The sequence below is a fragment of the Pseudomonas sp. EA_35y_Pfl2_R111 genome (genome assembly GCF_963970955.1).
Taxonomy (GTDB): Bacteria; Pseudomonadota; Gammaproteobacteria; order Pseudomonadales; family Pseudomonadaceae; genus Aquipseudomonas.
On sequence record NZ_CAXAOM010000002.1, the window covers coordinates 626,739 to 739,910 of the forward strand.

The 113,172-nt window shown below is 60.4% G+C and carries 106 protein-coding genes and 2 pseudogenes (2 of these 108 running past the window's edge); 56 read left to right on the forward strand and 52 right to left on the reverse strand.

What is annotated here, in order from left to right; all coding sequences use genetic code 11:
* From AACY25_RS11520 to msrB, 3 genes are all read right to left on the reverse strand, one after another.
* Positions 1–401, reverse strand: the 5' portion of a protein-coding gene (locus AACY25_RS11520) for a MarR family winged helix-turn-helix transcriptional regulator (protein ID WP_339524635.1). The gene continues 73 nt to the left of window position 1, outside the view; 401 of the gene's 474 nt are visible here — the first part of the coding sequence; the start codon lies at positions 399–401; its stop codon lies off the left edge, out of view.
* The gene (locus AACY25_RS11525; RefSeq protein WP_339524637.1) at positions 398–883 is read right to left on the reverse strand and encodes a glutathione peroxidase; all 486 of its coding nucleotides are present in this window, start codon (positions 881–883) and stop codon (positions 398–400) included. Before AACY25_RS11525 ends, AACY25_RS11520 begins: the two co-directional genes overlap by 4 nt.
* A 110-nt stretch (positions 884–993) precedes the next feature.
* Positions 994–1,389: a peptide-methionine (R)-S-oxide reductase MsrB gene (gene msrB, locus AACY25_RS11530; RefSeq protein ID WP_339524639.1), complete on the reverse strand. Its 396-nt coding sequence runs from the start codon at positions 1,387–1,389 to the stop codon at positions 994–996.
* A gap of 246 nt (positions 1,390–1,635) precedes the next feature.
* On the opposite strand from msrB, the gene AACY25_RS11535 reads away from it, so the two are divergent.
* The 4 genes from AACY25_RS11535 to htpX all read left to right on the forward strand — a co-directional run bounded on the left by AACY25_RS11535 (position 1,636) and on the right by htpX (position 5,072).
* Positions 1,636–2,847 (forward strand): pyridoxal phosphate-dependent aminotransferase, encoded by a 1,212-nt coding sequence (locus AACY25_RS11535; RefSeq protein ID WP_339524640.1) that lies wholly within the window; start codon positions 1,636–1,638, stop codon positions 2,845–2,847.
* A gap of 12 nt (positions 2,848–2,859) precedes the next feature.
* Positions 2,860–3,603, forward strand: coding sequence for an SDR family NAD(P)-dependent oxidoreductase (locus AACY25_RS11540; RefSeq protein ID WP_339524642.1), 744 nt, complete (start codon positions 2,860–2,862; stop codon positions 3,601–3,603).
* Positions 3,603–4,055: a hypothetical protein gene (locus AACY25_RS11545; protein ID WP_339524644.1), complete on the forward strand. Its 453-nt coding sequence runs from the start codon at positions 3,603–3,605 to the stop codon at positions 4,053–4,055. Before AACY25_RS11540 ends, AACY25_RS11545 begins: the two co-directional genes overlap by 1 nt.
* A gap of 144 nt (positions 4,056–4,199) precedes the next feature.
* Positions 4,200–5,072: a protease HtpX gene (gene htpX, locus AACY25_RS11550; RefSeq protein WP_339524646.1), complete on the forward strand. Its 873-nt coding sequence runs from the start codon at positions 4,200–4,202 to the stop codon at positions 5,070–5,072.
* 54 nt (positions 5,073–5,126) lie between these two features.
* Here htpX and AACY25_RS11555 read toward each other — a convergent pair whose 3' ends face one another.
* Positions 5,127–5,783 (reverse strand): thiopurine S-methyltransferase, encoded by a 657-nt coding sequence (locus AACY25_RS11555; RefSeq protein ID WP_339524647.1) that lies wholly within the window; start codon positions 5,781–5,783, stop codon positions 5,127–5,129.
* Positions 5,784–6,097: 314 nt separating this feature from the next.
* Here AACY25_RS11555 and AACY25_RS11560 point away from each other — a divergent pair, with 314 nt between their 5' ends.
* Positions 6,098–6,868 carry a DODA-type extradiol aromatic ring-opening family dioxygenase gene (locus AACY25_RS11560; protein ID WP_339524648.1) on the forward strand — a complete coding sequence of 257 codons (771 nt, stop codon included), beginning with the start codon at positions 6,098–6,100 and terminating at the stop codon, positions 6,866–6,868.
* 71 nt (positions 6,869–6,939) lie between these two features.
* Here AACY25_RS11560 and AACY25_RS11565 read toward each other — a convergent pair whose 3' ends face one another.
* Entirely contained in the window at positions 6,940–8,655 is a 1,716-nt protein-coding gene (locus tag AACY25_RS11565) for a DEAD/DEAH box helicase (RefSeq protein ID WP_339524649.1), read from the reverse strand.
* A 332-nt stretch (positions 8,656–8,987) separates the two neighbouring features.
* On the opposite strand from AACY25_RS11565, the gene AACY25_RS11570 reads away from it, so the two are divergent.
* Positions 8,988–9,779, forward strand: a complete 792-nt coding sequence (locus tag AACY25_RS11570; RefSeq protein ID WP_339524650.1) for a crotonase/enoyl-CoA hydratase family protein — start codon at positions 8,988–8,990, stop codon at positions 9,777–9,779.
* A 221-nt stretch (positions 9,780–10,000) separates the two neighbouring features.
* On the opposite strand, the gene AACY25_RS11575 is transcribed toward AACY25_RS11570, so the two are convergent.
* Positions 10,001–10,774, reverse strand: coding sequence for a spermidine synthase (locus AACY25_RS11575; RefSeq protein WP_339524652.1), 774 nt, complete (start codon positions 10,772–10,774; stop codon positions 10,001–10,003).
* 163 nt (positions 10,775–10,937) lie between these two features.
* Here AACY25_RS11575 and AACY25_RS11580 point away from each other — a divergent pair, with 163 nt between their 5' ends.
* The 8 genes from AACY25_RS11580 to AACY25_RS11615 all read left to right on the forward strand — a co-directional run bounded on the left by AACY25_RS11580 (position 10,938) and on the right by AACY25_RS11615 (position 18,994).
* Positions 10,938–12,278, forward strand: a complete 1,341-nt coding sequence (locus AACY25_RS11580) for a flavin-containing monooxygenase (RefSeq protein ID WP_339524654.1) — start codon at positions 10,938–10,940, stop codon at positions 12,276–12,278.
* Positions 12,278–13,213: a bile acid:sodium symporter family protein gene (locus tag AACY25_RS11585; protein WP_339524655.1), complete on the forward strand. Its 936-nt coding sequence runs from the start codon at positions 12,278–12,280 to the stop codon at positions 13,211–13,213. Before AACY25_RS11580 ends, AACY25_RS11585 begins: the two co-directional genes overlap by 1 nt.
* A complete protein-coding gene (locus AACY25_RS11590; protein ID WP_339524657.1) occupies positions 13,213–13,995 on the forward strand; it encodes an SDR family oxidoreductase in 783 nt (260 codons plus the stop codon). Before AACY25_RS11585 ends, AACY25_RS11590 begins: the two co-directional genes overlap by 1 nt.
* Positions 13,995–14,735: a sulfite exporter TauE/SafE family protein gene (locus tag AACY25_RS11595; protein WP_339524658.1), complete on the forward strand. Its 741-nt coding sequence runs from the start codon at positions 13,995–13,997 to the stop codon at positions 14,733–14,735. Before AACY25_RS11590 ends, AACY25_RS11595 begins: the two co-directional genes overlap by 1 nt.
* Positions 14,732–16,522: an N-acyl-D-amino-acid deacylase family protein gene (locus tag AACY25_RS11600; protein WP_339524660.1), complete on the forward strand. Its 1,791-nt coding sequence runs from the start codon at positions 14,732–14,734 to the stop codon at positions 16,520–16,522. Before AACY25_RS11595 ends, AACY25_RS11600 begins: the two co-directional genes overlap by 4 nt.
* A 106-nt stretch (positions 16,523–16,628) precedes the next feature.
* On the forward strand, positions 16,629–17,975 hold the full coding sequence (locus AACY25_RS11605) for a class II 3-deoxy-7-phosphoheptulonate synthase (RefSeq protein WP_339524661.1): 1,347 nt from the start codon (positions 16,629–16,631) through the stop codon (positions 17,973–17,975).
* Between the two features lie 70 nt (positions 17,976–18,045).
* A complete protein-coding gene (locus AACY25_RS11610) occupies positions 18,046–18,213 on the forward strand; it encodes a DUF2897 family protein (RefSeq protein ID WP_339524663.1) in 168 nt (55 codons plus the stop codon).
* 22 nt (positions 18,214–18,235) lie between these two features.
* Positions 18,236–18,994, forward strand: coding sequence for a CPBP family intramembrane glutamic endopeptidase (locus AACY25_RS11615; RefSeq protein WP_339524664.1), 759 nt, complete (start codon positions 18,236–18,238; stop codon positions 18,992–18,994).
* On the opposite strand, the gene AACY25_RS11620 is transcribed toward AACY25_RS11615, so the two are convergent.
* The 3 genes from AACY25_RS11620 to AACY25_RS11630 all read right to left on the reverse strand — a co-directional run bounded on the left by AACY25_RS11620 (position 18,945) and on the right by AACY25_RS11630 (position 21,358).
* Positions 18,945–19,727: a transporter substrate-binding domain-containing protein gene (locus AACY25_RS11620; protein WP_339524666.1), complete on the reverse strand. Its 783-nt coding sequence runs from the start codon at positions 19,725–19,727 to the stop codon at positions 18,945–18,947. The genes AACY25_RS11615 and AACY25_RS11620 overlap by 50 nt on opposite strands.
* Positions 19,728–19,838: 111 nt before the next feature.
* On the reverse strand, positions 19,839–20,618 hold the full coding sequence (locus AACY25_RS11625) for a substrate-binding periplasmic protein (protein WP_339524668.1): 780 nt from the start codon (positions 20,616–20,618) through the stop codon (positions 19,839–19,841).
* Between the two features lie 116 nt (positions 20,619–20,734).
* On the reverse strand, positions 20,735–21,358 hold the full coding sequence (locus AACY25_RS11630) for a TetR/AcrR family transcriptional regulator (protein WP_339524670.1): 624 nt from the start codon (positions 21,356–21,358) through the stop codon (positions 20,735–20,737).
* Positions 21,359–21,601: 243 nt separating this feature from the next.
* On the opposite strand from AACY25_RS11630, the gene AACY25_RS11635 reads away from it, so the two are divergent.
* The 7 genes from AACY25_RS11635 (at position 21,602) to AACY25_RS11665 (ending at position 30,994) form a co-directional block, all read left to right on the forward strand.
* Entirely contained in the window at positions 21,602–23,401 is a 1,800-nt protein-coding gene (locus AACY25_RS11635) for an acyclic terpene utilization AtuA family protein (RefSeq protein WP_339524672.1), read from the forward strand.
* A gap of 2 nt (positions 23,402–23,403) precedes the next feature.
* A complete protein-coding gene (locus AACY25_RS11640; protein WP_339524674.1) occupies positions 23,404–24,282 on the forward strand; it encodes an SDR family oxidoreductase in 879 nt (292 codons plus the stop codon).
* Positions 24,283–24,286: 4 nt separating this feature from the next.
* Positions 24,287–25,903 (forward strand): geranyl-CoA carboxylase subunit beta, encoded by a 1,617-nt coding sequence (atuC, locus tag AACY25_RS11645; RefSeq protein ID WP_339524676.1) that lies wholly within the window; start codon positions 24,287–24,289, stop codon positions 25,901–25,903.
* A gap of 17 nt (positions 25,904–25,920) precedes the next feature.
* Entirely contained in the window at positions 25,921–27,081 is a 1,161-nt protein-coding gene (atuD, locus tag AACY25_RS11650; RefSeq protein ID WP_339524677.1) for a citronellyl-CoA dehydrogenase, read from the forward strand.
* A gap of 121 nt (positions 27,082–27,202) precedes the next feature.
* The gene (locus AACY25_RS11655) at positions 27,203–28,003 is read left to right on the forward strand and encodes an enoyl-CoA hydratase/isomerase family protein (protein ID WP_339524678.1); all 801 of its coding nucleotides are present in this window, start codon (positions 27,203–27,205) and stop codon (positions 28,001–28,003) included.
* A 55-nt stretch (positions 28,004–28,058) separates the two neighbouring features.
* The gene (locus AACY25_RS11660) at positions 28,059–30,047 is read left to right on the forward strand and encodes an acetyl/propionyl/methylcrotonyl-CoA carboxylase subunit alpha (RefSeq protein ID WP_339524680.1); all 1,989 of its coding nucleotides are present in this window, start codon (positions 28,059–28,061) and stop codon (positions 30,045–30,047) included.
* Positions 30,048–30,175: 128 nt separating this feature from the next.
* Positions 30,176–30,994, forward strand: a complete 819-nt coding sequence (locus AACY25_RS11665; protein WP_339524682.1) for an SDR family oxidoreductase — start codon at positions 30,176–30,178, stop codon at positions 30,992–30,994.
* 27 nt (positions 30,995–31,021) lie between these two features.
* Here AACY25_RS11665 and AACY25_RS11670 read toward each other — a convergent pair whose 3' ends face one another.
* Entirely contained in the window at positions 31,022–31,405 is a 384-nt protein-coding gene (locus AACY25_RS11670) for a VOC family protein (protein ID WP_339524684.1), read from the reverse strand.
* A 193-nt stretch (positions 31,406–31,598) separates the two neighbouring features.
* Between AACY25_RS11670 and AACY25_RS11675 the strand changes: the two genes are divergently transcribed.
* Positions 31,599–33,425: a long-chain-acyl-CoA synthetase gene (locus AACY25_RS11675; protein ID WP_339524686.1), complete on the forward strand. Its 1,827-nt coding sequence runs from the start codon at positions 31,599–31,601 to the stop codon at positions 33,423–33,425.
* Between the two features lie 7 nt (positions 33,426–33,432).
* Here the strand turns inward: AACY25_RS11675 and AACY25_RS11680 are convergent, their stop codons facing one another.
* The 9 genes from AACY25_RS11680 to AACY25_RS11720 all read right to left on the reverse strand — a co-directional run bounded on the left by AACY25_RS11680 (position 33,433) and on the right by AACY25_RS11720 (position 41,805).
* Positions 33,433–33,930, reverse strand: a complete 498-nt coding sequence (locus AACY25_RS11680; protein WP_339524687.1) for a hypothetical protein — start codon at positions 33,928–33,930, stop codon at positions 33,433–33,435.
* 151 nt (positions 33,931–34,081) lie between these two features.
* Positions 34,082–34,840, reverse strand: a complete 759-nt coding sequence (locus AACY25_RS11685; protein ID WP_339524688.1) for a hypothetical protein — start codon at positions 34,838–34,840, stop codon at positions 34,082–34,084.
* Positions 34,837–35,418, reverse strand: a complete 582-nt coding sequence (locus AACY25_RS11690; protein WP_339524689.1) for an RNA polymerase sigma factor — start codon at positions 35,416–35,418, stop codon at positions 34,837–34,839. Before AACY25_RS11690 ends, AACY25_RS11685 begins: the two co-directional genes overlap by 4 nt.
* A complete protein-coding gene (locus tag AACY25_RS11695) occupies positions 35,415–37,163 on the reverse strand; it encodes a vWA domain-containing protein (RefSeq protein WP_339524690.1) in 1,749 nt (582 codons plus the stop codon). The genes AACY25_RS11690 and AACY25_RS11695 overlap by 4 nt, the downstream gene beginning before the upstream one ends.
* Before the next feature lie 141 nt (positions 37,164–37,304).
* Positions 37,305–38,054 (reverse strand): hypothetical protein, encoded by a 750-nt coding sequence (locus tag AACY25_RS11700; protein ID WP_339524692.1) that lies wholly within the window; start codon positions 38,052–38,054, stop codon positions 37,305–37,307.
* A gap of 75 nt (positions 38,055–38,129) precedes the next feature.
* A complete protein-coding gene (locus tag AACY25_RS11705; protein WP_339524694.1) occupies positions 38,130–39,569 on the reverse strand; it encodes an aminotransferase-like domain-containing protein in 1,440 nt (479 codons plus the stop codon).
* Between the two features lie 233 nt (positions 39,570–39,802).
* A complete protein-coding gene (locus AACY25_RS11710; protein WP_339411876.1) occupies positions 39,803–40,615 on the reverse strand; it encodes an OmpA family protein in 813 nt (270 codons plus the stop codon).
* Positions 40,612–40,968: a DUF4398 domain-containing protein gene (locus AACY25_RS11715; protein ID WP_339411878.1), complete on the reverse strand. Its 357-nt coding sequence runs from the start codon at positions 40,966–40,968 to the stop codon at positions 40,612–40,614. Before AACY25_RS11715 ends, AACY25_RS11710 begins: the two co-directional genes overlap by 4 nt.
* 9 nt (positions 40,969–40,977) lie before the next feature.
* Complete coding sequence (locus tag AACY25_RS11720; RefSeq protein WP_339411880.1) at positions 40,978–41,805, reverse strand: substrate-binding periplasmic protein; 828 nt, start codon at positions 41,803–41,805, stop codon at positions 40,978–40,980.
* A gap of 111 nt (positions 41,806–41,916) precedes the next feature.
* On the opposite strand from AACY25_RS11720, the gene AACY25_RS11725 reads away from it, so the two are divergent.
* Entirely contained in the window at positions 41,917–42,846 is a 930-nt protein-coding gene (locus AACY25_RS11725; protein ID WP_339411882.1) for an alpha/beta fold hydrolase, read from the forward strand.
* A gap of 66 nt (positions 42,847–42,912) precedes the next feature.
* Here the strand turns inward: AACY25_RS11725 and AACY25_RS11730 are convergent, their stop codons facing one another.
* Complete coding sequence (locus AACY25_RS11730; protein WP_339411883.1) at positions 42,913–43,842, reverse strand: electron transfer flavoprotein subunit alpha/FixB family protein; 930 nt, start codon at positions 43,840–43,842, stop codon at positions 42,913–42,915.
* Positions 43,843–44,592 (reverse strand): electron transfer flavoprotein subunit beta/FixA family protein, encoded by a 750-nt coding sequence (locus tag AACY25_RS11735; protein ID WP_339411884.1) that lies wholly within the window; start codon positions 44,590–44,592, stop codon positions 43,843–43,845. It abuts the gene before it with no gap.
* Positions 44,593–44,912: 320 nt separating this feature from the next.
* Here AACY25_RS11735 and AACY25_RS11740 point away from each other — a divergent pair, with 320 nt between their 5' ends.
* On the forward strand, positions 44,913–46,577 hold the full coding sequence (locus tag AACY25_RS11740; protein WP_339524696.1) for an electron transfer flavoprotein-ubiquinone oxidoreductase: 1,665 nt from the start codon (positions 44,913–44,915) through the stop codon (positions 46,575–46,577).
* A gap of 151 nt (positions 46,578–46,728) precedes the next feature.
* On the opposite strand, the gene AACY25_RS11745 is transcribed toward AACY25_RS11740, so the two are convergent.
* Together AACY25_RS11745 and AACY25_RS11750 are read right to left on the reverse strand one after the other, a co-directional pair.
* Positions 46,729–47,298 (reverse strand): DUF1285 domain-containing protein, encoded by a 570-nt coding sequence (locus tag AACY25_RS11745; protein ID WP_339524698.1) that lies wholly within the window; start codon positions 47,296–47,298, stop codon positions 46,729–46,731.
* A gap of 2 nt (positions 47,299–47,300) precedes the next feature.
* Positions 47,301–47,903 carry a DUF4823 domain-containing protein gene (locus tag AACY25_RS11750; protein ID WP_339524699.1) on the reverse strand — a complete coding sequence of 201 codons (603 nt, stop codon included), beginning with the start codon at positions 47,901–47,903 and terminating at the stop codon, positions 47,301–47,303.
* 147 nt (positions 47,904–48,050) lie between these two features.
* Here AACY25_RS11750 and AACY25_RS11755 point away from each other — a divergent pair, with 147 nt between their 5' ends.
* The 3 genes from AACY25_RS11755 to AACY25_RS11765 all read left to right on the forward strand — a co-directional run bounded on the left by AACY25_RS11755 (position 48,051) and on the right by AACY25_RS11765 (position 51,565).
* Positions 48,051–48,722, forward strand: coding sequence for a COG3650 family protein (locus AACY25_RS11755; RefSeq protein ID WP_339524701.1), 672 nt, complete (start codon positions 48,051–48,053; stop codon positions 48,720–48,722).
* An 82-nt stretch (positions 48,723–48,804) separates the two neighbouring features.
* A complete protein-coding gene (gap, locus tag AACY25_RS11760) occupies positions 48,805–49,812 on the forward strand; it encodes a type I glyceraldehyde-3-phosphate dehydrogenase (RefSeq protein ID WP_339524702.1) in 1,008 nt (335 codons plus the stop codon).
* Between the two features lie 136 nt (positions 49,813–49,948).
* Positions 49,949–51,565, forward strand: a complete 1,617-nt coding sequence (locus tag AACY25_RS11765; protein WP_339524703.1) for an NAD(P)/FAD-dependent oxidoreductase — start codon at positions 49,949–49,951, stop codon at positions 51,563–51,565.
* Positions 51,566–51,595: 30 nt separating this feature from the next.
* On the opposite strand, the gene AACY25_RS11770 is transcribed toward AACY25_RS11765, so the two are convergent.
* Positions 51,596–52,519 carry a LysR family transcriptional regulator gene (locus tag AACY25_RS11770; RefSeq protein ID WP_339524704.1) on the reverse strand — a complete coding sequence of 308 codons (924 nt, stop codon included), beginning with the start codon at positions 52,517–52,519 and terminating at the stop codon, positions 51,596–51,598.
* 143 nt (positions 52,520–52,662) lie between these two features.
* Here AACY25_RS11770 and AACY25_RS11775 point away from each other — a divergent pair, with 143 nt between their 5' ends.
* Positions 52,663–53,415, forward strand: coding sequence for a 3-oxoacyl-ACP reductase family protein (locus AACY25_RS11775; protein WP_339524705.1), 753 nt, complete (start codon positions 52,663–52,665; stop codon positions 53,413–53,415).
* A 50-nt stretch (positions 53,416–53,465) separates the two neighbouring features.
* Positions 53,466–53,714 (forward strand): annotated as a pseudogene (locus AACY25_RS11780) (FAD-dependent protein); the annotation flags it as partial.
* 28 nt (positions 53,715–53,742) lie between these two features.
* On the opposite strand, the gene AACY25_RS11785 reads toward AACY25_RS11780, so the two are convergent.
* The 11 genes from AACY25_RS11785 to AACY25_RS11835 form a co-directional block, all read right to left on the reverse strand.
* Entirely contained in the window at positions 53,743–54,603 is an 861-nt protein-coding gene (locus AACY25_RS11785) for an OmpA family protein (protein WP_339524706.1), read from the reverse strand.
* 96 nt (positions 54,604–54,699) lie between these two features.
* On the reverse strand, positions 54,700–55,212 hold the full coding sequence (locus tag AACY25_RS11790; RefSeq protein ID WP_339524707.1) for a GNAT family N-acetyltransferase: 513 nt from the start codon (positions 55,210–55,212) through the stop codon (positions 54,700–54,702).
* Positions 55,213–56,307 carry a PLP-dependent cysteine synthase family protein gene (locus AACY25_RS11795; protein ID WP_339524708.1) on the reverse strand — a complete coding sequence of 365 codons (1,095 nt, stop codon included), beginning with the start codon at positions 56,305–56,307 and terminating at the stop codon, positions 55,213–55,215.
* A gap of 150 nt (positions 56,308–56,457) precedes the next feature.
* The gene (locus AACY25_RS11800) at positions 56,458–57,363 is read right to left on the reverse strand and encodes a DMT family transporter (RefSeq protein ID WP_339524709.1); all 906 of its coding nucleotides are present in this window, start codon (positions 57,361–57,363) and stop codon (positions 56,458–56,460) included.
* A gap of 179 nt (positions 57,364–57,542) precedes the next feature.
* Entirely contained in the window at positions 57,543–57,875 is a 333-nt protein-coding gene (locus tag AACY25_RS11805; RefSeq protein WP_339524710.1) for a Na+/H+ antiporter subunit G, read from the reverse strand.
* 10 nt (positions 57,876–57,885) lie between these two features.
* Positions 57,886–58,155 (reverse strand): K+/H+ antiporter subunit F, encoded by a 270-nt coding sequence (locus AACY25_RS11810; RefSeq protein ID WP_339524711.1) that lies wholly within the window; start codon positions 58,153–58,155, stop codon positions 57,886–57,888.
* A complete protein-coding gene (locus tag AACY25_RS11815) occupies positions 58,140–58,643 on the reverse strand; it encodes a Na+/H+ antiporter subunit E (protein WP_339524713.1) in 504 nt (167 codons plus the stop codon). The genes AACY25_RS11810 and AACY25_RS11815 overlap by 16 nt, the downstream gene beginning before the upstream one ends.
* Positions 58,640–60,145, reverse strand: a complete 1,506-nt coding sequence (locus AACY25_RS11820) for a monovalent cation/H+ antiporter subunit D (RefSeq protein ID WP_339524715.1) — start codon at positions 60,143–60,145, stop codon at positions 58,640–58,642. Before AACY25_RS11820 ends, AACY25_RS11815 begins: the two co-directional genes overlap by 4 nt.
* The gene (locus AACY25_RS11825) at positions 60,142–60,471 is read right to left on the reverse strand and encodes a Na+/H+ antiporter subunit C (protein WP_339524717.1); all 330 of its coding nucleotides are present in this window, start codon (positions 60,469–60,471) and stop codon (positions 60,142–60,144) included. Before AACY25_RS11825 ends, AACY25_RS11820 begins: the two co-directional genes overlap by 4 nt.
* Before the next feature lies 1 nt (position 60,472).
* Entirely contained in the window at positions 60,473–63,265 is a 2,793-nt protein-coding gene (locus tag AACY25_RS11830) for a monovalent cation/H+ antiporter subunit A (RefSeq protein ID WP_339524718.1), read from the reverse strand.
* Positions 63,266–63,590: 325 nt separating this feature from the next.
* Positions 63,591–64,052 (reverse strand): outer membrane lipoprotein, encoded by a 462-nt coding sequence (locus AACY25_RS11835; protein ID WP_339524719.1) that lies wholly within the window; start codon positions 64,050–64,052, stop codon positions 63,591–63,593.
* Positions 64,053–64,227: 175 nt separating this feature from the next.
* Here AACY25_RS11835 and AACY25_RS11840 point away from each other — a divergent pair, with 175 nt between their 5' ends.
* Positions 64,228–64,464 (forward strand): hypothetical protein, encoded by a 237-nt coding sequence (locus AACY25_RS11840; RefSeq protein WP_339524721.1) that lies wholly within the window; start codon positions 64,228–64,230, stop codon positions 64,462–64,464.
* Positions 64,465–64,471: 7 nt separating this feature from the next.
* Here the strand turns inward: AACY25_RS11840 and pdxH are convergent, their stop codons facing one another.
* The 5 genes from pdxH to dinG all read right to left on the reverse strand — a co-directional run bounded on the left by pdxH (position 64,472) and on the right by dinG (position 71,745).
* Complete coding sequence (gene pdxH, locus AACY25_RS11845) at positions 64,472–65,119, reverse strand: pyridoxamine 5'-phosphate oxidase (protein WP_339524723.1); 648 nt, start codon at positions 65,117–65,119, stop codon at positions 64,472–64,474.
* Positions 65,120–65,223: 104 nt separating this feature from the next.
* Positions 65,224–65,904, reverse strand: coding sequence for an OmpA family protein (locus AACY25_RS11850; RefSeq protein ID WP_339524725.1), 681 nt, complete (start codon positions 65,902–65,904; stop codon positions 65,224–65,226).
* Positions 65,905–65,997: 93 nt separating this feature from the next.
* A complete protein-coding gene (locus AACY25_RS11855; RefSeq protein ID WP_339524727.1) occupies positions 65,998–67,143 on the reverse strand; it encodes a serine hydrolase domain-containing protein in 1,146 nt (381 codons plus the stop codon).
* Between the two features lie 117 nt (positions 67,144–67,260).
* The gene (locus AACY25_RS11860) at positions 67,261–69,393 is read right to left on the reverse strand and encodes a beta-agarase (RefSeq protein ID WP_339524729.1); all 2,133 of its coding nucleotides are present in this window, start codon (positions 69,391–69,393) and stop codon (positions 67,261–67,263) included.
* Between the two features lie 207 nt (positions 69,394–69,600).
* Positions 69,601–71,745 carry an ATP-dependent DNA helicase DinG gene (gene dinG / locus AACY25_RS11865; protein ID WP_339524731.1) on the reverse strand — a complete coding sequence of 715 codons (2,145 nt, stop codon included), beginning with the start codon at positions 71,743–71,745 and terminating at the stop codon, positions 69,601–69,603.
* Positions 71,746–71,937: 192 nt separating this feature from the next.
* Between dinG and AACY25_RS11870 the strand changes: the two genes are divergently transcribed.
* Positions 71,938–72,402: a CopD family protein gene (locus AACY25_RS11870; RefSeq protein WP_339524733.1), complete on the forward strand. Its 465-nt coding sequence runs from the start codon at positions 71,938–71,940 to the stop codon at positions 72,400–72,402.
* Positions 72,403–72,453: 51 nt separating this feature from the next.
* Here AACY25_RS11870 and AACY25_RS11875 read toward each other — a convergent pair whose 3' ends face one another.
* The 4 genes and pseudogenes from AACY25_RS11875 to AACY25_RS11890 all read right to left on the reverse strand — a co-directional run.
* A complete protein-coding gene (locus AACY25_RS11875; protein WP_339524735.1) occupies positions 72,454–73,215 on the reverse strand; it encodes a collagen-like protein in 762 nt (253 codons plus the stop codon).
* The gene (locus tag AACY25_RS11880; protein ID WP_445262139.1) at positions 73,208–73,642 is read right to left on the reverse strand and encodes a DUF1145 domain-containing protein; all 435 of its coding nucleotides are present in this window, start codon (positions 73,640–73,642) and stop codon (positions 73,208–73,210) included. Before AACY25_RS11880 ends, AACY25_RS11875 begins: the two co-directional genes overlap by 8 nt.
* A gap of 64 nt (positions 73,643–73,706) precedes the next feature.
* A complete protein-coding gene (locus AACY25_RS11885) occupies positions 73,707–74,429 on the reverse strand; it encodes an OmpA family protein (RefSeq protein ID WP_339524737.1) in 723 nt (240 codons plus the stop codon).
* Positions 74,430–74,570: 141 nt separating this feature from the next.
* Positions 74,571–74,924: pseudogene (locus AACY25_RS11890) on the reverse strand (OmpA family protein); the annotation flags it as partial.
* Between the two features lie 440 nt (positions 74,925–75,364).
* On the opposite strand from AACY25_RS11890, the gene AACY25_RS11895 reads away from it, so the two are divergent.
* On the forward strand, positions 75,365–75,862 hold the full coding sequence (locus AACY25_RS11895; protein ID WP_339524739.1) for a DUF6231 family protein: 498 nt from the start codon (positions 75,365–75,367) through the stop codon (positions 75,860–75,862).
* 4 nt (positions 75,863–75,866) lie between these two features.
* Positions 75,867–76,337, forward strand: a complete 471-nt coding sequence (locus AACY25_RS11900; protein WP_339524741.1) for a YchJ family protein — start codon at positions 75,867–75,869, stop codon at positions 76,335–76,337.
* Between the two features lie 59 nt (positions 76,338–76,396).
* On the opposite strand, the gene AACY25_RS11905 is transcribed toward AACY25_RS11900, so the two are convergent.
* Positions 76,397–76,969 (reverse strand): hypothetical protein, encoded by a 573-nt coding sequence (locus AACY25_RS11905; protein WP_339524743.1) that lies wholly within the window; start codon positions 76,967–76,969, stop codon positions 76,397–76,399.
* Between the two features lie 112 nt (positions 76,970–77,081).
* Between AACY25_RS11905 and AACY25_RS11910 the strand changes: the two genes are divergently transcribed.
* From AACY25_RS11910 to nadE, 5 genes are all read left to right on the forward strand, one after another.
* Positions 77,082–77,573: an LEA type 2 family protein gene (locus tag AACY25_RS11910; protein ID WP_339525006.1), complete on the forward strand. Its 492-nt coding sequence runs from the start codon at positions 77,082–77,084 to the stop codon at positions 77,571–77,573.
* A gap of 5 nt (positions 77,574–77,578) precedes the next feature.
* A complete protein-coding gene (locus tag AACY25_RS11915) occupies positions 77,579–77,782 on the forward strand; it encodes an SEC-C metal-binding domain-containing protein (protein WP_339524745.1) in 204 nt (67 codons plus the stop codon).
* Between the two features lie 7 nt (positions 77,783–77,789).
* Complete coding sequence (locus tag AACY25_RS11920; RefSeq protein ID WP_339524747.1) at positions 77,790–78,254, forward strand: DUF2489 domain-containing protein; 465 nt, start codon at positions 77,790–77,792, stop codon at positions 78,252–78,254.
* A gap of 152 nt (positions 78,255–78,406) precedes the next feature.
* Positions 78,407–80,920 (forward strand): penicillin acylase family protein, encoded by a 2,514-nt coding sequence (locus AACY25_RS11925; protein ID WP_445262152.1) that lies wholly within the window; start codon positions 78,407–78,409, stop codon positions 80,918–80,920.
* A 350-nt stretch (positions 80,921–81,270) separates the two neighbouring features.
* Positions 81,271–82,098 carry an ammonia-dependent NAD(+) synthetase gene (nadE, locus tag AACY25_RS11930; RefSeq protein ID WP_339524749.1) on the forward strand — a complete coding sequence of 276 codons (828 nt, stop codon included), beginning with the start codon at positions 81,271–81,273 and terminating at the stop codon, positions 82,096–82,098.
* A gap of 330 nt (positions 82,099–82,428) precedes the next feature.
* On the opposite strand, the gene dcd is transcribed toward nadE, so the two are convergent.
* Positions 82,429–82,995, reverse strand: coding sequence for a dCTP deaminase (gene dcd, locus AACY25_RS11935; RefSeq protein ID WP_090384763.1), 567 nt, complete (start codon positions 82,993–82,995; stop codon positions 82,429–82,431).
* Between the two features lie 323 nt (positions 82,996–83,318).
* On the opposite strand from dcd, the gene AACY25_RS11940 reads away from it, so the two are divergent.
* A complete protein-coding gene (locus tag AACY25_RS11940; protein ID WP_090242762.1) occupies positions 83,319–83,528 on the forward strand; it encodes a cold-shock protein in 210 nt (69 codons plus the stop codon).
* 110 nt (positions 83,529–83,638) lie between these two features.
* Here the strand turns inward: AACY25_RS11940 and apbC are convergent, their stop codons facing one another.
* Complete coding sequence (gene apbC / locus AACY25_RS11945; protein ID WP_339524750.1) at positions 83,639–84,730, reverse strand: iron-sulfur cluster carrier protein ApbC; 1,092 nt, start codon at positions 84,728–84,730, stop codon at positions 83,639–83,641.
* 155 nt (positions 84,731–84,885) lie between these two features.
* Here apbC and metG point away from each other — a divergent pair, with 155 nt between their 5' ends.
* The 9 genes from metG (at position 84,886) to AACY25_RS11990 (ending at position 94,234) form a co-directional block, all read left to right on the forward strand.
* A complete protein-coding gene (gene metG, locus AACY25_RS11950; protein ID WP_339524751.1) occupies positions 84,886–86,928 on the forward strand; it encodes a methionine--tRNA ligase in 2,043 nt (680 codons plus the stop codon).
* Between the two features lie 155 nt (positions 86,929–87,083).
* Positions 87,084–87,668: an electron transport complex subunit RsxA gene (rsxA, locus tag AACY25_RS11955; protein ID WP_090252381.1), complete on the forward strand. Its 585-nt coding sequence runs from the start codon at positions 87,084–87,086 to the stop codon at positions 87,666–87,668.
* On the forward strand, positions 87,665–88,240 hold the full coding sequence (gene rsxB / locus AACY25_RS11960) for an electron transport complex subunit RsxB (protein WP_339524753.1): 576 nt from the start codon (positions 87,665–87,667) through the stop codon (positions 88,238–88,240). The genes rsxA and rsxB overlap by 4 nt, the downstream gene beginning before the upstream one ends.
* On the forward strand, positions 88,237–90,744 hold the full coding sequence (rsxC, locus tag AACY25_RS11965) for an electron transport complex subunit RsxC (RefSeq protein ID WP_339524754.1): 2,508 nt from the start codon (positions 88,237–88,239) through the stop codon (positions 90,742–90,744). The genes rsxB and rsxC overlap by 4 nt, the downstream gene beginning before the upstream one ends.
* Positions 90,745–90,787: 43 nt before the next feature.
* On the forward strand, positions 90,788–91,819 hold the full coding sequence (locus AACY25_RS11970; RefSeq protein ID WP_339524755.1) for an RnfABCDGE type electron transport complex subunit D: 1,032 nt from the start codon (positions 90,788–90,790) through the stop codon (positions 91,817–91,819).
* A 29-nt stretch (positions 91,820–91,848) separates the two neighbouring features.
* Positions 91,849–92,463, forward strand: coding sequence for an electron transport complex subunit RsxG (gene rsxG, locus AACY25_RS11975; RefSeq protein WP_339525008.1), 615 nt, complete (start codon positions 91,849–91,851; stop codon positions 92,461–92,463).
* Positions 92,456–93,169, forward strand: coding sequence for an electron transport complex subunit E (locus AACY25_RS11980; protein WP_339524757.1), 714 nt, complete (start codon positions 92,456–92,458; stop codon positions 93,167–93,169). Before rsxG ends, AACY25_RS11980 begins: the two co-directional genes overlap by 8 nt.
* A complete protein-coding gene (gene nth / locus AACY25_RS11985; RefSeq protein ID WP_339524758.1) occupies positions 93,166–93,804 on the forward strand; it encodes an endonuclease III in 639 nt (212 codons plus the stop codon). The genes AACY25_RS11980 and nth overlap by 4 nt, the downstream gene beginning before the upstream one ends.
* A gap of 250 nt (positions 93,805–94,054) precedes the next feature.
* Positions 94,055–94,234, forward strand: coding sequence for a PA3496 family putative envelope integrity protein (locus AACY25_RS11990; protein ID WP_275963158.1), 180 nt, complete (start codon positions 94,055–94,057; stop codon positions 94,232–94,234).
* A 69-nt stretch (positions 94,235–94,303) separates the two neighbouring features.
* Here the strand turns inward: AACY25_RS11990 and gloA are convergent, their stop codons facing one another.
* From gloA to AACY25_RS12005, 3 genes are all read right to left on the reverse strand, one after another.
* Positions 94,304–94,696 carry a lactoylglutathione lyase gene (gene gloA, locus AACY25_RS11995; RefSeq protein WP_339524760.1) on the reverse strand — a complete coding sequence of 131 codons (393 nt, stop codon included), beginning with the start codon at positions 94,694–94,696 and terminating at the stop codon, positions 94,304–94,306.
* A 94-nt stretch (positions 94,697–94,790) separates the two neighbouring features.
* The gene (locus tag AACY25_RS12000) at positions 94,791–96,008 is read right to left on the reverse strand and encodes an argininosuccinate synthase (RefSeq protein WP_339524761.1); all 1,218 of its coding nucleotides are present in this window, start codon (positions 96,006–96,008) and stop codon (positions 94,791–94,793) included.
* Between the two features lie 131 nt (positions 96,009–96,139).
* Positions 96,140–97,057 (reverse strand): flagellar protein MotY, encoded by a 918-nt coding sequence (locus AACY25_RS12005; RefSeq protein WP_339524762.1) that lies wholly within the window; start codon positions 97,055–97,057, stop codon positions 96,140–96,142.
* Between the two features lie 206 nt (positions 97,058–97,263).
* On the opposite strand from AACY25_RS12005, the gene pyrC reads away from it, so the two are divergent.
* Both pyrC and rnt read left to right on the forward strand, forming a co-directional pair.
* Positions 97,264–98,310: a dihydroorotase gene (pyrC, locus tag AACY25_RS12010; RefSeq protein WP_339411961.1), complete on the forward strand. Its 1,047-nt coding sequence runs from the start codon at positions 97,264–97,266 to the stop codon at positions 98,308–98,310.
* Positions 98,307–98,978: a ribonuclease T gene (gene rnt / locus AACY25_RS12015; protein ID WP_339411962.1), complete on the forward strand. Its 672-nt coding sequence runs from the start codon at positions 98,307–98,309 to the stop codon at positions 98,976–98,978. Before pyrC ends, rnt begins: the two co-directional genes overlap by 4 nt.
* Positions 98,979–99,074: 96 nt before the next feature.
* Here the strand turns inward: rnt and AACY25_RS12020 are convergent, their stop codons facing one another.
* Positions 99,075–103,916 (reverse strand): NAD-glutamate dehydrogenase, encoded by a 4,842-nt coding sequence (locus tag AACY25_RS12020; protein WP_339524763.1) that lies wholly within the window; start codon positions 103,914–103,916, stop codon positions 99,075–99,077.
* A gap of 185 nt (positions 103,917–104,101) precedes the next feature.
* Between AACY25_RS12020 and AACY25_RS12025 the strand changes: the two genes are divergently transcribed.
* Genes AACY25_RS12025 through AACY25_RS12050 form a run of 6 tightly spaced genes read left to right on the forward strand, consistent with a single transcriptional unit; the run spans position 104,102 to position 110,920 of the window.
* Positions 104,102–105,061, forward strand: coding sequence for an AAA family ATPase (locus AACY25_RS12025; protein WP_090252347.1), 960 nt, complete (start codon positions 104,102–104,104; stop codon positions 105,059–105,061).
* 5 nt (positions 105,062–105,066) lie between these two features.
* Entirely contained in the window at positions 105,067–106,008 is a 942-nt protein-coding gene (locus tag AACY25_RS12030; RefSeq protein ID WP_339411968.1) for a DUF58 domain-containing protein, read from the forward strand.
* Positions 106,005–106,499, forward strand: a complete 495-nt coding sequence (locus AACY25_RS12035; protein WP_339524764.1) for a DUF4381 domain-containing protein — start codon at positions 106,005–106,007, stop codon at positions 106,497–106,499. The genes AACY25_RS12030 and AACY25_RS12035 overlap by 4 nt, the downstream gene beginning before the upstream one ends.
* On the forward strand, positions 106,492–107,523 hold the full coding sequence (locus AACY25_RS12040; protein WP_339524766.1) for a vWA domain-containing protein: 1,032 nt from the start codon (positions 106,492–106,494) through the stop codon (positions 107,521–107,523). The genes AACY25_RS12035 and AACY25_RS12040 overlap by 8 nt, the downstream gene beginning before the upstream one ends.
* Positions 107,520–109,283, forward strand: coding sequence for a VWA domain-containing protein (locus tag AACY25_RS12045; RefSeq protein WP_339524767.1), 1,764 nt, complete (start codon positions 107,520–107,522; stop codon positions 109,281–109,283). The genes AACY25_RS12040 and AACY25_RS12045 overlap by 4 nt, the downstream gene beginning before the upstream one ends.
* Entirely contained in the window at positions 109,280–110,920 is a 1,641-nt protein-coding gene (locus tag AACY25_RS12050) for a BatD family protein (protein ID WP_339524769.1), read from the forward strand. Before AACY25_RS12045 ends, AACY25_RS12050 begins: the two co-directional genes overlap by 4 nt.
* 499 nt (positions 110,921–111,419) lie before the next feature.
* Here AACY25_RS12050 and AACY25_RS12055 read toward each other — a convergent pair whose 3' ends face one another.
* Positions 111,420–113,172: the 3' portion of an efflux RND transporter permease subunit gene (locus tag AACY25_RS12055; protein WP_339524771.1), read on the reverse strand. 602 nt of this gene lie beyond the right edge of the window; the window shows 1,753 of its 2,355 coding nt (coding positions 603–2,355); its start codon lies beyond the right edge, outside the window — the gene reads right to left on this strand; the stop codon is at positions 111,420–111,422.

Here is a 113,172-nt window from a genome sequence, read left to right on the forward strand (position 1 = left end):
TCAATCCCGCGCTCACACAGCAGTTGGCTTTTCAGCGGCAATACCTGCTCACGCAAAACGCAACCGACAGGGGTCAACGCCAGGTGCACCTCACGCTCATCACTGGCCGAACGTTTGCGCTGCAGCAAACCTTGCAGCTCCAAACGTTTGAGCAGCGGTGTCAGCGTTCCGGAGTCGAGCAACAGGCGTTCGCCCAGCGCCTTGACCGTCGGCAGCGCCGGCGGTTGCTGCTGCCACTCCCACAGCACCAGCATGGCCAGGTACTGCGGGTAAGTCAGACCGAGCTGATCGAGCATAGGCTTGTAGGCGCGGATCACCGCCCGTGAGGCGGCGTAGAGTTTGAAACACAGCTGGTTGTCCAGCTGCAGCCCGTCATCCGCGCGCAAACTGGCCTGGGTCATTTCAGCAGTGCTTCAATCTCGGCAGTCAGGTCTTCAGGCTTGGTGGTCGGGGCGAAACGCTTGATCACCGCGCCATCGGCACTCAGCAAAAACTTGGTGAAATTCCACTTGATACCCTGGCTACCGAGCAGGCCCGGCGCGCTCTTCTTCAGGTTGACGAACAGCGGGTGGGCATCGCTGCCATTGACATCGACCTTCTTGAACAGCGGGAAGCTCACACCGAAGTTCAGCTCGCAGAACTCGCTGATCGCGCCCTCATCACCTGGCTCCTGCTTGCCGAACTGGTTGCAGGGGAAGCCCAGCACCACCAGACCCTGGTCCTTGTACTGCTGCCAAACGTTCTCCAGGCCCTTGTACTGCGGGGTAAAGCCGCATTTGCTGGCGGTGTTGACCACCAGCACGGCCTTGCCACCGAAATCGGCCAGGGTCTTCTGCTCGCCCTTTATGGTGGTAACCGGAATATCGAAGAGTGCGCTGCTCATGCTGGTCATCCTGAGGAGTTGGAATGGGCGCAAGATAGCGAGCAATTAAATTGCATGCAATTTAATTAGAGCAAAATAAGGCCCGCTGATAGCGGGCCTGTGCAATGGCATTAAGCCTTCGGCTCCAGCTTGAGCGATGCCGAGTTGATGCAATAACGCAGCCCCGTTGGCGCCGGCCCATCAGGGAACACATGTCCCAGGTGAGCATCGCACTTGGCACACTTGACTTCGATACGGTGCATACCGTGATTGAAGTCATCCCGGCTGGTGATGGCTTCGCCGCTGACCGGCTGGAAGTAACTCGGCCAACCGCTGCCGGAGTCGTACTTGGCATCCGAGTCGAACAGCTCGGCCTGGCAGCATGCGCAGTGGTAAATACCCGGCACCTTACTGTCGTGATACTGGCCGGTAAAGGCGCGCTCGGTACCGCCTAGACGACATACATGAAACTGTTCCTCAGAAAGCTCTTCGCGCCAGGCTTCCAAGGGTTTTTCCAGCTTATCCACAGGCAATACTCCTCTGCATGAAAAAATCGCCGGGAGCGATTTTTTGACGTCGCACAACGACGGCCCAACCGGTGGCGGCCATGGATGGCACACCATAAAAAAGCCCGACCAGTACCTTTGCCAAGGTCGGGCTGCCACGTATCATTCGACGCCAGTCTGTCACCGGCGTTACAACCTGCCAAGACTCGCAAGATCAGCTCTTTTGCAGGGTAATTCAGCGGCGCTCCACCATTTGGGATCACTTACATGCAGTTCAGCAAATCGAACAAGCTTGCCAACGTCTGCTACGACATCCGCGGGCCGGTGCTCAAGCACGCCAAGCGCCTGGAAGAGGAAGGCCACCGCATCCTCAAGCTGAATATCGGCAACCCGGCGCCGTTCGGTTTCGAAGCACCTGAAGAGATTCTTCAAGATGTGATCCGCAACTTGCCCACCGCCCAGGGCTACAGCGACTCCAAAGGCCTGTTCAGCGCGCGCAAGGCGGTGATGCAGTACTACCAGCAGAAGCAGGTGGAAGGCGTTGGCATCGAGGACATCTACCTCGGCAATGGCGTGTCCGAGCTGATCGTGATGGCCATGCAAGCGCTGCTTAATAACGGCGATGAAGTGCTGATTCCAGCGCCGGATTACCCGCTGTGGACGGCCTCTGTAGCACTGGCCGGCGGCAAGCCAGTGCATTACCTGTGCGATGAGCAGGCCGGCTGGCTCCCCGATATTGCCGACATGAAGGCCAAGATCACGCCGAACACCAAGGCACTGGTGCTGATCAACCCGAACAACCCCACCGGCGCGGTGTATTCCAAAGAAGTGCTGCTGGATATCGTCGAACTGGCGCGCCAGCACAATCTGGTGCTGTTCTCCGACGAGATTTACGACAAGATCCTCTACGACGATGCCGTGCATATCTGCACCGCCTCGCTGGCGCCGGACGTGCTCTGCCTGACCTTCAACGGCCTGTCGAAGTCCTACCGCGTGGCCGGTTTCCGCTCCGGCTGGGTGGCGATTTCCGGGCCCAAGCACCGTGCGCAGAGCTATATCGAAGGCATCGACATCCTCGCCAATATGCGCCTGTGCGCCAACGTGCCAAGCCAGCATGCGATACAGACCGCGCTGGGCGGCTACCAGAGCATCAATGACCTGGTATTGCCGCAAGGCCGCCTGCTGGAGCAGCGCAACCGTACCTGGGAGCTGCTCAACGACATTCCTGGGGTCAGCTGCGTCAAACCAATGGGCGCACTGTATGCCTTCCCGAAGATCGACCCGAAGGTCTGCCCGATCCATAACGATGAGAAATTCGTCCTCGATCTGCTGCTCTCGGAAAAACTGCTGATCGTTCAGGGCACCGCCTTCAACTGGCCGTGGCCGGATCACTTCCGCGTGGTCACCTTGCCGCGGGTGGATGAGCTGGAAATGGCCATCGGCCGCATCGGCAGCTTCCTCAAGACTTACCACCAGTAATCGGAGCAACCCATGAGCCAGGGCAAACGCTATCTGCTGACCGGTGCCAGTTCTGGCATCGGTGCCGCCCTGGCTCGCGAGTTGGCGGCCAAGGGTTATGACCTGGCGCTGGCCGCGCGCCGTGAGGACAGCCTGCACCGGCTGGCTGCCGAGCTGCAGGCGCGCTTTCAGCGCAAGGTAGTGGTGCTGCCGCTGGATGTGACCGACTACGACGCGTGCCAGGACGCCGTGGGCCTGGCTGCCAATGCTCTGGGCGGGCTGGACGGGATTATCGCCAACGCAGGTATCGCCTTGACCGGCAAAGCCGGCGGTGGCCACTTCAAGCGCGCTCGACTGACTGTGGAAACCAATCTGATCGGCGCGATTGCCTGCCTGGATGCCGCCTGTGCGCTGTTTCGCCAGCAAGGTCACGGCCATCTGGTCGCAGTGGCTTCAGTCGCTGGCAAACGCGGCCTGCCCCACACCGCCGCGTACTCGGCAAGCAAGGCTGGCTTGATCAGCTACATGGAAGCCACCCGCGCTGAACTGCTAGGCAAGAACATCGATACCACCTTGCTGCTGCCGGGCTTTATCGATACACCCCTGAACAGCAGCATGGCCAGCCGACCATTCCTGATTGACGTGGAACGCGGCGCAGCACTGATCGCCAAACACATCGACAAACGCGCCGTCAGTGCCTATGTGCCTGGCTGGCCCTGGGCGCTGCTGGGCCGCGTGCTGCCTTATCTTCCAACTTCAATGATTGGCAAATTCTGATGGACTTGCAGATTGACGACTTCTACAAGGATGCCGCCGCCGGCATGCTGACCCTGTACCAGGCGTTCCCGAGCAAATCAGCGCTGTATGTCGAGGACCTGATCGGCCGCGAAGAACCGGACGAGTTCGGCCTGCCCACTCCGCGCCATCAAAGCTGCCTGGGCGCCCTGCTGTGGTTGGCCGAGGAAGGCTATATCCGCTTCGACTCGACCATCGGTTACGACGCCCTGGATCAAGCTGTACTCAGCGAAAAAGGCTTTCTGCGCCTGACTCGCGGCGTCCCCCACGCCCTGCGCGAAGGCGACGCGCTGCCGCCCAGCGTGCGCCGCGTACATGCCACCCTCGCCTTTCAGTTGCGTGAGGCACTCGGCCAACGGCACGGCGAACGCGTAGCGCGCCTCACCCGCCTGCTGTTCGAATCCAACCTGAACAGCGCAAACGACATAGTTTGAAATAGTCGCCAGGTTGAAGTGCTTAGGGGCGCGCCCTTATATAGCCGTCATAACCAATAGTGGCCGTTGAAAACCGGGCGAAGCAGCCAAAACGGGATTTTCAGCGGCCTGATAGATGTTTCCCGTGAGGAGTCTCAATACACCATGATGCGCATTATGCTGTTCCTGGCCACCAACATTGCGGTGTTGATCATCGCCAGCATCACCCTGAAGTTGCTCGGGGTCGACCGCTTTACCGGCCAGAACTATGGCAGCCTGTTAGTTTTCTGCGCTGTGTTCGGTTTCGCCGGCTCGCTGATCTCGCTGTTCCTGTCCAAGTGGATGGCGAAGATGAGCACCAAGACCGAGATCATCACCCAGCCACGCACTCGCCACGAACAGTGGCTGCTGCAGACCGTGGAAGAACTGTCCCGCGAAGCCGGTATCAAGATGCCGGAAGTTGGCATCTTCCCGGCTTACGAGTCCAATGCCTTCGCCACCGGCTGGAACAAGAACGATGCATTGGTTGCGGTCAGCCAGGGCCTGCTGGAGCGCTTCTCGCCCGATGAAGTACGTGCCGTGCTGGCCCACGAAATCGGCCACGTGGCCAACGGCGATATGGTCACCCTGGCGCTGATCCAGGGCGTAGTGAATACCTTCGTGATGTTCTTCGCACGCATCTTCGGCAATTTCGTTGACAAGGCCATCCTGAAAAACGAAGGCGGCCCAGGGATCGGCTACTTCGTCGCAACCATCTTCGCCGAACTTGTTCTAGGGATACTGGCCAGCATCATCGTTATGTGGTTCTCGCGTAAGCGTGAATTCAGGGCCGACGAAGCCGGCGCACGCCTGGCCGGCACTGGCGCGATGATCGCCGCCCTGCAGCGCCTGCGCGCCGAACAGGAAGTGCCAGTGACCATGCCCAACAGCCTGACCGCCTTCGGCATCAACGGCGGCCTGAAGGGCGGTCTGGCTGGACTGCTAATGACCCACCCGCCACTGGAAGTGCGTATCGAAGCCCTGCGTCAGCGCGGCTAACTAGTGAAAAATAAAAAGGGCGACTCTTGAGTCGCCCCTTTTTGTGGCTGTGACTCAGTCCTTACGCAGCTGATACACCCGCTCATCCAGGCGCTCCAGGCCGCGCTTGAGAAACTTCCAGTTGTCGCCCAAGACATCGCCGCATGCCAGTTCCTCTAACTGCCAAGCAGGCGTAAACAGCTGCTGCACCTCTTCGTCTGCGACGGCGAAGGGTGGGCCATCCATTTGCGCCTGGTCATAGTCCAGGCTCACCAGTAACCCCTGGCTGCCGCTGGGTAAAACCTGCGTCAGATGCGCCACATAACGCACGCGCATCTCTGGCGGCAAAGCAATAAGCGCGGCGCGGTCATACAGTGCGCTGCAGCCGGCAAGCTGCTGCGCCGTCAGGGCAAAGACATCACCACAGTAGATCTCCACAGCGCCAGCCCGATAAAGCCTGAAAGCCCCCACTTCACTGACCACCGGCTGCAGCTTATGCTCGGCGAAGAAGTCCTCCACCGCACGCTGCGCCAGCTCGACACCCACCACCTGATAGCCTTGCCCCGCCAACCAGGCCAGGTCCAGGCTCTTGCCACACAGTGGCACCAGCACCCGCGCACCTTCCGATAAACCTAGCGCCGGCCAGTACTGCTGCAGATAGGGATTGACGTCAGGCAGATGAAAGCCAATTTCACTGCGCGCCCAACGCGCCTGCCAGAATTCTGCGTGCATACCGCCTCCTGCAAATAATCAACTGAGGATCGTGCCGCAACGCGGCCAATAAGGCCAAGGGATTCCGCCAGCACCAATTCATCTATTAAAACGATAAAAACACCTTAGCTTTTGCGCTTTTATGCACAGATTGGCTGATAGAAGATGGAGGAAATCGATTAAGAGTCTGTTTACGATCTTGCGAGCTAGAGTCATGCAAGGCAAAAACAGGCGAGGAAGCGGAGTGTACTTTTGTACATGAGCATTCCGAGCCTGTTTTTAACGCAGCAGGACCGACGCGCAGCAGATCGAAAGCAGGCTCTCAGGAGTTAGTTATGCCACTGCCCAGCCTTTTTATCTCCCACGGCTCACCCATGTTGGCCCTGCAACCCGGTGCCAGCGGCCCTGCCCTCGCCCGCCTGGCCAGCCAACTACCCAGGCCACGGGCGATTGTGGTGGTTTCAGCGCACTGGGAAAGCCGCGAATTGCGGGTCGGCAGCGCGGAGCAACTGCGAACCTGGCATGACTTTGGCGGTTTTCCTGCCGAGCTCTATCAAGTGCAATACCCGGCGCCCGGCAACCCAACGCTGGCGGCGGAAATAATCCAACTGCTGGCTGCCGCCAACCTGCCGGCACAACTCGATACCGAGCGTCCACTGGATCATGGCGCCTGGGTGCCCCTGAGACTGATGTATCCGCAGGCCGATATCCCCGTGGTGCAGGTCTCGCTGCCTAGCCAGCAAGGCCCCGCGTTACAACGCCAGGTCGGCCAAGCTCTGTCCAGCCTGCGCACCCAAGGCGTGCTGCTGATCGGTTCAGGCAGCATCACCCATAACCTCGATGAGCTGGACTGGCATGCCGGCCCTGAGGTTATCGAGCCTTGGGCTCAGGCATTTCGCGACTGGATCGTCGACATACTGGCTGAGCAGGATCAGGCGTCCCTGCTGGACTACCGCAGGCAAGCCCCCTTTGCGGTACGCAACCACCCCAGCGACGAGCACCTACTGCCGCTGTTCTTCGCCGAAGGCGCAGGTGGACAGTTCAAGGTCGAGCACAGCGGCTTTACCCTGGGCGCGCTGGGGATGGATATCTACAGCTTCACCTGAACCATGCAGCCGACAAACGACTGGAATAAAAAAGCCCCGCACTAGGCGGGGCTTTTTTATTCAGCGAAGAATCAATCTTCGCGATAACGACGCAGCTTCAGTGGCTTGCCACCGACGCGGGTGTCTTTCAGCTTGGTCAGCAGACGCTCAAGGCCTTCTTCTGGCAGCTCAACCAGGCTGAAGCTCTCGCGCACCTGGATGCGGCCGATGGCTTCGCGGACCAGGCCGCCTTCGTTGAGGATGGCGCCGAGCAGGTTCTTCGCGGCGATACCATCGCGAGCACCCAGAGCGGTACGGCAACGGGCACGGCCTTCGGCCAATGGCACAGGAGCACGACGCTCACGGCTGCCATCGCGATCAGGACGCTCTGGACGATCACTGCGCTCGCTACGCTCACGTGGGCCACTGCTATTTGGCACCAGCGGCTGGTCACGCTGAACTTCAGCCAGAGTCAGCGCCTGGCCGTTGGTGGCCTTGCGCAGCAGGGCTGCGGCCAGGGCACGCGGGCTGCAACCGATGTCGGCAGTCAGGCGATCCAGGAGCTCACCGTGGCTGGCTTCAGCATCAGCCACCAAAGGTGCGAGGCTGTTAGTCAGCTTCTTAATGCGGGCGTCCAGCACTTGCTGGGCGTCCGGCAACTTAACCTCACCGACCTTCTGGCCTGTTACACGCTCAATCACCTGCAGCATGCGGCGCTCACGTGGAGTCACCAGCAGCAGGGCGCGACCGGTACGACCGGCACGGCCAGTACGGCCGATACGGTGGACGTAGGATTCCGGGTCATACGGCATATCCACGTTCATCACGTGGGTGATGCGCGGTACGTCGAGGCCGCGAGCGGCAACGTCGGTGGCGATGACGATGTCCAGACGGCCATCTTTCAGCGAGTCGATCACGCGTTCACGCTGATTCTGCGCGATGTCGCCGTTCAGTGCGGCAGCCTTGTAGCCCTTGGCTTCCAGCGCAGCGGCCAGGTCCAGGGTGGCTTGTTTGGTGCGTACGAAACCGATCAGTGCGTCGAACTCTTCGACTTCCAGCAGACGCAAGACAGCGGCGTGCTTCTGGTCTGCATGAACCATCAGATGCACCTGCTCGATGGCAGTTACGGTCTGGGTTTTGGTTTCGATTTTGACGTGCTTAGGATCACGCAGGTGTTTTTCAGCGATTGCGCGAATCGAGTGCGGCAGAGTGGCAGAGAACAACACGCTCTGACGGCTTTCCGGCATGGCTTTGAAGATGACTTCGAGGTCATCCATAAAGCCCAGCTTGAGCATTTCGTCGGCTTCGTCGAGGACCAGGTGCTGAATGGTCGACAGGACTTTCTCGTCGCGACGCAGGTGGTCAACCAGACGACCCGGGGTGGCCACAACAATCTGTGCGCCATTGCGGATGGCCTTGAGCTGCGGGCCCATCGGCGCGCCGCCGTAAACTGCGATAACACTGACGCCCGGCATTTGCTTGGCGTAGGTTTCAAAAGCGGTGGCAACCTGCAGCGCCAGCTCACGAGTCGGCGCCAGGATCAGCGCTTGTGGCTGACGCTTGGCCGGGTCGATGCGGCTGAGGATTGGCAGGGCGAAGGCAGCGGTTTTACCGGTACCGGTCTGCGCCTGGCCGATCATGTCGTGGCCGGCGAGGATTACTGGAATCGCTTGAATCTGGATAGCCGAAGGCTCTTCATAGCCAGTGGCAATTACAGCAGCGAGAACATTGGGATGTAGATCGAGAGCGGCGAAGCCGCCGATTTCCTGGGTCATGGGTCTGCCTCTAGTGCATCCGCAAAGACCCATGTTCCAAAGCTGCGCATGCCGTGTAAGACCCGAGAGTCACCCTGGCAGCCATGTCGGCGGGGATTTGCGAAAACGTGTGATAAATGAATCGTCAAGGATAGTCCGCAAAACGGACTAACTGCCAAAGTAAACCTTCGGGCGAGTTGTACTACCTGAACGTGGCCAAGAATTGACCGGCGCGCACTATACCGGAAAACCTGGCCAAATGTACTGGTTTTTCCTGAAATCGAGCATATAGCACGCCGGATGGTCATCCTCTGATAGCCTGCAACTGCCATGCTGTAACGACTTCACGCCCCAGTTTACTAACCTGCGTATAAGGACTCCCCGCCATGACCCAAAGCACCAGCGGCCGCGTCAGCCGTGAAAAACGCGGCCAGATCATGTTGATCGGCCTGGACCGAGCGAGCAAACGCAACGCCTTCGATATGCCCATGCTCGACGACATGTGCCTGGCCTACGGTGAGTTCGAGCGCGACAGCGAGGCGCGGGTGGCGCTGGTATTTGCCCATGGCGAGCATTTCACCGCCGGATTGGACCTGGCCAATGTGGCGGCGCAGTTTGCCGCTGGCTGGAAGATTCCTGAAGGCGGCTGCGACCCCTGGGGCGTATTCGGCGGGCCACGAGTGAGCAAACCGGTGATCGTCGCCGCACAAGGCTACTGCTACACCATCGGTATCGAGCTGATGCTCGCTTCGGATATCAACCTGTGCGCCAGCAATACCCGCTTCGCCCAGATGGAAGTGCAACGTGGGATCTTCCCCTTCGGCGGCGCCACCCTGCGCATGCATCAAACGGCCGGCTGGGGCAACGCCATGCGCTGGCTGCTCACCGGCGATGAGTTCGATGCTCACGAAGCCTATCGCTTGGGCTTTATCCAGGAGGTAGTGGCCAGCGAAGAGTTGCTACCCAAGGCACTGTGGCTCGCCGAACGCATTGCCGCCCAAGCGCCACTGGGCGTGCAGGCCACCCTCGCCTCGGCACGCCAAGCCGTTATCGAAGGCCCAGCTGCCGCAGCCGCCAGTTTGCACCCGACCGTGACAAGGCTGATGGCTAGCGAGGATGCTCAGGAAGGCGTCAAAGCCATGCTGGAGCGCCGCCCGGGCGACTTTAAAGGACGTTGAGGTTCATTATCCGGCGAGCTGTTCAGAACCTGATTTACGGTATCGCGAGCTAGGATCATGCAAGGCAAAAACAGGCGAGGAAGCGGAGTTTACTGGTGTAAATGAGCACTACTCGTTTCACTCACCCTTCGGGCCGCGCTAAAGCGCGTTAGCCGCAAGCGACTTGCCGAGCCTGCTTTTAACGCAGCAGGGCCGACGCGCAGCAGACCGTTAACAGATTCTCAGGTCGCCGGACGTACCGCCTTGATCAAAGACTCCAGCGAATAACCGAACTGCGGCGCCAGCAGCTCATTACGGCGGCGCAGTTCGGCAAAGTCGATTTCCTGCTCCAGATCCGCTGGCACCAGCAGTACCACGTTGCCCTCCTTCACCGGGCACTCCCAGTAATGCCGATGGTAGAGCCCGCGCAGCAGCGGTGCGCCGAGGGGTTTGCCGTCGTTACCAGCCCATTGGTTGATGATCAGCCAACCGCCCGGATTAAGCTGCTTCTGGCAGTTTTCCAGAAAGCGCCAGGCCAGGTGCCCGGTCGCGGGGCCATGGTCGGTGTACAGGTCGACAAACAGCAGGTCGGTCTTTTCCGCGCTCTCCAGCAGCTCCAGGGCATCGCCGATGCGAATGGTCAGGCGGGGGTCATCGACCAGGCCCATATGTTCCATGGCCAAGCGCGACACATCGGCGCGCAGCTCGATCACCTCGACATCTTCCAACGGCAGAAAGCGCAGGCAGGCCTGGGTTAGGTTGCCGGCGCCGAGGCCGAGAAACAGCGCACTTTCCGGGTGTTCATGACACAGGGCGCCGAGCAGCATGGCGCGGGTGTAGTCGTACTCCAACCAGCTGGGGTCCGGCATATAGACGCAGCTCTGCTCGATCGCTTCGCCGAACTCGAGAAAGCGGTAAGCACCCATTTCGACTACTTGGATCACCCCGAAGGCATCGTGCACTTCGGCGATCAACAGCGGGTCCGGCATCTGACCGACCGGGGGTAAACCTGGCATCCACCACTCTCCACCGTGACATCCCCGACCATTTCGGCCAGAGGAAAGGCGCTAATTGTCATTGAGGCACCCTCCCCTGGTCACGCGATAATTTGCCGCAGTCGGGAGCGCCGAGTTAGTCGGTATACGGCTACAACAATAAAAACAAATATCGAGGTTTGCCATGTACGCCATTATCGGTGCCGGCCCCATGGGGCTGTGTACAGCACGTCAACTGCACAAGCACGGCATCGACTTTGTCGGTTTCGACCTGCACGCGGATGTCGGCGGCCTGTGGGACATCGATAACCCGCACAGCACCATGTACGACTCGGCGCACCTGATATCGTCCAAGGGCACCACCCAGTTCAGCGAATTCCCGATGCGCGACGAAGTGGCTCCCTACCCGCATCACAGTGAAATGCGCCGCTATTTTCGCGACTACGCCGAGCACTTCGGCCTGTATGCGCATTACCAGTTCAATACCCGTGTGGTGACAATCCAGCGCCTGGACAAAGGCTGGAAGCTGATCAGCGAGCAGGACGGCGTACAGCGTGAATGGCTGGTCGACGGCGTGCTGATGGCCAATGGCACCCTGCACACGCCCAACAAGCCGGCACTGCCCGGCGCGTTTACGGGCGAACTGATGCACTCCAGCGGCTACCGCTCGGCGGCAGTGTTCGACGGCAAGCGCGTGCTGGTAATCGGCTGCGGCAACTCCGCCTGCGATATCGCCGTGGACGCCGTGCACCGCGCAGCCTCGGTGGATCTGTCGGTACGCCGCGGCTATTACTTCCTGCCCAAATTCACCCTGGGCCGCCCCACCGACACCCTCGGCGGCGCCATCAAGCTGCCACGCCCGCTCAAGCAGTTGCTCGATGGCCTGCTGGTGCGCGCACTGGTCGGCAAGCCATCGCAATACGGCCTGCCTGACCCGGACTACAAGCTCTATGAGTCGCACCCGGTGATGAACTCCCTGGTGCTGCATTATCTCGGCCATGGCGACATCAAGCCGCGCCGCGACATCGCCAAGGTCGACGGCCTGCAAGTGACTTTCAGCGATGGCGAACAGGCCGAGTACGACCTGATTCTGCAAGGCACCGGCTACAAGCTCGACTACCCCTTTATCGACCGCGCGCACCTCAACTGGCCGAGTAGCGCCGGCGCGCCGCAGCTGTACCTCAACGTGTTCCACCCCGAGTACGACGATCTGTTTATGCTGGGTATGGTCGAAGCCTCGGGTCTCGGCTGGCAGGGCCGCGACGAGCAGGCTGAGCTGGTAGCGCTGTATATCAAGGGCCTACAAGCTGGCAGCCAGGCGGCCAGGGACTTTCAGGCACTCAAACGCGAACGGGCGAGCATGCGCCTGGATGGCGGCTATCAATACCTGCAACTGGAGCGCATGGCCTACTACGTGCACAAGGACAGCTATCGTCAGAGCATCGCGCAGCACAGCAACAGCCTGCGCGCCGGCCTGGCTGCGCTGCCCGCTACCGCCAGCCGCACTGTTGAAGGAAGCCTGTGATGGAGCCGGTGAATATCCAGTTCGACCCCAGCAGCCTGGTGCTGATCAATATCATCGTCGCGGTGATGATGTTCGGGGTTTCCCTGGACCTGCGCGGGGAAGACTTCAAACGCATCCTCCGTGCCCCCAAAGCCCCGGTCATCGGCATGCTCGCCCAGTTTCTGTTACTGCCAGCGTTGACCTGCCTAGCCTGCTGGGCTTTACGCGTAGACCCGCAACTGGCCCTCGGCATGACCCTGATCGCGGCCTGCCCCGGCGGCAGCTTCTCCAACATCATGACCTGGATGGCCCGCGGCAGTGTGGCCGTGTCGGTGAGCATGACCGCCGTCTCCAGCGTCGCGGCCAGCGTGCTGACCCCGCTCAACTTTGCCCTGTACGCCTGGCTCAACCCCTACACGCGGCCACTGCTGACCGAAATCGCCATGGACCCATTGAGCCTGCTGCTCATGGTGATTCTGGTGCTAGGCGTGCCGCTGGCCCTGGGCATGTTTATCGGTCGGCGCTTTCCTGGGCTGTCACGCAAAGTGGAGAAGCCTCTGCGCGTGTTTGCCCTGGCGGTCATGCTGGGCTTCGTTGCGCTCGCCTTTGGCAAGAACTTCGACCAGTTCCTCAGTCACTTCCATCTGTTCTTCTGGTTGGTGGTCGCCCACAACGCCCTGGCGCTGAGCATCGGTTACTTCAGCGCGCGGTTGAGCGGCCTGCCGGACGCCGAGCGGCGCGCAATTACCCTGGAGGTAGGCATCCAGAACTCGGCCCTGGGCCTGGTGATCATCTTCACCTTCTTCCCGCAGGTGACCGGCATGCTGCTGATCGCCGCTTTCTGGGGCTGCTGGCACCTGGTCTCGGGCATGGCCCTGGCTTACTTCTGGTCACGTCGCCCGCCCACTGAAGATGTGCAGCCCACCCCGGCGCTAGCAACACTCGGAGAAAAATAATGCACATCGTATTGATCACCGGGGCCGCCAGCGGCCTCGGCTGGGAGCTTGCGCGCGCCTATCACGGCCAAGGCTGCAATCTGCTGCTTACCGATATCAACGCCAGCGGCCTGACCGCACGGGTGAATGAGCTGGGCGCTGAGCGGGTACTCGGACTTGCCGGCGATATCACCGACCCGCAACTGCACCAGCAGCTGTTGCAGGCTTGCACTGAGCGCTTCGGCGGCCTCGACGTACTGATCAACAACGCTGGCATCACCCATCGCTCGCCCACCACACAAACCGATCACACGGTGTTTCGCAAAGTCATGGCGGTGGATTACCAGGCCCCCGTCGAGCTGACCCTCAGCGCCCTACCGCTGCTGCGTCAGAGCCGTGGGCAGATCATCGCCATCGGCTCCATGGCCGGCTGGATGCCGGTACTCGGCCGCGCCGGCTACTGTGCGGCAAAGAGCGCGCTGGGCCAGTTCTTCGAAGTGCTGCGCGCCGAAGTGGCCCGCGATGGCATTCGCACCTTGCTGGTCTACCCAAGCTTTCTCGACACCCCGATCGACCAGAATGCCCTGGGCGCCGATGGCCAGCGCGCCATCCACGGGCGCTCCACCATCGGCAATATTCGCGGTGCCGACTGGATGGCCGGGCAAATCATCCAGGCGCAGCAACGAGGTCGTCAGCGACTCTTCCCGGATCGCGGCAGCTGGCTGGCCAGCCTGCTCTGGCGCATCGCCCCCGGTCTCTACTATCGCAAGATGAGCGCACGTTTCGCCGCGGAGATGGACTGATGGAGGTTATCTGGCTGGCCCTGGCGGGCTTTATCCTGCTGGCGTACACCCTGGAGGCAATCACCGGTTTCGGCAGCATCGTGATCGCCCTGTCACTGGGCGCCCTGCTGCTGCCCATTGATCAACTGCTGCCGGTGCTGGTGCCGCTGAATATCTGCATGACTGGCTACCTGGTCTGGAAGCATCAGCAGATGATCGACCGCCGCCTGCTGCTGGGCATGATTTTGCCTGGCATGGTCATCGGCACCCTGCTCGGCTACGCCCTGCTGCCGTACCTTGACGCCGCCCTGGCCAAGCGCCTGTTTGGCGCGTTAGTGCTGTGGTTTGCCGCCCGCGAGCTGTGGCGCTTGCGCCACGCGGCCGTGCAACCCGTGCGGCCCATGTGGCTAAGCCGCCTGCTCAGCCTGTGTGCGGGCATCAGTCACGGCCTGTTCGCCTCCGGCGGACCGCTGCTGGTATTCGCCCTGGCCGGCACCCAGCTGGACAAGGCGCGCCTGCGCGCCACTCTGGTCACGGTGTGGTTCACCCTCAACAGCTTGCTGACGCTGGCCTTCCTGCTCGACGGCCGCCTGCTGCCCGCCCTGCCGCAAGTCGCCAGCTACGCGCCGTTGTTGCTGATCGGCGTGTGGCTGGGCGAGCGCCTGCACCAGCGCTTTAACGAACAGCATTTTCGCATTGCCATCTACCTGTTGCTGCTGGTCACCGGCGGCATGCTGCTAGCGCCCTGGAGTCTGCTATGAGCCACGACATCATTATCAAGAACGGCCTGTACTTCGACGGCAGTAACCAGCCAGGGCAGCTGCGGCATATCGGCATCAAGGACGGACGCATTGATGTGCTGAGCCTCAGCCCACTGGATGAAAGCGGCTGCCCCGAGGTGCTGGATGCCGCAGGCAAGTGGGTCACGCCGGGCTTTCTGGAAATCCACTCGCATTACGATGCCGAAGTCATCGCCGCACCCGCATTGAAGGAATCGGTACGCCACGGCGTCACCAGCGTAACCATCGGCTCCTGCTCAATCAGCATGGTGCTGGCCGATGCCGAGGACTGCTCGGACCTGTTTACCCGCGTCGAGGCGGTGCCGCGCGAGTACGTGCTGCCGATTCTTAAAGAGAAGAAGACCTGGCGCGACGCCGCCGGCTACCGCGCTTTCTATGATCAGCAACCACTGGGGCCGAATGTCAGCTCCTTCCTTGGCCATTCCGAGCTGCGCGTGGCAGTGCTCGGCCTGGAACGGGCCACCCGCCCGATCAAGCCGACCGAAGCCGAGCTGCAACGCATGGAACAGCTGCTGGAAGAAGCGCTGGACGCCGGCTGCATCGGCCTATCAGTGATGACCACCAAGCTCGACAAGATGGACGGCGACCGCGCCTGGTCCAGCCCGCTGCCCTCGACCTTCGCCAGCTGGACCGAGTTCTCCCGCCTGTTCGCCGTGCTACGCCGGCGTGGTGCGGTGCTCCAGGGCGCGCCGGATGCGGTGACCAAGGTCAACGTGTTCGCCTTCCTCTACCAGGCCCATGGCTGGTTTAGAAAACCGCTGAAGTGCTCGATGCTTACCGCGCTGGATCTGAAATCCCAGCCGCTGCTGCACCGTTTTACCCGCCTCTCCGGCTGGCTGGCCAACCGCGTGCTGCGCGGTCACTTTCGCTGGCAGACCCTGCCGGCGCCGTTCACCCTGCGCCTGGAAGGGCTCAACGTAAACGCCTTCGAAGAGTTCGGTGCTGGCGAGATTCTGCGCAATATCAAAGACCCAGACGAGCTGTACGCCAAGGTGCTGGAGCCGGAGTTCCGTGCGCTGTTCAAAAAGCAGGTCAAGGCCGTGCTAACCAAGGGCCTATGGCACCGCGACTTCTCCGACTGCTGGGTAACCGAATGCCCGGACGCCAGCCTGGTCGGCAAGAACTTCAAGCAGCTCGGCGCCGCCCGTGGCCTGGACCCGGTGGATGCCTACTTCGAGCTGGCCTGCCAGTACCGCGAAGCGCTGAAGTGGACCACCTGCTATGGCAACCAGCGCCTGCCGGTGATGCACAAACTGCTGGCCAGCCCCTGGACCCAGCCGGGCTTTGCCGACTCCGGCGCACACCTGCGCTCCATCGCCCAATACAACTTCCCACTGCGCTTCCTTAAATACGTGCGTGACGCGGAACTGGCCGGCACGCCGTTTATGGACACCGGGCACGCCATCCATCGCCTTAGCGGTGAGCTGGCGGACTTTATCGGCGTGGATGCCGGTTATATCCGCGTCGGAGACCGTGCTGACATAGCCATCATCAACCCAGCCGGGCTGACCGATACGCTGGATGAAATCCATGAAGCGCCAATGGAAGTGCTCGGTCTGGAACGGGTCGTCAAACGCAATGACGACGCTGTGGATGCGACGCTGATTAACGGCCGTATCGCCTACCGCCGTGGTAGCGAATTCCCTGAGGCGCTGGGCAAGCAGCAAGGCTTCGGCACCTTTCTGCCGGGGCGTGACGTATTGCCACGTACGGTAACCGCCAGTGGCTTCAGACCTGTCACAGCCTGAGTAGCACGTCACCATGCAGCGGCTCTATCGCGCCTATCGGCTTGCCGGCGGTGGCTTATCGGTTACCATGCCCGTCCGCCTAAATTGACTTAAGCCGAGAGCCGCAATGTCGCAACCCTGGAGCCCTGAAAGCTGGAGAGCCAAGCCGATCCAGCAACAACCGCAGTACCCGAACGCCGCGCAACTGGCCCAGGTCGAGCAGACCCTGGCCGGTTATCCGCCGCTGGTGTTTGCCGGTGAAGCCCGTGAACTGCGCCGCCAGTTTGCTGAGGTCACCCAGGGTCGCGCGTTTCTCCTGCAGGGTGGCGATTGCGCCGAGAGCTTTGCCGAGTTCAGCGCGGCGAAAATCCGCGACACCTTCAAGGTGCTGCTGCAAATGGCCATTGTCATGACCTTCGCCGCCGGTTGCCCGGTGGTCAAAGTCGGGCGCATGGCCGGCCAGTTCGCCAAGCCGCGCTCGGCCAACGATGAAACCATCGACGGGGTGACCCTGCCCGCCTACCGCGGCGATATCGTCAACGGCATCGGCTTCGACTCTGCCAGCCGCGTGCCGGACCCAGAGCGCCTGCTGCAGGCCTACCACCAGTCCACCGCCTCGCTGAACCTGCTGCGCGCCTTTGCCCAGGGCGGTTTTGCCGACCTGCATCAGGTGCACCAGTGGAACCTCGATTTTATCGCCAACTCCGATCTCGGCGAGAAGTACAGTGCGCTGGCCGACCGCATCGACGAAACCCTGGCCTTTATGCGCGCTTGTGGCATGGACGGCGCGGCGCAAGTGCGTGAAACCAGCTTCTTCACCGCCCATGAGGCACTGCTGCTGAATTACGAGCAAGCCTTTGTGCGCAAGGACAGCCTCACCGGCGGCAACTACGCCTGCTCGGCGCATATGCTGTGGATCGGCGACCGCACCCGCCAGTTGGACGGCGCGCATGTCGAGTTCCTGCGCGGCGTCGGTAACCCGATCGGGGTGAAAGTCGGCCCGAGCATGGACAGCGAAGAGCTGATCCGTCTGATCGACATCCTTAACCCGGATAACGACCCCGGCCGCCTCAACCTGATCGTGCGCATGGGCGCGGACAAGGTCGAAGCCGGCCTGCCACGCCTGATCCAAACCGTGCAGCGTGAAGGTCGCCAGGTGCTGTGGAGCAGTGACCCAATGCATGGCAACACCATCAAGGCCTCGAGCGGTTACAAGACCCGGGATTTCGCACAAATCCTCGCGGAAGTGAAACAGTTCTTTGCCGTGCACCAGGCAGAGGGCAGCTACGCCGGCGGTATCCATATCGAGATGACCGGGCAGAACGTCACCGAGTGCATCGGCGGCTCACGGCCGATCACCGAAGATGGCCTGTCGGACCGATACCACACCCACTGCGACCCACGGATGAATGCCGATCAGTCGCTAGAGCTGGCCTTCCTGATCGCCGAAACGCTCAAGCAGGTACGCCGCTAGGCTCTGGGCCGACCTGACAGACCAGCCACCGACAGGTTATGGTGACCACTTCCCACATGGAGGAACCATCATGACCTGGTATATCTGGCTGCTGATGCTTCTGGTGCTGGGCTCCATCATTGGCGGCCTGATGGTACTGCTGCGCACCGCGAAACCTCTGCCACTGAGCGAAGAGCAATTGGCAAATATCCGCCAACGTGAGCTGGAACAGAAAGCCAAGGACGCCAGCGAGCCTTAACCGCGAACGACAAGGATGTGCCATGCCGTTGCATCTACGCCTGCTGCTGCCCGCCCTGTGCTTGGCCGGCGGTTTTGCCCTGGGTTATATCCAGCTTCCAGGGCTGGCAGCCGGGGTCATGCTATGCGCATTGCTACTTTATGCCGACAAGCACGTGCCCAATGCGCTATGGACGTTACTACGCCTGCTGGCCTGTATTGCCTTCGCCGCCCATCTGGTTCCAGGCTTTAGCGCCACCCCCTTATGGCCACCGCGCCAACTCAGTATCGATGCCCCACCTTATGCCCTGCGTCTGTCCTGGGACAAATTGCTGGTCGGCATTACGTTGCTGGCCTGGTGGCTGGGGCAAAAACAAGCAAGCAAACCGCTGTCGGCGAACACCTGGCTAACGGCGGCAGCAACCCTGTTGGGCGTGCCACTACTGGCATTGGCGCTGGGCCTGGTTGGCTGGCAACCAAAATGGCCAGCCGAGCTATGGCTGTGGCTAGCGGTCAATCTGGGGGTGGCCGTACTGGCCGAAGAGTTACTGTTTCGCGGCTTACTGCAAAACAGTCTGGTCAACTGGCTCGGCGCCTGGATGGGGATTGGTCTGACGGCGCTGCTGTTCGCCGCCGTGCATCTGCCGTTCAGTCCACTGTTTGCAGTGGTTGCCGGCATCGCGGGCCTGGGTTACGGACTGATTTATCACTTCAGCGGGCGGATCAGCCTGGCCATTGCCCTGCACGGTGCGGTCAATCTGTTGCACCTGCTGCTACTGAGCTATCCGTTACGCGCGGGATAACCGCGACCTGATAGCGACTGAAAATCCTCTCTAACTGGCCGCTATCACGCAGCGCGTCATACAACACCGTAAACTGCTCTGGGGTGATGGGCGCCTGCGGACGCAACAGCACATGGTGGCGATAACGCTGGTCGACGCGTTCGGATATCAGCAGTTGCCCAGCGTATTGCCGATTGCGTTCGAGGAAGACACCAATATAGGAGCGCGTCACCAAGGCAATTTCAGCCCGCTGATGCAGCACCATCAGCAGATTGCTGTCATGGGAATGGGTCAGGGTGGCGTTGAAGGTCGTGCTCAGGTATTCCGGGGAGGAGTTGAAATTAGCAAAAGCGTAGTGATAACCATGGTAGAGCGCTAAGCGCTTACCCTCGAACGAATCAAAATAGCGCTGACTACGCCCAGGCTCAGCGCGAGCAACAAAAACTTCCGAATCTTCCAGGTGCATGTCCAACGCTACGTGCTGAATATTCCGCCAACCCCAATCCGGGTTTTCGAAGACAGCCAAATCAATGCGCTGGTATTCAAAGTCACGGAAGCGTCGCTTAACCGCGGTTGGCACCAAAACAAAGCGATAGTCCGTTTGGAGCTGATTCAGCGCTGCAACCAACTCGTCAAGTAAACCAGTGGTATGAGATTTCTCGGCTTTGAACACATAGGGTGGGAAATCTACAGCGGCCACGCGCACTTCCTGCGCCGCCATAAGCGGCATGGCCAGTAGCAACACCAGACTCATGCCAAAAAGCCTGCTTACCCCATGCCTGAAGAGCCCCATTCGACGCCAGCTTCCCTGTTTTTTGAATAGTCGCAGCCTACATCAGGCAAATCTGACCGAACAGTGCATTTTTCAGTCATTTATCAGCACGGATGCGTCATGCAAGTGGTAACGCCCCAATAGTTTATCCAGCTGCTTGTCACGATTGAGCTGCTTGAGCAACTCGGCAAAGGCTTGCGGCTGCATTACAGACTCAGGACGAAATAACGCCTGGTGCTGGTAGACCTGATCAACCCGCTGGGACACCAGCAAGGCACTGCTCTGCTCCGGGTGACGCTGTTGATAGGCACGGAGATAAGAACGCGTCACTACCGCCACATCCGCCCGGTCGCGCAGCAACATAACCAGGTTGCTGTCGTGCGAATAGGTCAACACCGCATCGAATTCATCGGCGAGAAACTGCTTATCCGAACTGAACCCGGCAAAACCATAGTGATAACCGCTGTAAAGGGCCATGCGCTTGCCCTTGAGGTCATTGAAATAGCGTTCATCACGCCCTGGCTGCAGACGGGCGACATAGACTTCAGCATCTTCGATATGCAGATCCAGGGCGGTATGCTTAGTGTCCTGCCATCCCCAGGCCGGCGACTCAAACAGGATCAAATCGAAACGACCATTCTGCAGGTCACGATAACGGCGCATCGTCGAGGTCGCGACCAGGGTAAAACGGTAGTCACTTTGTAATTGATTGAGCGCCTGCAATAACTCCGGCAGCAGGCCTGTTGGGCGCTCACTTTCCGGTTTGATCACATAAGGCGGGAAATGATAGGCCCCCACTCGCACGTCTTCTGCAGATTGCGCCACGCAGACTGCAGAAAGCATCAACACGAGCAGCAGACCTCGTAACAGCATGGTCAATCGGTGAACCTCACAACAAAACGCAGGGACTTCTTCCGTGACCGGAACCGCTAACAATCCATTGACGCCAAAATACTATCAATGTGCCACCCTAGCGTAGCTGAATTCTCTCAAGTGTCTTTGATGACCAGCGACAATGCTTCTTCGGCCAGCTGATCGAGAGTCATCGGTCCTTCAGGGCGGAACCAAGTAGTAGTCCAGCTTAGCGCGCCGGTCAGTAGGCGGCGCAAGATAAACGGGTCAGCCTTGAAATAACCGGCCGCCTTGGCCTCGTCCAGCACCTGCAGCCAGAGTTGTTCGTAGTTGTCGCGCAACTCGAGGATAAACGCCTGTCCCGGCTCCGACAGCGAACGCCATTCGTACACCAGCACTGCCATGGCCTCACCAGTGCCGCCCATGATCGACTGCAGCTCGCAGCGAATCAGCGCCAGCACCCGGCCGCGCAGATCATCCGACTCGGCCAACGAGGCCTGCATCAGCGCGGTGTTGTAGCGAATGGTTTCCTCCATCACCGAACGCAGAATCTCGTCCTTGCTCTTGAAGTGATGAAAGATGCTACCGGACTGAATGCCTACCGCACTGGCCAGGTCGCGCACCGTGGTGCGCTCGTAGCCCTTGCTGCGAAACAGGTGTGCTGCAGTTTGCAGCAGCTTGCCGCGTGCGCTGTCCGGATCGGTGATCTGCCCGCTGGCCACCAGTTGCTGCATCACCGCCTGCGCTTGTTGATCATCCACGCTAAGTACTCTCCAACTCTCTTTTGTGCCTCGGGCCAAGCGGCCCAGCCTGCAATTGCACGCTGGTTCTCAGCTGGTTTACCCAAGTGCTTGTCGTTATTAGTGAAATTTATGCTGCGCCAGCCACCCAAGCAAGCGCTTGGCCGCACTTTCGGTTAGAAATATTCGCCTTGGGGCTTTCAAACCAAGCGCTTGCTTGGTAGCCTTCAGGCCACCTTATTCATGTGTTGCGGACCTAATCCAATGACTAAAACCGTACGCATCGGCTGCGCTTCCGCCTTCTGGGGTGACACCAGCACCGCCGCTGCCCAGCTGGTGAAAGGCAGCGAACTGGACTACCTGGTATTCGACTACCTGGCCGAAGTGACCATGTCGATCATGGCGGGCGCACGGATGAAGAAACCTGACGCCGGCTACGCCACCGATTTTGTGGAAACCCTTGCGCCACTGCTGGCCGATATCGCCGCCAAGAACATCCGCGTGATCAGCAACGCCGGCGGGGTCAACCCCAGCGCCTGCGCCGCCGCTCTGGCAGCCGCTTGCGAGCAGGCCGGGGTCAACTTGAAGATTGCTGTGCTGCATGGCGACAACCTGCAACCCAAGCTCGGCGAGCTGGCCAAGGCCGGCACCGTGGAAATGTTCAGCGGCGCACCGTTGCCGCCCTTCTGCGTCTCGGTCAACGCCTACCTCGGTGCACCGGGCATCGTCGAAGCCTTGAAGCTCGGCGCGGATATCGTCATCACCGGTCGCGTAGTCGACAGCGCCGTGGTCAGCGCCGCCCTGGTGCATGAATTCGGTTGGAGCTGGAGCGACTACGACCAGCTTGCTCAGGCCGCGCTGGCCGGGCATATCATCGAGTGCGGCGCGCAGTGTACCGGCGGCAATTTCACCGATTGGGAAAGCGTGCCGGACTACGAACACATTGGGTTCCCAGTGGTGGAAGTGGCAGCCGATGGCAGCTTTATCGTGACCAAGCCGGAAGGTTCCGGCGGCTTGGTCACGCCTTTTACTGTGGGCGAGCAGATGCTTTATGAAATCGGCGATCCGCGCGCTTACCTGCTGCCGGACGTGATCTGCGATTTCACCCAGGTCGAGCTCAGCCAGGTCGGCGAAAATCGCGTGCTCCTCAAAGGCGCCCGCGGCCTGCCGCCGACAGATCAATACAAGGTCAGCGCCACCTACCCGGACGGTTTCCGCTGCACGGCGAGCTGCCTGATGGCGGGCGTCGATGCGGTGAAAAAAGCCCGGCGGGTCAGCCAGGCGATCATCAACAAGACCGAGGAAATGTTCGCCGAACGGGGCTGGGCCGCTTATCAGGAGGTCAGTATCGAACTGCTCGGCAGCGAAGCCACTTACGGCATGCATGGCCAGCGCACCGACACCCGCGAGATCGTGATCAAAATCGCCGTGCGCCATGCGAAGAAGGAAGCCTTGATCCTGTTCTCCCGTGAAATCGCCCAGGCGGCCACCGGCATGGCACCGGGGCTGACCGGCATCGTCGGTGGTCGCCCTACGGTGTACCCGGTGATCCGCCTGTTCTCCTTCCTCGCCGACAAAGGTAATTGCGCGCTGGAAGTGGAGTTGCAGGGACAACGGCACGCCGTTGTGCTACCGCAGCCTCAGGCATTAAAGCTGGCGGATCTGGCCGTCGACGCCGAACCGCCGGTCGCGCAAGGCGATGCCGACGCCAGCGTGCCATTGATCAAATTGGCGGTGGCGCGCTCCGGCGATAAGGGCAACCACAGCAATATCGGTGTTATGGCGAGAAAGCCCGAATATCTGGCGTGGATCGCGGCTGCGCTGACCCGCGAAGCAGTGGTCGACTGGATGGGCCACGTGCTCGACCCACAGATCGGCCGCGTTGACCGCTGGTATCTACCAGGCAGTTATAGCCTTAATTTTCTGCTGGAGAACGCCCTAGGCGGTGGCGGCGTAGCTAGCCTGCGCATCGACCCGCAAGGCAAGGCCTTCGCCCAACAGTTGCTGGAATTCCCGATACCGGTGCCCAAGGCGCTGGCCGCTAGCCTCGAACAAGGACAATAACAATGAGCTACGACTCGGTTTTTAAACCCGGCCTATTTAGCGGCCAAACCATTCTGGTCACCGGTGGCGGCAGCGGCATCGGGCGTTGCACCGCCCACGAACTGGCGGCCCTCGGCGCTCATGTGGTGCTGGTCGGACGCAAGGCCGACAAGCTGGAAAAGACCGCCGGCGAAATCCGTGAGGATGGCGGCAGCGTCAGCTTCCAAGTCTGCGATATCCGCGATGAGGAATCGGTCAAGGCCATGGTCGCAGCAGTGGTCAGCGAGCGCGGGGCGATCCACCACCTGGTCAACAACGCCGGCGGTCAGTACCCCTCGCCGCTTGCTTCGATCAACCAGAAAGGCTTCGAGACCGTGGTACGCACCAATCTGGTCGGAGGCTTTCTTGTGGCCCGCGAGGTGTTCAACCAGAGCATGAGCAAGACCGGCGGCAGCATCGTCAATATGCTCGCCGACATGTGGGGCGGCATGCCCGGCATGGGTCACTCCGGGGCGGCGCGCGCCGGGATGGAGAACTTCACCAAGACCGCCGCCGTCGAGTGGGGCCACGCCGGGGTGCGAGTGAATGCCGTAGCACCAGGCTGGGTCGCCTCCAGCGGCATGGACACCTACGAGGGCGCGTTCAAGGCGGTGATCCCGACCCTGCGCGAGCACGTGCCGCTCAAGCGCATCGGCACAGAATCGGAAGTCTCAGCGGCCATCGTCTTTCTGCTATCTCCAGGTGCCGCCTTTATCAGCGGCAACACGGTGCGCATCGACGGCGCCGCCAGCCAGGGTAGCCGCGCCTTCCCGCTGTTCAAGGCCAAGGCCGGGCAAAGCCAGTCTTACAACGGCTTCCACCGGGCCTACCTGCCCGATGTGCTGAAAGACCAGGGAGAGTGATGCGATGCCGGTAATCCACTCCGAGATCGACATGCATGGCGAGGACTTCGCCAAGAACCGCGAAGCCATGCTCGCCGCCGTGGCCAGCTTTCGCCAGATCGAACAGAACTGCCTGAACAAGGCGGCTGAAGCCAAAGCCAAGTTCGAAAAGCGCGGCCAGCTGCTGCCGCGTGAGCGCCTGAACCTGCTGCTCGACCCCGGCGCGCCGTTTCTCGAACTCTCATCGCTGGCCGGCTACAAACTGCACGATGACAAGGATGGCACCCAGGCCGGTGGCGGGATTATTTCCGGTATCGGCTATATCGCCGGGGTGCGCTGCCTGGTCAGCGCCAGCAACAGTGCGATCAAAGGCGGCACCATCTCCCCGACGGGGCTGAAGAAAACCCTGCGCCTGCAGCAGATCGCCTTCGAGAACAAACTGCCGGTGGTGGCGCTGACCGAAAGCGGCGGTGCCAATCTTAACTACGCCGCCGATATCTTTGTCGAAGGCGCTCGCGGCTTTGCCAACCAGGCGCGCATGTCGGCCATGGGCCTGCCGCAGATCACCGTGGTGCACGGCTCCAGCACCGCTGGCGGCGCTTACCAGCCGGGGCTGTCCGATTATGTGGTGGTGGTGCGCGGCAAGGCCAAGATGTTTCTCGCCGGCCCCCCCTTGCTGAAAGCTGCCACCGGCGAGATCGCTACCGATGAGCAGCTGGGCGGCGCCGAAATGCATGCCCAAGTCGCCGGCACCGCCGAATACCTGGCCGAGAACGACGCCGATGGCGTGCGCATCGCCCGTGAAATCCTTGCCATGCTGCCGTGGAATACCCAACTGCCGGCGCGGCCCACCAAGGTCTACAACGAGCCGTTGTATCCAGCCGAAGACCTGCTCGGCCTGGTGCCGGCGGACGCCAAAAAGCCCTACGACGTGCGCGAAATCATCGCTCGTATCGCCGACGGCTCGGCCTTTCTCGACTTCAAGAACGAGTTCGACAACCAGACCGTCTGCGGCCACTTGCAGATCGAAGGCCAGCCCTGCGGTTTTATCGGCAACAACGGCCCCATCACCCCGCAAGGTGCGGCCAAGGCGGCGCAATTTATCCAGCTGTGCGAGCAGAGCAACACGCCAATCCTGTTCTTCCACAACACCACCGGCTTTATGGTCGGCACCGAGTCGGAACAGCTCGGGGTGATCAAACACGGCTCGAAGATGATCCAGGCGGTGGCCAACGCCACGGTGCCGAAACTCACCATCGTCGTTGGCGGCTCGTATGGCGCCGGCAACTACGCCATGTGCGGTCGCGGCCTCGACCCGCGCTTTATCTTCGCCTGGCCCAACAGCAAAACCGCCGTGATGGGCGGTGCCCAGGCCGGCAAGGTGCTGCGCATCGTCACCGAGGACAAACACCTGAAGGAAGGCAAAGAAGCCGACCCGAAAATGCTCGACATGCTGGAAACCGTCACCGCGCAGAAACTCGACAGCCAATCCACCGCGCTCTACGGCACCGCCAGCCTGTGGGACGACGGCCTGATCGATCCGCGCGATACGCGCAAGCTGCTCGGATATCTGCTGGATATCTGTGCCGAAGCGGCTGTTCGCCCGCTTAAAACCACCACTTTCGGCGTAGCCCGCCTGTAACCCTTCGGAGAATAAAAATGATCTTTACCCAAGAACACGAAGAGCTGCGCCGCACGGTCCGTAACTTTGTCGACAAGGAAATCAACCCGCACGTCGAGCAATGGGAAAAGGACGGCCGCTTCCCGATCCACGATATTTTCAAGAAAGCCGGTGACCTCGGCCTGCTGGGCATCTCCAAGCCCGAGAAGTTCGGCGGCATGGGCCTGGACTACAGCTACTCAATCGTCGCCGCCGAAGAGTTCGGCACCATCATCTGCGGCGGCATTCCGATGTCCATCGGCGTGCAGACCGATATGTGCACCCCGGCCCTGGCGCGCTTCGGCTCCGATGAGCTGCGCGAAGAGTTCCTCAAGCCGGCGATTGCTGGCGAGATGGTTGGCTGCATCGGCGTTTCCGAAGTAGGTGCTGGCTCGGATGTGGCCGGGCTGAAAACCACCGCCAAGAAAGACGGTGACGACTATGTGATCAACGGCAGCAAGATGTGGATCACAAACTCGCCAAGCGCCGACTTTATCTGCCTGCTGGCCAACACCAGCGATGACAAGCCACACGTCAACAAGTCGCTGATCATGGTGCCGATGAACACCCCAGGCATTTCGGTCAGCCCGCATCTGGACAAACTCGGCATGCGCAGCTCGGAAACCGCCCAGGTGTTCTTTGACAACGTGCGCGTACCGCAGCGCTACCGCATCGGCCACGAAGGTGCCGGCTTTATGATGCAGATGCTGCAGTTCCAGGAAGAGCGCCTGTTCGGCGCAGCCAACATGATCAAGGGCCTGGAGCACTGCATCAACGCCACCATCGACTACTGCAAAGAGCGCAAGACCTTCGGCAATGCGCTGATCGACAACCAGGTCATCCACTTCCGCATGGCCGAACTGCAGACCGAAGTCGAGTGCCTGCGCGCCCTGGTTTACCAGGCCACCGAGCAGTACGTGCGTGGCCGCGACGTCACCAACCTGGCCTCGATGGCCAAGCTCAAGGCCGGCCGCCTTGGCCGTGAAGTCACCGACAGCTGCCTGCAGTACTGGGGCGGCATGGGCTACATGTGGGAAAACCCGGTGGCCCGCGCCTACCGCGACGTGCGCCTGGTAAGCATCGGCGGCGGTGCCGACGAAATCATGCTCGGCATTATCTGCAAGCTGATGGGCATTCTGCCGGGTAAGAAGAAAGACTAAGAGCGGAAAACCGTAGGGTGGACATCGCTGTTTATGTCCACCGTGACACCGCCCGGTGGGTCGGTAAAGCGTGACCCACCCTACGGCCTGCGTCTTCAGCGCCACGTAAGAGGATTACCTGATGCCAGCTCTACCCGATTGCCAAACCCTGCTGCTAAGCCTCGACGCCGGGGTGCTGCATATCACCCTCAATCGCCCAGACAGCCGCAACGCCATGAGCCTGGCCATGGTCACGGAACTGCGCGCAGTACTGGAAAGCCTGCGTAATGATCTCAGCGTGCGTGCCATTGTGCTGCGCGGCGCCGGTGGGCATTTCTGCGCGGGTGGCGATATCAAGGATATGGCCGGTGCCCGAGCGGCCGGTGGCGACCCCTACCGCAGCCTTAACCGCGCCTTCGGCAGCTTGCTGGAAGAAGCGCAGAACACGCCACAGGTGCTGATCGCCGTGCTCGAAGGCGCGGTGCTGGGCGGCGGTTTCGGCCTGGCCTGCGTGTCGGATATCGCCATCTGCCAGCAGGACGCCAAGTTCGGTTTACCGGAAACCACTCTCGGGATTCTGCCGGCGCAGATCGCGCCCTTTGTGGTCAAGCGCATCGGCCTGACCCAGACCCGTCGCCTGGCCCTGACCGCCGCCCGTTTCAATGGCAGCGAGGCCGAACGCCTGGGTCTGGTGCATTTCAGCGAAGCCGATAGCGAAGCCGTTGACGCCCGTTTGCACCAGGTACTTAGCCAGGTACGCCAATGTGCGCCCCAGGCCAATGCGCAGACCAAAGCCCTGCTGCTGGCCGCCGAAAGCGAAGCACTCGGGCCATTGCTGGACCGCGCCGCCGAGCAGTTTGCCGCGGCGGTAACCGGCGGCGAAGGCATCGAGGGCACCATGGCCTTTATGCAGAAACGTGCGCCGAAGTGGGCTGCTGAATAAGCCCCCTACAACATGACCTGATCGCCAGGTTTACGATCCCAGCAGGAGCACACAGATGCCCGCCTTTAACAAAATTCTGATCGCCAACCGCGGGGAAATCGCCTGCCGGGTGATGCGCACCGCTCAGGACCTCGGCTACCGCACCGTGGCCGTCTACTCGGAAGCCGACGCCGGCGCACGCCATGTGCAGCAAGCCGATGAGGCTGTGTGTATTGGCCCAGCGCAGGTCAATCAGTCCTATCTCGTCATCGACAACATTATCAAGGCAGCGCAGAAAACCGGGGCTGATGCGATCCACCCCGGCTACGGTTTTCTCTCGGAAAACGCCGACTTCGCCCGCTCCTGTGAGGCTGCCGGCATCGTGTTTATCGGCCCGACGGTGGAAGCCATCCACCTGATGGGCAGCAAGCGCCTGTCGAAGATCGCCATGCTCGAAGCCGGCGTGCCGTGTATTCCCGGCTATGAAGGAGCGGCCCAGGATGAGGAAACCCTGATCCGCGAAGCCGGCCGTATTGGCTACCCGCTGATGATCAAGGCCAGCGCCGGTGGTGGTGGCCGTGGCATGCGCCTGGTGCACCAAGCCAGTGAACTGGCCGAGCAAATCCGTACCGCCCGCTCCGAAGCACAGAACGCTTTCGGCTCTGGCGAGCTAATTCTCGAACGCGCGGTGATTCAGCCACGCCATGTGGAGATCCAGGTATTCGGCGATAGCCAAGGCAACATCGTTTACCTCGGCGAGCGCGACTGCTCGGTACAGCGCCGCCATCAAAAAGTGGTCGAAGAAGCGCCCTGCCCAGTGATGACACCTGAGCGGCGCCAAGCCATGGGCGAAGCGGCGGTCAAAGCTGCTGCCTCGGTCAACTACGTCGGCGCCGGCACGGTGGAATTCTTGCTGGATCAGAGCGGCGAATTCTTCTTCCTGGAAATGAACACCCGCCTGCAGGTCGAGCACCCAGTCACCGAATTGATCACTGGGCAAGACTTGGTCGCCTGGCAGATTCGTGTTGCCGAAGGTCAGCCGCTACCGCTCAGGCAAGACGAAATCCGCCTAACTGGCCACGCCATGGAAGTGCGTTTGTACGCCGAAGACGCCACGCAGAACTTCCTGCCACAGACCGGCACCGCGCTGCGCTGGGAACCGGCGCTGCGTGACGGCATTCGCATCGACCACGGCCTAGTTGAAGGCCAGGTCATCAGCCCGTTCTACGACCCGATGCTGGCCAAAGTCATTGCCTACGGTGCCACCCGCGAAGAGGCGCGGCGCAAGCTGGTACGCGCAGTAGAGGATTGCGTGCTGCTCGGCGTCAACGGCAACCAGCGTTTCCTCGCCAACCTGCTAAGCCACCCGGAGTTCGCTGCCGGCAACGCCACCACCGCGTTTATTGCCGAACATTTCGCCAGCGACCCGAGCCTCAGCCCGCAACCGCCGCAAGTCGCTGAACTGGCTGCCGCTGCCGTCTTGCTGTTTCAGCAATCGGCCAATACTCGTGCGCATCAAGGCGGCCTGGCCGGTTGGCGCAACGCCGGCAGTGCGCCATGGCGCTTTGTGCTTAAACACGGTGAGCAGAACTGCAACGTGGCGCTGGAGGTACTGGCCGACGGTGCGCAGCCCAAGCTGTTGGCCACGCTCGGCGAACAGCAGGTCAGCCTCACCCTGTTGGCCAGCGATGGTCGTTGGGCCACGCTGGAAGTGGACGGTATTCGTCAGCGCTTGGCCTACCACCTAGAGGGCGACAACCTCTGGCTGTATGGCCATAACGGCAACCTGCAACTGACCGACATTACCCACCTGCCGGTCAGCAGCGCTGCCGGTGCTGGATCGGGCAGCGTCAAAGCACCGATGGACGGCGCGATCGTCGAGGTGCTGGTCGAGGAAGGCGCCAGCGTCAGCAAAGGCCAACTGCTGGTGGTGCTGGAAGCGATGAAGATGGAACACCCGCTCAAGGCCAGCATCGACGGTGTGGTACGCCGCATTGGCGTCAGCCGTGGCGATCAGGTGAAGAACCGCCAGCTGCTGGTGGAAATCGAAGCCACAGACGCGTAGGGACAGAAACGTAGGATGGGTTGAGCAGAGCGATGCCCATCGGCACACAAAATTGTTGGGTATCGCCGCGCTCAACCCAACCTACAAAAGCGGCTCAGACGAATAACAAAAAAACACGGAGAACGTCCATGTCACTGCAAGGCAAAACCCTGTTTATCACCGGTGCCAGCCGTGGCATCGGCCGTGAAATCGCTCTGCACGCCGCGCTTGAGGGGGCCAATATCGTGATTGCGGCGAAAAGCGCCGAGCCTCACGCCAAGCTGCCCGGCACCATCCACTCGGTGGCCGCCGAGGTCGAGGAAGTCGGCGGAAAGGCCCTGGCCCTGCAAGTCGATGTGCGTGACGAGAACGCGGTAAAAGCGGCCATGACCCAGGCGGCCGAACACTTTGGCGGCATCGACGCGCTGATCAATAACGCCGGCGCGATCAAGCTGGTCGGTGTGGAGAAACTCGAACCCAAGCGCTTCGACCTGATGTTCCAGATCAACACCCGCGCAGTGATGGTCTGCAGCCAGGCGGCCCTGCCCTACCTCAAACAGAGCAAGGGCCATATTCTTAGCCTGTCGCCGCCGCTTAACCTCGACCCCAAGTGGTTCGCCAACTACGGCCCCTACACCACCACCAAGTACGGGATGAGCATGCTGACCTTAGGCATGCATGAGGAATTCAAGAAGTACGGCATCAGCGTCAATTCGCTGTGGCCAAAAACCGTAATCGCCACCGCGGCCATCGAGTTCGAAGCCGGCGGCCCGGCTGTAATGAAAGCCGCGCGGGTACCCGCAATCATGGCCGACGCGGCTTATGCCATCCTTTCGAGCAGTGAGCGCAGCATCAGCGGCCGCCTGCTGATCGACGAAGAAATCCTCCGCGAACAGGGTCAGAACAATTTCGAGCAGTACCGCTTTGACCCGACCGGCAAGCTGATGACTGACCTGTTTGTCGATTGAGTACGTTGCACTTCGCCTGACCAGGCATTAGGTGTCTGGCTTAAGCCGCCAGGGCGGGTTCAAGCGATTTTCGCCGGCGTGATACAGGCACAGCGGATTGCCGTCCGGGTCCTGCAGATAGGCCTCGCGCCACAGCCAAGACTGATCGGTCGGCAGCATGCTGAACTCAAAACCCTGGGCCTGCAGGCGGGCGACGGTCTGATCCAGCTCCGCACATTCAAAGTAGATCAGCGTCTGGCTGGCAGGCACCTGCGCAACTTTGCTCAGGGAAAAACTCGCCTGACCATCTGGGCAGCAAAACCTTGCATAGTCCGGCAGGCTCTCGACAATCAGCTGCAGGCCCAGGCCCTGGTAGAAGCGAATAGAACGCGGCACATCGGTGACCGCCACGGTGACTTGGTTCAGGTTCATCGTCTCTCCTGGTTCAACACGCAATCGCGCGAGCGTGTCGAACTAATGCCATAGCTCCAGGCCAGCTGACAATACGCAAGCGCGCTATTTGCCGATCTGCCCTGCCCGGCTTGCGCCAGAGCCATGGTAGGGCTGCATGCGGGCAACTAGAGTTGGGCTTCGCCGCCCTATAACAACCCTAAGCGCGAGAACCATGAGCCAGACCGACCTGATTTCCCCACTGCGTTTCCTTGCCTGCCTACCCCAGCACCTGCCACGCGTACCCCGCATGCTGCGCGGCCTGTATTACGCTGGCATTCGCAATCGCGAGAAAAACCTGTCGCTGGCCTGGGCACTGGAGCGCACGGCGCAGCAGCATCCCGAACGCCCGGCGCTGCTGGATGAGTCGCGTAGTCTCAGCTATGCCCAGTTCAACGCCTGGGCCAACCGCCTGGCCTGGGCCTTCAAGGCTGAAGGCGTGCGCCATGGCAGTGTGGTGGCGGTGATGCTGGAGAATCGCCTAGAGCTGCTGGCAACCCTCGCCGCCCTAAGCAAGCTCGGCGCGGTCGGTGCGCTGGTCAACACCACCCAGCGCGGCAAGGTGCTGGCGCATAGCCTGAATCTGGTCAAACCGGGCTTTATGCTAATCGGCGCGGAATTAGTGGACGTCTTCACTGAGGTCGCCGAGCTGCTGGAAAACCCGCAAACACCGCGTTACTGGATCGCCGATCAGGACTGCCAGCAGGACGCAGGCCAGGCACCGGACGGCTGGACCAACCTGATGCAATTGGCGCGCAGCCAGGCCAGCGATAACCCGCCGGATAGCGCCAAGGTGCAGATGAAAGACCCCTGCTTCCTGATCTACACCTCCGGCACCACCGGCCTGCCCAAGGCCTCAATCATGAGCCACGGCAAGTGGATCAAGGCCTACGGCGGCTTCGGCCACTCCGGGCTAACCCTGAGCAATCAAGATGTGCTCTACCTGACCCTGCCCTGTTATCACAACAATGCCGTGACCGTGTGCTGGAGCGCCGCCATCGCCGGTGGCGCGGCCATCGCCCTGCGCCGCAAGTTCTCCGCCAGCGCCTTCTGGCCGGATGTGCAGCGTTATCAGGCTACCTGCTTCGGCTATATAGGCGAGCTGTGCCGCTACCTGCTTAACCAGCCCGAGTGCGCGGCAGAGCAGAACAACAGCCTGCGCTGCATGATAGGCAACGGTCTGCGGCCCTCGATCTGGGCCGAATTCAAGGCACGCTTCGGCGTTGAGCAGATCACCGAGTTCTATGCATCAAGCGAAGGCAATATCGGTTTTACCAACGTGTTCAACTTCGACAACACCGTAGGTTTTTCCCCCGCCACCTACGCCATCGTGCGTTACGACCTAGAGAGCGACTGCGCCATCCGCACCGCCAAAGGCTTTCTGCAGAAGGCAGACAAAGGCGAGTCGGGCTTGCTGATCAGTGAAATCAGCGCCAAGTGGCCGTTCGACGGCTACACCGACCCGGCCAAGAGCGAGGCGGCGATTCTGCGCAACGTATTCAAGAAGGGCGATGCCTGGTTCAACACCGGCGACCTGATGCGCGACATCGGCTGCAAGCACGCGCAGTTTGTCGATCGTCTGGGCGATACCTTCCGCTGGAAAGGCGAAAACGTATCGACCACTGAGGTGGAAAACGTCCTGGGCGCGTTTCCAGGGGTGGAAGATGCGGTGGTGTACGGCGTGGAAATACCCGGCACCAATGGCCGCTGCGGTATGGCCGCGCTGCGCTTGAGTGAGGGCCAGCACCTGAATAGCACCGCCCTTGCCGCGCACCTGGATGCTGAATTACCGGTGTACGCCGCGCCGCTGTTTATCCGCCTGTTGGGCGAGGTGGAAACCACCGGCACCTTCAAATACAAGAAGACTGACCTCAAGCAGGCCGCCTACAACCCCGCTACGGTGCAGGAACCACTGTGGGTGCGCCTGCCGGGCCAGGCGCGCTTTACCCCGCTGGATCACAGCCTATTTACCGCCATAGGCGAGCAGGCCTACCGCTTCTGATTACCGGCTACCGCTTGAACTCAAATTCCAGCTGCGCACCCTCGACCGATTGCCAGTAGTCATCATCACGCTCGTTGGTGATCAGCTTGCCATTGAGTTGAAAAGGCTCCTCAGTCTTGTCCTTGTCACCAAACATCGGCGGCAATAAGGGGATCGACAAGTCGCTGAGTGGCGCCACCGGCGGCAGGGGCTCGAAGACATTGGTATGCAGGCTCAGATCCAACGGCACTTTTGGCTTTTCACGTTCGGGCTTGGGAGCAACCACAGCTGGTTTCGACTTGGCTTGAACCACCGCCGCGGGTTTTGGCTCAGGGGGGCGGGGCTGCGCTGGCTGGTTTACCGCAGGTGCGGGCTCGGTCTTGGCTGGTTTGCTGGTAACCGTGGCTGGCGCCGGTTGAGTCTTGACGGTTTCAACCTTGGGCTTTGCAGGCGGGTTGGTGCTTTGCTCACAGGCAGCCACTGACAACAGAGTCAGCAGCAGGGCGAGGCTTCGAATAGGCAACATAAGCAGGTACAAAGGCAGTAACACAAGCCACTATGCTGGCCCCTACCCCGCACTCTGGCAAGCCCGTAGTCGGTACAGCAGGTAACAACGCACTGAGCCTCAGCCAACGGCACATCGGTATCGATGACCGCCAGCGACGTGCCTACACCGCTTATTCAGGCGCCTGCAGTTGCTGCAACTGCGCGTCGATATCCAGCTCGGGATGCTCGCGCATCAGTTGCAATAGCAAGGCATCAGCCTCATCCGTCCAGCCGTCACGGCGCAGCTTGAGCAAGCGCTGCAACTCACTGCGCAGTTGCACCTCAGTCTGCCTGCCTAGCGCTTCTGGCATTTTTTCTGGGGCAGAAACCGCTGGCGTAACATCATGCAACGTATCGGCCGCCGACTCTTCACTCAGCAGCTGACTGGACGCACCGGCCGACAGCTTTTTTTCGGCCTTGGCGGCATCTGCGCTGTAGCCCTGAACTATCGGAGCAGACTGCGCCGCACGTGAACGTTCCGGCTCATCAGCCACCGCAGCGGACTCCGCCAGTGGTGCGGGCATCGGCGCAGATTGCGGTGCCATCCTCGCCGCAGCCGGTGCCATCGGCGCGCCGCTGGGCACGGCATCGAAGGCATCCGGTGCCTGCTCAAAGGTGCGCCAGGTCAGGCTTACACCAATCCCCAGGCAGGCGACTCCGGCCAAGGCCGCGGACCAGCGCTGCCGGCCACCCGCGCCAAACAGCCAACTGTACAGGCGCGCGCCCAAACCGGGTTTGGCCTCATCTGTGGCCGCGTTGCGCACGGCGGCGTTGGCGGCTGCGAGAATCTGCGCATCCAGCTGTGCGCTGGGCTCACCGCCGTTGTGCTGGCGAAAATGCGCAAGCATCTGCCGCTCGTGCTCATCGGATATATGTTGATCGTGGTTCATACGGGCAACTCCTCGGCGGCCGGGTCAGCCAGCAGCCGACGTAACTTCTGCAAGGCATAGCGCAAACGGCTTTTCACCGTTTCTGTGGGTATCTGGGTCAGCTCGGCGATCTCAGCCAGCTCCAAGTCACCATGGGCGCGCAGCAGAAACACTTCGCGCTGCTCTGCCGGCAAATCCGCCAGGGCCGCCTGCAGACGCTGCTGATCGCGACTCAGGCTGAGCTGCTGCTCGGGGCCCGGCTGCGGGTCGTGCGGGGCATGCTGCTGTTCCTCGTACTCAGCATGCCCCGCCTGGTGCCGACCATGCTTGCGCCAGGCGTCGATCAACCGGTTACGGCCGATCTGGTACAACCAGGTTTTGAACAGCACCGCATCGCGCTGTTCACTCTGGCTGCGGATCAGACTCATCCAGGTGTCCTGAAACACCTCCTCGGCCAGGGCATGGTCGCCACACAGGCCAAGCAGAAAGCGGAACAAGCCGAGCCGGTGGCGCTGATACAACTCGGCGAAAGCCGCCGCATCACCGCGGCGGTAACGCCGCAACAAGGCGGCGTCGTCATCCGTGAGGGGTCGATTCACTGCTGTACTCGTGCGCTAGTTGAACGGGTCGACGCAGTTTGCAGACTCTGCGCCAGTTCCACCAGCTGCACGAACTCGGCACGCAGGCCAAAACGGTCGGCACCTTTTGCGTTGCGCGCCAGTTCGGCGCTGTCGGCCAGGCTAAAACGACCGGTGTAGGTATCGCCTTTAAGCTGTTGGGCGAAGGCGGCCACCGCTGCGGCAAAGCGTAGGTCTTCGCTGGCCTCGCTGACGGCACGTGTATCGTTGTCCTGAATTGGCTGCTCAAGCAGTTTGCTGACGTCCTGCCCTGGCGCCTTGTAACGAATGCGCAGCCAGGCCAGTTCGCCCGCTTTGCCGTCGTTTTTTGCAGCGGCCTGATAGCGCAGCGGCTCCAACCAGCCCTTGCGGCCCACCGGCACTACTTCATAGAGCGCGGTTACCGTGTGGCCTGCGCCAATTTCGCCGGCATCGACCTTGTCGTTGCTGAAGTCTTCACGCTTTAGCGCGCGGTTCTCGTAACCCAGCAGGCGATACTCGCTGACCTCAGCCGGGTTGAACTCGACCTGAATCTTCACATCGCTAGCCACGGTCGCAAGGGTCGAACTGAGCTGATCAACCAGCACCTTGCGCGCCTCGCGCAGGTTGTCGATATAGGCGTAGTTACCATCACCAGCGTCGGCCAGCTGCTCCATCAACTGCTCGTTGTAGTTATCGGTGCCAAAGCCCAGGGTAGTCAAAGAGACGCCGGTTTTGCGCTTGTCGGCGGCCAGTTGCTTGAGGGTTTCAAAATCGCTGATGCCAACGTTGAAGTCGCCATCGGTGGCCAACAGGATGCGGTTGATGCCGTCGTTGATAAAGCCCTGCTGCGCCTGCTGATAGGCCAGTTGAATGCCTGACTCACCGGCAGTGGAGCCGCCCGCCGTCAGTTGATCGATGGCTGCGCGGATCTTGGCTTTCTCGCTGCCGGATGTTGGCTCCAGCACCACGCTGGATGAGCCCGCATAGACCACCAGCGACACCTTGTCCTGGGCGCGCAGCTGCTCGCCCAGCAGCTTCAGGGTGCTTTGCACCATGGGCAGGCCATCGCGGCGATCCATCGAGCCGGAGACATCCACCAGAAACACCAGATTGGCCGGCGGCAGCTCGTCTACCCGCAGATCCGAGGCCTTGATGGCGATACGCAGCAGGCGGCTCTCGGAGTTCCACGGCGTAGCCGCCAGCTCAGTGTGTACGCCAAATGGCACATCACTTGTGGGCAGCGGGTAGGCGTAGGGGAAGTAATTGACCAGCTCCTCCAGGCGCACGGCATCCTGCGGCGGCAATTGCCCGCCATTGAGGAAACGCCGCACATTGGCGTAGCTGCCAGTATCCACATCGATGCTAAAAGTCGAAACCGGCGACTCAGCCACAGCATGCACCGGGTTGTCGGCCAGTTTCTGATACTGCTCGCGGTTCTCGTCACGATAGCCCGGCGGCAAGGCATCGACCTGCACAGACATCGGCATCGGCGCATAGGCCACGCTGGGCATCACCGCCCTGCCCGCCACCTGGCTTTTGCGTTGCAATTCAGCGGGGGCAGCGGCCAGCTGTTCATGCAGCTCGGCACGCTCACGCTTATGGGCTTGGTCGCTGAGCTGCGGGCTGCCAGCCTCGGTGGCCGGTGCGTCGGGGCTGGCGGCGCTGCAAGCGCCGAGGCTGATCAGTACGCCGGCGGCAAAACCGGCAAGCAGCGGACGGGTAAGCAATACGGGGTAAGCAGACATGGGGGGCATCTCCTGGGCGATCAAACAGACCATTCGCTCAGGTAGACGCAGAGGTGTCGGCAGACGGGTTAACCGTTCGTAAAAATGTTCCCATCAGCCGTAAAGGCCAGCTGGAGAATACTGGGAAGGTCGCCCCCGGTTTTAGGGTGCTTGGATATCCGACAGCCCATATTTGCTCTTTAAGCGTTGCAGCAAGTGGGATTCGTCCTGCAAAAACTGGTTGAACTGAGCAATGATCTGCGGCTGCGTGCGCGTGGACAGAAAAAACTGCGGTCGATAGTGCGGCAAGCGTTCGTTTAACACGAGCCTGTCACCAGCCGGGATATCGTTCGTGTACTGATACCAGTTGAGCGCACTTGCTTCGTAGAAGATACCACCCACCCGGCCTTGCCGAGCAAGCGCCACTAGGCTGTCCTGAGTGTTAGCGAATTGCAGCTCGATAACGCCATTGGCGATGTCGACTTTGTAAGGCCAGGCATCGAACCCTCTCACGGTGGCAATCGCCGCAAGTTCTGCGAGCGATTTGTCGCGGTTCGCCGGCAACACGAAGAGCCCCTCGATGGCCTGGTAGACGGTATTGCTGTAGGTGACGGCCTTGTCCTTGCGCATGTCGCGCTGCCAAAGCGGATTATCGGGAAATTTGAAATCCAGTTCGTCAGTGCTGAGGAAGTTGCGGTAAAGGCGCTTCACCGGCAAATGAACATAGTGGAAGTTATAGCCGTATTTGCTGGCGAAATGATCCAGCACATCCCGGCCATAGCCGCGGTAGTGAACCGCAGTTCCGTCGTAGATCGGGTAGAAGTTGATCGCTTCTACCCCAACGGTGAAGTCGGCTCCACGAGCGCCCTGTACGCCCAGTAACAGGCAGAGTAACGCAACAATCGTCCGCACCGGTTTCCCTGCCTTATGTGTCCTACTGGCGATGGTAGAGTACTGCGGCGCAGGCTGATAGGACCAGACGTAGCCTCAGGAAACCGCCACACCCTCCTGACACAACTGCCCGGCCAGCATGCCCAACGTCATCAAGGCGCGCTCAGCTTCGCGGTTCCACGGAATGCCACAGTTCAGCCGGATGCAGTGGTTGAACTGCTCGGTATTACTGAAGATCAGGCCTGGCGCGATGCTGATGCCCTGCTGCAGCGCACGTACGTGTAGGTCCTTGGTATTAACCCGCGCCGGCAGGCTGACCCAGAGAATAAAGCCGCCCTTGGGCCGACTCATCTGCGTGCCTTCGGGGAAGTACTGCTGCACCGCCAGCTGGAAGGCGCTGAGATTTTTGCGGTACTCCTGACGGATAAAGCGCAGGTGGCGGTCGTAACCGCCGTTCTCCAGATACGCCGCTACCGCCATCTGCGTCACGCTGCATGCCGAGTGGGTGCTAAAGGTCTGCAGGCGCTGAATTTCATCCTGATACTTGCCGGCAACAATCCAGCCGATACGTACACCGGGGGAGAGAGTTTTGGAGAAGCTCGAGCAATACACCACCCGCCCTTCACGATCATGGGATTTGAGCGCCTTGGTCGGACCCTGCTCGAACATCAGCTCGCCGTAGATATCGTCTTCGATGATCTGGATATCGTAATCACCAGCCAAGCGCAGCAACTGGCGCTGACGCTCCTCGGGAATGGTGCCGCCCAGCGGGTTGCTCAGCCGCGCAGTCAATACCAACGCCTTGATCGGCCATTGGTTGGCCGCCAGTTGTAGGGCTTCCAGGCTGATACCGGTGGTTGGGTCGCTGGGAATCTCGATGACTTTCAGGCCCAGCAGGTCAGCCAGTTGCAGCAGGCCGTAATAGGTCGGCGACTCTGCGGCAATCAAATCACCCGGTTTGGTCAGCACGCGCAGGCTCATCTGCAGGGCATCCACACAGCCGTGAGTGATCACCACTTCAGTCGGGTCAACCACCACACCGGCATCGCGCATGCGAATCGCCACTTGGCGCCGCAGCGGCTCAAAACCCGGGCTGAACATATAGCTAAAGGCCCGGGCACTGTGAAAACGGGTGACCTTGGCCAGTTGCTGGTGCAACGCGCGCACCGGCAGGTAATCCACATGCGGCACCGCTGCGCCGAGGGGAAACACGCCCTCGCGACGTGACTCGGTGAGCACCTGATTGATAATGCTGCTGCGCGTCACCAAGCCAGGGCGCTCTACGCGGGCGATATCGGGAGTTGGCGCAGTCAGGGCAGGGGTCTGGTGCACGTAGAAGCCAGACTGCGGGCGGGCGCGAATCAGACCCTGATCTTCCAAGTTGGCGTAGGCCTGCAGCACAGTCGCGTGGCTGACGCTGAGCTGCGCACTCATCTTGCGCACCGAAGGTACACGCTCACCGGGCTGGTAAACGCCGCGGCGGATGTCTTCCGCCAGTTGCTGGGCAATACGCTGATAAAGCAACAGATTGGTCATGACCGCGTTCCTGCTTGACTGAACCGTAACAGTAAACCGGGCTTTTACGATTGCACCGGTACAGCTCACTGAATTGTGGGCGATACAGTGCGAACCCGCCAGGACTGTAGCGGTTCAATTAACAGGTGTATGGACTGTGCGGCGATGCCTAGCGACTGCCCGCAGGCTGCGCCGATCTGAATGACAGGCAATAAAAAGCCCCGGCCAACCGGGGCTTTTAAACGACGCAAAACTTAGCGCGACGAGCCCAGGTTGCCTTGCTCATCGGAGAACACGATCTCTACCCGGCGATTTTGCGCCCGGCCTTTCGCTGAGGCATTTTCGGTTACCGGGAAGCTCTCGCCATGGCTCTGCACTTCGATGCGTTTACCATCGATGCCCAGATCGACCAGTACATCGGCCACTGCCTGGGCACGAGCGCGGGATAGCTCAAGGTTTTCCTGGGCATCGCCACGGCTGTCGGTATAGCCCTCGATGCGCACGATGCGCCGGGGATTGAGCTGAAGGAACTGCACCAACTTCAATACTGTGCGATTGGCCGAGGCCTTGAGGTCGCTGTGGCCGGCATCGAACAGCACATCGCCCAGGGTCATCACCAGGCCGCGCTCGCTCTGGCTGGTGGCCAGGCTGACCATCTGCTCTTCAAGCCAATTGCTTTGATCCTGCACGCTGAGCAGCTTGGCCTCACGCAAGGCTAACTGCAGGCGCTGACGCTCCAGCTCCAGCTTGACCGCACGCTCTTGGTTCAGATTGAGCGCGCTCTTCTGCCCAGCAATCGCACTGTATTGCTGGCTGAGATAGGCATAGTGACTGACATCAGCGCCGCTGCCCCAATAGCTCGACAGCCGATCAGCCTTGGCCAGCGACTCACCAGCGCGAATCAGGTCCTTGGGCGCACTGCGCAGCACATCGGCATCTTCCTTGACCTGCTGAAAGGCGGCGTTCGCCTCCTGTAGTGCTTGGTCGCTTGAGCTGTGCGATGAGGCGCAGCCGGTCAACAGCAGCGCCACGAAAAGCGCCGACAGACTTAGCTGAGCATGCTTCATTGCAAGCCTCCCAGCTGTTTGCGCAAGCGGTTGATGGCGTTACTCAGTTCGGCCAGTTGCTGCTGGCTTTTCTCGGTCAGGTGCTCGGCTTCAGCCAGTCGCGCATCCAGCTCGGCCTGCTCGGCATACACCCGCGCCTGTTTGTAATCCTCATCCTGCATAGCCGCTTGGGCCAATGCGAGCTTTTCCTCGGCCAGGCGCAGCGAAGCCGATTGCTCAGCAGAAATACCCAGCGCCTTGGCCTGACTAAGCGCTTGTTCGGTCAAGCTCAGCTGCTCATTAGGCGCAGGGTCGGATGCACAGGCACTGAGCATGAGCGGCAGCAAGGCCGCACAAATACGTCGATAAATCACAGATTTTCCCTACTGTTCAGCTTCACCGGTGGGGGCGAGCTGTTGATCTTTCCAGCGCTGCAGATTGCGTTGCAGCAAGTCGTCCGGCAAACCGCTGGCGATCGCCTCGTTCATTTTCTTCGCCAACATGCCGCGCAGCCACGCATCGTTGCAGGCCGAGTTATGCGACAACGTCAGGTATAAACCTTCGCTGGAGATCGGTGGATCGAGCACCAGCAGATCGTCCTGCATGCCCAAGCTATCGGCCAGAGCCTGCCCCGGATAACGCTCGTAAAGCACATAGTCGGTACGCCCAAGCAAGAGCTTCTGGAACGCCTGGGTCAGGCTGGCAACGCCTTCCAGAGTCAGATTACTCTTGGCGTAGGCATCAAATGTCTGGCCAAAACTGTTGTTAACCAAGGTATCGCCGGTGCGATTGCGCAAGTCATCCCAGCCGGCGTAGGGGAACTCGGCACCGCGATGTACCCAGACCACACTTGGGGTATAGAAAAACGCCGGATGCACGTAATCCATGACTTCCAGGCGCGGCAGAGTCAGAAACGCCCCGGCAATCAGGTCGACACGACCGGTGCGCACTTCATCCTGTGCCCGTGACCAGGGCCCGGTATAGATGATATCCACCACCACACCCAGCTCCTTGGCCAGGTGCTGCAGCAGGTCGGCATTGGCGCCGATCAGTTGTTGAGGATTCTGCGGGTCACGCCAGAGGTATGGCGGATACTCCGGATTACCAGTCGCCACCAGGCGTTCGCACTTGCCTGCTGCAACGGCTAAAGCCGGCATCAGCAGCGCTGCAAACAACAGGAGAAACGACCTATAAAAACCACGCTCAAGCATTGGCGACTTCTCGACTTAACCTTGGATGGGCGTCTGCGGCCACACATCGGGAGACTTCTGGATCATGCTAGCTTAATACGCATCCATACGAATTCGCGATAAAGACTAATCATGAAAAAACTGATCGCAGCCTTAATGCTACTGCTAACCGGCACTGCAGCCCTGCTCTACCTGTCACCCGCCGCTTTGTTGACGAGCGTACAGCTGGTGGAGCGACAACGCGCCGGGCTAAGTCTCAAGCAGATCAGCGTGGGCGATCTTAGCATTCATTACTACGAGGGCGGCCCAAGCAGCGCACAAACCATCCTGATGGTGCACGGCTTTGCGGCCAACAAGGATAACTGGCTGCGTTTCGCTCGGCACCTCAGCCAGGATTACCGGATTATAGCCCTCGACCTGCCAGGCTTCGGTGCCAGCGACAAACCAGCCGGGAGCTACGATGTTGGCACCCAGACCGAACGCCTGGCCAGCGTGATTGATGCGCTGAAAATAGAACAGCTGCACCTGATCGGCAACTCCATGGGCGGGCATATCAGCGCGCTATATGCCGCACGCTATCCACACAAGACTTTATCTCTGGCACTACTCGACAACGCCGGTATCACCTCGCCGCAGCCTAGCGAACTGATGCAACGGCTGCAGCGCGGCGAGCCCAATCCGCTGGTGGTAAAAAGCCCCGAGGATTTTCAGCGCCTGCTCGATTTTATCTTCGTGCAGCCGCCCTATCTGCCGGAATCGCTCAAGGTCTATTTCGCCGAGCAGGCCATCGCCAATAGCGCGCACTACGACCAGGTATTCGCCCACCTGATCGAACGCTATATCCCGTTGGAACCGGAGCTGCCGAAGATCCAGGCACCGACGCTGATCATCTGGGGCGCAGAAGATCGTGCACTAAACGTATCCAGTGTCGAGGTCATGCAGCCCCTGCTGCGCAAACCCAGCGTGGTTATCCTGGCGGATACCGGCCATGCGCCGATGATTGAACGGGCGGAACTGACCGCACAGCACTACCGGACCTTTCTCCAAGCATTGCCGGATTAGCGCCAAAATATAGGCAATAAAAAACCCGCTCAGTGAGCGGGTTTTTTCTGCACTAGGGAAACCGGCTTAGACCAGTTTTTCCAGTTCAGGTACTGCTTCGAACAGGTCAGCAACCAGGCCGTAATCGGCAACCTGAAAGATCGGCGCTTCTTCGTCCTTGTTGATCGCAACGATCACCTTGGAGTCTTTCATACCAGCCAGGTGCTGGATCGCGCCGGAGATACCGACGGCGATGTACAGCTGTGGCGCAACGATTTTGCCGGTCTGACCGACCTGCATGTCGTTCGGTACGAAACCTGCGTCAACTGCGGCGCGCGAGGCACCTACAGCAGCGCCCAGTTTGTCGGCCAGAGCGTACAGGTGTTTGAAGTTGTCACCGTTCTGCATGCCACGGCCGCCGGAAACGACGATCTTGGCAGCGGTCAGTTCAGGACGATCGGACTTGGCCAGTTCTTCACCAACGAAAGCCGATTTGCCAGCGTCAGCTGCGCCGCCAACTGCTTCAACAGCAGCAGAGCCACCTTCAGCAGCAACCGGATCAAAACCCGTGCTACGCACGGTGATGACTTTAACGGCAGCGGAAGATTGCACGGTGGCGATAGCGTTACCGGCATAGATCGGACGCTTGAAAGTGTCAGCGCTTTCAACAGCGATGATTTCCGAGATCTGATCAACGTCCAGCGCAGCGGCAACGCGCGGCAGAATGTTCTTACCGTTGCTGGTAGCAGCAGCCAGAATGTGGCTGTAGCCCTTGCCCAGCTCAGCTACCAGCGGCGCGACGTTTTCCGGCAGCTGGTGAGTGAAAGCGGCGTTGTCAGCAACCAGCACCTTGGCCACGCCAGCAATTTTGCCAGCAGCTTCGGCAGCAGCGCCGCAAGCGGAGCCTGCAACCAGAACGTGGATGTCACCACCGATCTTCGCAGCAGCTGCAACAGTGTTCAGCGTGGCTGGAGCCAGGGCGGCATTGGTGTGTTCAGCGATAACCAGGATAGTCATTTAGATTACCTTCGCCTCGTTCTTCAATTTCTCGACCAGTTCAGCCACGGACTTGACCTTGATGCCGGCACTGCGGGTAGCAGGCGCTTCGACTTTCAGAGTTTTGACGGTGGATGCGGTAGAAACGCCCAGATCGGCCGGAGTAACAGTTTCCAGCGGCTTTTTCTTGGCTTTCATGATGTTCGGCAGCGACGCATAACGCGGCTCATTGAGGCGCAGGTCGGTGGTCACGATAGCTGGCAGGCTCAGAGCAACGGTCTGTAGACCGCCGTCGATCTCGCGGGTTACGTTGACCTTGTCGCCAGCTACTTCAACCTTGGAGGCGAAGGTGCCCTGACCGAAACCAGTCAGTGCGCCGAGCATCTGGCCGGTCTGGTTGTTGTCGCTGTCGATGGCCTGTTTGCCCATGATCACCAACTGCGGCTGCTCTTTGTCGACCACTGCCTTAAGCAGTTTGGCCACAGCCAGGGAGTTCAGTTCGTCACCGGACTCAACCAGGATGGCACGGTCAGCACCCAGCGCCAGCGCGGTACGCAGCTGCTCTTGAGCAGTGGCCGGGCCGATGGTTACGACAACGATCTCGCTCGCCACGCCTTTCTCTTTCAGGCGTACAGCTTCTTCCACGGCGATTTCGCAGAAAGGGTTCATCGACATCTTGACGTTGGCAAGATCAACGCCGCTGTTGTCCGCTTTGACGCGAACTTTGACGTTGTAGTCGACCACTCGTTTGACAGCTACAAGAACCTTCATGGATTCCTCGTTACTCTCCGGTGAATAAGAATGTCGCCAGAAGCGAACATGGCGGGAACTACAGACCGGCCGGAACCGGGAGTCGACCAATAACGGCAGACACAAAACCGCCCGTATCTTGACCGCACGACCTAGACTGGTCAATACAACGAACCGGCCAATCGTCAGCGATGTAGTAAGATTCTAACAGCCCTACAGAAAATTCAAACAAACGTTTGTATTGGCCCATCCGAAGGGTCTGGATATAATGCGCCAGCATCGCTCATGGAACGAGCTCGATCGCCAAATAAAATTAGAGAGCCCTGAGTAGGAGATTGCCTGTGGAACGCGAATTTATGGAATTCGACGTCGTCGTCGTCGGCGCCGGCCCTGCTGGTTTGTCCGCCGCCTGCCGACTGAAGCAGAAAGCCGCCGAAGCCGGCAAAGAAATCAGCGTCTGCGTGGTCGAAAAAGGCTCCGAAGTCGGCGCACACATTCTTTCCGGTGCGGTGTTCGAGCCGCGTGCATTGAATGAGCTGTTCCCAGACTGGAAAGAGCTCGGCGCCCCGCTGAACACTCCGGTCAAGCGCGATGACATCTACGTGCTCAGCAATGCCGAGAAGGCCACCAAGGTTCCGGACTTCTTTGTGCCCAAGACCATGCACAACCATGGCAACTACATCATTTCCCTGGGCAACCTGTGCCGCTGGCTGGCGCAGCAGGCGGAAAACCTCGGCGTAGAAATCTACCCAGGCTTCGCCGCTCAGGAAGCGCTGATCAACGCAGAAGGCGCGGTCTACGGCATTCTTACTGGCGACCTGGGTGTTGACCGTGAAGGTCACCCGAAAGAGGGTTACTACACCCCAGGCATGGAACTGCGTGCCAAGTACACCCTGTTCGCCGAAGGCTGCCGCGGCCATATCGGCAAGCAGCTGATCAAGAAATTCGACCTCGACTCCGAAGCCGACGCCCAGCATTACGGCATCGGCATCAAGGAAATCTGGGACATCGACCCGGCCAAGCACGAACAAGGCCTGGTGGTGCACACCGCTGGCTGGCCGCTGGATATCGTTGCCAGCGAAAACACTGGCGGCTCTTTCCTCTATCACCTGGAAAACAACCAAGTAGTAGTTGGCCTGATCGTCGACCTGTCGTACAGCAACCCGCACCTGTCGCCATTCGATGAGTTCCAGCGCTACAAGCACCATCCGGTAGTCGCCCAGTACCTGGAAGGCGGTAAACGCGTTTCTTACGGCGCACGTGCCATCTGCAAAGGTGGCCTCAACTCGCTGCCGAAGATGGTTTTCAACGGTGGCGCCCTGATCGGCTGCGACCTCGGCACCCTGAACTTCGCCAAGATCAAGGGCAGCCACACCGCCATGAAGTCCGGCATGCTCGCTGCGGACGCCGTGGCTGACGCGCTGTTTGCAGGCAAGGAAGGCGGCGACCAGCTGACCGGTTATGTCGACGCATTCAAGGCCAGCTGGCTGTACGACGAGCTGTTCCGCAGCCGTAACTTCGGCCCAGCGCTGCACAAGTTCGGCCCACTGGTTGGCGGCGGCTTCAACTGGCTCGACCAGAACATCTTCGGCGGCAAGATCCCCTTCACCCTGCATGATACCAAGCCGGATTACGCCTGCCTGAAGCTGGCTGCAGATGCGCCGAAGATCAGCTACCCGAAACCCGACGGCAAACTTAGCTTCGACAAGCTCAGCTCGGTATTCCTCTCCAACACCAACCATGAAGAGGAACAACCCTGCCACCTGAAGCTCGCCGACCCGAGCATTCCGCTGGGCAAGAACCTGCCGCTGTACGACGAACCGGCGCAGCGCTACTGCCCGGCGGGCGTGTACGAGATCGTGACCCTGGAGGACGGCGAGAAGAAGTTCCAGATCAACGCGCAGAACTGCGTGCACTGCAAAACCTGTGACATCAAGGACCCAGCCCAGAACATCAACTGGGTGGCACCTGAAGGTACGGGCGGGCCTAACTACCCCAATATGTAAGGCACAAAAAAGGCTCCCTCGGGAGCCTTTTTCTTTGGCTGACGATCAGGCAAAGAACACTTGCCCTTCATACAGCTCACACTTGCTGCAATCCGGGATCAATCTTGAAACCGACCAGCGAGTCCATGGATTTCATCCAGGCGACGTGCAGTTATTCTGGTTGCGGGCCAATGGGGAAGAACTCACCACTGCTCCACACACCCAGCCAGGCTTTGCCATCAATCTCGCGCGGCACCGCCAGCTCGACCAGCTGATAGAACACATTGCGGTGAATTAGCGCCTCAAGATTGCTGCGCACATGCACATAGGGTGCGGGCTCTTCGGTCACGGCATCCAGTTCGACCCGCAGCGGATGCTCACTGCCGGCAACCAGCTCATCCTCGACATTGGTGATGAAACGCAGCACTTGCGTCTCACCTTCACCTTCAACCTGCAGGCTGACTGCGACAAAGGGTGCGTCATCGACCTGAATGCCGACCATCTCCACCGGCGTCACCAGCACGTATTTATCGCCATCGCGACGAATGATGGTGGAGAACAACTTGACCATCGGTTTGCGGCCAATCGGCGTGCCTAGGTAGTACCAGGTGCCGTCGCGGGCGATGCGCATGTCGATATCCCCGCAGAACGCCGGGTTCCACAGGTGCACCGGCGGCAAGCCCTTGCCTTCCCCTTTGGGTATCTGCGCCAGCAAATCGCCGGCTTTGCCTGTATCAGTCATCATTAATGTCCCAAGCCCAACAAACGCCGCGCGTAATCCTGCAGCGCCGGACCAATCAGGTCCTCCGGTTTTGCATCATAGAGGGTCAGCAAGCCTCCGCGGCCACGAATGCGCGCGGTATCGACCAAATAGCGGGTATTGGTCTCGATCAGCATCAGCTGGATCACTCCGCGATCAGTACCCAGGCGATCCAGCGCCTCCTGGTCCTCCCACTCCTCCACCGTACCGATACGGTCATCGGCATAGGCAAAGCGGCTGTATAACAGATAGTGCGCCCCGGCTTCGCGGGCCTCGGCCAACGACTCCTCCAACCCTAGCGGCGCCTTGGCACGACGCACCATGGGGAAATATTCGATAAAGCCCTTGTAGGCTTCCTCAGCCACCACATTGGGCCGCGGGTAGGCATCACCCGGCGGCACGAAATGCCCTTGGGCAATATAAATAAAGGAATCAGCCTGCAGGCGCCAAGGGCTGGCGCGACGCGTCTGGCTATGATCAAGCACGCCCACATCACGCAGTTGATAGATTGCCTCATCCGCCAGATCACTGGCCTTCATACAGCCGCCCAGCAGCAACACGCTCATTATCAGCAACAGACTACGCATCATGTCTCTCCCGCTGCCGGTGACAAGAAACCGGCGGATAGCGCCTAGATGCAGATTTCACGCCACCCTGCCAACATGTAGCGGCGTACCCTTGTGATACGCCAGGGGCCTGGGTAACGTGAGCGCACTTTTCAGGAGTGCCCCACGATGCGTTTCAGCCGCCCTTTTTGCTTTGCCTTGTTGCCACTGCTCGCCAGTTGCCAGGTGTTTACCGACAAACCCGCCGAGCCTGCAATCGAGCAGACGCGCATGCAGGGCGAGCTCAGCCTGAACGCGGGCCAGTTGCTGTTTCGCCCCTGCCAGGAACAACGTCAATTTATCCTCAAGGACGACAGCGCGGCCGGGCTAACCAGCGAGGCCAGCACGCTGTTCGCTGACGGCCATAACACGCTCTATGTCGATATGCGCGGCCAACTACAGGCCAATGAGCAGAAAGGTGTCGATGGCCAGTTCGTGCCGAACCAGGTGTACCGCGTACAGGCTGAAGGTCATGGCTGTACAGATATCAACTTCGCCCGCACCATCCTGCGCGCCAGCGGCCATGAACCGGACTGGAATATCGCGGTAAGCAATCAGGGGCTGATCCTCAATCGCCCAGGCAAAGAGCCACAGGCGCTGCCGTACCTGGAAGAGCAATTGCCCGAAGGTCGCCTCAACCTCAGCAGCGAAGCCAACGGCCAACGCCTAGACCTGTGGATCGCCCGCCAGCGCTGTGTCGATGGCATGAGTGGCGCAGTACAGCATTTGAGCGCCGAGTTGCGCCTTAATGGGGAAATCCTGCGTGGTTGCGCTTACCTAGGCGGCGCACGTAACGATTAGTAATCAGCTGGCTGACACGGATCAGCCGACTGGCAGACGATTGACCTAAGCTGAAAGGGAAGTCAGCCAAAGGGATATCGTTATGCTGCGCATTGCTATCAATGGATATGGACGTATCGGTCGCTGCCTGGTGCGCGCGTTGTTCGAGCGCAAACTGGAGCAGCAGATCCACCTCACCGCGATCAATGACCTGGGTGAGCAAAGCACCCTCGCCCACCTCACCCGCTTCGACTCCACCTTCGGCCGCTTTCCTGGAGATATCAGCCTGGACGGCGATACCTTGTTGGTAAACGGCCACCCGATCCAGCTGCTGCGTGAACGCGAAGTAGCCAATCTACCCTGGCGTGAGCATGCGGTGGATCTGGTGCTCGAATGCACCGGCAAGCTGAAGAAGCGCGACCAAGTCGAACAACACATCAGCGCCGGCAGCCCGCGCGTGCTGCTCTCGCACCCGCTGGACAGCGCCGACCTGACCGTGGTTTACGGCGTCAACCACCAGCTGCTGGGCGATCAGCAGATCGTTTCCAACGCCTCCTGCACCACCAACTGCCTGGCGCCGATGGCCAAGGTGCTGCACGAAGCCGTGGGCATTCGCCAGGGCCTGGTCAACACCATCCACTCCTACACCAATGACCAGAACCTGCTGGACAAGACCCACAGCGACCTCTACCGCGCCCGCGCCGCCGCGCTGTCGATGATCCCCACCAGCACCGGCGCGGCCAAGGCCATTGGCCTGGTTATGCCGGAGCTGATCGGTCGTCTGGATGGGCTGTCGATACGCGTACCGACGCCCAACGTGTCACTGGTCGATCTGACCTTTACCAGCGAACGCCCAACCAGCCGCGAAGCGATCAATGCCGCGCTGCAGGCCGGTGCCTTGCAGTTGCCGCCTGGGGTGATGGAGTGCAACGAGCTGGCGCTGGTGTCCAGCGACTTCAACGGTTACCCGGTGTCCTGCGTGGTCGACCTCAGCCACACCCGCGTGCAGGGTGATCTGGTCAAAGTGCTGGCCTGGTATGACAACGAGTGGGCCTTCGCCAACCGCATGCTCGATGTGATGCTGGCCTGGGTTAACCCTGAGACGCGCTAGCATTCAGGGTTGAGGCTGCCACATGACGGGCCGCTGCCATTTATCGGCGGCGGCCTTTAGCCACAGATCAGGCGTATAATCGCCGCCTTTTAAAAGCTGCCGGGTTGCCTCCGGCCCTGAAAGTGGATCGTTCCTCATGCTTCGTATCACCGAACTCAAGCTGCCCCTCGATCATCCCGACGAGGCCCTGCGCCCGGCCATCGTCCAGCGTCTGGGGGTTGCCGACAGCGAGCTGCTCGACTTCAGTCTGTTCAAGCGCAGCTACGATGCGCGCAAAAAATCCACTGAGATGCACTTCATCTACACCATCGACTGCGAGCTGCGCGATGAAGCGGCGCTGCTGGCCACGTTCAGCGATGACCGGCATATCAGCGTCACCCCGGATACCGCCTACAAACCCGTCGGCATGGCGCCGGAGAACCTCGCAGAGCGTCCGCTGGTAGTCGGCTTTGGCCCCTGCGGGATTTTCGCCGCGCTGATTCTCGCCCAGGCCGGACTCAAGCCTATCGTGCTGGAGCGCGGCACCGAAGTGCGTCAGCGCACCAAAGACACCTGGGGGCTGTGGCGCAAGAACGTGCTCAACCCGGAGTCCAACGTGCAGTTCGGCGAAGGCGGTGCCGGTACGTTCTCCGACGGCAAGCTGTACAGCCAGATCAAGGACCCCAAGCATTACGGACGCAAGGTGCTGCAGGAGTTCGTCAAGGCCGGCGCGCCTGATGAAATCCTCTACGTCAGCAAGCCGCACATCGGCACCTTCCGCCTCACCGGCGTGGTTGCCACCATGCGGGAAGAGATCAAGGCGCTAGGCGGCGAAGTTCGCTTTCAGCAGCGCGTCAGCGATGTGCTGATCGAGGATGGCCAGCTCAAAGGCGTGGTGCTCGACAGCGGCGAGCAGATTCTCAGCCGCCAGGTGATCCTGGCCCTTGGCCACAGCTCGCGTGACACCTTCCGCATGCTGCACAAACGCGAAGTCTTCATGGAAGCCAAGCCATTTTCGGTGGGCTTTCGTATCGAGCACCCGCAAGGCCTGATTGACCGTGCGCGCCTGGGCAAATACGCAGGACATCCCAAGCTCGGTGCTGCGGATTACAAACTGGTGCACCACGCGAAGAACGGCCGCTCGGTCTACAGCTTCTGCATGTGTCCGGGCGGCACCGTGGTCGCCGCCACCTCGGAGCCGAACCGCGTGGTGACCAACGGCATGAGCCAGTACTCGCGCAATGAGCGCAATGCCAACGCAGGCATCGTGGTCGGCATCACCCCGGAGCAGGATTATCCGGGCGGCCCGCTGGCTGGGGTGGAGCTGCAAGAGCAGCTGGAGTCGCAGGCCTATCTGCTCGGCGGCAGCACCTACGAAGCGCCAGGGCAACTGGTTGGCGACTTTATCGCCGGCACGCCATCGACTGAGCTGGGCAGCGTCGAACCATCCTACAAACCTGGGATCAAGCTGGGCGACCTGGCTTTGGCCCTGCCGGACTTTGCCATCGAAGCCATCCGCGAAGCCCTGCCGGCTTTCGGCAAGCAGATCAAAGGTTTCGACCTGCATGATGCGGTGCTCACCGGCATCGAAACCCGCACCTCCTCGCCGCTGCGCATCACCCGTGGCGCAGATATGCAGAGCCTTAACGTGCGCGGCTTGTACCCGGCCGGTGAAGGAGCGGGTTACGCCGGCGGTATTCTGTCGGCAGGTGTCGATGGTATTCGCGTGGCCGAAGCGCTGATCAAGGACATGCTGGGGATTGCCGAAGCCTGAAAGCAAACGCCGCCCAAGGCAACGTGACGCTCACAGCGCTGACAAGCGCTTTTCCAGCCCCTGTTGCTGGAATTGCTCGCGGACAAAATCGATAAATACGCGAGTCTTTTGCGGCAACAGTTTTTGCCCGACGAAATAGATCGAAAGGGCTCCCGCATCCACATGCCAGTCCGGTAATACCCGTTGCACGGTGCCTCGGCGCAGGTATATCTGGGCATGGCCGGTGCTGACCAAGGCAATGCCCAGCCCGCTCTCGGCGGCAGCGCAGGCGGCTTCGGGGTCGCTGAAGGTCATCCGGGTTTGCATCTCTGCGGAAGCCAACAGGCCCTCGCGGTTGCGCAAGGCCCATGGGCGCACACGACCGGTTTGCGGTGAGCGAATCAAGATGCCGGCGTGCTGAGGTAGATCCGCGGGTGAATCCAAGCGCGGAGCCTGCTCCAGGTACTGTGGTGCCGCCAATAATATGCGGTGGGCTGGTGCCAGCTCACGCGCCACCACACCTTGGGGAATATCAAAGCCACCGCCAATGGCGGCATCAAAGCCTTCGGCAATCAGGTCTACCTGGCGGTTATCAAAGTGCCAGTCCGGCACGATGCGCGGATAACGCCGTAGAAACTCCACCAGCAGCGGCACCATGTACTCACGGCCGAACGACAGGCCCATGCTCACCTTCAGAACACCTGCCGGCTGGCTGCGCAGGCTGGTGAGATTCTCCATCGCCAGTTGCAGAGTACTCAGGCCACCCGCCGCTTCGGCCAGAAAGTGCTCGCCGGCCTCGGTAAGACTCAGCTTGCGCGTACTCCGCTGAAACAGTCGCACATCCAGGCTAGCCTCTAGCCGCGCCACATTCTTCCCGACCGCAGCCGGCGTCAGCCCCAGACGCCGCGAGGCCTCGGCAAAGCTGCCGGACTGGGCGCTGCGAATAAAACATTCGATGCAATTAAGCGTGTCCATAGGCTATTCCCCCGCGAGTATTCGATAGCATTCGGATCGAAAGCATATACGCATTACAGGCTTATTAGAAAACAATCCGAGGCAGATACTCACTCCAACACCAAGAAGTACCCACACACTCACTTACTTGTATGGAGATCGACATGACTCACAACACCTCTTCCCTCAGCGGCAAAGTAGCTTTTATTCAAGGCGGTTCCCGTGGCATTGGCGCCGCTATCGCCAAACGTCTGGCTCGTGACGGTGCTGCGGTTGCCCTGACCTACAGCCAGAGCGCCCAGCATGCCGAAACACTGGTGAAGGAAATCCAGGCCGCCGGCGGCAAAGCCCTCGCCATTAAAGCCGACAGCGCGAGCGAAAGCGCCATTCGCGGCGCCATTCAGCAAACCCTGAGCACCTTCGGTCAACTGGATATTCTGGTGAACAACGCCGGTGTACTGGCCATCGCCCCAATCGAAGAAATGAGCATCGAAGATATCGACCGCACGCTTTCGATCAACGTGCGCAGCGTGGTAATCGCCAGTCAGGAAGCGTCCAAACACCTTAACGACGGTGGCCGTATAATCAACATCGGCAGCACCAATGCCGAGCGCATGCCCTTCGCCGGTGGCGCGGTATATGCCATGAGCAAGGCCGCACTGGTGGGTTTGACCAAGGGCCTGGCCCGCGACCTGGGCAGCCGTGGTATCACGGTGAACAACCTGCAACCGGGCCCGGTGGACACCGAGATGAACCCAGAAAACGGCGAGTTTGCTGACAGCCTGAAGCAATTGATGGCCATCAACCGTTACGGTCGCGCCGAAGAAATTGCCAGTTTCGTGGCTTATCTGGCGGGTCCGGAAGCAGGCTATATCACAGGTTCAAGCCTGATGATTGATGGTGGTTTTTCCGCCTGACACCCCAACCTGCTCACAACTCCGGCGGCCAAGGCAGCCGGAGTTTCACGCCATCGACCGCGCTGGACAGTGTCGAGCCATCCTACAAACCAGGGATCAAGCTAAACGACCTGGCCCTGGCGCTACCGGATTTCGCCATCGAGGCCATCCGCGAAGCCCTGCCAGCCTTTGGCAGACAGATCAAAGGCTTCGATTTGCACGACGCGGTGCTGACTGGCATCGAAACCCACACTTCCTCTCCGCTGCGCATCACCCTTGGCACAGATATGCAGAGCCTCAACGTGTTCAGGCTTTACCCACCAACTCAGACGCTGCAGATGCTGTCGGCTACTGCTTAACCAACTCGACCCGACGATTTTTAGCCCGCCCTTCTTCACTGCGATTATCCGCCACCGGTCGTTCCTGCCCGAAACCTGCAGCCGTCAGCCGCTGCGCATCGATACCGGCGGCGACAATGGCGTTCATCACACTCTGCGCACGCTGTTCGGACAACAGCTTGTTGGCCTCGGCCTGGCCCTGGCTGTCGGTATGGCCTTCGATGGCCAGACGCAAAGCAGGCGCAGCTTTCAGCATGCTGACAATCTCCGCTACCGTGGCCTGGCCATCGGCCTTGAGCTCGGCTTTGCCCGTGTCGAAGTTGATATACAGGGCGATAAAGCCGTTGCGGTTGAGTTCATCGAGCAACTGGTTGGCGCTCACTACTTGCTGCATGGCCGCCACTTCGACGATCACCAGCTTGTAGCTCTGGGTCGGTGCACTGAAGATTTCCGGTTCCAGGCGCACCCACACATCCTTACCGCCGGTCGTGACCTTCAGCGTGGTTTCGCCGCCGTCGCCATCCTGCGGCAGACGCTCGTAAACCACCTCACCACCGATCGACTTGATAGCGTTCTGGTAGTTGCGCAGCAGCTGCAGCGGGCTCGGCTGGTTGTCTACCACGTTGTGGAAATAGCGAATCTGCGTGGCATCGCCTTCCACGGTCTGGCGCTGCGGCACGCCGTCCTGAGTGCCGGTGGCGAACTGAGCGGCGTTGTAGTTCTGCTCGTATTCGACGATATGCGAGTTCGGGTAGCGGGACAGCAGCGGATGGTCCTTCGACCCCGCCGTATCATCGGCAGCCAGCGCCGGTACGCTCAGCCAAACGGCTGACCACAACAACATGTGCAAGCAGCTGCGCACAGTTCCCATGGCATTTCTCCTGCTGCATTCGGGGCGCGGTGTACGCCCACCCACAGCAGTGACTCTAGACCAGCACGGCTGACCCGGCGGCTCGTGAACGGTCGACTAAACGTGCAAGCGCAGGCAACAAACTGTGGTACGCCGTGAGCCATTGGGGCGGCGCTCGGGGTCGGCGTAGGTTTCAATCTCAACAAACCCAGCCTTGCGCATCATCCCGGCCGAGGCGGCGTTTTCTTCGTGGCGGTCGATATAGATATCGGCCACGCCCTGCTCGGCCAGCGCGGTAACCACCTGTTTGAGCAGACGTGAACCCAAGCCCTGCCCGGCAACTGCGCGATGGGTGACTGCCTCGCAGATATAGGCGTGCTCAAGATCAAGGCGCGTCGGCGGCTGGTAGCGGGCGAAGTGCCGCGAGTACTGATAACTGACAAACCCCAGCAGCTCGCCACCGCGCTCGGCCAGCAATGCAGACACCGAACCGTCGGCAATCTGCTGGAGATGGGTTGTTACCTCGGCAGGAGGCAGATAATTCCATGGATTCGGCCCGTGCTCGAAGATCAGCCCACAGAGGTTGTCGATATCGGCAGCCGTCGCCTCACGAATGCGCAGGTTATCCATCTACAGCCCTGCCGTGGGCAAGTCAGCCGGCAAGGCGACGCCGCGTTCGGCACAATCGGCTACTGCGGCCAGCAGCGCAGTCAGCTCAAAGCCTTGAGCGCTAAGCCAGGTCTGATTGTAGTAGGTGTCGGCATAGCGCTCGCCGCCATCGCAGAGAATCGCCACCACCGAGCCGGATTCCCCCGTAGCGACCATACGTTGCGCCACCAGCAACGCGCCAATCAGGTTAGTGCCACTGGAGCCGCCCACTTTACGACCCAGGCGCTGCGCCAAGTAATGCATAGCGGCTAGCGACAGCGCGTCGGGCACCTTGCACATCGCATCGATTACCGACGGCAGAAAAGATGCCTCGACCCGTGGCCGGCCGATACCTTCGATACGCGAGCCATGGTTCAGGCACAGGCTGGCATCGCCGGTGCGGTAGTAATCGAAGAACACCGAACGCTCGGCATCGGCGCACAGCACCTGGGTGTTGTGGCGGCGATAGCGCACATAACGCCCCAGTGTTGCCAAAGTGCCGCCGGTGCCAGGGCTGGAAACCAGCCAGCTCGGCTCGGGGAAGCGCTCGCTGCGCAACTGCTGGAAGATCGACTCTGCAATATTGTTGTTGGCGCGCCAGTCGGTGGCGCGCTCGGCGTAGGTGAATTGATCCATAAAGTGCCCGCCGGTCTCGCGCGCCAGGCGCTCGGACTCGGCATAGATCTGTGTCGGGTCGTTCACCAGATGGCTCTGCCCGCCGTAGAAGGCGATCTGCGCGATCTTCTCCTTCGAGGTGCTGGCCGGCATCACCGCGATAAACGGCAGCCCCAGCAAGCGGGCGAAATACGCCTCGGAAATTGCAGTGGAACCGCTGGAGGCCTCGATCACCGGCGCCCCGGGCTTGAGCCAGCCGTTACACAGCGCATAGAGAAACAGCGAGCGCGCCAGGCGGTGTTTGAGGCTACCAGTGGGGTGGCTGGATTCGTCCTTGAAATACAGCTCGACGCCCGGCAAACCCGGCAACGCCAGGGGAATCAGGTGGGTATCGGCGCTGCGCTGAAAATCCGCCTCGATAATACGGATCGCTTCGCGCGCCCAAGTTCTTGAATCGCTCATGCCTTAATCCCCTAGGGTTTATTTCGGACTTCGCGAGCTAGAGCGAGACAAGGCAAAAATGGCCGAGGAAGCGGAGTTTACGAGCTGTAAATGAGCATTCCGAGGCTATTTTTAACGCCGTATCGCCGACGCGCAGCAAATCCAACGTCCTCAATCCAGCACACCAGCTGGCACCACACGCGTCCCGCGCCACTGGCTTAGCAATACGCCAGCAAACACCAATGCCGCCGCCAGCATCTGCACAGCATTCAGGCTTTCGCCCAATAGCAGTATGGCGAACAGCAGGGTGAACACCGGGATCAGGTTGGTAAAGCCCGACGCCTGGCTCGCCGGCAAGCGGCTGACGCCGAAGTTGTACAGCCCGTATGCGCCCACCGTGACCAGAATGCCCAGGTACGCCACCGCGCCCAGGCCCATGGGACTGACACTGGTCGGCAAGGGTGCGCTGAACCAGGCCAAAGGTAGAAAGAAGATGGTGCCGACAAAGGCCACCATGGCAGTCAGCAGAAATGGCGAATAGCGCGATGACAAGTGCTTGAGCAGCAGCGTGTATCCCATGGCGCAGAGCATCGCGAGCAGCTCATAGAAGTTACCAAGAAGGGGGTTACTGGCATGCTCATCGGCGCTACCGGCCAGGCTCAGCCATATGGCACCTATCAGGGCGATCAGAAAACCTGCCAAGGTGATGCGGCTAATCCGCTCGCGCAGGAAGATAAACGCCCCGACCGCCACCAGCAGTGGCAACAAGGCTGTGACCATGCCCGCCTGAGCGGCGCTGGTGTGCTGCAAGGCCAAAGCTTCAAAGAGGAAATATAGACAGGGTTCGCAGGCCGCCAGGCCCAGCAGATACTTCCAGTCTCCGGCGCGGTAATGCATCTGCCCGCGCCAGCGCCAGGCCAGCAGAAATACCAGGCTACCTAGGGCCATACGGCCGAAAATCACCCACAGCGACGGCAACTCGGCAAAGGCCAATTTCAGCGCAATAAAGGAACTGCCCCACAGCGCCATGGCGATCACCAGACAGATCACCGCGATGCCCCTTCCCTGCTCTCGCATATCCAAGCCCCTGACTAAAGGCTGCAGTGTAGAGAGGCAGGCGTGGCGCCAACAGATACAGTCAGCGCCGTGAACTGTGTGGTCTGGTTCTTTGTGCCTGCATCGGAGTTCGCGAGGCTAAAGCGAGACAAGGCGCTATGTAGTAACAGCCGAAGGTTGATCAACGCGCCGACGTCGGCTTATTGCTCCCAAGGCTTACCGCGAGTCTTCTCGCTAATCCGCAGCTTCTGTTGCAGCGCCGCCTTGGCCAGCATATGGGCGCTGACCGGTGCGGTGATAAACAGAAACAAGGCGATCAGCAGTTCATGCAGGCTGACGCCCTCGCCGCGAAAGCTGAAGTAGATCAGCGAGGCAATCACCATGCCGCCCACGCCCAGGGTGCTGGCCTTGGTCGGGCCGTGCAGACGCATAAAAAAGTCCGGCAGACGGTACAGACCAATCGCACCGACCAGCGCAAACAGGCTGCCAAGCAGCAGAAACAGCGCCACCAGCGCTTCGATCCAGAAAGCCATCAGGTGCTCCTCATTCGATGATGTCGCCGCGCAGTAGATACTTGGCCACTGCCACCGTGCCGATAAAGCCCATCACCGCAATCAACAGGGCTGATTCAAAATACATGTCCGAGCCCAGCCAGATGCCGAACAGCACCAGCATGGCAATCGCATTGATATACAGGGTATCCAGCGCCAGGATGCGATCGGGCAGATCGGGCCCGATGATCAGCCGCGCCATGGTCAGAACCAGAGCCAGGCCGATGATTACCAAACACAGCGGAATCACGTAGGCGAGCATGTGAATACCTCTAGCAGGGGTGCTTCGTAGCGCTGTTTGATTTCCGCCACCATGGCCTCGGCGTCAGGCACATCCAGGCCGTGTACCAGCAACATGCTGCGGTCATCGCTGAGGTCGGCGGACACCGTGCCCGGGGTCAGCGAGATGATACTGGTGAGCATGGTCAGCGCCAGTTCATCTTCCAGCAGCATGGGAATTTCTACGAATGCCGGGCGCAGCTTGGCGGTTGGGCCGAGGATCAGTTTGGCCACCTGCAAATTGGCAACGATAATATCGCCGAGGACGCGCAGCAGAAACAGGCACAGTTTGAGCGGTTTGTAGACCCGTGGCGGGTTGATCCAGAACACCTGAGTCAGCAACGGAATCGCCCAACCGAGCAACGCGCCGAGCAACAAGTGGCCCAGGCTCAGGTCGTTTATCAGCAGTAGCCAGACCAGCAGCAGACAAAGGCTCAGCAGCGGATGAGGTAACCAACGACGTGCTTTCATCGTGCAGCTCCCGATTCGATGATCTGCCGGTACAGCGCCAGGTCATGCAGCTGACTGGCCGTGGCCTCGACATATGCCAGAAGCGGCGCAGCACCGACCATCAACAGCAGACTAAGCAGTAGCAAACTGGCGCAGGCCAGCAACCGGCCGTAATCCAACTCGGCGCTGTCTAGCTGGCTTAGGCCGACGCGCCAAAACAGCATGCTACCGGCGCGACTCAGAGCAATCAGAGTCAACAGGCCACCGCCCAGCACAATCGGCCATAACAGCAGCGCCTGCAGGCCAGGCTCCAGCGAGCGCAGCAACAGCAGCTTGCCGATAAATCCGGAAAGCGGCGGCAGGCCCGCCACGGCAATCGCGCCGAAAAAGAACAGGCCGCCGAGCAGATGCGGATTCTGCAATGCCGGGCCCTGCACCAGCAGCGCCTGCTTAACACCACGCTGACGGGCAATCAGATCGGCCAGCAGGAATAGCCCACCGGCCACCCAAGTGCTGTGCACCAGGTAGTACAGGGCAGCGGCCAATGCCTGCTCGGTGCCAATTGCAATACCCGCAAGTAAGGTGCCGACCGACACCACCACCAGGTACGCCAGCAGCCCCTGCAAGCTGACCGCCGCCAACGCACCGATCACGCCCAGCGCCAGGGTCAGCAGGGCAATCGGCCAGAGCCAGTCGTTGGCCATATTAGCCAGGCTGCCGGCCTCGTCACCGAAGATCAGCGTGTATACGCGGATGATCGAGTACAGGCCGACCTTGGTCATGACCGCAAACAGCGCAGCGACCGGCGCAGTCGCCGAGGCATACGCCTTGGGCAACCAGAAATACAGCGGCACAAAGGCCGCTTTAAGACCGAACACTACCAGCAGCAATAAGCCGGCAGCGCCGAGCAGCGCAGCATCATCGGGCCCGGCGGCGGCTACGCGAATGGCCATATCGGCCATATTCAGGGTGCCGGTGATGCCATACAGCACACCCACCGCGAGCAGGAAGAACGCCGAACCTACCAGGTTCAGTACGACATAATGCAGCCCTGCGCGCACCCGCTCTACCCCGCCGCCATGCACCAGCAGTGCATAGGACGCGATCAGCAGGATCTCGAAAAATACAAACAGGTTGAACAAGTCGCCAGTAAGAAAGGCGCCGTTAATACCCATCAGCTGGAACTGGAATAGCGCATGGAAACTCTGCCCACGCTGATCATCACCACGCACTGCATACAACAAGGCAAAGCTGCCGAGCACTGCGGTGACCACCAGCAGCAAAGCACTTAGACGGTCAAGCAACAGGATGATGCCGAAGGGTGCTGCCCAGTTACCCGCGGCATACACCTGGAGCACGCCCTGATCGGCCAGCCAGAGCAGGTAGCCGCTCAACGGCAGCAGCAGCAAAGTGGCCAGCAACGACAGGCTGCGTTTGACCCGCAGACTCAGGCCCGCGCCCAGCAGCAACAGGCTGCCGGCAAACATTGGCAGCAAAATTGGCAGGATCAAGCCGTGATTCATTGCACAGGCTCCTGGCCGTCAACATGGTCGGTCTGGGTTTCGCCGACGCTGCGCAACGCCAGCACCACGACGAAGGCAGTCATGGCAAAACCGATCACGATGGCGGTCAACACCAGTGCCTGCGTCAATGGGTCTGCGTACTCCTTGCCCACCCCGATCACCGTGGCCACGCCGCTCTGCAAACGGCCCATGGCAAACAGGAACAGGTTGACTGCATAGGAAATCAGCGTCAGCCCCAGCACCACCGGGAAGGTCCGTGCGCGCAGCAACAGGTACACCCCGCTGGCGGTCAGGATGCCCAGGGTTGTGGCAAATATGGCTTCCATCTCAAAGCACCTCTTGTGCGGCTTTTCCCTGGGTCAACTTGCCCAGGTTGGCGAGAATCAGCAGGGTCGCGCCGACTACCGTCAGGTACACGCCCAGGTCGAACAACATGGCGGTGGCCAGTTCGATTTCACCGATCAGCGGGATATGGAAATGACCGAAGGCCGAGGTCAGGAACGGCCGGTCAAACAACCAGCTGCCCAGCCCCGTCAGCCCGGCAATCAACACGCCGAGGCCGGCCATGCCCTGGTAATTCAGCGGCAAGCGCGACTGCGTCCACTGCACGCCGCTGGCAACGTATTGCAGGATCAACGCCACTGCGGTCACCAAGCCGGCGATAAAGCCGCCACCTGGCAGATTGTGCCCACGCAGGAAGATAAACACCGAGACCAGCAGCGCCATCGGCAACAGCACCCGCGACAAAGTGGCTAGAATTAACGGATGGCGGTCACGCGCCCAGTCGCGCCCCTGTGCATCAACCTTTGGCTGGATCAGGCGCAAACCATCAAGCAGCGCGAAGATACCGACTGCGGCAATCGCCAACACGGTGACCTCGCCCATAGTATCGAAGCCACGGAAGTCCACCAGAATCACGTTGACCACGTTGGTACCGCCGCCGCCCGGCACACTGTTCTCCAGGAAGAACGCCGAAATACTGTCATACGGCCGCGTCAGCACGGCAAACACCAGCATCGCCACCATCACTCCGCTACCCACCGCCAGGGTGAAGTCGCGCAGACCACGCAGGCTGCTCGACTCAATACGGGTATGCGCCGGCAGAAAGAACAGCGCGAGCATCAGCAGGATGATCGTTACCACTTCGACCGAAAGCTGAGTCAGGGCCAGGTCTGGCGCCGAGTAACGGGCAAAGGCCAAGGCCACCATCAGACCGACCACGCTAAGCATCAACAGCGATACCAGACGCTGGCGGTGGAAGACCACTGTTACCAAGGCAGCCAAAGCCATGATGCCCAAGCCCAGGGTGGTGATGCCGTCGATCGGGGCCATGGCTAGCGGCCCATTGATCTGTGGCAACGAGCTAAGGCCCTGAGTTACTACCAACAAGGCGGCAGCCAGCAGCAGCGCCAGGTAACGCTGCAGCGAAGCATTCTCCAACCAGTTGGTCAGCGCGCTACACACCTTGATCAAGATCAGCACGCCCTGCTCGAACAGCAGTTTGGCATCCACACTCGGCAGCCCGGCATACCAGCGAAACAGTGGCTGACGGAACACGTACACCAGAATCCCGCCAAACAAGGCGATAAAACTCATCAACAACGGCAGGTTGAAACCATGCCAAATCGCCAGGCTGTAGCTCGGCACCTCACCACCCAGGGTGGCCGTAGCGGCAGCCGCCAGTAGCGGCGCCACGGTGTAGGCCGGAACAATCCCTACCAGCAGGCAGAGGAACACCAGAATTTCCACTGGCACCTTCATATACCGTGGCGGCTCGTGCGGTGGGTAGTGCGGCAGATCAACCGGCTCACCGTTGAAGAACACGTCATGGATAAAGCGCAACGAATAGGCCACTGAGAACACGCCGGCCAAGGTTGCAGCAGCCGGAATTACCCAGTTGAAACTGCCCAGCAGGTGCTGATTGAGCGTCTCGCTAAAGAACATCTCTTTGCTCAGGAAGCCGTTGAGCAGCGGCACCCCGGCCATCGCCGAGGCTGCCACCATGGCCAGCACAGCCGTATGTGGCATGTATTTCCACATGCCGTTGATACGCCGCATATCGCGGCTACCGGTTTCGTGATCGATGATCCCCGCCGCCATAAACAGCGAGGCTTTGAAAGTGGCGTGGTTGATGATGTGGAACACAGCCGCCACCGCCGCTAAGCGAGTATCCAGGCCGAACAGCAAGGTGATCAGGCCCAGGTGGCTGATGGTCGAGTAGGCCAACAGCCCCTTGAGGTCATGCTGAAACAGCGCCATCCCGGCACCAACCAGCAACGTCACCAAGCCAGTGATACTGACCAGGTAGAACCACCACTCCGAACCTGCCAACGCCGGGTACAGGCGCGCCAGCAGGAACACCCCGGCCTTGACCATGGTCGCGGAATGCAGATAAGCGGACACAGGCGTAGGTGCGGCCATGGCATGTGGTAGCCAGAAATGGAACGGAAACTGCGCCGACTTGGTGAACACCCCCAGTAGCACCAGAACCAGCGCCAGCGGGTAAAGCTCATGGGCGCGGATCGCATAACCGGCAGCCAGCACCTGAGACAACTCGAAACTGCCAGCGATATGGCCGATCAGCAGAATCCCGGCGAACAGCGCCAGGCCACCGCCGCCGGTCACGGCCAGGGCCATACGCGCACCTTTGCGAGCATCCGAGCGAGCACCCCAGAAGCCGATCAGCAGGAACGACGACAGGCTGGTCAGCTCCCAGAACATCAGCATCAGCAGCAGGTTTTCCGAGAGCACCACGCCGAGCATGGCGCCCATAAACAGCAAAAGGAAAGCAAAGAAGCGCCCCATGGGCTCCTTCTTCGACAGGTAATAACGGGCGTAGAGAATGACCAGCAGGCCGATGCCGAGGATCAGCAAGGCAAACAGAAAGCCCAGGCCATCCAGACGCAGGCTGAGGTTCAGGCCCAGCGCTGGCAACCACTCCACCTTGACCTTGAGCAACTCGCCAGCGAACACCGCAGACTGCTGCGAAAACAGCAAGACCAGCGCCGTCAGCGGCGCCACCCCGGCTGCCGCGGCGCAGGCGGAACGGCCCAGACGCTCGGCCAGCAGAGGCAGGAAGATGCCGAGAAATGGCAAGGCGATGATCAGCGCAAGCGTCATAGAAATAACCCCTTAATACGAACCCGGCACGTACTCGTCCCCGGCTGACTCCCTATCCTGCTGACTGACGGCAGCCCCAGGTTTGACCGGTGCTGCACCCGCGCAGAAGTATTGCACCGCACGGCGACGAAAGCCCGTTGGCGCAAAAACGTGGGCGATTATCCATAACTATCGGCCAGCCGTCATGGATAGAATCATTACTAAACACTGTGTTTTCCGCGAGCCTGCCCAAAAAATCTGAAAAACACCGGTAAACATCTGGTTTATCTGGAAAAAAGGCAATAAAAAACCGGATCAGTCGGGACTGATCCGGTTTTTACGATACTTAGTGAGTAACGCGGCTGGTGCCATTCACGGTCATGATGCGCACACGCTCACCGACGCGGAAAATCTGATTTTCTTCGACGGCCTGAACATAGGCACGCATGCTGCCATCATCTTCGCGCACAGTGATTTCCACACCTTGGGTACGGGTCAGGCCTTCTTCGGTCATAGCCCCCAGCAGACCACCAGCAACTGCGCCGATCACTGCAGCCACCGCACTGCCACGCCCACCACCAACGCCGCTACCCGCCACACCGCCGATTACCGCACCGGCACCTGCGCCGATCGGGGTTTTCGTGCCTTCGATCTTCACTGGGCGTAGCGCTTCGATGGTGCCCATGCGCACCGTTTGCACCGCACGCGCTTCATCGCGCGAATATGTGTCGCCCGTCAGGCTGGAGGCGCAGCCGCCCAGCAGGGCTAGCGCGGCAAACGAAGCCGCCAATAGAAAGAGTTTACGCATGATGGTTTCTCCATTTGGGCAGGCCCTCATTAAAACGCCTGCGCACTGGCGCTGTCACCCGCCAATATGCAGCAAAACTTTACCCAAGCTGCCGCCTAGGGCTATGGCGCGACACTTAGCCGCGTGCAATAGCGGCATCCAATCAGCCTAAGCTAGGTGCTGGTTTGGGGGATTTATGGATTACTTTATCGTCGCCATCACCAGCGTTGCCGGGCTGTACTTCCACTGGTGGCTGTATGTGCGGATCAAGCGCTGGATGGATCGTGACCTGGCGCTATCGCTGGCCGGTGACTCAGTGGCCAAACGCAGCTATATGCTCGCTCGCCTTGCCGAGGCGCAGGCCGCCGGGATCAAACGCAACGACCTGCCAGCCTGGCTGGAGCACGCCGCCGGACAATACTCCGGCGACTAAAGCGCGCTCAGGGTGCTAGGCGCTCACGCAGCCAGGCGGCGTCCTGCAAACGGAAATTGAGGCGGTCATGCAGGCGGCTGGAACGGCCTTGCCAGAACTCGATGCGCTCCGGCAGCAGGCGATAGCCACCCCAGTGCGGCGGGCAATGCGGCGCGCGATCGAGAAAACGCTGCTCGGTTTCTGCCAGCAGGCCTTCTAGCTCGGCACGGTCGGCAACCACCCTGCTCTGTGGCGATGCCCAGGCACCTAAGCGGCTGCCCAGCGGACGTACCTGGAAGTAGGCATCACATTCTTCGGCAGTAACCCGCTCGACGCGCCCCTCGATCCGTACCTGCCGCTCCAGGCTCGGCCAGAAGAAGGTCATGGCGGCAAAGGGGTTGGCGGCCAGTTGCTGACCTTTGGCGCTGTCGTAGTTGCTGAAGAAGGTAAAGCCGCGCGCATCCAGGCCTTTAAGCAGCAGCACCCGGCAGTGCGGACGCCCTTCGCCATCGACGGTCGCCAGAGTCATGGCATTCGGTTCGACCGGCAGTTGCTCGGTTTTTACCGCCTCGGCGAACCATTGCTCAAACAAAGCAAAGGGCTCAAGCGGCGCCTGCGCCTCGCTCAAGCCATCGCGGGTGTAGTCACGGCGCATATCAGCTAGGGTTTGAGTCATCGGCAAATCCTCTTAAAAACGTTTTGCCTAGCTTAACCGCGAGCACTCTATCTGGTTTGATCTGCGGCAACACGCCACTGCGTAGTGACTATTGATGTAGTGGCTTACTGGCTGCTAGCGGGCTTATCAGCCTTGGCTACGGCTTTCGCATTCTTGTCCGCAGCAGGTTTGGCCGCCGCGACTACTACCGTGGGCGCCGGCTGGCTGTATTTGGAGATCAGCGCGTTGAGGGTGGCTTTCGAGGTCAGGAGAATTTCCACCCGACGGTTCAGTGCACGGCCTTGCTGGCTGTCGTTGGCGGCGCGTGGCATGTCTGAGCCTAGCCCCTTGACCATCAGGCGATTTTGCTTGAGGCCGCTAAGGCGGAAAATCGAGGTGAAGGCCCGGGCTCGCTGGTGGCTCAGCTCGCGGTTGGCATTCACTTCACCGCTGCTATCGGCATGGCCGAGAATCAGCACACCAATGGTTTCATCACTTTCCAGCAGTTTGGCCATACGGCTAAGCGGCCCAAGGGTAATCGGCAGCATCATGTGCGGACGGTCCGGATTGAACGAGCCCTGCACCGGTGCGGTGACCACCAGCAGGTTCTCCCGACGCTCAAATTCAAAATGGGTGCCCTTGATCGCTTCGCGCACCTTCGGCTCATACACATCCAACCAGGCCTGGGTCACTGCAGGTGGCGGCATTGGCACCACTTTCGGTGCAGGCTTTGCGGACTTGTCGAAAAGACTGCAACCGCTGATCAGTACACACAGAGCGATGGCGAGAGTTTTATTGGCGAGCATCGGGTATCCACACGTATTGAGCAAAAGAAGCCGGTCAGTGGCCTGCGTAAAGAGCGAGCCATGCCATATTGCGCAGCAGTTTAGCCGAGCTGGCTATAAACAATCAGCCAACAGACGCGCAAGTTTCTGCGCACGAGGGTCCATCAAGACGAACGGTCCTAGGTTATTGGTGACAAACCCGAAGGCCACATCCCGTTCCGGGTCGGCAAAGCCAATAGACCCCCCTGCTCCAGGGTGACCAAAAGCGCGTGGCCCCATGCCGTAGGTGGCATTGGCGACTTCCGGCTGGTCGAGCATGCAACCCAGACCAAAACGGGTGCGGGTCAACAGGGTCCTGTCCTCACCCACCGCATGCTCACGGGTCAACTCGGCCAGCAGTTCGCTTTCCAGCAATCGGCCATCCAACAGGCCGCTATAAAAACCGGCCAGGCTGCGCGCATTGCCATGGCCGTTTGCTGCCGGCTGCTGCATGCGCCGCCACTCGGGTTTGTTGGTGCTGGTCATGATCGAGGGCGGGTTGGTAAAGGCCCGTGTGCTCATGGCCGCCGGCTCGCTCATCATGGTTTTGAGCAAACGCTGGGCGGCCGCGTCACCGAAGTTGCCCTTGCCGCGGGAGATGATCGATACGCGATCAAACTCCTCATCGGCCAAACCAACATGGAAATCCAGACCAAGCGGTTTGGCCGTGCGCGCAACGATGGACTCGCCCGGCCCGCGCCCCTCGACGCGGCGCAACACCTCACCCACCAGCCAGCCATAGGTGATTGGTGCGTAACCATGACCCTCACCCAACGCCCACCAGGGCTGCTCGGCTGCCAGGGCTGTGGTCATCGCTTGCCAGTCATACAGCGCCTCAGCCGGCAGCATCTGGCGCAAGGCTGGCAATCCGGCCTGATGGCTGAGCAAGTGACGCAGGGTAATTTTGTCCTTACCGGCAGCGGCAAATTCCGGCCAGTAGCGCGCCACCGGCGCATCGAGCTCGAGCTTACCCTCGCCCACCAGCTGCAACGCGGTGACCGCAGTAAAGGTCTTGGTGCAGGAGAACAGATTGAGGATGGTGTCGCTGTGCCAGACCTGCTGGCCATCCTTGTCGGCCACCCCGGCCCACAGATCCACCACGGTTTCGCCACCGATTTGCACGCACAGCGCCATGCCGCGCTCCTGCGGCTCATCGAACAACGCCGCAAAAGCGTCGCGCAACGCCTCGAACTTCAGGTCGAAATAACCTTGTATCTGCACCGCCCTGCCCCCTTCTTCTTATATTTGGCCACTGTTCGGCAGATTGTTTCAGCTCTGACGCCAGCGGTGAACCCAGCCCAGGGCTGGCAAGCCTACTATCAGTCTGGCGAATAGCCTTTATGGAACCGCAGGAACTGGCGCAGCTACAGGCTTAAGCAGAGCTTTCGGCACATCGAGGTTAGCTTTGCGCACAGCTTTAACGAAGCCATCCCATGGCCGATCAGTAATCGCGACTAGACCCAAGTGACCATTCTCGCCGTCCAGCAAACGCCCGGTAACCGGCTGGTCGAGGTACTGGAACCAGTGCACGCCGACGATCTGCGGCTCCTCCAGGGCCTTGGCCAGGAAATGCGCATAGGCCGGGCCGCGTTCTTGTTCCTGGTAGACTTCGGCAACTCCACCCCAGAACGGCCCACGGTCACGGGAGCCGAAGTGGAACTCGGTGACCATCAGCGGCTTGTCCAGCTCGCGCAGGGCGGCAAAGTCGTAACCGTGCTGCGGCTCGCGGGTGTAGAAGTTGAAGCTCAGTACATCGCAGAACTTGGCGCAGGCATTCACCGCTTCGGGGATGCTGCTGGCAAAACGGCCACCCAACAGCAGGTGGTTGGGCGCGTGCCACTTGAGCGAATCGGCAATGGTCTTGAAATAGGTCTCGGCATACAGACGCAAGAACGCCTGCATGTCTTTTTCGACGGCCGGGTACTCGGCACTTGGCAATGGTGCCTTAAAGCCAGGATCTTCCATCAATTCCCAGGCAGGCAGCTCGATGCCCCAGGCGCGGGACAGACCATTCTGATTGCGGTACTTGTCGCGTAGCTGCTTGAGGAAGGCGCGCTTGGCCGGAACGTCGGTGGTCAGGCGCAGCGTGGCGTACGCCAGGGCATAGCGACCATAGGGGTCATCCGCCGGCCCAGCCCAGGCCAGTTCGTTATCGGCGAAATAACCGAGCAGCCAGGGGTTATCACGGTGATCGCGCGAGGCTATCGCTACAGCACGCTCGGTGGCCATGGCGAAGCGTGGGTCGAATGGATCAGGCATCGCGCCCCACCAATCAACGCCGGTGCTGATGGTGGCGTAATCGCCATGAATCGACAGCGCAATGCTGAACGGCATACGCGTATCGCCGCCGAAGGCCGGCTCGCTCCAGTTACCCAGGGTATTGAAGCCCCAGGCCTGCAGTCGGTCCTGGCTCAGCGTGCGCCAGGCCGCAGGGTCAACCTGGCCATAGCTGCGCTGCAGGTTGGCCTTGTAGAAGTCGAACCAGCGCCCGCTGGCAAACGCCCGGCCCTGATTGGCGCCAGTGTCGCTGCGGCTATCGGATGTGTCGAAATAGGCGGCCAGCGCCTCGCCCGGTTGCGGCAACCCGGCAAACATCGCCTCGCGCCCCTCAACATAGGTAGCGCTCTGTTGCGTGGTGACCGCATTGACGCCCAGCGAATAGAACGGATGGCCCTCAGGCGTTACCAGAAACCAACGGCCATCGCGCTTCTCGGTACGGAAGAAGCCGCTTGCCTCAAATGGCTGCCCACCGGTCCAGCCAGCATATTTGTCATGTGCAGGGCGCTCGGCTAGCCAATTATGCAATTGCTGCTGCTCCTGAGCCGCGGCCTGCTGCAACTGCTCGTCACTTTTTACCTTGCCTGGCCAGTCGGCCCGCGTGTATTGACCGTAACCGTCGACGATGCTGGCATAGGCCGCCGCCGAAAGCTGTTCGGTGGTCACGCCAAACTGGCTGATCAGAATATCTTGCGCGGCTTTCGGCTGCGGTATGGACAGCGTGACCGCACTGACCTTACTCAGGTCCAGCGCGCCGGTCACCGTGTCCGCCAACAGCAGGCGCTGGCCTTTATGCGTCCAGGGCATCGGCACACCGGCACGCATACCTTGATCGCGGGGCGAAGTTGCCTGCAGAGGGATCAACAGCGTTTGCGCAGGGCCAGCCGGCAAGGCGATACGCGTACTCAGGCGCTGGCCGTCAGTACTCTCGATCAGCACATCCAAAGTCAGTGCCCAGTCCATGGCGTTCTGCACACGCAGGCTTATCAGCGTCTGCTGCGACCAGTCCCAGCTACCGTCTTGCGGAGTCAGCCGTAGGCTCGGCTGTTCGGCGGAATGGAAGGTCACCCGGCGCAGTACTTCGCCTTGCGGGGTCGGCTCGCCGATACGGTTGGGCAGATCAGCATCCTGCGTCGTGACCTGCACGGCATCCAGTGGCCGGACAAAGTTGAACAGCTCCTGCTCTTTCGCCATGGCTGCGCCGCTAAACCCTATGAGCACTGATACCAGAACAGCCGTTTGCAGCCTGCGCTTAACCTTCACGAACCACACTCTCCCATTGTTTCGACCACCTTAGGCAATACTGCCGAAGGCAAAATCCAGGCCCTGGTGTTTACCAAGACATTGTCCACGCGCACTTGGAACCAATACTGCTCAGCGAGTTGCCTGCCAGACGGGCTGCTAACTGATTTCCCGACGAAACGGCGGCAAGGCATTAAGAATCGACTTGCCGTAACGCTGAGTAACCACGCGCCGGTCCAACAGGGTGATAATGCCGCGATCCGCTTCGGTACGCAGCAGTCGGCCACATGCCTGCACCAGACGCAGCGAGGCATCCGGCACGGCAATTTCCATAAACGGATTACCCCCGCGCGCTTCGATCCACTCGGCCAGAGCCGCCTCTACCGGATCATCCGGCACGGCGAAAGGAATTTTGGCGATCACCACATGCTCGCAATAGGCACCGGGTAGGTCCACGCCCTCGGCAAAACTGGCCAGCCCGAACAGCACGCTTTCCTCACCGCTGTCGACCCGCGCCTTGTGCTTGTTCAGGGTTTCCTGCTTGGACAGGTTGCCCTGGATAAACACCCGCTTGCGCCAGTCGCGCTCCAGACCGTCGAAGACTTCCTGCATCTGCTTGCGAGAGGAAAACAGCACAAGGGTGCCGCGTGAACCCTCGACCAGGCCGGGCAGCTCGCGAATGATTGCGGCCGTGTGCGCCACCGCATCACGCGGATCGGCGTTCAGGTTAGGTACCCGCAGCACACCGGCGTCTGCGTGATGGAACGGGCTCGGCACCACCGTGGTAACGGCCACTTTCGGCAAGCCTGCGCGCATGCGGTAGCGATCAAAGGTGCCCAGCGCCGTCAGGGTCGCCGAGGTTACCAGGGCGCCATAGGCGACATTCCACAAATTACGCCGCAGGGTTTCAGCGGCCAGGATCGGGCTGGCGTTGACCTCGATATCAAACAACGCGCCGCTGTCGGCCAGAGTCAGCCAGCGCGCCATCGGCGGACTTTCCTCCGGATCTTCAGCGGTAAAGGCCAGCCACAGCTCCCAGTTACCCTTGGCCCGTGCCAGCAGGCTGCCGAACAGCGGATACCATTCCTCGGCCTGGTGACTGGCAATACCAACAGCGCCCTCACCATCCATGGCTTCCTTGAGCTGTTCAGTCACGCCAGTGAACAGATCATTGAGTTTGGAAAAGCCCTTTTTCAGTTCCAGGCCCAGCTCAGTCAAATGCTCCGGCACTACACCGCCGACAAAGCGATGGCGCGGCCGCTCGCGGCCCTGCATATCCTCGCCGGGCTTGAAGTCGGCCACCTGTTCACAAGCGGAAAACATAAATTGCTGCTGGGTTTTGAGCTCCCGCGCCAGTTCCGGCACCTGCTCGATCAGCCTGCCGAGATCCCCGGGCAGCGGATTTTGCGCCAGCAACTTGGTCAGATTCTTGTCGATCTGGGTCAGCCAATCGGCAGTCGAGCGCAGGCGGGTAAAGTGGGCAAAATGACCGATGGCCTTGTCCGGCAGGTGGTGACCTTCATCGAACACATAGAGGGTATCGCGCGGGTCCGGTAGCACCGCACCGCCGCCCAGCGCCAGGTCGGCCAGGACCATGTCATGGTTGGTCACGATGACGTCAACCTTACCCATACCCTCGCGGGCCTTGTAGAAGGCGCACTGCTGAAAGTTCGGGCAATGGCGATTGGTGCACTGGCTGTGATCGGTGGTCAGCTGCGACCAGCGTGTGTCTTCCAGCTCTTCCGGCCAGCTGTCGCGGTCTCCGTCCCACTTATTGCCGGCGAGCTTTTCGATCATCGCGGTGAACAGCTTCTGACTCTGCTCATCCACATCGATCTTGAAGCCTTCTTCTTCGAACAGCTGGGCGGTGGCGCTCTGCGCCTGACCTTCCTGCAGCAGGATATCCAGCTTGGACAGACACAGATAACGCCCCCGCCCTTTGGCCAGGGCGAAGCTGAAATTCAGCCCGCTGTTGCGCATCAGATCTGGCAGATCCTTGTGCACGATCTGCTCTTGCAGGGCCACGGTGGCCGTGGCGATCACCAGACGCTTACCTGCTGCCTTGGCAGTGGGAATCGCCGCCAGGCTGTAGGCCACGGTTTTGCCCGTACCGGTTCCGGCCTCAACCGCCACGACTGCAGGATCACCCAGGCGTCGACCTTCGTCGTCAGTCTTGATCGCACCCAGCACCTTGGCGATTTCAGCAATCATCAGGCGCTGGCCGTAGCGCGGCTTGAGCGACTTGGCTTCGAGAAAACGGGAATAAGCGCCCTGGATCTGGGACTTGAGTTCGGTACTAAGCATGGAATATTGGCGCGAAAAGGCTGGATAAATTTTCAGTGTTTGTAATCGGCGGCTATCATAGCGCGCTAATCGATCCAGCGCTGAACCGCTTAGAACCTGTTTAGGATCTTGCGAGCTAGAGCCCGTCTCTAACGCTACACGGCCGACAAGCAGCAAATCGTCACTAGATGTTTAACCAATAGGAGTGCCTGCATGACCCCATACGCCTTCGTCTACAGCCTGCACCTGCTCGCCGCCCTGGTTTGGGTGGGCGGTATGTTCTTCGCGTGGATGGTCTTGCGCCCGGCAGCCGTCGCCGTATTGGACGCCCCGTCTCGCCTGAAACTCTGGCTGGAGGTCTTTCCGCGGTTTTTCTACTGGGTATGGGCGGCGGTGATTGTGCTGCCGGTCACCGGCGTGGGCATGCTCCACCTGCGCTTTAGCGGCTTCGATACGGCGCCGCGCTATGTGCACATCATGATGGGGTTGTATATCGCCATGCTCGCGCTGTTTCTGCGGATTCAGGCACTGCAACTGCCTGAACTGCGCCGCGCCGTGGCGGCCGAGGATTGGCCGAACGGCGGCGCCGTGCTTGGGCGTATTCGTCGGTTGGTGGGCGTCAACTTAATACTGGGCTTGCTGGTCGTTGCAATCGCCGGAGTTCGCCCTTCCTTTTAATCGGCTCAAGCGACCGCTGCCTGGCGGCAGCGGTTAACACCGCACAACCGGTTAGAACCGCACGACATTCAGAGCACCGGCCGGACCTGGCTCACCAGCGCGCCCCGGCTGCCCAGGCTTGCCGTCGCGAGCGCCATCGGTGCTGTACAGCCAGCAACCCTTGCTCACGCCGCCTTGGCCGCCCGCCCCGGGCGCGCCCGGCTGACCACCGTTGCCGCCATCCAAGCGTACCTGCAACTGCTCAACCGGGAAGCCCTGCGGTACCTCCAGACGCACCTGCGCACCTGCGGCACCCGGCTGGCCGTCACCACCATCCAAGCCATCATGGCCGCGACTGGCTTCACCCCAGGTGCAGCCACCCGGCTTGCCATCGGCACCAGCTAGGCCGGCATAGCCAGGCGCACCGGTACCGCCGCGGGCATCCAACACCAGATTCTCCAGGGTTACCGCCTGCAAACGCAGGCTCAGATTACGCCCCGGCAGCGCTGGTTTTTCAGCACTGCCCCGGGCGCCCAGGGCACTGATCTGTGCGCCACTGGCAATCTCGGCGGTTTCAACTTCGAGACGCAACACCTGCTCACTAGGGGCTATCGCCAAGCGCGCATCGCGCCCCAGGCTTAACTGCGCTACACGAATTTCGGTCAAGCCGGAGGGAATTAACAAGGTGCCGTGATCAGCAATTTCCAGACGGTCCAACAACAGCACACTGGTATTGCTCGGCAGACGCATGACCACATTGGAGTCGACCTCAATCACTGCCTGGGCCAAGGCCAATGGGCTGAACAGCGCAGCAAGGACAAGCAGCTTACGCATTCTCAGCCTCCATCTGCAGCACTTGCTCAGACGCGGTCACAGCAGCCTGCTCAGCTGGCAGTCCGAGCAACTGAAAAACCCCGAATAGCATGACCTGTAAGCGCTGTTGCGCCGGCTTGGGGCAAGCAGCGATGCGCTTATCAAAAAGCCACAGCTCGAACGCATGGACCAGCAGAATAAAAGCCCCGGCGCCGTTCAACAGCAGTGCGAAGGGCTGCGCAAAGGGTTGCAGCAGATTTGCCAGTACGATACCCCAGAACAATGCCGTCAGCACCTTACCCAACGTCAGAAATACCTTCATATCCGCCCCCGGCAGTTTTTTATTTCGCTGCACCTTATCTGCTTTGGGAGTGTGCTGCCAGAAGACCAGTAAAAACCATGGAGAGCGGATGCCCTCACGGCTTTTACTGGGTTGAAAGTATCGCATCGCTGGCAGGCCGTTGCGAACTTGAAAAGTAGGTTCGCAACGGCCTGACAACGCATCACATCAGCTATGGCTGTGCTTCGACCTCCGCTTCAACACGGCGGTTGATTGCACGCCCGGAATCGCTGTCGTTGTCGGCAACCGGTCGCGACTCACCGTACCCGACAGAAGAAACCCTGCCGCTGTCGATGCCATGCTGATTGACCAGCACATCCCGTACCGCATTGGCACGCCGCTCAGACAAACCCTGGTTATAGGCATCACTGCCTACGGCGTCGGTATGCCCCTCAACGGTTGTGGTGGTTTGTGGATATTGCTTCATGAAGTCGGCAAGGCTCTTGATATCGGCCTGGCTGTCTTCTTTCACATCGGACTTGTTGAAATCGAACTTCACATCCAGCTCTACCCGAACCGAATCCACCATTTCAATGGCCTCAGGCTCTGCTTCGGTAGGCGTACTGGCATATTCCTTGATGGGACAGCCGTTGTGATGCACTGGCGTATTAGGAGGGGTCCCTGGGCAACGGTCACGGCGATCAAATACGCCGTCGTCGTCTTCATCACCATCCTGGGCATAACAAATCAGCGTACCAATGACCGCACCGGCCACGGCTCCACCTGCTGCCCATGTCGAACTTTCGATTGCGCCCAGACCCGCACCGGTCAGACCGCCAATTACACTACACAGGGGCCAGTTCCCTTGGTTGAGCGGCGCATCTCCCGTACTGGAAGTTGTGACGCAACCTGAAAGAACACTGCTGACCAAGAGAATGGGGGTTACCCCCATCATGGATCTAACTCTCATGGTAGAAATCTCCTGTAATGCCGGCTACTGCCGGTAACTAAGGAGTAAAGACCTACCCTTCAAGCTGCACAAGCCAGACCCCGGAGGGTCTGGCTTGTTTTCTTCAGAAAGTCTGGAATCAGACGATCAAGGACGAGCTTCTACTTCTGCTTCTACGCGGCGGTTGACGGCACGGCCGTCAGCATTGGCGTTGTCCGCAACCGGACGAGTTTCGCCATAGCCCACAGCGTTAACGCGATCACTGCCTACGCCATACTGGTTGACCAGTACATCACGCACCGCATTGGCGCGACGCTCGGACAACCCCTGGTTGTAAGCATCACTGCCTACGGAGTCGGTATGACCTTCAACCACGGTAGTGGTTTGTGGATATTGGGTCAGGAAGTCAGCCAGGTTTTTGATATCGCCATAGCTTTCTGGCTTGACCTGGGCCTTGTCGAAGTCGAACTTGACGTCCAACTCAACACGAACGGCTTCGGCTGGTTCGGCAACTACAACTTCTTCCTGAACCACTTCTTCAACCATAACAACCTGCTCATCGCTTGCGCCATGCACCCAGCAATACGCAGCTGCCATACCGGCGCCTACGACCGCACCGCCGCCAGCCCAGGTAGAGCTTTCAATAGCGCCCAGAGCAGCACCGCCTACACCGCCAATCGCGGCACAGGTTGGCCAATCCGTTTTCTGCAGCCCGGCACAACCGGTCAAAAAAGTACTCGCGACAATCAGGGGTAATGCTTTCCTGGTGATGCTCATATATACGTCTCCTATTGGTAAATCGGCAAAAACCGATACTGACGAAGTAAAGACGCCAGTAACAAAATATGCCAGAGAATATGCAAACACATTACTAGCACATTCCGCGCTAGGCCGCATTGCTGCTGCACGTTACTCTTTGCGCACTAGAGCGAGGAGCCTTTATGCATGTAAGCCCGTCCACCCGCACACCCCAGCAAGCCCTTGCCGCCCTATTGGCACGCTACACGCCAGAACGCCTGTTGCTAGTTGGTAGCCGAAAACCACCTGCGATTGATGCATTTATCCAGGCCCATCCAAGCTGCCACTTCGTCCACGCGGATGCAGGGGCACTGCCTAGTGAAGTGACCGCGCAACGTTTCGATCTTGCGTTGATCATTGACTGTCTTGAGCATCTACCCAAACGCACCGGATTAGAGCTGCTCGGTGGTATTCGCAACCTGAACGCCAGCCGTATGGCCGTACTGGTCGACCTGCAAGCCTGTGAGTGGCAAGAAACCGACTTCTTCTCCCTGGCGCTGCAGGCCAGCGAGTGCTTCCAGCGCGATGAGCAGATACTTAGCCTGTTCACCTATGACCTGCTGGACTACAAGCAAGTGCCCGACTGGCTGAATGCCAAGTTCTGGGCTAACCCAGAGAACTTCGGCAAGTATTGGTGGTAAAGCCTTGAGCAACACAATCTGCCCCTGCGGCAGCGGCCAACTGCTGACCCTTTGCTGCGGCCGTTATCACGCAGGCAACCCAGCACCCAGCGCCGAAGCACTGATGCGCTCACGTTATAGCGCCTATGTCCTGGGGCTGATCGATTACTTGGTGCACAGCACACTACCCGCTCAGCAAGCGGGTCTTGATCACGACGCTATCCGAGCCTGGAGCCTTGGCAGTACCTGGCGCGGGCTTGAGGTTGAAGGAGCGCAGCTGGTCGAGGGCGAACCGCAACACGCCTATGTCACTTTTACCGCACGCTGGCGTGACGCAAGCGGCGAGCACAGCCATCGCGAACGCTCGGCATTTGTGCGCAACAATGGTCATTGGTATTTCATTGATCCGACTGTCGAATTGAAACTCGGCCGCAATGACGCTTGCCCTTGCGCCAGCGGGCTGAAGTTCAAGAAGTGCTGTGCCAGCTATTTTTAACGGCTGAGGCGGGTTGATCACGCAGAAAGCACGGGCAGGCGCTTTCTGCGACCTGCAGACTAATCCTGCAATTTCAGATGGGAGATATCCGGTGGCGGTCCGGCCGGGGCTTTTTTCGCCTCGCCCATGTCGCTGCCAGGTGGTGCCAGGCTGAACTGCGACAAATCCAGGGCCGGAGCCTGCACCTGCGGCTTGCCGTCCTGTACATCGTCACCCAGCGGCGCAATGCCAAAATCTGGCGCATCCACTTGCGCAAATGCAGCCATATATTCGTCACGCGGCGCAACCTTCAGGCGCCCCGCCGGCTGACTGCTAGCTGCCTGCACTGGTGCTGCAACTGCGGCAGCAACTGGCGCTGTGGCCACAGCAGGTGGCGCGGCTAACTCGATTTCTTCGACCTCGTCATCCAGGCAGGCCACTTCGACCACAGCACCGGCGCGCTCCAACGTCGAGCGATATTTTTCCGCCCCGACTGCATCCAGATTACTTTTGATAACGATACGCCGCCCAGAGAACAACAACGCCAGTCGCTGCTCATCTGCCTGGAACAGCTTGGCCAGGTTGGCTTTCACCAACTCCAACTGGGCACCTGGGACCAACTGCGCACTAAAGGCAATTTCGTAGCGAGCCATGGTCATACTCCTGTCCTATTCGTTGCTCAGTATGGCGCAGGTTTTTTTACTGCCACAACAGGTTGCAGCCAAGCACTTGCTTGTTACACTGATGCGTCATTCGGAGTATGCAATGTTTTATCAGGCGCAAACGATAAGAATTCTCAGCCTATTGATGTTTTTTGGCCTCCTGTCGGGCCTTAGCGGTTGTTCCTCACAAGGCGATCTTAAGTCGCCCGACGTACGCCTCGTTAAAGTCGACATTGTTAAAGCCAAACTGCTGGAGCAGCATTTCACGCTGCGCTTTCGCATCGATAACCCCAACAACTTCAGCCTGCCAGTGCGAGGGATGGACTATTTGGTGCATCTGAACCAGGTCAAACTGGCGGAAGGTGAATCTAATGTGTCATTTACCGTGCCCGCCCACGGCCATCACAACTTCTCCATCCCGGTGCGTACCAACCTTTGGCGCCACCTGCGGCAGATCGTCAAAGCCCTGGAAAAACCCGACCGCCCCATCCCCTACCGACTACAGGGCGCAGTAAAAACTGGCTGGTTCTTCGGACAGAGCGTGCACATGTCGCGCAATGGCGAGATAATTCCCGGCGATTACATCCCGGAGTAACTCGCATGACCCAGCAAGAACACGTCCACGGCCCTGACTGCAGTCACGACCACGATCACACTGACCACCATGATCACGGCCACGTGCATGGCCCGCACTGCAATCACGGCCATCAGGAACCTGCGCGCAACACCCTGAAGGACGTTGGCCGCAACGACCCTTGTCCGTGCGGCAGCGAGAAAAAATTCAAGAAATGCCACGGCGCGTAAGCCTGCGATGACCAACCTCACTCTGCTCGTCCTGATCGCCAGCGCCGTACTGATAACCGCGCTGGCGCTTTACGCCCTGCACCTATGGCGACGCGTCTGGACCCAGGAAAAAACCCAAGCCGACGCACTCAACAAGCAGCGTGAACGCATTGGCGGCGATCTGCATATCCTAGCCAGCAGCCTGCTCGAGGGCCAGTTACCGCTGATTGAGGGCGCCATTCGGATCAAGGTGCTGCTGGATAACTACGACAGCAACCTCAGCCAGGATCAGCGCTGTGAGGTATTTCACTTGCTGTTCGCGGCAACCGCCCAGGTGCCGACCCATGCCGAGTGGAAGGCCCTGGAAAGAAGCGTACGCCGCCAGCATGAGCGGCACTTCAACGAACTGGAGCTGCAGCACAAGGCCGCCGCTCGCGCCGCCGCCCGCTGGCTGCTTGATGAAGCCCTGCCGCCCCTGCGGCAAAGCGCCTGATTCGCTCGCCCTGCGCCTTGTCAGGCGCAGGGCCGCTGGCTAACGTAGTACGTCCGCACCTGCGCCCCCACGCATCTGGAAAGCGCACACCCTAACCGATCGTTTTCCATCCGCAAGGAGCCTGCTGCATGCTAGCGCGCGCGTTACGCCCCATGGCCCACCTCAGCCTCGCCGCCATTCTTACGGCGGTCGTCACGCTCACGGGCTGCCAGTCATTTCTGAACAGCCGTTACAGCGACAGCGTGCACCCAGACCAGGGCATCGTCCGGGTCAAGGGCCTGGCGCAGAGCGTGGTGATCCGTCGCAACCCGCTGGGCATGCCACTGATCGAAACCACCACCTTCCATGACGCATTGTTCGCCCTGGGCTATGTGCACGCCAGCGACCGTCTCAGCCAGATGGTCGGCCTGCGCCTGATGGCGGAGGGCCGCCTGGCCGAAATGGCCGGGCCCGGCGTGTTGGAAATGGACCGTTTTATGCGTGCGGTCAACCTGAAGAAAAGCGCAGAAGTGCTCTACAGCAACGCCTCGCCGCGGATTAAACGCTTCTTCGAGGTTTATGCCCGCGGAGTCAACGCCTACCTGTTCCGCTACCGCGACAAGCTGCCAATGGACCTGGCCGAATCCGGCTATCGCCCGGCGTACTGGAAGGCCGAAGACTCGGTGCTGGTGTTCTGCCTGCTGAACTTCGGCCTGGCGGTCAATCTGCAGGAAGAAATCGCCTCACTGGTGCTCGCACAAAAAGTCGGCAGCGAGCAGCTGGCCTGGCTACTACCAACCTATCCAGACGAGCCTTTGCCTGTTGAAGAAGCCGCGAAACTCAAGGGACTCAATCTCAATGGCCAATTAGCCGGCCTGAGTGATATCAGCGCCGCCGTTAGCCAATTTGCCGATGCCCATATGCTCGGCGTGGCGGCGTCCAACAACTGGGCCTTTGCCCCACAGCGCACACGCAGCGGCAAAAGCCTGCTGGCCAACGACACTCACCTGCCGCTGTCGATGCCCTCGGTGTGGAATTTCGTGCAGATCCGCTCACCCAAATACCAGGCCGCAGGCGTGTCGATTGCCGGCGTACCCGCCGTGGTAGCCGGCTTCAACGGCAAGCTGGGCTGGGGTATGACCATGGTCATGGGCGACAACCAGGATCTGTTTCTGGAAAAGATCAAACGGGAAAACGGCCGACTGCTGTACCTGGCCGACGGCAAATGGCTACCGGCACAGCAGCGCCAGGAAACCTTCTTTATCAAGGGCCAGCGGCCAATCCGCGAAAGCATTTTCGAAACCCGCCACGGACCACTGTTGAACTCGGTGCTGGGCGAGCGCAAGCACATGCTGCAACCCATGCAACTGAGCAGCGGTTATGGCCTTGCGCTGAAAACCACCCAATTCGAAGCCGACAAGACCCTGGATGCGTTCTTCGACCTGTCACGCGCCCAGTCGGTCGAGCAAGCTTTCGAGGCCACCCGCGAAGTCCGCGCCATGCCCCTGAACATTGTGTTTGCTGATGCGCAGCATATTGGCTGGCAAGTCACCGGACGCTTCCCCAATCGCCGCGCCGGCCTGGGCCTGATGCCCTCCCCGGGTTGGGATAGTCAATACGAGTGGGACGGTTTCGCCGACCCGATGCTGCATCCCTACGACCAGGACCCGCCAGAAGGCTGGCTCGGCACCGCCAACCACCGCACTGTAACGCGCGGCTATGGCATGCAGTTGTCCAATTCCTGGTTCTACCCCGAGCGCGCCGAACGCATCGCTGCGCTGGCAGCAACCGGCAGGCATGACACCCAAAGCATGATCGCCATGCAGTACGACCAGACCTCACCCTTCGTCGCCAAGCTACAAAACATGTTCAGCGCACCCGGCATGGCTGAAGGCCTGCAAGCCGCCATCGACGCTCTGCCGGCAGCAGAACGCAGCAAAGCCCTCGAAGCGCACAGCCGGCTGATGAAATTTGACGGCAAAATGGCCGCTACCTCGGCAGACGCTGCGCTGTACAGCGCCTTTCTCTACCAGAGCGCGCGCGAAACCTTCCTCGACGAACTCGGCCCGGATAGCACGCCCGCCTGGAAGGCTCTTGTAGAAACTGCCAACAGCTCTTATTCGGCCCAGGCCGACCACTTGCTAGGCCGTGAAGACAGCCCATTCTGGAACGACACCCGCACCGCGCAGCGTGAAGACAAACCGACCATCCTCGCGCGCAGCCTCGCCGGAGCAGTCACGCTGCTGGAAAGCAAACTGGGCAACGAGCGTAGCGCCTGGCAGTGGGGCAAGTTGCACACCTACAACTGGACCACCGAGACCAGCCAACTGGCGCAGTACATGAGTTCCAGCCAACGCACCAGCATCAACGCCATCAAGGGCTATCTGGATCGCGGCCCCTACCCAGCGGGAGGCGATCACGGAACGCTGAACGTGGCGGCTTACAACTGGGGCGAGAACTTCGACACCTGGCTGATTCCAGCCATGCGCATCGTCGTCGACTTCGGCCGCGAAGAGCCGCTGATCGGCCTCAACAGCTCCGGACAGTCCGGCAATGCGGCCAGCAAACACTACGCCGACGGCATCGATGCCTGGCTCAAGGGCAGCTATATGAGTTTCCCCTTCCAGTCGCAGAACCTCGACAAGGTGTATGGCAGCAAGCGCCTGCTGCTAATGCCAACGAACTGAGACGGTGCCACGATTAACGACCGTTCGTCGGCCGCCACTGAACCAACTCAACGGCAGCCGCTCTGAGAAAGTGGACTTACTCCATAGATCATCATCTTTTTTAGGGCGCTTTTAGCGCCCTTTCTTTTGCCTGAAATTCAGCCAGCCACTCTATCGATGGGCGCTAGGTGCCGTTTGAAAATTGCTTCAGGCAGTTTTCCCTGCGAACTGGGTTTCCAGCTCTAGCGTGCACTTGGCAGCCAGTTCAACGTAAGCTTTACGCTTTAAACAACGCTTGACGCCCTAGCACCGCGAATTGCTACCGCACAACCGCATAAGCCATGTTTTCTGCTCCCAGTGAGGTCTTTCAAATGAGCAACCGCCAAGCTGAAATTGCCGCCGCCCTCGACGTGGTACCACCCTTCGCCGACGACGCTGCGCTGGTTGCGCAGATCAACCAGCGCAAAACCTTTATCAAGAACTGCCTGAAGAACTCCGGGTTAAAAGTTCTGGTGCTGGGTATCAGCGGCGGCGTTGACTCCCTTACAGCAGGTCGCCTGGCTCAGCTGTCAGTGGAAGAATTGCGCAACGAGACCGGCGATAACACCTATCGTTTTATCGCCGTGCGCCTACCCCATGGCACCCAACACGACGAGCAGGACGCTCAGGACTCGCTGAAATTTATTCGCGCCGACGAAGAAGACACGGTGAATATCGCGGACAGCGTGATAGGGCTCGGCGAACAGGTCGCCCACCTGCAGAAGCTCAGCGATGCCCGCCGCGACTTCGTCACCGGCAACATCAAAGCGCGCATCCGCATGGTCGCGCAATTCGCCATCGCCAACGCCAACAACGGCCTGGTGATCGGCACCGACCACGCCGCCGAAGCGGTGATGGGCTTTTTCACCAAGTTCGGTGACGGTGCCTGTGATCTGGCGCCGCTCTCTGGCCTGGTGAAAAATCAGGTACGGGCCATCGCCAAACACCTCGGCGCCCCAGACAACCTGGTATTCAAGGTGCCTACGGCTGATCTGGAAGAGCTGCGCCCCGGCAAGCCGGACGAAGAAGCCCATGGCGTCAGCTATGCGGAAATCGACGCGTTCCTTCACGGCCAGCCAGTGCGCGAAGAAGCCTATGCCATCATCGTGCGCACTTACGACAACACCCGGCATAAGCGCGAGCTGCCATTAGTCCCTTAAGAATTCGCCACCGGTACAGGCGGCGCTGGATCCGGCACTAACGGCTCACCCGGCTCAGTAGGCTGATTGGGCTGTACTGGTTCATCCGGGGTATCAGGCTCAGGCTGCCCCGGAATACCGCCAGCGAATCTGACGCCCCTAAGGGGAATAGGTAGGGCGCTGGACAGTTGAGATGCATGCATGTCGTTTACCTCCTTCGATCAGTAGTGACACTGAGCGTTAGAGCGCTGCGCCCGAACAGGAATTCCAAGAATATTTAGCTCAGGTTGCAGCCCGTCTCGGTAAGCAGCTTACCGAGCACCCACCGGGCACAGAAATCTGCGAAGCGACTCAGGCCCGTGGCAAAGTAACGCCCAGCTGCCCCTGGTACTTGCCACCGCGATCCTTGTAGGACACTTCACACGCCTCATCGGACTGCAGGAACAGCATCTGCGCAACGCCTTCATTGGCATAGATCTTCGCCGGCAAGGTGGTGGTGTTGGAGAACTCCAGGGTCACGTGACCTTCCCACTCGGGTTCCAGCGGGGTGACGTTGACGATAATGCCGCAGCGCGCATAGGTGCTCTTACCCAGGCAGATGGTCAGCACATCGCGCGGAATGCGGAAGAACTCCACGGTGCGCGCCAGGGCGAAAGAGTTTGGCGGAATGATGCACACATCGCTTTTCACATCGACAAAGCTCTTCTCGTCGAAGTTCTTCGGGTCGACGGTCGCCGAGTTGATATTGGTGAAGACCTTGAACTCATCGGCGCAGCGCACATCGTAGCCGTAGCTGGAAACGCCGTAAGAGATCAGCGGCTGTGCGCCCTCGGCACGAACCTGGCGCTCAACGAAAGGCTCGATCATGCCGTGCTCTTGAGCCATGCGGCGAATCCACTTATCCGATTTGATGCTCATGGCGGCTGTCCTGCTATAGCGAAGGGTGAAAAGTGCACGCATCTTACCGGGGCCGGCGACAGGGTTCAAAGGCTCTTGAGCCAGCGCGGCGCGCAAAACGGCAAACAATCTGTCTGTCGCCAAATAACAGAAACATGCACAGAGCATTCGCGCTTAGCGTTAAAAGCGAGTATGGTTGCCCCACTGTGCTGCATGTGTCACCGCGAATCGCTACTTGATGCCTAGATTTCGATCCAAACATCGTCCGACTCCTAGTACTCGTTGCACTCAGTCCCGGCCTGGGCTTTTCCAGGGCTGTTAATAAATTTGTTAGGAGACATAACATGTCGAATCGTCAGAATGGCACCGTCAAGTGGTTCAACGATGAAAAAGGCTACGGCTTCATCACCCCACAGTCCGGTGACGACCTCTTCGTACACTTCAAAGCTATCCAGAGCGATGGCTTCAAGAGCCTGAAAGAAGGCCAGGCAGTGACTTTCGTCGCTACCCGTGGTCAGAAAGGCATGCAAGCTGAGGAAGTTCAGGTTGTATAACCTGCGCTAACTAGCTTGATAAAAAGCCCCGCCTAGTGCGGGGCTTTTTTATGGGCGCTGATTTTTCCTAAGTGCAAAACGCCACGCGCAACGCGCGTGGCAATTAGTATTTAGTCTTCGCTGATCACGATAGTAGGCATCGCCTGCAGGGCACCACCCTGGGCAATCCGCGCACCAACGTTACGTGCAGTTTCCTGATAGATCATCGCGATCTGGCTTTCCGGATCGGCGATGGTAGTTGGCTTACCGCCATCGGATTGCATACGAATGGCCATCGACAGTGGCAACGAGGCCAGCAGATCAACACCGAACTGCGCCGCCAGCTTCTCGCCACCGCCCTCACCAAACAGATGCTCGGCATGCCCGCAGTTCGAGCAGATATGCACGGCCATGTTTTCCACCACGCCGAGCACCGGGATATTCACTTTGCGGAACATCTCCACACCCTTTTTTGCATCCAGCAGGGCCAGGTCCTGTGGCGTGGTGACGATCACCGCACCGGCCACCGGCACTTTCTGCGCCAGGGTCAGCTGGATGTCGCCGGTGCCAGGCGGCATATCGACCACCAGATAATCCAGGTCATCCCAAGCGGTCTGGGTAATCAACTGCAGCAGCGCACCGGACACCATCGGCCCACGCCAGACCACCGGCGTGTTCTCATCGGTGAGAAAGGCCATGGACATCACTTCCACGCCATGGGCCTTGAGCGGCACAAACCACTTCTGATCTTTCACCTGAGGCCTTGTGCCTTCCGGGATACCGAACATGATGCCCTGGCTCGGCCCATAGATATCCGCATCGAGAATGCCGACCTTGGCGCCTTCACGGGCCAGCGCCAACGCCAGATTGGCTGCCGTGGTGGACTTGCCCACACCGCCTTTGCCGGAGGCCACGGCAATCACATTTTTCACATTGGCCAGCGCCGGCACCTGATCCTGCGCCTTGTGCGCTTCGATCACGCAGTCGACCTGCACCTGCGCACGCTCAACGCCGTCGAGGTTTGCCAGAGCCATCTGCAGCATCTGCGCCCAGCCACTTTTGAACAGCCCAGCCGCGTAGCCCAACTGCAGACGCACCTTGACCTGCCCACCCTGAATATCCACTTCACGCAGGCAACCGGCGCTGACTGGATCCTGATTCAGGTGCGGGTCGGTGTATTGGGACAGGGCGGCTTCGACCGCTGCGCGGGTAACGACACTCATGGAAGGCTCCGAAAGGCTGAGTAAAGCAGGCGGACATATTACCCCAGGCTACCGCATAGGCGCGCACCGGCAGGCATTGCCCGCGCAAGGATGAAAAATATCCGCCGCCCCTATATAGTTGCCGGCTTCCCTGAGTTACCAGTGCAGCCGATCCCATGAGCCAAGCCCGCAAGATTCTCGTTACCAGCGCCCTGCCCTACGCCAACGGTTCGATCCACCTTGGCCATATGCTCGAGTACATCCAGACCGACATGTGGGTGCGTTTCCAGAAGCTGCGCGGCAACCAGGCCATTTACGTCTGCGCCGACGATGCGCATGGCTCGGCGATCATGCTGCGCGCCGAGAAGGAAGGCATCACCCCAGAACAACTGATCGCCAATGTGCAGGCCGAACACACGGCCGACTTCGCCGATTTCGGGGTGAACTTCGACAACTACCATTCGACCCACTCCGAGGAAAACCGCGAGCTGTCCGCCGCGATTTACTTGAAGCTACGCGACGCAGGGCATATCGCCACCCGTTCGGTAACCCAGTACTTCGACCCCGAAAAGGGCATGTTCCTCGCCGACCGCTTTATCAAGGGCACTTGCCCCAAGTGCGCGGCCGAGGACCAGTACGGCGACAACTGCGAGAAATGCGGCGCCACCTACGAGCCGACTGAGCTGAAGAACCCGCGCTCTGCGATTTCCGGCGCCGTACCCGAGCTGCGCGACTCCAAGCACTTCTTCTTCAAGCTGCCGGACTTCGAGGCCATGCTGAAAAGCTGGACCCGCGGTGGCGCGCTGCAGGACGCCGTGGCCAACAAGATCGCCGAATGGCTGGATTCCGGCCTGCAGGAATGGGATATCAGCCGCGATGCGCCGTACTTCGGCTTCGAAATCCCCGACGAGCCGGGCAAGTACTTCTACGTCTGGCTTGACGCGCCGATTGGCTATATGGCCAGCTTCAAGAACCTGTGCAGCAAGCGCCCGGAGCTGGACTTCGACGCGTTCTGGAACAAGGATTCGACCGCCGAGCTGTACCACTTTATCGGCAAGGACATCGTCAACTTCCACGCCCTGTTCTGGCCAGCCATGCTCGAAGGCGCAGGCCTGCGCAAGCCGACCGCAGTGGCCGTGCACGGCTACCTGACGGTCAATGGGCAAAAGATGTCCAAGTCGCGCGGCACCTTTATCAAGGCGCGCACCTACCTGGATCATCTGAACCCCGAGTACCTGCGCTACTACTACGCGGCCAAGCTGGGCCGCGGCGTCGACGATCTGGACCTGAACCTGGAAGACTTTGTGCAGAAGGTCAACTCGGACCTCGTCGGCAAAGTGGTAAATATCGCCAGCCGTTGCGCCGGTTTTATTCACAAGGGCAACAACGGCCTGCTGGTGGCCGGCAATGCCGCGCCGGAACTGACTGAAGCCTTTACCGCGGCCGCGCCTAGCATCGCAGAAGCCTACGAGGCCCGCGACTTTGCCCGCGCCATGCGCGAGATCATGGCCCTGGCCGACCGTGCCAACGCCTGGATCGCCGACAAAGCGCCCTGGTCCCTGGCCAAACAGGATGGCAAGCAGGACGAAGTGCAGGCCATCTGCGCTTTGGGCGTGAACCTGTTCCGCCAGCTGGTGATTTTCTTGAAGCCGGTGCTGCCACAACTGGCCAGCGACGCCGAAGCCTTCCTCAATGTCGCCCCGTTGACCTGGGACGATCACGAGACGCTGCTGGCCAACCACCAGCTAAACCCGTTCAGCGCTCTGCTGATCCGTATCGAGCCTGCGAAAATCGACGCCATGATCGAAGCCTCCAAAGAAGACCTGGCCGCCAGCGAAGCCACTCCAGCAGCCGCTGGTAATGGCGAGCTGACGAAAGATCCATTGGCCGCAGAAATCGCCTTCGACGCCTTTGCCGCGGTCGACCTGCGTATCGCCCTGATCGAGAAGTGCGAATTCGTTGAAGGTGCCGACAAGCTGCTGCGCCTGACTCTGGATATCGGCGATGCCAAGCGCAATGTGTTCAGCGGTATCAAGAGCGCCTACCCGGACCCAAGCAAGCTGGAAGGCCGCCTGACCCTGTACGTGGCCAACCTGGCGGCGCGCAAGATGAAGTTCGGCGTATCCGAAGGCATGGTCCTGGCGGCCGGTCCGGGCGGCGAGGAAATCTACCTGCTCAGCCCGGACAGCGGTGCCAAACCAGGCCAGCGGGTCAAATAAACCTGCGACCCGATAGCGCAGGCGATAACCACCGACTGCGCTAGCCTTATGGCAGCACCATAGGAAGGCTGATCCGGCTTGTATGGCAGGATCGGCTTACCGATAATAGCCACCCCTTTCCTGCGGCCTTTGCCCGTCCATCAATGGAACCCGCAATGACCGAACTCGCCTTGATCATGGTCAGCGCCATCCTGGTCAACAACTTCGTGTTGGTCCAGTTCCTTGGCCTGTGTCCCTTTATGGGCGTCTCGAAGAAGATCGAGACGGCTATCGGCCTGTCGTTGGCCACCACCTTCGTGCTGACCCTGGCCGCCATGTGCAGCTACCTGGTGCAGCAGTACGTGTTGAAGCCCCTGGATATCGAATACCTGCGCACCATCAGCTTTATTCTGGTGATTGCCGTAGTGGTGCAGTTCACCGAAATGGTGGTGAACAAGACTAGTCCGCTGCTGTACCGCGTACTGGGGATCTTTCTGCCGCTGATCACCACCAACTGCATCGTTCTGGGCGTGGCCCTGCTCAACGCCAACAAGGCCGAATTCACCTTTATCACCGCCACCGCCAACGGCTTTGCTGCCGGCCTCGGTTTCTCCCTGGTACTGGTGCTGTTCGCCGCCATGCGTGAGCGTATCGCGATTGCCGATGTGCCGAAGTCCTTCCAGGGCGCAGCCATCGGCATGATCACCGCTGGGCTGATGTCCCTGGCCTTTATGGGCTTTACCGGGCTGATCAAGCTATGAGCCTGGTGCTGATCGCCGTTCTCGCCCTGCTCGCCCTGTGCCTGGTGGCCGGCGCCATCCTCGGTTTCGCGGCTGTGCGTTTCAAGGTTGAAGGCAATCCGATTGCCGAACAGATCAATGCCCTGTTGCCGCAAACCCAGTGCGGCCAGTGCGGTTACCCGGGCTGCAAGCCCTACGCCGAGGCGATCGCCGGCGGCGACAAGATCAACAAATGCCCGCCCGGCGGCGAAGCGACCATCCAGGCCCTGGCCGACCTGCTCGACGTTGAAGCCGAGCCGCTCGACGCCGTGGAAGGCGAAAAACCGCAAATGGTCGCCTATATCCGCGAAGCCGAATGCATCGGCTGCACCAAGTGCATCCAAGCCTGCCCGGTGGACGCCATCGTCGGCGCGGCCAAGCAGATGCACACGGTGATCGTCAGCGAATGCACCGGCTGCGACCTGTGTGTAGAACCCTGCCCGGTGGACTGCATCGACATGCTCGAAGTCGGCAGCACCGTGCAAAGCTGGAAATGGGAAAAACCTCTGGCCCCCGGCCAACTGATTGCCAGTGACCGGGAGCAGGTCGCATGAACGCATTGCACAAGGCGGAAGCACTGATCTGGGATATCCCCGGAGGCATTCACCCGGCCGAGCGCAAGGAGTTGTCCAATCGCACGCCGATCCAGCCGGCTCCGCTGCCCAAGCGCCTGACGCTACCGCTTAACCAGCATATCGGCGCGCCCGCAGAACCCGTGGTAACCGTGGGTGAACGCGTGCTGAAAGGCCAGCTAATCGCCGCCGCCACAGGTTTTGTCAGCGTACCGGTGCATGCGCCGACCTCCGGCACAGTGAGTTTTATCGGCCCGCAGCCTTACCCCCACGTCTCCGGCATGCTTGCACCGGCCATCGTGATCGACAGCGACGGGCTGGATGAGTGGATTGAACTGACGCCCTGCGCAGACTATCGCCATCTGGAAAACAGCGCCCTGCTGGAGCTGATTCGCCAGGCCGGCATCAGCGGCCTGGGCGGTGCGGGCTTTCCCACCGCAGTGAAACTCAACGCGCGGCCGACGCAGAAGATCCACACGCTGATCATCAACGGCACCGAGTGCGAACCCTATATCAGCGCTGACGATCTGCTGATGCGCGAACGCGCGAGCGAACTGATCTCGGGCATCGATATCCTCGCCCAGCTGATCCAGCCGGATCAGGTGCTGATCGGCGTCGAGGACAACAAGCCCGAAGCCATCGCCGCCGTGCGTAGCGCACTGGCCGAGCGCAGCTATCAGCTCAAGGTATTTCCCACCAAGTACCCATCCGGTGGCGAAAAGCAGCTGATCCAGATTCTTACCGGCGTGGAAGTGCCCAGCGGCGGCCTGCCGGCGGATATCGGCATGCTTTGCCAGAACGTCGGCACCTGCGTGGCCATTCATAACGCGGTGATCCACGGCAAACCGCTGATCTCGCGCATCACCACCCTCACCGGCGAAGCCCTGGCGCAGCCGATGAACGTCGAGGTACTGCTCGGCACCCCGGTAGGTGAACTGCTGGAGTTTGCTGGCCTCGATCGCAGCAAGCTGAACCGCCTAATCATGGGCGGTCCGATGATGGGCTTTACCCTGCCCGACTTCGCCGTACCCGTGATCAAGACCACCAACTGCCTGCTGGCCTCGACCACCGCCGAGTTGCCGCCGAAACCACCGGCCATGCCCTGCATCCGCTGCGGCGAATGCGCCGAAGCCTGTCCGGCCAGCTTGCTGCCGCAGCAGCTTCACTTCTTCGCCATCGGCCAGGAGCATGAACAGCTCAAGGCGCACAACCTGTTCGACTGCATCGAATGCGGCGCCTGCGCCTATGTCTGCCCGTCGAGCATCCCTCTGGTGCAGTACTACCGCGCCGCCAAGGGCGAGATTCGCGACCTGGAGCAGAAGCAGCTCAAGGCCGAACAGTCGAAGCAGCGCTTCGAGCTGCGTCAGGAACGCTTGCGCCGCGCCGAAGAACAAAAGGAAGCCGAACGCCAGGCCCGCGCCGCCAAAGCGGCCCAAGCCAAGGCCACTCAAGCCCAAGCCCAAGCCGCACCAGAGGCGGCCAGCAGTGATACAGCAGCGGCCAAACCGGCCGGCCTGAGCGATGAGCAGAAGAAACTCAAGATCGAAGCCAGCATGGCCCAGGTCGCCCTGAAAAAAGCCGAAAAGCAGCTAGCAACCCACGCCAGCCCCGAGCTGCAGGCCCAGGTCGACGAACTGCGCAGCGCTGCAGCCATCGCCCAGCAAGCGCTCGACAGCGCCATGGCCGCCAACCCGCCTGCCCCGGCCGCAGCGCCAGCAGCCGACGATGGCGCATTGAAAAAGGCCAAAATCGACGCTGCCATGCTCCGCGCCCAGGTGCGCAAGCTGGAAAAGCTCGAGGTGCCAAGCGACGGGCAGCAAAGCGAACTGCAACAACTGCGCAGCCAGCTGGAAGCCGCAGAGAAGCTTCTGGCCAGCCTGGAAGCCCAGGCGCCGGCACCTGCCGCCAAACCGGCTGCTGACGATAGCGCATTGAAAAAAGCCAAGATCGACGCCGCTATGCTCCGCGCCCAGGTGCGCAAGCTGGAAAAGCTCGAAGCGCCCAGCGACGAGCAGCAAAACGAACTGCAACAACTGCGCAGCCAGCTGGAAGCTGCCGAAAAACTGCAGGCCAGCCTGGAAGCACAGGCACCGGCCGCCCCCGTAAAAGCGCCTGATGCAGAAGCTCCCGATCCGCTGAAAAAAGCCAAGATCGAACTGGCGATGAAACGCGCCGAACTGAAAAAAGCCGAGAAAGCTGGCAGCGATGAAGCCGCGCTTGGCAGCCTACGCGAAGCATTGGCGGCCGCCGAGCAGGCCCTGCACCAGGCCGAGGATGCTTCCGGCAAGCCCGCGCCAGAGCTGGTGCGCACCGACAAGAAGCCAATCGATGAAACCACCCGCGCCTTGAAAACCGAAGTGGCCTTTGCCCGCGCGGATCTGCGCAAACTCGAACGCGACACCGATAGCCCAGCCGACGCCTTGGTAGCTGCGCGCCAGCGCCTGGCGGATGCTGAAAGCCAATTACAGGAACACGCAGGCAGCTGATAACAGCCCTGTGTAGCCAATCCAAGCAACAACCGGAGCGCCAATGGCCCTGCCCCGCATCACATCGCCCCACGCCAAGGGCAGCAATCGCACCCAGCAAGTGATGCTGCAGGTGCTGCTGGCTACGGTGCCGGGCATTCTCGCCCTGACCTGGCTGTTCGGCGCCGGCACCCTGATCAACCTGCTGTGGGCCAGCGCCTGCGCACTCGGTGTTGAAGCGGCCATCCTGGCGCTGCGTAAACGCCCGGTGCTGTTCTTTCTCAAGGACTACAGCGTACTGGTCACCGCAGTGCTGCTCGCCCTGGCGCTGCCGCCCTACTCGCCCTGGTGGCTGACCCTGGTGGCCACCGGGTTTGCCGTGTTGTTCGGCAAGCAGCTGTATGGCGGCCTCGGGCAGAACCCCTTCAACCCGGCCATGCTCGGCTATGTGGTGGTGCTGATTTCCTTCCCGGTGGAGATGACCAGCTGGCCAGCACCACATACGGTCGGCCTGCTTGAAGGCCTGCAACAGATTCTCGGCATCGCCAGCCTGCCTGACGGCTGGGCCCAGGCCACTGCGCTGGACGCACTGAAGGTCAATAAGAGCCTGACCATCGACGAGCTGTGGGCACAGAACCCTGCGTTCGGCTACCTCGGCGGCGCTGCCACTGAGGCGGTCAATCTGGCCTTCCTCGCCGGCGGCCTGTACCTGCTGCACAAGCGCCTGTTCACCTGGCATGCACCGGCGGGCATGCTCGCCGCCCTGGCGGTGATGAGCCTGCTGTTCTGGAACGGCTCGGGCTCGGACTCCAACGGCTCGCCGCTGTTTCATCTGCTGACGGGCGCGACCATGCTCGGCGCCTTCTTTATCGTCACCGATCCAGTAAGCGGCGCCACCAGCAACCTCGGCCGGCTGATTTTCGGCATAGGCGTTGGCGTGTTGGTCTATGTGATCCGCGCCTGGGGCGGTTACCCGGACGGCGTGGCCTTCGCCGTGCTGCTGATGAACCTGGCAGCCCCGACCATCGACTACTACACGCGGCCGCGCACCTACGGCCACCGCAAGCCGACTCGCGGCTTCAAGTTGGGAGAATAACCGTGGCCCTGCCTGAAATTAGCCGTTCGATGCTGAAGAACGCCCTGGTGCTCGGGCTGTTTGCCATCGCCACCGTGGGCCTGGTGGCCGTGCTGCAACAAGCGACGGCCGGGCGCATTGCCAACGCCGAACGCGAAGCCCAGGTGCGCGCCCTGAGCGAAATCCTGCCGCAGGGCAGCTACGACAATCATCTGCTGGATAACAGCATTCAGCTGCACGACGCTCTGCTTGGCAGTAAATCGCCACAGACCGCCTATATCGCCCTGAAAAACGGCAAACCCAGCGCGGTGATCCTGCGCGCTACCGCGCCGGACGGTTACAGCGGTGCGATCCATTTGCTGATCGGCATCCACGCAGATGGCCGCCTGGCCGGCGTGCGCGTCCTCGGCCATCGGGAAACCCCAGGCCTGGGCGACAAGATCGAGCTGGCCAAGAGCGCCTGGATTCACAGCTTCGACGGCAAGTCATTGAGCAATCCCGGCGAGGATGGCTGGGCGGTGAAGAAAGATCGTGGCGAATTCGACCAGTTTGCCGGCGCCACCATCACCCCGCGTGCAGTGGTCAAGGCGGTACACAAGGCCCTGCAGTATTTCGATGCCAATCAAGAGCAGCTGTTCACAGCCCTGGTGAAGTCCAATGGCTAGTCCGAGCTACCGCGAAATCACCCTTAACGGCCTGTGGAAGAACAACCCCGCGCTGGTGCAACTGCTCGGCCTCTGCCCACTGCTCGGAGTAAGCAATTCAGCGGTCAACGCCCTCGGCCTGGCGCTGGCCAGTGCTGTGGTACTGATCTGCTCTGGCACCGCGGTGTCGTTGGTACGCGGCGTGGTTAACACCGCCGTACGCCTACCCGCCTTTGTGATGATCATTGCCGCACTGACCACCTGCATCGAGCTGCTGATGCAGGCGTTCACCTACGAGCTGTACCAGATTCTCGGCATCTTTATCCCGCTGATCACCACCAACTGCGTGATCCTTGGCCGTGCCGATGGCTTTGCCGCGAAGAATGACCCAGCGCGCGCGGCCTACGACGGCCTGATGATGGGTCTGGGCTTCGGCGTAGTGCTGGTGATGATCGGCGCCCTACGCGAACTGCTGGGCACCGGTGCGGTATTTGCCAACATGCACCTGCTGTTCGGCCCTATCGCCGCCAACTGGCAGCTGACGCTGATCTCCGAGTACCAGGGCTTCCTGCTGGCCATCCTGCCGCCAGGCGCCTTTATCGTGCTGGGCCTGCTGATCGCCTGCAAAAACCGCGTGGACGAAGTGCTGGCCGAGCGAGCCAAGGCGCAGCAGGTTGATGCTCCAGTGCAGAGCCGCCGCGTGCGGGTGACCGGAGTGATCGAGTGAACGCCGCAAAGCGCTACGAGATCTTCCGCCGCCTGCATGAAGACAACCCCGAGCCGAAGACCGAGCTGGCCTACAGTTCGCCGTTCGAGCTGCTGGTAGCGGTCACCCTGTCCGCCCAGGCCACCGACGTCAGCGTCAACAAGGCCACCGCCAAGCTATTCCCGGTCGCCAACACCCCGGAGGCGATCTACGCGCTGGGCGTGGAGGGGCTGAGCGGATATATCAAGACCATCGGCCTGTACAACAGCAAGGCGAAGAATGTTATCGAGGCCTGTCGCATCCTGATCGAGAAACATGGCAGTCAGGTACCAGATAACCGCGAAGACCTCGAAGCCCTGCCCGGCGTCGGACGCAAGACCGCCAACGTGGTGCTTAACACCGCGTTCCGCCAGCTGGCCATGGCGGTGGATACGCATATTTTCCGCGTCAGCAACCGCACCGGCATCGCTCCCGGAAAGAATGTGGTGGAAGTGGAAAACAAGCTGATGAAGTTTGTGCCCAAGGAATTTCTTCTCGATTCACACCACTGGCTGATCCTGCACGGCCGCTATGTGTGCCAGGCGCGCAAGCCGCGCTGCGGCAGCTGCCGCATCGAAGATCTGTGCGAATACAAACAGAAAACCTCCGACGATTGAGCCGCTATTCAGCCGCTCAATAAGCTGATTGAAAAAATCTTTTTTACCCGCCCAGGTTTTGCCGCTATAAGGTGCGCAAATCAGGTTGTGTGAAAACGTAGCGAGCGAAGGTCAGGCAAGGCGGAAACAGGCGAACTCGCGGAGTTTACGAGCTGTAAATGAGCAGTGTGAGCCTGTTTCCAACGCAGCATGACCGAGCGCAGTAGTTTTTCACAGCAGCTGAATGGCCCTGGTAGCCTGGAGTGAATTTATGAGCACTGACAAAGAAGAACTTGAGCTCGACGAAGATTTTGTTGCCGAAGAAGCGGATGAAGCCGAAGCGCCGGTAGAGGTTGCCAAGACCAACCTGACCAAACGCCGGATCATCGACAACTTCCTCGAAGAGCGCCGCTTGCACAAGCAATTGGCCGAATACGACTTCGACCTTTAACGTTGTCGCGAGCAAAAAAAGCCCCGCTACGCAGCGGGGCTTTTTTTGCTCAGCAATAAGCAGCGGACCCTAATCGGCGCGCGATGGCGACAACAGCTCAATCTTGTAGCCGTCCGGATCCTCGACAAACGCCAGAATGCTGGTGCCGTGCTTCATCGGCCCTGGCTCGCGGGTGATCTTGCCGCCGCGGGTGCGAATGTCTTCGCAGGCCTTGTACACATCGGCCACTTCCAAGGCGACATGGCCATAGCCAGTGCCCAGCTCGTAACTGTCCACACCCCAGTTATGGGTCAGCTCAATCACGCTGTTATGTGCCTCATCTCCATAACCGACGAAGGCCAGGGTGAACTGCCCTTCTGGATAGTCTTTGCGGCGTAGCAAGGTCATACCCAGGACTTCGGTGTAGAACGCGATGGATTTATCCATATCGCCGACGCGCAGCATGGTGTGCAGCAGTCTCATCAGATGTCTCCTCATCGTTGCCCATGTTACGGGCTTATAAATGCAAACCCCGGCTTATGGCCGGGGTTTGGTGTGGCTCAGGAGCTCAAGTCTATCAGAGCATCTTGCGCCCTTTGCCCGCAGCGATGCGCATGCGCAAGGCGTTGAGCTTAATGAAGCCGCCAGCGTCCGCCTGGTTGTAAGCGCCGCCATCTTCTTCGAAGGTGGCGATATTGGCGTCGAACAGCGAGTCATCGGACTTACGACCGGTGATGATCACGTTACCCTTGTACAGTTTCATGCGCACCACACCATTCACGTTGGTCTGGGAAGCGTCGATCATCTGTTGCAGCATCAGACGCTCAGGGCTCCACCAGAAACCGTTGTAGATCAGGCTGGCGTACTTGGGCATCAGCTCGTCTTTCAGATGAGCAACTTCGCGATCCAGGGTGATCGACTCAATGGCGCGGTGGCCCTTGAGCATGATGGTGCCACCAGGGGTCTCGTAGCAGCCACGGGACTTCATGCCGACAAAGCGGTTCTCGACGATATCCAGACGACCGATACCGTTCTCACCGCCGATGCGGTTCAGCTCAGCCAGTACGGTGGCTGGGCTCATTTCCTTGCCGTCGATAGCAACGATGTCGCCCTTACGGTAAGTCAGCTCGATGTAGGTCGGTGCATCCGGCGCGGCCTCAGGGGAGACAGTCCATTTCCACATGTCTTCTTCGTGCTCGGTCCAGGTGTCTTCCAGCACACCGCCTTCATAGGAGATGTGCAGCAGGTTGGCATCCATGGAATATGGCGATTTCTTCTTGCCGTGACGCTCGATCGGGATGGCGTGCTTCTCGGCGTAGTCCATCAGCTTCTCGCGCGACAGCAGGTCCCACTCGCGCCACGGGGCGATGACTTTTACGCCTGGCTTGAGCGCGTAGGCACCCAGTTCGAAACGCACTTGGTCGTTACCCTTGCCGGTGGCGCCGTGGGAGATGGCGTCGGCACCGGTCTCGTTGGCGATTTCGATCAAGCGCTTGGCTATCAGCGGACGGGCGATGGAAGTGCCCAGCAGGTATTCGCCTTCGTAGACGGTGTTGGCACGGAACATCGGGTAGACGAAATCACGCACGAATTCTTCGCGCAGGTCGTCAATGTAAATTTCCTTAACGCCCATGGCCTTGGCCTTGGCGCGTGCCGGCTCGACTTCCTCACCCTGGCCGAGGTCTGCGGTGAAGGTCACCACTTCGCAGTTATAAGTATCTTGCAGCCACTTGAGGATCACGGAAGTGTCCAGGCCACCGGAATATGCCAGGACTACCTTGTTTACGTCGGCCATGCCATCAACTCCACGGGGTTGTGCGGGAAAACCGACGATTCTACTGCCCATGCCGCCTGATTTACAGAGGCGCGACAGCTTGTGACGATCAAGCGACGGATAATTGTTGAACAACTGACGAATAGCAGGTGCTAGGAGGTAGCGGCTGGGGCAGTCGCTTCAGGGGCCGGAGCAGGTGCTGGCGGCACTGCTGATTCCGGCACCCGATCTAGAAGAATGGTTACCCGGCGATTCTTCGCGCGGTTGGCTTCATTGGTGTTCGGCGCCACCGGATAGCGCTCACCATGGAAGCGCATGGTGATCTGCTCGGCAGGAATACCACTGGCCTTGAGGTACTCCATCACGGCCAGCGCGCGACGACGCGACAGGTCGCGATTGGTCAGCCGATTGCCGCTATTGTCGGCATGGCCATCGAGCTGGATTCGATTGACGCTGGGGTCGGCCTTGAGAAAGCTCAGGATGATGTCCAGCTTGGCCTGAGCCAGCGGGTCCAGATCGATACCACCACCCGGAAAGCCCACCTGGCTCTTGCGTACCTGATCGAAATTCACCGGCAGAAGTTTGGCCGTGCAATCCAGATAATCGTTGTATGCCTTGCCGAATTTGGCTGGCAGCAAGCGAACTTCAACCGCATCACCGCCCATCGCCGCACGATGCCTCACCAGCGGGCTGCGGCCTTCCAGGAGGCCGGTGAGCAAGCGCGTGCCCTGCTCCTGAGAACTGTTGAACAGTACCTCGGCCGGCACCACGCTGACCGAACCCAGATTGATATCACCGCGCCCCGGCTGCCAGGGCGCAGCGGCCGCCAGCAAGGTTGCATTGCCGGCACCCAGCCAGCGTTCACGGGCTTTCAGGCTAAAAGTCACCTGCTCGCCGGCCCGGCGCACAAACACCCCGGAACCGAAATCGGTGATCGGCTGCGACAGGCGGCACTCGAACTGATCGCCATCGACCTGCCATTCGATCTTCTCCAGACGCGTCTGGAAACTGATGGCAAGGACGGGCTGGCTTGCCAGCAGGCAAAGCACCGCGAGTGAATAGGGTCGCACGACAGACTCCAGGTAATACGGCTTACCCTCTGTCTATCGGTGACGGTCGAGAAAACTTGAGCCGCCATATGCGGCTAGTGCTGAGACGGCATCAGCTACTTGCGGGTCCAGCCATCCGGCTTTGCCCGCCGAGCGAGCTTTCAGCGTGCCGCCACGGGGCTTTTCCGGTAGCATTCTCGCCACGTTTCGCCCGCCTGGAAGCTTCCATGACTGACCGCCTTACCCTGCTGCGTCCCGACGACTGGCACATCCACCTGCGCGACGGCGGCGTTCTGCCGCACACCGTCGGCGATGTAGCCCGCACCTTCGGCCGCGCCATCATCATGCCCAACCTGGTACCGCCGGTGCGCAACGCCAGCGAAGCCGACGCCTATCGCCAGCGCATTCTCGATGCCCGCCCTGCCGGTAGCCGCTTCGAGCCGCTGATGGTGCTGTACCTCACCGACCTGACTCAGCCTGAAGATGTGCGCACGGCTAAAGCCTCGGGCTTCGTACATGCGGCCAAGCTCTACCCGGCGGGTGCAACCACCAACTCCGATTCCGGCGTGACCAGTATCGACAAGATTTTCCCGGTGCTCGAAGCCATGGCCGAAGTCGGTCTGCCGCTGCTGGTGCACGGTGAAGTGACGCGCAGCGAGATCGATGTGTTCGACCGCGAAAAGGTCTTTATCGGTGAACACCTGAGCCGTGTGGTAGAACGCTTCCCAACCCTGAAAGTGGTGTTCGAACACATCACCACCCGTGATGCGGTGGAGTTTGTGCAAGGCGCTTCGGCCAACGTCGGCGCCACCATCACCGCCCACCACCTGCTCTACAACCGTAACCACATGCTGGTTGGTGGTATTCGTCCGCACTTCTATTGCCTGCCGATCCTCAAGCGCAACACCCACCAGGAAGCCCTGCTGGATGCGGCCACCAGTGGCAGTGCCAAGTTCTTCCTCGGCACCGACTCAGCGCCACATGCCCAGCACGCCAAAGAAGCCGCCTGTGGCTGTGCCGGCTGCTACACCGCCTACGCCGCCATCGAGTTGTATGCCGAAGCCTTCGAGCAACGTAATGCCCTGGATAAGCTGGAAGCCTTCGCCAGCCTCAATGGCGCCGACTTCTACGGCCTACCGCGCAACACCGACAGCATCACCCTGATTCGCGAAGACTGGACCGCCCCGGCGAGCCTACCGCTAGGCGAACTGTCGGTTATTCCTTTGCGTGCGGGTGAAACCCTACGCTGGCGCCTGCTGGAGGCAAACGCGTGAGCGAAGACCTGTACGAAGACGAACTAGAGAGCTCTAACTCCGGCCCGCGCCACCCTATGGCGGCGCGCTTTCGCGGTTACCTGCCGGTGGTCGTGGATGTGGAAACCGGTGGTTTCAACAGCGCCACCGATGCCCTGCTGGAAATCGCGGCCACCACCATTGGCATGGACGAAGGCGGTTTCCTTTATCCAGAGCACACCCAGTTCTTCCGCATCGAGCCATTCGAGGGTGCCAATATCGAGCAGGCGGCGCTGGACTTTACCGGCATCAAACTCGATCACCCGTTACGCATGGCCGTCACCGAAGAGCACGCGTTGACAGAAATTTTCCGCAGCCTGCGCAAATCGCTGAAATCCAACAGCTGCAAGCGGGCGATCCTGGTCGGCCACAACAGCAGCTTCGACCTGGGCTTTCTCAATGCTGCAGTGAACCGTACCGGCATCAAGCGCAACCCGTTCCACCCGTTCTCCAGCTTCGACACCGCCACCCTGGCGGGCCTCGCCTATGGCCAGACCGTACTGGCCAAAGCCTGCCAAGCCGCCGGCATCGACTTCGACGGCAAGGAAGCACACTCGGCCCGTTACGACACCGAGAAGACTGCCGAATTGTTCTGCGGCATCGTCAATCGGTGGAAAGAGATGGGCGGCTGGATGGACTTCGATGACTGACCTGCCCTTGTAGCGCAAAGCAGTCATCCATATAAAAGCCCCGCATCTGCGGGGCTTTTATATGCAACAGCGCAGGTCAAACCTGCGCTGCTTCTATCAGGCGCTTTGCGCCAGGTCCATCAACTCACGATTGGCCACAGCGTACATGGCGTAGTCGGTAGCAGTCGCGGCACGCAACTCTCCCAGCATCAACTTCCAGCGATCAACCAAACGGCGGTGCTGATCGAGCCACACGCCAACACGCCCCTCGATATCCGTCGGACCTTCAGCCATCTGCAATACCGATACGGTGATCGCACGCTGCTGCCAGTCCAGGTCATCGCGGAAGGCTTCACGGGCCAGCGCCTGCCAGTTGTTTTCCACCGGCAAACTGGTGATCTGCTGCAAGTACCAGGACAGTTCCAGCGAGTCGCCAATGGTGAAGTAAGCGGCTGCCACCTGGGCCGGTTCCTGGCCAGTGACATCCGATGCCTCGATAATTGGCAACAGGGTGTACAGATGGCTGGTGCCCGCCACAACACGGGCCAGAACCTCCGGCACACCGGCTTCGACATACGCCTGGAAGCGGGCCAGCCACTGCTCGCGGGCCGGGCCTTCGAGCAATTCGTCCAGACTCAGGGCCAGGGCTTCGACGCGTGGCGCAAAATGCCCCACATCGCGGGCCGCATCGAGGTCATTACGGCGGCTACGCAAGAACCAGCGTGTAGCCCGGCGACCCAAACGCATCAACTCGTCCATCATCTGCAACTGCAACTCGGCTGGCACCTTGGAGTCCAGCGCCTCAATCTGCTGCCACCAGTGCGGCAGACGGAACACATCACGCACGATCACATAAGCCCCGGCGACATTCGCCGCGCTCATGCCAGTGGACTCCTTCAGACGCTGCACGAAGGTGATGCCCATGTGGTTGACCAGATCATTGGCAATCTGCGTGCTGACGATTTCACGCTTGAGGCGATGGCGACGCATCGGCTCGCCGAACTTCTTCGCCAGCAGCGGCGGGAAGGCGGTTTCCATCTCGCGGGCCAGGTACTCATCGTCCGGCACCAGGGATTTCAGCAGCGATTCCTTGAGATCAATCTTGCTGTAGGAGATCAGCACCGATAGCTCTGGCCGGGTCAGGCCCAGACCATTGGCAGCACGCTCGTTAAGCTCGTCATCGGTGGGCAGAAACTCCAGGGCGCGGTCCAGCTTGCCGGCCGCTTCCAGGGCGTTCATCAGGCGCTTGTACTCGCCAACCCGCTCGCGGGCGCGGCGCTCGGCCAGCGACAACGCCTGGGTTTGCTTGTAGTTGTTACCCAGCACCAGACCGCCAACTGCGTCGGTCATTTCCACCAGCAGCTTGTTGCGCTGCTTACCGGTCATATCACCAGCACCGACAATTTCGCCGAGCAGGATCTTGATGTTTACCTCGTGGTCGGAGCAGTCCACACCACCGGCGTTGTCGATAAAGTCGGTGTTGCTCTTGCCGCCATAGAGGCCGTACTCAATCCGGCCCAGCTGGCTCATACCGAGGTTACCGCCCTCGCCCACCACCTTGGCGCGCAGTTCACGTCCATCCACGCGCAGCAGGTCGTTGGCCTTGTCGCCAACGTCGGCGTGGCTTTCCTTGCTGGATTTCACGTAGGTGCCGATACCGCCGTTCCACAGCAGATCCACTGGCGCCTTGAGCAAGGCGTTCAGCAGTTCGTTAGGCGCCAGCTTGTCCGCGCGGATGTCGAAGCGCTCTTTCATTTGCGGGCTGATGGCGATGCTCTTGGCGCTACGCAAGAAGATCCCGCCGCCAGCGGAAATCAGCTTGGCGTCGTAATCGGCCCAGCTGGAGCGCGGCAGATCAAACAGACGCTGACGCTCAACAAAGCTTTTCGCCGCGTCCGGGTTGGGGTCGATAAAGATGTGCATATGGTTGAAGGCCGCGACCAGCTGCAAGCTTTTCGACAGCAGCAGACCGTTACCGAACACGTCACCGGCCATATCGCCAATGCCAATCACGGTGACGGGGTCGTTCTGCACATCAATACCGCGCTCACGGAAGTGGCGCTGCACGGAAACCCAGGCGCCCTTGGCGGTGATGCCCATGCCTTTGTGGTCATAACCGGCCGAGCCGCCCGAAGCGAACGCATCGTCCAGCCAGAAGCCGTATTCGGCAGCAATGCCGTTGGCGATATCGGAGAAGGTCGCGGTGCCTTTGTCGGCGGCCACCACCAGGTATGGGTCGTCGCCATCGTGGCGTACCACGTTCTGCGGTGGCACCACAGCACCGTCTTTGAGGTTGTCGGTGATATCCAGCAGGCCGCTGATAAAGATGCGGTAGCAGGCAATGCCCTCGGCCAGCACATCATCACGGCTGCCGCCGACCGGCAGTCGCCGCGGGATAAAGCCACCCTTGGCGCCCATCGGCACGATCACCGCGTTCTTCACCTGCTGCGCCTTGACCAGGCCCAGCACCTCGGTGCGGAAGTCTTCTTCACGGTCCGACCAGCGCAGGCCGCCACGCGCTACGTCGCCAAAGCGCAGGTGCACGCCTTCAACACGCGGCGAGTAGACGAAGATTTCGAACTTCGGCGTCGGCCGTGGAATATCCGGAATCGCCCGCGGGTTGAGCTTGAAGCTGAAGTAGGACTTGTTCTGCCCGGCCGCGTCGGTCTGGTAGAAGTTGGTGCGCAGGGTGGCTTTGATCAGGTCCAGATAGCGGCGCAGGATGCGGTCTTCGTTAAGCACCGCAACGTTGTCCAGGGCAGCGAGAATCGCCTGCTCGAGCTTCTGCTGCTTGTCTTCCAGGTCATCAGCGGTGAGTTTGCGCGCCAGGTAGAAGCGCGTCTTGAACAGGCGCACCAGCTCCTTGGCGATATCGGCATGATTGACCAGAGTGCTGGCGATATAGCTGAGGTCGAAGCCCAGGCGAATCTGCTTGAGGTAGCGCGCGTAGGCACGCAGCAGCGCCACATCACGCCACGGCATTGCGGCCATCAGCACCAGACGGTTGAAGCCGTCGTTCTCCGCCGCGCCGCCAACGATATTGACGAACGCGCCCTGCAGCGTGTCGTTGAGCTGCTGGATGTCGACATCCAGACCTTCGGCATAGGTGAAGGCGAAGTCGTGAATCCAGAACTCACGACCATCAGCACGACGCAGCTTGTAGGGGAACTCGCCGAGTACGCGCAGGCCGAGGTTTTCCAGAATCGGTAGCACGTCCGACAGCGGCAGCGGCGTATCGGCGTGGTAAAGCTTGCAGTGCAGTTGCTGCTCACCTTGGGTCAGCGGCTGGTAGAAGCTCATCACCAGTTGGCGCTCGGTATTCAGGCTGAGCAAGTGCTGCATGTCGACCACCGCCGAATGCGGGGCAAAGCGCTCACGGTAACCGGCCGGGAAGCCGCCCGGGAATTCGCTGAGCACTTCAGTGCCCTGGGCTTCGCCGAGGCTTTCGACGATCAGGCTGGTGTAATCGTCTTTCCACGAACGGCAAGCCTGGATGACTTCTTTTTCCAAGCGCACGGGGTCGAGCTGCACACGGTTCTTCGGGTCGACCTTGAGGATGAATTGCACCCGTGCCAACACCGACTCGGAGAAGAACGTCCAGAACTCACAATCGAGCCCCTGCAAACGCTCCATCAACACCTGCTGGATCTTCATGCGGGTTTCGGTGGAGTACACATCGCGCGGCACATAGGCCAGGCAGTAGCAGAAGCGCCCGTAAGGGTCACGGCGCACGAACACGCGGATCTTGTTGCGTTCTTGGATCTGCACAATGGCCAGGGCTGTGCTGAACAGCTCATCCACCGGCGTCTGGAACAGGTCATCGCGCGGCAACACTTCCAACACTTGAGCCAACTCTTTGCCCAGATGCGCACTGCTGTCGAAGCCCGAACGCTGCTCGATCACTGCCACCTTGCGGCGGATATACGGGATATTCCACACGCTCTCGGCATACACCGCCGAGGTGTAGAGGCCCATGAAACGGCACTCCTTGATAACGTTGCCCTTGCTGTCCAGCTCACGAATCGACACAAGATCCGGATAGGCCGGACGATGCACGCGACTCGGTACGGCAGCCTTGGCAAAAGACAGCAACTGTGCCCCACGCAAGTAACTGACGGCTTCCGCTTCGATGTGCGTGTCAGTGGCCGAAAGGCCCGTGCGCAGACGCTTGGACAGACCCAGCAGGGATTTTTCGTCGTAAACGATACTGCCGCCATTGGCACTGTCGGCAACGGTGAACTCTTCATAACCGAGGAAGGTGAAATGATCATCGAGCAACCAGCTCATGAACACTTTGATCTCTTCCAGCTCAGCGCCTTCGACCTTGAGTTTGGCCTTATCCAGCCAGGCACGCAGCTCCATAGCCTTAGCCTTCATCGACTGGAAGTCCGCCACACTCAGGCGTACGTCGCTGAATACATCATGCAGGGCTTTTTCCAGAACTTTCAGCTCGCCTGCGCTGGAGCAACGGTCGATTTCCAGGAACATCAGCGCTTCTTGCTGCACATCCTTGCCCTGGGCGCCCTTGGGCAGAATTTCCTGCAGTTCGCCGCTCTTGTTGCGGCGCACACTGAACACGCTGTTCTGCAGGGTGTGGATGCTGTAACCGCGACGATTCAGCTCCATGCGTACAGAGTCAACCAAGAACGGAATGTCGCTGTGCAGAATTTCCACGGCAGTGTGGGTCGACTGCCAGCCGTGTTTTTCATAATCAGGGTTGAATACCCGTACTTCGGGTTTGGCCGGTTCAAAACGCTCCAGCAACCGCCAGGACGACAAGGTGCAGCCGACCAGATCAGAGAGGCGACGCTGAGTCAGCTCCTCGAGGGCGATGATGCCGAAGAATTGCTCGGCGAACAGGGCTACTTGTGGCAGAGCCTGTTCACTGACGTGCTGCGCCAGCGCCGTTTGCAGATGATGCTGAAAATCGGCTTTGCTGGCCGCCGTAAAGAACGCCATGGGTTTGCTCCGTTTGGCTTGTTATTCGTCAGGGGACTCGATCAAGGCAGTCGCGAGTAATGACCTTCGCCACAACCTTGTTGTTCAACGTTAGTCTAGGAGGCAGCGATTGCATTAAAGTGGCTGCCACTTAACTCTGGCGAGATTCAAGACTCGCTGGTCACATTTGCCGGATGAGCTTAACGATGGAACACCGTGAAGCGCTTGTCGCGCTGCGACATTTTCTTTCAAGTCAGATCCTCGGCCAGGAAAAACTCATCGAAAGGCTGCTGATTGCCTTGCTCGCTGATGGTCACATGCTGGTTGAGGGCGCCCCCGGGCTCGCCAAGACCAAAGCGATCAAGGAGCTGGCCGAAGGCATCGAGGCCGAGTTTCACCGCATCCAGTTCACCCCCGACCTGCTCCCGGCGGATATTACCGGCACCGAGATCTATCGCCCTGAAACCGGCAGTTTTGTGTTCCAGCAGGGGCCGATCTTCCACAACCTGGTGCTGGCCGATGAGATCAACCGCGCGCCAGCCAAGGTGCAGTCGGCGCTGCTCGAAGCCATGGCCGAGCGTCAGGTCAGCGTCGGCCGTAGCACCTATCACCTGTCGCCGCTGTTTCTGGTAATGGCCACGCAGAATCCGATTGAGCAAGAAGGCACCTATCCGTTGCCCGAAGCCCAGCTCGACCGCTTTTTGATGCACGTAAAAATCGGTTTTCCGGACGCCAGCGTGGAACGCAAGATCCTCGCCCAGGCTCGTGGCGAAGCGCTCAACGGTGAAACCAAGCCCGAGCAGTTGGTCAGCCAGCAAGCGATCTTTGCCGCGCGCCAGGAAATCCTCGGCCTGTATATGGCCGATGCCGTGGAAGAGTATTTGGTGCAATTGGTGATGGCCTCGCGCACCCCGGCCAAGTTTGACCCGGAACTGGCCGAGTGGATTGCCTACGGCGCCAGCCCACGCGGCTCGATTGCCCTGGACCGCTGCGCACGGGCCCACGCCTGGCTGGCCGGGCGGGATTTTGTCAGCCCGGAAGATATCCAGGCCGTGCTGTTCGACGTGCTGCGCCACCGCATCATTCTGTCGTTCGAGGCGGAAGCCGCCGGCATCGACCAGGACCGCGTGGTGCAGCGCATTCTCGACGTCGTGGCGGTCGCCTAAGCACCATGCACGACCAACCCACGCAGCCCGGCATTCGCGTCAGCCTCGGCGAACTGATCGAGATGCGCCACCGTGTGCGTGAGGTGCAACTGTTTTCCACCCCGGCGCGGCGCAGCCCGCTGATTGGCCTGCACCACTCCAAGCTGCGTGGGCGCGGCGTGGACTTCGATCAGGTGCGTGTATACCAGCCCGGCGACGACGTGCGCACCATCGATTGGCGCGTCACCGCGCGCACCCAAGAACCGCACACCAAGTTGTTCCATGAAGAGCGCGAGCGGCCGATCTACATCATGGTCGAGCAGAGCCGGCAGCTGTTCTTCGGTAGCGGCCTGATGTTCAAATCGGTGCTCGCGGCCCAGGCCGCCAGCCTGATCGGCTGGGCCGCCCTGGGCCATAACGACCGCATCGGCGGCTTGGTATTCGGCGACCTGGAACACCACGAAATCAAACCTCGACGCAGCAAACAAAGTCTGTTGCAACTGCTCAGCCGCCTGGCCAAGGCCAATCAAGCCCTGAGCAACGACAGTCAGGGCGGCCGTGACAGCTTTGGCCTGGCCCTGCGCCGCGCCCGCGAAGTACTGCGCCCCGGCAGCCTGGTGGTGATTCTGTGTGATGAACGCACGCTGAGTGACAGCAGCGAACAGCAGTTGCTGCTACTCGCGCGGCACACCGACCTGTTGCTACTGCCTTTGTCCGACCCGCTCGACCATGCCCTGCCGAATGCCGGCCTGCTGCGCTTTACCGAACACGGCGCGCAGCTGGAGCTGGATACCCAGGATGCCGAACTGCGCCAGGCCTACCGCAGCCTGGCCGATGCGCGCCAGACGCGCTGGCAACGCCTGGCGCAGAAACTCGGCGTACCGCTGCTGGCCCTGAACACCCAGAGCGAGATGATCGAGCAGCTGCGTGAACACCTGAACGCCCAGCGCCCGAGGAAAACCCTGTGAACCCGCTGGACCAACTCGAACCGCTGATCACCCCTGCGCCCATCAGCTGGTGGCCGCCGGCACCGGGTTGGTGGCTGCTCGCGGTTCTACTGCCGCTGCTGTTGTGGGCAGGTTTCAAGCTGCTGAAACGCCTGCCACGCAAGACGGCCGGGAAGTCCGCCGAAGCCCCGCTTGATCCATTGCGCCAAGCCGCGCTGAACGAACTCGAACGTTTGAGCAAGCCCTACGACGGCGTCGATGCCGGCCCCTGGCTGCAACAGCTCAACGCCATACTCAAGCGCCTGTGCCGTGAGCGTTATCCGCAAAGCAACAGCCATGTTCTCAGTAGCCGCGCCTGGTTGGCTTTTCTCGATAGCCGCTGCCCAGCCGCCGGCCTGACCCGCTGGATGATCCTGGTAGAAGGCGCCTATCGTCCGCACTGCAGCCTGGATGACAGGGCCATCGCCGGCCTCAACCAAGCCGTGGCGATCTGGATTCGCAAACATGTTTGAGTTTGCCTGGCCCTGGGTCTTTCTTATCGCCCCGCTACCCTGGCTGCTGCGCGCCTGGTTGCCGCCTGCCGACAGCGGTGAGGCGGCGCTGAAAATCAGTTTTTTGGCCGAGCTGGAAGGCTTAAGCGGCCGCCGCGCCCGCGTGCGACTGCCCGCCCTGCGGCAACAGGCACCGTTTGCGCTGATCTGGCTGCTGTTGCTGCTCGCCAGTGCCCGCCCGCAGTGGCTAGGCGAACCACTGCCGCAGCCAGCCAGCGGCCGCGACCTGCTGCTGGCGGTGGATGTATCTGGTTCCATGGATTACGCCGACATGCTCTGGGAAGACGAAGAGATCAGTCGCCTGAGCCTGGTCAAACACCTGCTCGGTGACTTTATCGACGGCCGCCAGGGTGATCGGGTCGGCCTGATCCTGTTCGGCAGCCGCGCCTACCTGCAGTCGCCACTGACCTTTGACCGGCAGACCGTGCACACCTGGCTGGATGAGGCGCAGAAAAACATTGCCGGCCCGCAGACCGCCATCGGCGACGCTATTGGCCTGGCGGTAAAACGCCTCCGTGAGCGTCCCGCGCAAGGTCGCGTCCTGGTGCTGGTCACCGACGGCGCTAACAACGCCGGTGAAATTGATCCCATGACCGCTGCACGTCTGGCCGCCGAGGAAAACATCACCATTTACCCGATTGGCATCGGCGCCGACCCGGAACAAGGTGGCGTGCTCGGTATGCTCGGCTTTAATCCCGGCATTGATCTGGACGAGCCAAGCCTGCGTGCGATTGCCGAGACCACAGGTGGCGAATACTTCCGCGCCCGTGACAGCGAAGAACTGCAAGCCATCGAAGCCACCCTCGACCGCCTCGAACCGGTGGCGCAGAAGCCGACGCTGGCGCGGCCGACCTTGCCACTCTATCCCTGGCCACTGGGCCTGGCCTTACTGCTTAGCCTGCTGCTGGTCAGCCAGACACTCTGGCCGAGCCTGCAACAACGCTGGCGCAATCAACTGACACGGCTGCGGGGGAAACAGTCATGAACGAATTGACCAACCTCTGGCCGCACTGGCAGCGGCCTTTCTGGCTGCTGCTGATTCCGCTGCTGGCCATTCTGCTCTGGCAACTCTGGCACCGGGAAAAGCGCACCGGCCGCTGGCAAGCGCTGCTGCCAGCGGCATTCCAGGCCGCCCTGCTGACAGCCACTGGCGGGCGTAACAGCCGTCTGCCCTGGTTCGCCCTTGGTCTGGCCTGGCTACTCGCCCTGCTGGCATTGCTCGGGCCAAGCTGGCAACGCATTGAGCAACAGAACCCCAAGCCGGCCGACCCACTTGTGGTACTGCTCGAACTGACCCCGGAAATGCTCGCCAGCGATGCCTCGCCCAACCGCCTGGCCCAAGCCAAGCGCAAGCTGCTCGACCTGCTGCAGGCGCGTCAGGATGCGCAAACCGCAATCGTCGTCTATGCCGGCAGCGCACACACCCTGGTGCCGCTGTCTGACGATTTGAGCACCAGCCGCAACCTGCTCGACGCGCTGAGCCCCGGGATCATGCCCGAACCCGGGAAGCGCGCCGACCTGGCGGTAACCAAGGCCCTGCAACTTCTCGAACAGGGCGCCCAGGGCAATGGCCGTCTCCTGCTGCTGACCAGCAGCCTGGATGAAACCCAACGCCAAGCGATCACCCAGGCGCTTGGCCGCCGTGGCGAGCGCCTGCATATTCTCGGAATTGGCAGCACGCAGGGCGCGCCGATCATTCAGGAAGACGGCTCGTTCCTCAAGGACGCCCAAGGCAGCATCCTGTTGCCGCGCCTGGACAGCAACGGCCTCAAGCGCTTTGCCAATGAACTCGGCGGCCAGTATCAGGGCGTGACGCTGGATGAACGCGACCTGCGCAACCTGGGCCTGCTCGATGCGCCGCAACAACTGCGCCGCGATGGCGAGCTGACCCGCCTGCAAGCCTGGGCCGATCAAAGCCACTGGCTGCTCCTGCCACTGCTGTTACTCGCCGCCTGCGCCGCGCGCCGCGGCTGGTTGCTGTGCCTACCACTGTTGCTGCTGAGCCTGCCGCAGAATAGCTACGCCTTCAGCTTCGATGACCTCTGGCTGCGTGCCGACCAGCAAGGTCAGCGCCTGCTTGAGGCGCAACAACCGGCGGCAGCGGCGCAGCGTTTCAACGATCCGCGCTGGCAAGGTCAGGCGCTCTACCAGGCCGGCGATTACGCTGCGGCCGCCGAACGCTTTGCCAATGGTGAAACCGCCAGCGACCATTACAACCGTGGCAACGCCCTCGCGCGCAGCAATGAACTGGAAGCCGCCGTGGATGCCTACACCCAGGCGCTGGAATTGCAGCCCGACTTGGCTCAGGCACAAAAGAACAAAGCCCTGGTCGAAGAACTGCTACGCCAGAACCAGCAGCAACAGCAGCAGAATCAAAGCGACAACCCGCAAGACCCCGACGAGCAGCAGAATCAGCCCAGCAGCCAGCCGCAAGCAGGACAGTCCGACCCGAATGCCCAGCAGCAGGCCGAGCAATCACCGGCCAAGCCGTCGGAGCCTGAAGGTGAGGATGAGAAACCCGCACAACCCGGCGCAGACCAAGACGCAGATACACCGCCAAAACAACCAGAAGAAGATAACAGCGACAGCGGCGAAGAACAGATTGCCAGCGCCGAGCCGGCCCTTGACGGCGAACGGCGCCAGGCATTGGAACAATGGCTACGGCAGATCCCCGATGATCCGGGCGAGCTGCTGCGGCGTAAATTCAGGCTGGAACAACAACAGCGCCAGGAACAACTGCAATGAGCCGACTGCTCTGTACCCTCCTACTTGGCTTGCTCTCCCTGAACGTCAGTGCGCAAAGCCTGACCGCCAGCGTTGACCGCACCCGCCTGGATGCCGGCGAAAGCGTTGAGCTGATCCTGGAATCGGATGACGCCACCCTCTTCGGCAAGCCCGATCTGCAGCCGCTTAATGAGCTATTCGAGGTACTCGGCACCCGCCAGGTCAACCGCCTGACCAGCGGCAGCAATGGCGCCCAGGCCAGCACCCGCTGGATCGTCACCCTGCAACCCAAACACAGCGGTTACGTGGTGATACCGCCGCTTAACCTAGGCCAGCTGCAAAGCGAACCGATTACCCTGCACGTCCAGCAGGCCGCCAGCGCCGGCGACAGTCGCCTGGCCCCAGTGTTTATTGATGCCAGCCTGGATCAGGAAAGCGTCTACGTGCAGGCGCAAACCGTGCTGACGCTGCGCATCTACCACTCCGTTTCGCTTTACGACGACAGCAGCCTGACTCAACTGGACATGCCCCAAGCACGCGTTGAAGCACTCGGTGAGCCGCGCACCTATGAGAAAGACATCAATGGCGTACGCCATGGCGTGATCGAGCTGCGTTACGCAATCTTCCCCCAGGAAAGTGGCGACCTGCTGATTCCCTCACAGGCCTTTACCGCCACTGCGGTTGATCGCTCCAGTAGCAATGCCTACAACCCGTTCGGCCCACGCCCAGGCAAGGTTGTACGGGTCCGCTCGCCGGAAATCCCGCTGACGGTAAAAGCCAAACCGACCAGCTACCCGGCCGATGTCCCTTGGTTGCCAGCACGCGCACTCAGCCTGAGTGAAGTGTGGAGCCCGCAGCCAGAAACCGCCCGCGTCGGCGATTCACTGACTCGCAGCCTGCTCCTCAAGGTCGAAGGCCTAGCCAGCGCGCAATTACCTCCCTTGCCAGCCACCCAGGTTGCCGGCCTGCGCCGTTACCCCGACCAACCCCAATTAGCCAACCAGGCTAACGACAACGGCCTGGTGGCCAGCCGTGAAGAACGCGAAGCGCTGGTGGCCAATCGTGAGGGTGCGATAGCCCTGCCGGCAATCGAAGTGCTGTGGTGGAACACCAAAACCGATCAGCTCGAACGCAGCAGCTTGCCCGCGCGTAGCCTGCAGGTAGCTGCCAACCCGAACCTGGAAACCCTGCCAGTTGAAGCAACACGCCCTGCAGTCAGCGAGGTGGCCAATGCACAACTCTGGCCCTGGCAGCTGAGCAGCGCACTGCTCAGCCTGACCACCCTGCTCGGCTTTACCCTGTGGTGGCGCGCGCGCCGTCAGCCTCCCGTATTGCCTAGCCAGCAGACTGGTCCCAGCCAACGCAATCTTCTTGATGACCTCAAGCGCAGCTGCCTGGCCAATGACTCACAGGCCACCCGCCATGCACTGGATGCCTGGGCTCGCCAGCAACCGGAAACTCTGGCCGATATGGCCGCCCGCTTTACCCCGCTGTCTGATGCGCTCGACGGCCTGAATGGCGCGCTATACAGCGAAAGCGGCCAACACTGGCAAGGCCGCAACCTGTGGCTGGCGATTCGCAGCCTACCTGCCGTAGAAGACCTCGAAGGCACCGCCAACCCGGACAGCAGTACGCTGCCTCCGCTGTATCCGCGCTAACTGCAATGTAATCAGAGAGCCGGCACGCGCAGCTTTCGCAGGGCGAGTGTGTGGCGCAAAGCCGGACTTGAGCATCAACTACGCAATCTGTGCGTCACCTAACCCTGCAGCGGTCATCGGATTGCCTCGCTAACGGGTTGCGGGCCGGCCATGTAGGCACGAGTACAGACCGTGGGAGGGGCCGGGCGGCGTTCAGCTTTAGCCGCGACCTTTTACTATTTCAGCGCGTAGCCCGAACAAGCGCAGCGCAGTCCGGGGCATGGATGCTTTCGCAGTGGCCTGTGAGTTGGGCGGAGACTGCCTACCGGATTGCGCCAAGGCTTATCCGGACTACGACGCCCGCTGTTGTGGGAGCGCCCTTGGCCGCGAAACTTCTAGAGCCAAACACGATTCGCGGGCAAGTCCACGCTACAAAAGCCATCTGCAAACCTAACCCATAGACAATAAAAAACCGCGACCCAAGGGCCGCGGTTTTTAGTGTGGCTACTGCGTATCAGGCTTAGGCCTTGTTGCGCAGCTTCTCCGGGTTGATCAGGAAGCGGGCCAAAGCAGGCAGCAGCCAGATCGCGCCGATCATGTTCCAGAGGAACATAAAGGTCAGCATCAGGCCCATGTCGGCCTGGAACTTGATCGCCGAGAAGATCCAGGTTGCTACACCGATCGCCAAGCAGACACCGGTGAACAATACGGCCTTACCGGTCGACTTGAGGGTCTCGTAGTAGGCATCCTGTAGCGACAGACCCTGACGCAGGTACGTCTCTAGTCGACTGTAAATATAGATGCCGTAGTCGACACCAATACCCACACCCAAGGCGATTACCGGCAAGGTCGCGACCTTCACACCGATGCCCATATAGGCCATCAACGCGTTGCCCAGTACCGAAGTCAGCACCAGCGGCAGGATCACACAGAGAGTTGCTGCCAGCGAACGGAAGGTCAGCAGGCACATGATGCTCACAGCCGCATACACAGCGATCAGCATGGTGGTTTCGGACGCTGCAATCACCTCGTTGGTGGCCGCTTCGATCCCGGCGTTACCGGCTGCCAGGATAAACTCCAGACCTTCCTTGTTGTTTTCCTTGGCAAAGTCTTCGGCTACGTCAACCACACGAGACAGTGTCTCCGCCTTATGGTCGGTGAGGAATACCAGCAGCGGCGCTACCGAGCAATCACCGTTGTACAGACCATCGGCCCGGGCAATGGAGTTGTTCAGCACGTCCTGATTACGCGACAGGGTTTCCCATTTCAGGTTGCCCTCGTTCATGCCCTTGATCACCTGACGCGACACGGTGACCATGGAAATGGCCGACTGCACGCCTTCAGTGTTCTCCATCTTCCACATCAACTCATCCATGGCCGACAACGTCGGGTAAGTCGAGCAGCCTTCAGGCGCCGTCTTGACCATGATTACCAGTACATCGGAACTGGTGGAGTAGTTGCGGATGACGAAATCGTTATCCAGGTTGTAGCGCGAGTCTGGATGCAATTCAGGCGCACCCTGATCGAGGTCACCGATCTTCAGGTTCTGCCCGTACCACACGCCGCCAGCCAGCGCCGCGATGGCCACCACCACGGAAATCGGCGCCACCATTGGGTGGGCACACTTGGACAAAAAGCGCCAGAAGGGGTGTTCCTTGCAGGCCTCTTCACGGCTGATATTCACCGCCTTCTTGCTGATGCCAACATAGGAGATCATTACTGGCAGCAGAATCAGGTTGGTCAGAATGATTACCGCCACCCCCATGGATGCGCCAATCGCCAGCTCACGGATCACACCAATATCGATCAGCAGCAGGGTGATAAAGCCCACGGCATCCGACAGCAGCGCCACCAGCCCCGGAATAAACAACTGACGGAAAGCCATACGCGCGGCGGATAGTGAGTCGGTCGCCTCACCCGAGGCCATGGCAATGCCGTTGATCTTCTGCACGCCGTGGGAAATACCAATAGCGAAGACCAGGAAAGGCACCAGCATCGAGTACGGATCGAGCCCGAAACCCAAGGTATGCAGCAGCCCCAGCTGCCAGACCACCGCGATCAGCGTGGTCAGTACCACCGCCAGGGTGCTCTTGAAGCAGTGGGTGAACCACAGCAACAGGACGAAGGTGATGCCGATTGCCACGGCAAAAAACAGCGCCACACCAATCAGACCGTCAATCAGATCACCAACTTTCTTGGCAAAACCGATGATGTGGATTTTGACGTTAGGATTCTGCGCCTGGTATTTATCGCGAATCTTCTCTTCCAGCTCG

What these genes read in the sequence shown, in the direction of transcription:
- AACY25_RS11525 (WP_339524637.1), bottom strand. Translation starts at nt 883, where the DNA reads ATGAGCAGCGCACTCTTCGATATTCCGGTTACCACCATAAAGGGCGAG.
- AACY25_RS11535 (WP_339524640.1), top strand. Translation starts at nt 1,636, where the DNA reads ATGCAGTTCAGCAAATCGAACAAGCTTGCCAACGTCTGCTACGACATC.
- AACY25_RS11540 (WP_339524642.1), top strand. Translation starts at nt 2,860, where the DNA reads ATGAGCCAGGGCAAACGCTATCTGCTGACCGGTGCCAGTTCTGGCATC.
- AACY25_RS11545 (WP_339524644.1), top strand. Translation starts at nt 3,603, where the DNA reads ATGGACTTGCAGATTGACGACTTCTACAAGGATGCCGCCGCCGGCATG.
- htpX (WP_339524646.1), top strand. Translation starts at nt 4,200, where the DNA reads ATGATGCGCATTATGCTGTTCCTGGCCACCAACATTGCGGTGTTGATC.
- AACY25_RS11555 (WP_339524647.1), bottom strand. Translation starts at nt 5,783, where the DNA reads ATGCACGCAGAATTCTGGCAGGCGCGTTGGGCGCGCAGTGAAATTGGC.
- AACY25_RS11560 (WP_339524648.1), top strand. Translation starts at nt 6,098, where the DNA reads ATGCCACTGCCCAGCCTTTTTATCTCCCACGGCTCACCCATGTTGGCC.
- AACY25_RS11565 (WP_339524649.1), bottom strand. Translation starts at nt 8,655, where the DNA reads ATGGGTCTTTGCGGATGCACTAGAGGCAGACCCATGACCCAGGAAATC.
- AACY25_RS11570 (WP_339524650.1), top strand. Translation starts at nt 8,988, where the DNA reads ATGACCCAAAGCACCAGCGGCCGCGTCAGCCGTGAAAAACGCGGCCAG.
- AACY25_RS11575 (WP_339524652.1), bottom strand. Translation starts at nt 10,774, where the DNA reads ATGCCAGGTTTACCCCCGGTCGGTCAGATGCCGGACCCGCTGTTGATC.
- AACY25_RS11580 (WP_339524654.1), top strand. Translation starts at nt 10,938, where the DNA reads ATGTACGCCATTATCGGTGCCGGCCCCATGGGGCTGTGTACAGCACGT.
- AACY25_RS11585 (WP_339524655.1), top strand. Translation starts at nt 12,278, where the DNA reads ATGGAGCCGGTGAATATCCAGTTCGACCCCAGCAGCCTGGTGCTGATC.
- AACY25_RS11590 (WP_339524657.1), top strand. Translation starts at nt 13,213, where the DNA reads ATGCACATCGTATTGATCACCGGGGCCGCCAGCGGCCTCGGCTGGGAG.
- AACY25_RS11595 (WP_339524658.1), top strand. Translation starts at nt 13,995, where the DNA reads ATGGAGGTTATCTGGCTGGCCCTGGCGGGCTTTATCCTGCTGGCGTAC.
- AACY25_RS11600 (WP_339524660.1), top strand. Translation starts at nt 14,732, where the DNA reads ATGAGCCACGACATCATTATCAAGAACGGCCTGTACTTCGACGGCAGT.
- AACY25_RS11605 (WP_339524661.1), top strand. Translation starts at nt 16,629, where the DNA reads ATGTCGCAACCCTGGAGCCCTGAAAGCTGGAGAGCCAAGCCGATCCAG.
- AACY25_RS11610 (WP_339524663.1), top strand. Translation starts at nt 18,046, where the DNA reads ATGACCTGGTATATCTGGCTGCTGATGCTTCTGGTGCTGGGCTCCATC.
- AACY25_RS11615 (WP_339524664.1), top strand. Translation starts at nt 18,236, where the DNA reads ATGCCGTTGCATCTACGCCTGCTGCTGCCCGCCCTGTGCTTGGCCGGC.
- AACY25_RS11620 (WP_339524666.1), bottom strand. Translation starts at nt 19,727, where the DNA reads ATGAGTCTGGTGTTGCTACTGGCCATGCCGCTTATGGCGGCGCAGGAA.
- AACY25_RS11625 (WP_339524668.1), bottom strand. Translation starts at nt 20,618, where the DNA reads ATGCTGTTACGAGGTCTGCTGCTCGTGTTGATGCTTTCTGCAGTCTGC.
- AACY25_RS11635 (WP_339524672.1), top strand. Translation starts at nt 21,602, where the DNA reads ATGACTAAAACCGTACGCATCGGCTGCGCTTCCGCCTTCTGGGGTGAC.
- AACY25_RS11640 (WP_339524674.1), top strand. Translation starts at nt 23,404, where the DNA reads ATGAGCTACGACTCGGTTTTTAAACCCGGCCTATTTAGCGGCCAAACC.
- atuC (WP_339524676.1), top strand. Translation starts at nt 24,287, where the DNA reads ATGCCGGTAATCCACTCCGAGATCGACATGCATGGCGAGGACTTCGCC.
- atuD (WP_339524677.1), top strand. Translation starts at nt 25,921, where the DNA reads ATGATCTTTACCCAAGAACACGAAGAGCTGCGCCGCACGGTCCGTAAC.
- AACY25_RS11655 (WP_339524678.1), top strand. Translation starts at nt 27,203, where the DNA reads ATGCCAGCTCTACCCGATTGCCAAACCCTGCTGCTAAGCCTCGACGCC.
- AACY25_RS11660 (WP_339524680.1), top strand. Translation starts at nt 28,059, where the DNA reads ATGCCCGCCTTTAACAAAATTCTGATCGCCAACCGCGGGGAAATCGCC.
- AACY25_RS11665 (WP_339524682.1), top strand. Translation starts at nt 30,176, where the DNA reads ATGTCACTGCAAGGCAAAACCCTGTTTATCACCGGTGCCAGCCGTGGC.
- AACY25_RS11670 (WP_339524684.1), bottom strand. Translation starts at nt 31,405, where the DNA reads ATGAACCTGAACCAAGTCACCGTGGCGGTCACCGATGTGCCGCGTTCT.
- AACY25_RS11675 (WP_339524686.1), top strand. Translation starts at nt 31,599, where the DNA reads ATGAGCCAGACCGACCTGATTTCCCCACTGCGTTTCCTTGCCTGCCTA.
- AACY25_RS11680 (WP_339524687.1), bottom strand. Translation starts at nt 33,930, where the DNA reads ATGTTGCCTATTCGAAGCCTCGCCCTGCTGCTGACTCTGTTGTCAGTG.
- AACY25_RS11685 (WP_339524688.1), bottom strand. Translation starts at nt 34,840, where the DNA reads ATGAACCACGATCAACATATATCCGATGAGCACGAGCGGCAGATGCTT.
- AACY25_RS11695 (WP_339524690.1), bottom strand. Translation starts at nt 37,163, where the DNA reads ATGTCTGCTTACCCCGTATTGCTTACCCGTCCGCTGCTTGCCGGTTTT.
- AACY25_RS11705 (WP_339524694.1), bottom strand. Translation starts at nt 39,569, where the DNA reads ATGACCAATCTGTTGCTTTATCAGCGTATTGCCCAGCAACTGGCGGAA.
- AACY25_RS11710 (WP_339411876.1), bottom strand. Translation starts at nt 40,615, where the DNA reads ATGAAGCATGCTCAGCTAAGTCTGTCGGCGCTTTTCGTGGCGCTGCTG.
- AACY25_RS11720 (WP_339411880.1), bottom strand. Translation starts at nt 41,805, where the DNA reads ATGCTTGAGCGTGGTTTTTATAGGTCGTTTCTCCTGTTGTTTGCAGCG.
- AACY25_RS11725 (WP_339411882.1), top strand. Translation starts at nt 41,917, where the DNA reads ATGAAAAAACTGATCGCAGCCTTAATGCTACTGCTAACCGGCACTGCA.
- AACY25_RS11730 (WP_339411883.1), bottom strand. Translation starts at nt 43,842, where the DNA reads ATGACTATCCTGGTTATCGCTGAACACACCAATGCCGCCCTGGCTCCA.
- AACY25_RS11735 (WP_339411884.1), bottom strand. Translation starts at nt 44,592, where the DNA reads ATGAAGGTTCTTGTAGCTGTCAAACGAGTGGTCGACTACAACGTCAAA.
- AACY25_RS11745 (WP_339524698.1), bottom strand. Translation starts at nt 47,298, where the DNA reads ATGACTGATACAGGCAAAGCCGGCGATTTGCTGGCGCAGATACCCAAA.
- AACY25_RS11750 (WP_339524699.1), bottom strand. Translation starts at nt 47,903, where the DNA reads ATGCGTAGTCTGTTGCTGATAATGAGCGTGTTGCTGCTGGGCGGCTGT.
- AACY25_RS11755 (WP_339524701.1), top strand. Translation starts at nt 48,051, where the DNA reads ATGCGTTTCAGCCGCCCTTTTTGCTTTGCCTTGTTGCCACTGCTCGCC.
- gap (WP_339524702.1), top strand. Translation starts at nt 48,805, where the DNA reads ATGCTGCGCATTGCTATCAATGGATATGGACGTATCGGTCGCTGCCTG.
- AACY25_RS11765 (WP_339524703.1), top strand. Translation starts at nt 49,949, where the DNA reads ATGCTTCGTATCACCGAACTCAAGCTGCCCCTCGATCATCCCGACGAG.
- AACY25_RS11770 (WP_339524704.1), bottom strand. Translation starts at nt 52,519, where the DNA reads ATGGACACGCTTAATTGCATCGAATGTTTTATTCGCAGCGCCCAGTCC.
- AACY25_RS11775 (WP_339524705.1), top strand. Translation starts at nt 52,663, where the DNA reads ATGACTCACAACACCTCTTCCCTCAGCGGCAAAGTAGCTTTTATTCAA.
- AACY25_RS11785 (WP_339524706.1), bottom strand. Translation starts at nt 54,603, where the DNA reads ATGGGAACTGTGCGCAGCTGCTTGCACATGTTGTTGTGGTCAGCCGTT.
- AACY25_RS11790 (WP_339524707.1), bottom strand. Translation starts at nt 55,212, where the DNA reads ATGGATAACCTGCGCATTCGTGAGGCGACGGCTGCCGATATCGACAAC.
- AACY25_RS11795 (WP_339524708.1), bottom strand. Translation starts at nt 56,307, where the DNA reads ATGAGCGATTCAAGAACTTGGGCGCGCGAAGCGATCCGTATTATCGAG.
- AACY25_RS11800 (WP_339524709.1), bottom strand. Translation starts at nt 57,363, where the DNA reads ATGCGAGAGCAGGGAAGGGGCATCGCGGTGATCTGTCTGGTGATCGCC.
- AACY25_RS11805 (WP_339524710.1), bottom strand. Translation starts at nt 57,875, where the DNA reads ATGGCTTTCTGGATCGAAGCGCTGGTGGCGCTGTTTCTGCTGCTTGGC.
- AACY25_RS11810 (WP_339524711.1), bottom strand. Translation starts at nt 58,155, where the DNA reads ATGCTCGCCTACGTGATTCCGCTGTGTTTGGTAATCATCGGCCTGGCT.
- AACY25_RS11815 (WP_339524713.1), bottom strand. Translation starts at nt 58,643, where the DNA reads ATGAAAGCACGTCGTTGGTTACCTCATCCGCTGCTGAGCCTTTGTCTG.
- AACY25_RS11820 (WP_339524715.1), bottom strand. Translation starts at nt 60,145, where the DNA reads ATGAATCACGGCTTGATCCTGCCAATTTTGCTGCCAATGTTTGCCGGC.
- AACY25_RS11825 (WP_339524717.1), bottom strand. Translation starts at nt 60,471, where the DNA reads ATGGAAGCCATATTTGCCACAACCCTGGGCATCCTGACCGCCAGCGGG.
- AACY25_RS11830 (WP_339524718.1), bottom strand. Translation starts at nt 63,265, where the DNA reads ATGACGCTTGCGCTGATCATCGCCTTGCCATTTCTCGGCATCTTCCTG.
- AACY25_RS11835 (WP_339524719.1), bottom strand. Translation starts at nt 64,052, where the DNA reads ATGCGTAAACTCTTTCTATTGGCGGCTTCGTTTGCCGCGCTAGCCCTG.
- AACY25_RS11840 (WP_339524721.1), top strand. Translation starts at nt 64,228, where the DNA reads ATGGATTACTTTATCGTCGCCATCACCAGCGTTGCCGGGCTGTACTTC.
- pdxH (WP_339524723.1), bottom strand. Translation starts at nt 65,119, where the DNA reads ATGACTCAAACCCTAGCTGATATGCGCCGTGACTACACCCGCGATGGC.
- AACY25_RS11850 (WP_339524725.1), bottom strand. Translation starts at nt 65,904, where the DNA reads ATGCTCGCCAATAAAACTCTCGCCATCGCTCTGTGTGTACTGATCAGC.
- AACY25_RS11860 (WP_339524729.1), bottom strand. Translation starts at nt 69,393, where the DNA reads ATGGCGAAAGAGCAGGAGCTGTTCAACTTTGTCCGGCCACTGGATGCC.
- dinG (WP_339524731.1), bottom strand. Translation starts at nt 71,745, where the DNA reads ATGCTTAGTACCGAACTCAAGTCCCAGATCCAGGGCGCTTATTCCCGT.
- AACY25_RS11870 (WP_339524733.1), top strand. Translation starts at nt 71,938, where the DNA reads ATGACCCCATACGCCTTCGTCTACAGCCTGCACCTGCTCGCCGCCCTG.
- AACY25_RS11875 (WP_339524735.1), bottom strand. Translation starts at nt 73,215, where the DNA reads ATGCGTAAGCTGCTTGTCCTTGCTGCGCTGTTCAGCCCATTGGCCTTG.
- AACY25_RS11880 (WP_445262139.1), bottom strand. Translation starts at nt 73,642, where the DNA reads ATGCGATACTTTCAACCCAGTAAAAGCCGTGAGGGCATCCGCTCTCCA.
- AACY25_RS11885 (WP_339524737.1), bottom strand. Translation starts at nt 74,429, where the DNA reads ATGATGGGGGTAACCCCCATTCTCTTGGTCAGCAGTGTTCTTTCAGGT.
- AACY25_RS11895 (WP_339524739.1), top strand. Translation starts at nt 75,365, where the DNA reads ATGCATGTAAGCCCGTCCACCCGCACACCCCAGCAAGCCCTTGCCGCC.
- AACY25_RS11905 (WP_339524743.1), bottom strand. Translation starts at nt 76,969, where the DNA reads ATGGCTCGCTACGAAATTGCCTTTAGTGCGCAGTTGGTCCCAGGTGCC.
- AACY25_RS11910 (WP_339525006.1), top strand. Translation starts at nt 77,082, where the DNA reads ATGTTTTATCAGGCGCAAACGATAAGAATTCTCAGCCTATTGATGTTT.
- AACY25_RS11915 (WP_339524745.1), top strand. Translation starts at nt 77,579, where the DNA reads ATGACCCAGCAAGAACACGTCCACGGCCCTGACTGCAGTCACGACCAC.
- AACY25_RS11920 (WP_339524747.1), top strand. Translation starts at nt 77,790, where the DNA reads ATGACCAACCTCACTCTGCTCGTCCTGATCGCCAGCGCCGTACTGATA.
- AACY25_RS11925 (WP_445262152.1), top strand. Translation starts at nt 78,407, where the DNA reads ATGGCCCACCTCAGCCTCGCCGCCATTCTTACGGCGGTCGTCACGCTC.
- nadE (WP_339524749.1), top strand. Translation starts at nt 81,271, where the DNA reads ATGAGCAACCGCCAAGCTGAAATTGCCGCCGCCCTCGACGTGGTACCA.
- dcd (WP_090384763.1), bottom strand. Translation starts at nt 82,995, where the DNA reads ATGAGCATCAAATCGGATAAGTGGATTCGCCGCATGGCTCAAGAGCAC.
- AACY25_RS11940 (WP_090242762.1), top strand. Translation starts at nt 83,319, where the DNA reads ATGTCGAATCGTCAGAATGGCACCGTCAAGTGGTTCAACGATGAAAAA.
- apbC (WP_339524750.1), bottom strand. Translation starts at nt 84,730, where the DNA reads ATGAGTGTCGTTACCCGCGCAGCGGTCGAAGCCGCCCTGTCCCAATAC.
- metG (WP_339524751.1), top strand. Translation starts at nt 84,886, where the DNA reads ATGAGCCAAGCCCGCAAGATTCTCGTTACCAGCGCCCTGCCCTACGCC.
- rsxA (WP_090252381.1), top strand. Translation starts at nt 87,084, where the DNA reads ATGACCGAACTCGCCTTGATCATGGTCAGCGCCATCCTGGTCAACAAC.
- rsxB (WP_339524753.1), top strand. Translation starts at nt 87,665, where the DNA reads ATGAGCCTGGTGCTGATCGCCGTTCTCGCCCTGCTCGCCCTGTGCCTG.
- rsxC (WP_339524754.1), top strand. Translation starts at nt 88,237, where the DNA reads ATGAACGCATTGCACAAGGCGGAAGCACTGATCTGGGATATCCCCGGA.
- AACY25_RS11970 (WP_339524755.1), top strand. Translation starts at nt 90,788, where the DNA reads ATGGCCCTGCCCCGCATCACATCGCCCCACGCCAAGGGCAGCAATCGC.
- rsxG (WP_339525008.1), top strand. Translation starts at nt 91,849, where the DNA reads ATGCTGAAGAACGCCCTGGTGCTCGGGCTGTTTGCCATCGCCACCGTG.
- AACY25_RS11980 (WP_339524757.1), top strand. Translation starts at nt 92,456, where the DNA reads ATGGCTAGTCCGAGCTACCGCGAAATCACCCTTAACGGCCTGTGGAAG.
- AACY25_RS11990 (WP_275963158.1), top strand. Translation starts at nt 94,055, where the DNA reads ATGAGCACTGACAAAGAAGAACTTGAGCTCGACGAAGATTTTGTTGCC.
- gloA (WP_339524760.1), bottom strand. Translation starts at nt 94,696, where the DNA reads ATGAGACTGCTGCACACCATGCTGCGCGTCGGCGATATGGATAAATCC.
- AACY25_RS12000 (WP_339524761.1), bottom strand. Translation starts at nt 96,008, where the DNA reads ATGGCCGACGTAAACAAGGTAGTCCTGGCATATTCCGGTGGCCTGGAC.
- pyrC (WP_339411961.1), top strand. Translation starts at nt 97,264, where the DNA reads ATGACTGACCGCCTTACCCTGCTGCGTCCCGACGACTGGCACATCCAC.
- AACY25_RS12020 (WP_339524763.1), bottom strand. Translation starts at nt 103,916, where the DNA reads ATGGCGTTCTTTACGGCGGCCAGCAAAGCCGATTTTCAGCATCATCTG.
- AACY25_RS12025 (WP_090252347.1), top strand. Translation starts at nt 104,102, where the DNA reads ATGGAACACCGTGAAGCGCTTGTCGCGCTGCGACATTTTCTTTCAAGT.
- AACY25_RS12030 (WP_339411968.1), top strand. Translation starts at nt 105,067, where the DNA reads ATGCACGACCAACCCACGCAGCCCGGCATTCGCGTCAGCCTCGGCGAA.
- AACY25_RS12040 (WP_339524766.1), top strand. Translation starts at nt 106,492, where the DNA reads ATGTTTGAGTTTGCCTGGCCCTGGGTCTTTCTTATCGCCCCGCTACCC.
- AACY25_RS12045 (WP_339524767.1), top strand. Translation starts at nt 107,520, where the DNA reads ATGAACGAATTGACCAACCTCTGGCCGCACTGGCAGCGGCCTTTCTGG.
- AACY25_RS12050 (WP_339524769.1), top strand. Translation starts at nt 109,280, where the DNA reads ATGAGCCGACTGCTCTGTACCCTCCTACTTGGCTTGCTCTCCCTGAAC.